The 112408-nt window shown below is 63.4% G+C and carries 108 protein-coding genes and 1 tRNA gene (1 of these 109 cut by a window edge); 62 read left to right on the plus strand and 47 right to left on the minus strand.

Annotated features, from left to right (window positions below; all coding sequences use genetic code 11):
* Positions 1-135 precede the first annotated feature (135 nt).
* The 3 genes from AX756_RS13650 (at position 136) to AX756_RS13660 (ending at position 2886) form a co-directional block, all read left to right on the plus strand.
* Entirely contained in the window at positions 136-1122 is a 987-nt protein-coding gene (locus AX756_RS13650; RefSeq protein ID WP_068312334.1) for an adenosine deaminase, read from the plus strand.
* Positions 1115-1747 carry a uracil phosphoribosyltransferase gene (gene upp / locus AX756_RS13655; protein ID WP_068312337.1) on the plus strand — a complete coding sequence of 211 codons (633 nt, stop codon included), beginning with the start codon at positions 1115-1117 and terminating at the stop codon, positions 1745-1747. Before AX756_RS13650 ends, upp begins: the two co-directional genes overlap by 8 nt.
* An 80-nt stretch (positions 1748-1827) precedes the next feature.
* Entirely contained in the window at positions 1828-2886 is a 1059-nt protein-coding gene (locus AX756_RS13660) for an SPOR domain-containing protein (protein WP_068312340.1), read from the plus strand.
* Positions 2887-2986: 100 nt separating this feature from the next.
* Here AX756_RS13660 and AX756_RS13665 read toward each other — a convergent pair whose 3' ends face one another.
* Positions 2987-4006: a hypothetical protein gene (locus tag AX756_RS13665; protein ID WP_068312343.1), complete on the minus strand. Its 1020-nt coding sequence runs from the start codon at positions 4004-4006 to the stop codon at positions 2987-2989.
* Positions 4007-4289: 283 nt separating this feature from the next.
* On the opposite strand from AX756_RS13665, the gene AX756_RS13670 reads away from it, so the two are divergent.
* Complete coding sequence (locus AX756_RS13670) at positions 4290-4976, plus strand: Hint domain-containing protein (RefSeq protein WP_068312347.1); 687 nt, start codon at positions 4290-4292, stop codon at positions 4974-4976.
* A gap of 180 nt (positions 4977-5156) precedes the next feature.
* Here AX756_RS13670 and AX756_RS13675 read toward each other — a convergent pair whose 3' ends face one another.
* Together AX756_RS13675 and AX756_RS13680 are read right to left on the minus strand one after the other, a co-directional pair.
* Positions 5157-8360, minus strand: coding sequence for an efflux RND transporter permease subunit (locus AX756_RS13675; protein WP_068312350.1), 3204 nt, complete (start codon positions 8358-8360; stop codon positions 5157-5159).
* Positions 8353-9330 (minus strand): efflux RND transporter periplasmic adaptor subunit, encoded by a 978-nt coding sequence (locus AX756_RS13680; protein ID WP_068312354.1) that lies wholly within the window; start codon positions 9328-9330, stop codon positions 8353-8355. Before AX756_RS13680 ends, AX756_RS13675 begins: the two co-directional genes overlap by 8 nt.
* Positions 9331-9647: 317 nt before the next feature.
* Here AX756_RS13680 and AX756_RS25655 point away from each other — a divergent pair, with 317 nt between their 5' ends.
* From AX756_RS25655 to AX756_RS13690, 3 genes are all read left to right on the plus strand, one after another.
* The gene (locus tag AX756_RS25655; protein WP_156461498.1) at positions 9648-9791 is read left to right on the plus strand and encodes a hypothetical protein; all 144 of its coding nucleotides are present in this window, start codon (positions 9648-9650) and stop codon (positions 9789-9791) included.
* Positions 9788-10687 carry an NAD(P)-dependent oxidoreductase gene (locus tag AX756_RS13685; protein ID WP_068312357.1) on the plus strand — a complete coding sequence of 300 codons (900 nt, stop codon included), beginning with the start codon at positions 9788-9790 and terminating at the stop codon, positions 10685-10687. Before AX756_RS25655 ends, AX756_RS13685 begins: the two co-directional genes overlap by 4 nt.
* Positions 10688-10768: 81 nt before the next feature.
* Positions 10769-11056: a hypothetical protein gene (locus tag AX756_RS13690; protein ID WP_156461499.1), complete on the plus strand. Its 288-nt coding sequence runs from the start codon at positions 10769-10771 to the stop codon at positions 11054-11056.
* On the opposite strand, the gene AX756_RS13695 is transcribed toward AX756_RS13690, so the two are convergent.
* Together AX756_RS13695 and AX756_RS13700 are read right to left on the minus strand one after the other, a co-directional pair.
* Positions 11057-11299 carry a DUF2798 domain-containing protein gene (locus tag AX756_RS13695; RefSeq protein ID WP_068312363.1) on the minus strand — a complete coding sequence of 81 codons (243 nt, stop codon included), beginning with the start codon at positions 11297-11299 and terminating at the stop codon, positions 11057-11059.
* Between the two features lie 128 nt (positions 11300-11427).
* On the minus strand, positions 11428-12006 hold the full coding sequence (locus tag AX756_RS13700) for a DUF1285 domain-containing protein (RefSeq protein ID WP_068312366.1): 579 nt from the start codon (positions 12004-12006) through the stop codon (positions 11428-11430).
* A gap of 84 nt (positions 12007-12090) precedes the next feature.
* Here AX756_RS13700 and AX756_RS13705 point away from each other — a divergent pair, with 84 nt between their 5' ends.
* From AX756_RS13705 to AX756_RS13725, 5 genes are all read left to right on the plus strand, one after another.
* The gene (locus AX756_RS13705) at positions 12091-13098 is read left to right on the plus strand and encodes an AAA family ATPase (protein WP_068312369.1); all 1008 of its coding nucleotides are present in this window, start codon (positions 12091-12093) and stop codon (positions 13096-13098) included.
* A complete protein-coding gene (locus AX756_RS13710) occupies positions 13095-13988 on the plus strand; it encodes a DUF58 domain-containing protein (protein WP_231701061.1) in 894 nt (297 codons plus the stop codon). Before AX756_RS13705 ends, AX756_RS13710 begins: the two co-directional genes overlap by 4 nt.
* Positions 13988-16759 (plus strand): DUF4159 domain-containing protein, encoded by a 2772-nt coding sequence (locus tag AX756_RS13715; protein ID WP_068312374.1) that lies wholly within the window; start codon positions 13988-13990, stop codon positions 16757-16759. Before AX756_RS13710 ends, AX756_RS13715 begins: the two co-directional genes overlap by 1 nt.
* Positions 16759-18834, plus strand: coding sequence for a hypothetical protein (locus AX756_RS13720; protein WP_068312715.1), 2076 nt, complete (start codon positions 16759-16761; stop codon positions 18832-18834). The genes AX756_RS13715 and AX756_RS13720 overlap by 1 nt, the downstream gene beginning before the upstream one ends.
* 107 nt (positions 18835-18941) lie before the next feature.
* Positions 18942-19517 (plus strand): VPLPA-CTERM sorting domain-containing protein, encoded by a 576-nt coding sequence (locus tag AX756_RS13725; protein ID WP_068312377.1) that lies wholly within the window; start codon positions 18942-18944, stop codon positions 19515-19517.
* Here AX756_RS13725 and AX756_RS13730 read toward each other — a convergent pair.
* Both AX756_RS13730 and AX756_RS13735 read right to left on the minus strand, forming a co-directional pair.
* Positions 19501-19860, minus strand: coding sequence for a hypothetical protein (locus AX756_RS13730; RefSeq protein ID WP_068312381.1), 360 nt, complete (start codon positions 19858-19860; stop codon positions 19501-19503). The two genes, AX756_RS13725 and AX756_RS13730, sit on opposite strands and share 17 nt — an antisense overlap.
* A 48-nt stretch (positions 19861-19908) precedes the next feature.
* Positions 19909-20607, minus strand: a complete 699-nt coding sequence (locus AX756_RS13735; protein WP_068312383.1) for a DUF599 domain-containing protein — start codon at positions 20605-20607, stop codon at positions 19909-19911.
* An 83-nt stretch (positions 20608-20690) separates the two neighbouring features.
* Here AX756_RS13735 and AX756_RS13740 point away from each other — a divergent pair, with 83 nt between their 5' ends.
* From AX756_RS13740 to glcF, 3 genes are all read left to right on the plus strand, one after another.
* Positions 20691-22130, plus strand: coding sequence for an FAD-linked oxidase C-terminal domain-containing protein (locus AX756_RS13740; RefSeq protein WP_068312386.1), 1440 nt, complete (start codon positions 20691-20693; stop codon positions 22128-22130).
* 106 nt (positions 22131-22236) lie between these two features.
* Positions 22237-23364: an FAD-binding protein gene (locus AX756_RS13745; protein WP_068312718.1), complete on the plus strand. Its 1128-nt coding sequence runs from the start codon at positions 22237-22239 to the stop codon at positions 23362-23364.
* 62 nt (positions 23365-23426) lie between these two features.
* On the plus strand, positions 23427-24722 hold the full coding sequence (glcF, locus tag AX756_RS13750) for a glycolate oxidase subunit GlcF (RefSeq protein ID WP_068312389.1): 1296 nt from the start codon (positions 23427-23429) through the stop codon (positions 24720-24722).
* On the opposite strand, the gene AX756_RS13755 is transcribed toward glcF, so the two are convergent.
* Complete coding sequence (locus AX756_RS13755; protein WP_068312391.1) at positions 24723-25391, minus strand: FadR/GntR family transcriptional regulator; 669 nt, start codon at positions 25389-25391, stop codon at positions 24723-24725.
* A gap of 538 nt (positions 25392-25929) precedes the next feature.
* Here AX756_RS13755 and AX756_RS25660 point away from each other — a divergent pair.
* The 4 genes from AX756_RS25660 (at position 25930) to AX756_RS13770 (ending at position 29693) form a co-directional block, all read left to right on the plus strand.
* The gene (locus AX756_RS25660) at positions 25930-26088 is read left to right on the plus strand and encodes a hypothetical protein (protein ID WP_156461500.1); all 159 of its coding nucleotides are present in this window, start codon (positions 25930-25932) and stop codon (positions 26086-26088) included.
* A gap of 124 nt (positions 26089-26212) precedes the next feature.
* A complete protein-coding gene (locus AX756_RS13760) occupies positions 26213-28000 on the plus strand; it encodes an IlvD/Edd family dehydratase (RefSeq protein WP_438938403.1) in 1788 nt (595 codons plus the stop codon).
* Positions 28001-28134: 134 nt separating this feature from the next.
* Entirely contained in the window at positions 28135-29280 is a 1146-nt protein-coding gene (locus AX756_RS13765) for an alpha-hydroxy acid oxidase (protein ID WP_068312721.1), read from the plus strand.
* Positions 29281-29423: 143 nt separating this feature from the next.
* A complete protein-coding gene (locus AX756_RS13770) occupies positions 29424-29693 on the plus strand; it encodes an H-type lectin domain-containing protein (RefSeq protein WP_331457767.1) in 270 nt (89 codons plus the stop codon).
* A gap of 100 nt (positions 29694-29793) precedes the next feature.
* Here the strand turns inward: AX756_RS13770 and AX756_RS13775 are convergent, their stop codons facing one another.
* The gene (locus tag AX756_RS13775; protein WP_170307860.1) at positions 29794-30807 is read right to left on the minus strand and encodes a ribose-phosphate pyrophosphokinase; all 1014 of its coding nucleotides are present in this window, start codon (positions 30805-30807) and stop codon (positions 29794-29796) included.
* Between the two features lie 133 nt (positions 30808-30940).
* Positions 30941-32440, minus strand: a complete 1500-nt coding sequence (locus tag AX756_RS13780) for a glycosyltransferase family protein (RefSeq protein ID WP_068312401.1) — start codon at positions 32438-32440, stop codon at positions 30941-30943.
* A gap of 137 nt (positions 32441-32577) precedes the next feature.
* Between AX756_RS13780 and AX756_RS13785 the strand changes: the two genes are divergently transcribed.
* Positions 32578-33174 carry a 2-hydroxychromene-2-carboxylate isomerase gene (locus AX756_RS13785; protein ID WP_068312405.1) on the plus strand — a complete coding sequence of 199 codons (597 nt, stop codon included), beginning with the start codon at positions 32578-32580 and terminating at the stop codon, positions 33172-33174.
* Between the two features lie 8 nt (positions 33175-33182).
* The gene (locus AX756_RS13790; protein ID WP_068312408.1) at positions 33183-33962 is read left to right on the plus strand and encodes an alpha/beta fold hydrolase; all 780 of its coding nucleotides are present in this window, start codon (positions 33183-33185) and stop codon (positions 33960-33962) included.
* Here AX756_RS13790 and AX756_RS13795 read toward each other — a convergent pair.
* The 10 genes from AX756_RS13795 to AX756_RS13840 all read right to left on the minus strand — a co-directional run bounded on the left by AX756_RS13795 (position 33959) and on the right by AX756_RS13840 (position 43329).
* Positions 33959-34591, minus strand: a complete 633-nt coding sequence (locus tag AX756_RS13795; RefSeq protein ID WP_068312411.1) for a class I SAM-dependent methyltransferase — start codon at positions 34589-34591, stop codon at positions 33959-33961. The two genes, AX756_RS13790 and AX756_RS13795, sit on opposite strands and share 4 nt — an antisense overlap.
* A 302-nt stretch (positions 34592-34893) precedes the next feature.
* Positions 34894-35937, minus strand: a complete 1044-nt coding sequence (locus AX756_RS13800) for a threonine aldolase family protein (protein WP_068312414.1) — start codon at positions 35935-35937, stop codon at positions 34894-34896.
* A gap of 57 nt (positions 35938-35994) precedes the next feature.
* Positions 35995-36465: a YcgN family cysteine cluster protein gene (locus tag AX756_RS13805; protein WP_068312418.1), complete on the minus strand. Its 471-nt coding sequence runs from the start codon at positions 36463-36465 to the stop codon at positions 35995-35997.
* Entirely contained in the window at positions 36458-37453 is a 996-nt protein-coding gene (locus AX756_RS13810) for a bifunctional riboflavin kinase/FAD synthetase (RefSeq protein ID WP_068312727.1), read from the minus strand. Before AX756_RS13810 ends, AX756_RS13805 begins: the two co-directional genes overlap by 8 nt.
* Positions 37454-37520: 67 nt before the next feature.
* Positions 37521-37964 (minus strand): MaoC family dehydratase, encoded by a 444-nt coding sequence (locus AX756_RS13815; protein ID WP_068312729.1) that lies wholly within the window; start codon positions 37962-37964, stop codon positions 37521-37523.
* Positions 37965-38198: 234 nt separating this feature from the next.
* Complete coding sequence (locus AX756_RS13820; protein ID WP_068312421.1) at positions 38199-39068, minus strand: TIGR01459 family HAD-type hydrolase; 870 nt, start codon at positions 39066-39068, stop codon at positions 38199-38201.
* Positions 39069-39167: 99 nt separating this feature from the next.
* Positions 39168-40589 carry a coniferyl aldehyde dehydrogenase gene (locus AX756_RS13825; protein WP_068312424.1) on the minus strand — a complete coding sequence of 474 codons (1422 nt, stop codon included), beginning with the start codon at positions 40587-40589 and terminating at the stop codon, positions 39168-39170.
* A gap of 161 nt (positions 40590-40750) precedes the next feature.
* Entirely contained in the window at positions 40751-41671 is a 921-nt protein-coding gene (locus AX756_RS13830) for a manganese-dependent inorganic pyrophosphatase (protein WP_068312427.1), read from the minus strand.
* A gap of 222 nt (positions 41672-41893) precedes the next feature.
* On the minus strand, positions 41894-42703 hold the full coding sequence (locus AX756_RS13835; RefSeq protein ID WP_156461502.1) for a class I SAM-dependent methyltransferase: 810 nt from the start codon (positions 42701-42703) through the stop codon (positions 41894-41896).
* A 383-nt stretch (positions 42704-43086) separates the two neighbouring features.
* On the minus strand, positions 43087-43329 hold the full coding sequence (locus AX756_RS13840) for a hypothetical protein (RefSeq protein ID WP_068312431.1): 243 nt from the start codon (positions 43327-43329) through the stop codon (positions 43087-43089).
* 563 nt (positions 43330-43892) lie between these two features.
* On the opposite strand from AX756_RS13840, the gene AX756_RS13845 reads away from it, so the two are divergent.
* The 3 genes from AX756_RS13845 to AX756_RS13855 all read left to right on the plus strand — a co-directional run bounded on the left by AX756_RS13845 (position 43893) and on the right by AX756_RS13855 (position 46918).
* Positions 43893-44180 (plus strand): co-chaperone GroES, encoded by a 288-nt coding sequence (locus tag AX756_RS13845; RefSeq protein ID WP_068312434.1) that lies wholly within the window; start codon positions 43893-43895, stop codon positions 44178-44180.
* 57 nt (positions 44181-44237) lie between these two features.
* Entirely contained in the window at positions 44238-45884 is a 1647-nt protein-coding gene (groL, locus tag AX756_RS13850; protein WP_068312437.1) for a chaperonin GroEL, read from the plus strand.
* A gap of 131 nt (positions 45885-46015) precedes the next feature.
* Complete coding sequence (locus tag AX756_RS13855; protein WP_068312440.1) at positions 46016-46918, plus strand: GGDEF domain-containing protein; 903 nt, start codon at positions 46016-46018, stop codon at positions 46916-46918.
* Between the two features lie 39 nt (positions 46919-46957).
* Here AX756_RS13855 and AX756_RS13860 read toward each other — a convergent pair whose 3' ends face one another.
* Together AX756_RS13860 and AX756_RS13865 are read right to left on the minus strand one after the other, a co-directional pair.
* A complete protein-coding gene (locus AX756_RS13860) occupies positions 46958-47425 on the minus strand; it encodes an NUDIX domain-containing protein (protein WP_068312731.1) in 468 nt (155 codons plus the stop codon).
* Positions 47426-47451: 26 nt separating this feature from the next.
* On the minus strand, positions 47452-47691 hold the full coding sequence (locus tag AX756_RS13865) for a DUF8831 family protein (protein WP_068312443.1): 240 nt from the start codon (positions 47689-47691) through the stop codon (positions 47452-47454).
* A gap of 343 nt (positions 47692-48034) precedes the next feature.
* On the opposite strand from AX756_RS13865, the gene AX756_RS13870 reads away from it, so the two are divergent.
* The 4 genes from AX756_RS13870 to AX756_RS13885 are packed head-to-tail and all read left to right on the plus strand — an operon-like array spanning position 48035 to position 49342.
* Entirely contained in the window at positions 48035-48325 is a 291-nt protein-coding gene (locus tag AX756_RS13870) for a DUF6455 family protein (RefSeq protein WP_068312446.1), read from the plus strand.
* A 14-nt stretch (positions 48326-48339) separates the two neighbouring features.
* Positions 48340-48603, plus strand: coding sequence for a DUF6455 family protein (locus AX756_RS13875; RefSeq protein WP_068312450.1), 264 nt, complete (start codon positions 48340-48342; stop codon positions 48601-48603).
* 56 nt (positions 48604-48659) lie between these two features.
* A complete protein-coding gene (locus tag AX756_RS13880) occupies positions 48660-49010 on the plus strand; it encodes a YigZ family protein (RefSeq protein ID WP_068312453.1) in 351 nt (116 codons plus the stop codon).
* Positions 49011-49057: 47 nt separating this feature from the next.
* Positions 49058-49342: a hypothetical protein gene (locus AX756_RS13885; RefSeq protein WP_068312456.1), complete on the plus strand. Its 285-nt coding sequence runs from the start codon at positions 49058-49060 to the stop codon at positions 49340-49342.
* Here AX756_RS13885 and rimO read toward each other — a convergent pair.
* Positions 49339-50718 carry a 30S ribosomal protein S12 methylthiotransferase RimO gene (rimO, locus tag AX756_RS13890; protein ID WP_068312459.1) on the minus strand — a complete coding sequence of 460 codons (1380 nt, stop codon included), beginning with the start codon at positions 50716-50718 and terminating at the stop codon, positions 49339-49341. The genes AX756_RS13885 and rimO overlap by 4 nt on opposite strands.
* A 42-nt stretch (positions 50719-50760) precedes the next feature.
* A complete protein-coding gene (locus AX756_RS13895) occupies positions 50761-52656 on the minus strand; it encodes a tetratricopeptide repeat protein (protein ID WP_068312461.1) in 1896 nt (631 codons plus the stop codon).
* 157 nt (positions 52657-52813) lie between these two features.
* Here AX756_RS13895 and AX756_RS26075 point away from each other — a divergent pair, with 157 nt between their 5' ends.
* Positions 52814-53020 (plus strand): YjiS-like domain-containing protein, encoded by a 207-nt coding sequence (locus tag AX756_RS26075; RefSeq protein WP_068312463.1) that lies wholly within the window; start codon positions 52814-52816, stop codon positions 53018-53020.
* A gap of 22 nt (positions 53021-53042) precedes the next feature.
* Here the strand turns inward: AX756_RS26075 and AX756_RS13905 are convergent, their stop codons facing one another.
* From AX756_RS13905 to AX756_RS13915, 3 genes are all read right to left on the minus strand, one after another.
* Positions 53043-53804: an ABC transporter permease gene (locus AX756_RS13905; protein WP_068312466.1), complete on the minus strand. Its 762-nt coding sequence runs from the start codon at positions 53802-53804 to the stop codon at positions 53043-53045.
* The gene (locus AX756_RS13910) at positions 53801-54736 is read right to left on the minus strand and encodes an ABC transporter ATP-binding protein (protein WP_068312469.1); all 936 of its coding nucleotides are present in this window, start codon (positions 54734-54736) and stop codon (positions 53801-53803) included. The genes AX756_RS13905 and AX756_RS13910 overlap by 4 nt, the downstream gene beginning before the upstream one ends.
* A gap of 161 nt (positions 54737-54897) precedes the next feature.
* Positions 54898-55503, minus strand: coding sequence for a GcrA family cell cycle regulator (locus AX756_RS13915; protein ID WP_068312472.1), 606 nt, complete (start codon positions 55501-55503; stop codon positions 54898-54900).
* Positions 55504-55648: 145 nt separating this feature from the next.
* Here AX756_RS13915 and AX756_RS13920 point away from each other — a divergent pair, with 145 nt between their 5' ends.
* From AX756_RS13920 to argF, 3 genes are all read left to right on the plus strand, one after another.
* Entirely contained in the window at positions 55649-56452 is an 804-nt protein-coding gene (locus tag AX756_RS13920) for an ABC transporter permease (RefSeq protein WP_068312475.1), read from the plus strand.
* A gap of 444 nt (positions 56453-56896) precedes the next feature.
* Positions 56897-58078, plus strand: a complete 1182-nt coding sequence (locus AX756_RS13925) for an aspartate aminotransferase family protein (RefSeq protein ID WP_068312478.1) — start codon at positions 56897-56899, stop codon at positions 58076-58078.
* A 94-nt stretch (positions 58079-58172) separates the two neighbouring features.
* Positions 58173-59102 carry an ornithine carbamoyltransferase gene (gene argF / locus AX756_RS13930; protein ID WP_068312481.1) on the plus strand — a complete coding sequence of 310 codons (930 nt, stop codon included), beginning with the start codon at positions 58173-58175 and terminating at the stop codon, positions 59100-59102.
* Between the two features lie 104 nt (positions 59103-59206).
* Here argF and hrpB read toward each other — a convergent pair whose 3' ends face one another.
* Complete coding sequence (hrpB, locus tag AX756_RS13935) at positions 59207-61639, minus strand: ATP-dependent helicase HrpB (RefSeq protein WP_068312487.1); 2433 nt, start codon at positions 61637-61639, stop codon at positions 59207-59209.
* 6 nt (positions 61640-61645) lie between these two features.
* A complete protein-coding gene (locus tag AX756_RS13940; protein ID WP_068312490.1) occupies positions 61646-62350 on the minus strand; it encodes a DUF3108 domain-containing protein in 705 nt (234 codons plus the stop codon).
* 50 nt (positions 62351-62400) lie between these two features.
* Between AX756_RS13940 and AX756_RS25665 the strand changes: the two genes are divergently transcribed.
* The 3 genes from AX756_RS25665 to AX756_RS13950 are packed head-to-tail and all read left to right on the plus strand — an operon-like array spanning position 62401 to position 64554.
* The gene (locus AX756_RS25665; RefSeq protein ID WP_156461503.1) at positions 62401-62649 is read left to right on the plus strand and encodes a hypothetical protein; all 249 of its coding nucleotides are present in this window, start codon (positions 62401-62403) and stop codon (positions 62647-62649) included.
* Positions 62650-62689: 40 nt separating this feature from the next.
* Positions 62690-63673 carry a methylmalonyl Co-A mutase-associated GTPase MeaB gene (meaB, locus tag AX756_RS13945; protein WP_068312493.1) on the plus strand — a complete coding sequence of 328 codons (984 nt, stop codon included), beginning with the start codon at positions 62690-62692 and terminating at the stop codon, positions 63671-63673.
* Positions 63670-64554 (plus strand): DMT family transporter, encoded by an 885-nt coding sequence (locus AX756_RS13950; protein ID WP_438938402.1) that lies wholly within the window; start codon positions 63670-63672, stop codon positions 64552-64554. Before meaB ends, AX756_RS13950 begins: the two co-directional genes overlap by 4 nt.
* 16 nt (positions 64555-64570) lie before the next feature.
* Here AX756_RS13950 and AX756_RS13955 read toward each other — a convergent pair whose 3' ends face one another.
* The gene (locus AX756_RS13955) at positions 64571-65053 is read right to left on the minus strand and encodes a nuclear transport factor 2-like protein (RefSeq protein WP_068312495.1); all 483 of its coding nucleotides are present in this window, start codon (positions 65051-65053) and stop codon (positions 64571-64573) included.
* A gap of 111 nt (positions 65054-65164) precedes the next feature.
* On the minus strand, positions 65165-66232 hold the full coding sequence (locus tag AX756_RS13960; RefSeq protein WP_068312497.1) for a dipeptidase: 1068 nt from the start codon (positions 66230-66232) through the stop codon (positions 65165-65167).
* Between the two features lie 160 nt (positions 66233-66392).
* Between AX756_RS13960 and AX756_RS13965 the strand changes: the two genes are divergently transcribed.
* The 4 genes from AX756_RS13965 to AX756_RS13980 all read left to right on the plus strand — a co-directional run bounded on the left by AX756_RS13965 (position 66393) and on the right by AX756_RS13980 (position 71285).
* Entirely contained in the window at positions 66393-66728 is a 336-nt protein-coding gene (locus AX756_RS13965) for a hypothetical protein (RefSeq protein ID WP_068312499.1), read from the plus strand.
* Positions 66729-66766: 38 nt separating this feature from the next.
* Positions 66767-69979 (plus strand): 4Fe-4S dicluster domain-containing protein, encoded by a 3213-nt coding sequence (locus AX756_RS13970; protein ID WP_068312502.1) that lies wholly within the window; start codon positions 66767-66769, stop codon positions 69977-69979.
* Positions 69980-70165: 186 nt separating this feature from the next.
* On the plus strand, positions 70166-70771 hold the full coding sequence (locus tag AX756_RS13975) for a TetR/AcrR family transcriptional regulator (protein WP_068312505.1): 606 nt from the start codon (positions 70166-70168) through the stop codon (positions 70769-70771).
* 199 nt (positions 70772-70970) lie between these two features.
* A complete protein-coding gene (locus tag AX756_RS13980; RefSeq protein ID WP_068312508.1) occupies positions 70971-71285 on the plus strand; it encodes a DUF1476 domain-containing protein in 315 nt (104 codons plus the stop codon).
* A gap of 145 nt (positions 71286-71430) precedes the next feature.
* Here the strand turns inward: AX756_RS13980 and AX756_RS13985 are convergent.
* The 3 genes from AX756_RS13985 to glpX all read right to left on the minus strand — a co-directional run bounded on the left by AX756_RS13985 (position 71431) and on the right by glpX (position 74320).
* Positions 71431-71505 (minus strand) — tRNA-Glu (locus AX756_RS13985).
* Between the two features lie 94 nt (positions 71506-71599).
* The gene (gene recJ / locus AX756_RS13990; protein ID WP_068312511.1) at positions 71600-73351 is read right to left on the minus strand and encodes a single-stranded-DNA-specific exonuclease RecJ; all 1752 of its coding nucleotides are present in this window, start codon (positions 73349-73351) and stop codon (positions 71600-71602) included.
* Positions 73352-73357: 6 nt separating this feature from the next.
* The gene (gene glpX / locus AX756_RS13995) at positions 73358-74320 is read right to left on the minus strand and encodes a class II fructose-bisphosphatase (protein ID WP_068312515.1); all 963 of its coding nucleotides are present in this window, start codon (positions 74318-74320) and stop codon (positions 73358-73360) included.
* A gap of 263 nt (positions 74321-74583) precedes the next feature.
* Between glpX and AX756_RS14000 the strand changes: the two genes are divergently transcribed.
* Entirely contained in the window at positions 74584-74877 is a 294-nt protein-coding gene (locus AX756_RS14000; RefSeq protein ID WP_068312518.1) for a Dabb family protein, read from the plus strand.
* 21 nt (positions 74878-74898) lie between these two features.
* Complete coding sequence (locus AX756_RS14005) at positions 74899-76011, plus strand: aminodeoxychorismate synthase component I (protein WP_068312521.1); 1113 nt, start codon at positions 74899-74901, stop codon at positions 76009-76011.
* Positions 76012-76038: 27 nt separating this feature from the next.
* Here AX756_RS14005 and AX756_RS14010 read toward each other — a convergent pair whose 3' ends face one another.
* Together AX756_RS14010 and AX756_RS14015 are read right to left on the minus strand one after the other, a co-directional pair.
* Entirely contained in the window at positions 76039-77325 is a 1287-nt protein-coding gene (locus tag AX756_RS14010; protein WP_068312524.1) for a homoserine dehydrogenase, read from the minus strand.
* Positions 77326-77394: 69 nt separating this feature from the next.
* Positions 77395-77724: a hypothetical protein gene (locus tag AX756_RS14015; protein ID WP_068312527.1), complete on the minus strand. Its 330-nt coding sequence runs from the start codon at positions 77722-77724 to the stop codon at positions 77395-77397.
* A 106-nt stretch (positions 77725-77830) separates the two neighbouring features.
* Between AX756_RS14015 and AX756_RS14020 the strand changes: the two genes are divergently transcribed.
* On the plus strand, positions 77831-78424 hold the full coding sequence (locus tag AX756_RS14020; RefSeq protein ID WP_068312530.1) for a TetR/AcrR family transcriptional regulator: 594 nt from the start codon (positions 77831-77833) through the stop codon (positions 78422-78424).
* A gap of 18 nt (positions 78425-78442) precedes the next feature.
* Here the strand turns inward: AX756_RS14020 and AX756_RS14025 are convergent, their stop codons facing one another.
* Positions 78443-79354, minus strand: a complete 912-nt coding sequence (locus AX756_RS14025) for a pirin family protein (RefSeq protein WP_068312533.1) — start codon at positions 79352-79354, stop codon at positions 78443-78445.
* 145 nt (positions 79355-79499) lie between these two features.
* On the opposite strand from AX756_RS14025, the gene AX756_RS14030 reads away from it, so the two are divergent.
* Positions 79500-80039: a hypothetical protein gene (locus AX756_RS14030; RefSeq protein WP_068312538.1), complete on the plus strand. Its 540-nt coding sequence runs from the start codon at positions 79500-79502 to the stop codon at positions 80037-80039.
* Positions 80040-80066: 27 nt separating this feature from the next.
* Here the strand turns inward: AX756_RS14030 and AX756_RS14035 are convergent, their stop codons facing one another.
* The 5 genes from AX756_RS14035 to AX756_RS14055 all read right to left on the minus strand — a co-directional run bounded on the left by AX756_RS14035 (position 80067) and on the right by AX756_RS14055 (position 85547).
* The gene (locus AX756_RS14035) at positions 80067-80675 is read right to left on the minus strand and encodes a TadE/TadG family type IV pilus assembly protein (RefSeq protein ID WP_068312541.1); all 609 of its coding nucleotides are present in this window, start codon (positions 80673-80675) and stop codon (positions 80067-80069) included.
* Positions 80676-80692: 17 nt separating this feature from the next.
* Positions 80693-81238, minus strand: coding sequence for a TadE/TadG family type IV pilus assembly protein (locus tag AX756_RS14040; RefSeq protein WP_163887315.1), 546 nt, complete (start codon positions 81236-81238; stop codon positions 80693-80695).
* 189 nt (positions 81239-81427) lie between these two features.
* On the minus strand, positions 81428-83089 hold the full coding sequence (locus AX756_RS14045) for a Tad domain-containing protein (RefSeq protein ID WP_068312546.1): 1662 nt from the start codon (positions 83087-83089) through the stop codon (positions 81428-81430).
* A 240-nt stretch (positions 83090-83329) separates the two neighbouring features.
* Positions 83330-84889, minus strand: coding sequence for a Tad domain-containing protein (locus AX756_RS14050; RefSeq protein WP_068312549.1), 1560 nt, complete (start codon positions 84887-84889; stop codon positions 83330-83332).
* Between the two features lie 373 nt (positions 84890-85262).
* Complete coding sequence (locus tag AX756_RS14055) at positions 85263-85547, minus strand: SH3 domain-containing protein (protein ID WP_068312551.1); 285 nt, start codon at positions 85545-85547, stop codon at positions 85263-85265.
* A 176-nt stretch (positions 85548-85723) separates the two neighbouring features.
* Between AX756_RS14055 and AX756_RS14060 the strand changes: the two genes are divergently transcribed.
* The 13 genes from AX756_RS14060 to ribD all read left to right on the plus strand — a co-directional run bounded on the left by AX756_RS14060 (position 85724) and on the right by ribD (position 99202).
* Entirely contained in the window at positions 85724-86977 is a 1254-nt protein-coding gene (locus AX756_RS14060; RefSeq protein WP_068312554.1) for a sarcosine oxidase subunit beta family protein, read from the plus strand.
* Complete coding sequence (locus tag AX756_RS14065) at positions 86955-87497, plus strand: hypothetical protein (RefSeq protein ID WP_068312557.1); 543 nt, start codon at positions 86955-86957, stop codon at positions 87495-87497. The genes AX756_RS14060 and AX756_RS14065 overlap by 23 nt, the downstream gene beginning before the upstream one ends.
* Before the next feature lie 64 nt (positions 87498-87561).
* A complete protein-coding gene (locus tag AX756_RS14070; protein WP_068312560.1) occupies positions 87562-87828 on the plus strand; it encodes a sarcosine oxidase subunit delta in 267 nt (88 codons plus the stop codon).
* Positions 87825-90752, plus strand: a complete 2928-nt coding sequence (locus AX756_RS14075) for a sarcosine oxidase subunit alpha family protein (RefSeq protein WP_068312563.1) — start codon at positions 87825-87827, stop codon at positions 90750-90752. The genes AX756_RS14070 and AX756_RS14075 overlap by 4 nt, the downstream gene beginning before the upstream one ends.
* Entirely contained in the window at positions 90749-91309 is a 561-nt protein-coding gene (locus AX756_RS14080) for a sarcosine oxidase subunit gamma (RefSeq protein ID WP_068312566.1), read from the plus strand. The genes AX756_RS14075 and AX756_RS14080 overlap by 4 nt, the downstream gene beginning before the upstream one ends.
* 272 nt (positions 91310-91581) lie before the next feature.
* Complete coding sequence (gene dnaG, locus AX756_RS14085; protein ID WP_068312569.1) at positions 91582-93579, plus strand: DNA primase; 1998 nt, start codon at positions 91582-91584, stop codon at positions 93577-93579.
* A 126-nt stretch (positions 93580-93705) separates the two neighbouring features.
* Positions 93706-95703 (plus strand): RNA polymerase sigma factor RpoD, encoded by a 1998-nt coding sequence (gene rpoD / locus AX756_RS14090; protein ID WP_068312573.1) that lies wholly within the window; start codon positions 93706-93708, stop codon positions 95701-95703.
* Between the two features lie 10 nt (positions 95704-95713).
* Positions 95714-95983, plus strand: coding sequence for an HlyU family transcriptional regulator (locus AX756_RS14095; RefSeq protein ID WP_068312576.1), 270 nt, complete (start codon positions 95714-95716; stop codon positions 95981-95983).
* A 202-nt stretch (positions 95984-96185) separates the two neighbouring features.
* Complete coding sequence (locus AX756_RS14100) at positions 96186-96614, plus strand: hypothetical protein (RefSeq protein WP_156461504.1); 429 nt, start codon at positions 96186-96188, stop codon at positions 96612-96614.
* 8 nt (positions 96615-96622) lie between these two features.
* The gene (locus AX756_RS14105; RefSeq protein ID WP_068312582.1) at positions 96623-97069 is read left to right on the plus strand and encodes a hypothetical protein; all 447 of its coding nucleotides are present in this window, start codon (positions 96623-96625) and stop codon (positions 97067-97069) included.
* Position 97070: 1 nt separating this feature from the next.
* Positions 97071-97487: a secondary thiamine-phosphate synthase enzyme YjbQ gene (locus AX756_RS14110; protein ID WP_068312585.1), complete on the plus strand. Its 417-nt coding sequence runs from the start codon at positions 97071-97073 to the stop codon at positions 97485-97487.
* Between the two features lie 138 nt (positions 97488-97625).
* Positions 97626-98093: a transcriptional regulator NrdR gene (nrdR, locus tag AX756_RS14115; RefSeq protein WP_068312588.1), complete on the plus strand. Its 468-nt coding sequence runs from the start codon at positions 97626-97628 to the stop codon at positions 98091-98093.
* On the plus strand, positions 98090-99202 hold the full coding sequence (ribD, locus tag AX756_RS14120) for a bifunctional diaminohydroxyphosphoribosylaminopyrimidine deaminase/5-amino-6-(5-phosphoribosylamino)uracil reductase RibD (protein ID WP_269432954.1): 1113 nt from the start codon (positions 98090-98092) through the stop codon (positions 99200-99202). Before nrdR ends, ribD begins: the two co-directional genes overlap by 4 nt.
* A gap of 4 nt (positions 99203-99206) precedes the next feature.
* Here ribD and AX756_RS14125 read toward each other — a convergent pair whose 3' ends face one another.
* From AX756_RS14125 to AX756_RS14135, 3 genes are all read right to left on the minus strand, one after another.
* Positions 99207-101249, minus strand: a complete 2043-nt coding sequence (locus AX756_RS14125; RefSeq protein WP_068312591.1) for a capsule polysaccharide biogenesis protein — start codon at positions 101247-101249, stop codon at positions 99207-99209.
* A gap of 10 nt (positions 101250-101259) precedes the next feature.
* Complete coding sequence (locus AX756_RS14130; protein ID WP_197431081.1) at positions 101260-102390, minus strand: polysaccharide biosynthesis/export family protein; 1131 nt, start codon at positions 102388-102390, stop codon at positions 101260-101262.
* Between the two features lie 128 nt (positions 102391-102518).
* On the minus strand, positions 102519-103805 hold the full coding sequence (locus AX756_RS14135) for a capsule polysaccharide biogenesis protein (RefSeq protein WP_068312745.1): 1287 nt from the start codon (positions 103803-103805) through the stop codon (positions 102519-102521).
* Positions 103806-104025: 220 nt separating this feature from the next.
* Between AX756_RS14135 and AX756_RS14140 the strand changes: the two genes are divergently transcribed.
* Together AX756_RS14140 and AX756_RS14145 are read left to right on the plus strand one after the other, a co-directional pair.
* Positions 104026-104613, plus strand: a complete 588-nt coding sequence (locus AX756_RS14140; protein ID WP_068312594.1) for a riboflavin synthase — start codon at positions 104026-104028, stop codon at positions 104611-104613.
* A gap of 200 nt (positions 104614-104813) precedes the next feature.
* On the plus strand, positions 104814-106637 hold the full coding sequence (locus AX756_RS14145) for a M3 family oligoendopeptidase (RefSeq protein ID WP_068312597.1): 1824 nt from the start codon (positions 104814-104816) through the stop codon (positions 106635-106637).
* 323 nt (positions 106638-106960) lie between these two features.
* Here AX756_RS14145 and AX756_RS14150 read toward each other — a convergent pair whose 3' ends face one another.
* Positions 106961-108874: a PHA/PHB synthase family protein gene (locus AX756_RS14150; protein WP_231701062.1), complete on the minus strand. Its 1914-nt coding sequence runs from the start codon at positions 108872-108874 to the stop codon at positions 106961-106963.
* 227 nt (positions 108875-109101) lie between these two features.
* On the opposite strand from AX756_RS14150, the gene AX756_RS14155 reads away from it, so the two are divergent.
* Together AX756_RS14155 and AX756_RS14160 are read left to right on the plus strand one after the other, a co-directional pair.
* On the plus strand, positions 109102-110067 hold the full coding sequence (locus AX756_RS14155) for a Gfo/Idh/MocA family protein (protein WP_068312599.1): 966 nt from the start codon (positions 109102-109104) through the stop codon (positions 110065-110067).
* Positions 110068-110543: 476 nt separating this feature from the next.
* Complete coding sequence (locus AX756_RS14160) at positions 110544-110843, plus strand: DUF4389 domain-containing protein (protein WP_068312602.1); 300 nt, start codon at positions 110544-110546, stop codon at positions 110841-110843.
* Positions 110844-110858: 15 nt separating this feature from the next.
* Here AX756_RS14160 and AX756_RS14165 read toward each other — a convergent pair whose 3' ends face one another.
* Complete coding sequence (locus AX756_RS14165; RefSeq protein WP_068312605.1) at positions 110859-111449, minus strand: helix-turn-helix domain-containing protein; 591 nt, start codon at positions 111447-111449, stop codon at positions 110859-110861.
* A gap of 162 nt (positions 111450-111611) precedes the next feature.
* On the opposite strand from AX756_RS14165, the gene AX756_RS14170 reads away from it, so the two are divergent.
* Both AX756_RS14170 and AX756_RS14175 read left to right on the plus strand, forming a co-directional pair.
* The gene (locus AX756_RS14170) at positions 111612-112106 is read left to right on the plus strand and encodes a fasciclin domain-containing protein (protein ID WP_068312608.1); all 495 of its coding nucleotides are present in this window, start codon (positions 111612-111614) and stop codon (positions 112104-112106) included.
* 120 nt (positions 112107-112226) lie between these two features.
* On the plus strand, positions 112227-112408 hold the beginning of the coding sequence (locus AX756_RS14175; protein WP_068312611.1) for an RNA polymerase factor sigma-32. 697 nt of this gene lie beyond the right edge of the window; only the first 182 of its 879 coding nucleotides appear in the window; it begins with the start codon at positions 112227-112229; its stop codon lies off the right edge, out of view.

Raw genomic sequence — 112408 nt, forward strand, 5'->3', positions numbered from 1 at the left:
TATGCTGGGGGGAGCGCCTGCAAAGGCGCGGGGGGCAACGCCCCCCTCCATCCGCCCCGAACCCGCGCATTCCCGCTTTTGAAGTGACCGCTTTTGCCGGTAGAAGTTCTCTTGTGTTACAGAGGGACCGCCCGAATGAAATCCATTCCCAAGATCGAACTGCATCTGCATCTTGAAGGCGCGGCGCAACCCGGTTTCGTCCGGGCACTGGCAGGGGAAAAACATGTCGATCTGTCCGGCATTTTCGATGAGAACGGCGATTATTCCTATAGTGGTTTCGTCGATTTCCTGCGTGTCTACGAGGCGGCGACCTCGGTTCTGCAAAGCCCGGAAGATTACGCCCGGTTGACCACCTCCGTTCTGGAGAGTCTTGCCGAACATGGCGTGATCTATGCCGAAACCTTTGTTTCGCCCGATTTCTGTGGTGGCGGCGATCTTGCGGCCTGGCGCGAGTACCTTGCTGCCATGCAGGAAGCGAGCGCCGTCATCGAGGCGCAGGGCGGGCCGATCCTGAAAGGGATCGTCACCCCTATCCGCCATTTCGGCCCTGAAAGGGCCAAGGCGCCCGCCATATGTGCAGCGGAGACGGTAGGGGACTGGATCGTCGGGTTCGGGATGGGCGGCGACGAGAATCGCGGCCATCCGCGTGATTTCACATGGGCCTTCGACTGCGCCCGCGAGGCCGGGCTGCATCTGACAAATCATGCCGGGGAATGGCGAGGGCCGAGCAGCATCCGCGAGAGTATCGAGGATCTCGGCGTGGAACGGATCGGCCACGGGGTGCGCGCGATCGAAGACCCGGCCCTGGTCGACTATCTCGTGGCGGCCGGTATCGTGCTGGAAGTTTGCCCCGGCTCGAATGTTGCGCTCGGGATCTATCCCGACTGGAACGCCCATCCGATCGCGAAGCTGCGCGATGCGGGCGTCAAGGTAACGGTCTCGACCGACGATCCGCCCTTCTTCCATACCACCATGAGCCACGAATACGCGCGGCTCGCGGATGCCTTCGGTTGGACAGAGGAAGATTTTGCCGCGCTCAACCGGGTTGCCGCCGAGGCCGCGTTCTGTGATGAAACGACCCGATCCGCCATTCTGAAGAAACTGGAAGAAGCCGATGTATGACCATCTGACCGTCGTCGATCACCCTCTGGTGCAGCACAAGCTCACGATCATGCGCGACAAGAACACGTCCACGCACAAGTTCCGGCAGCTCCTGCGCGAGATCTCCCAGCTCATCGCCTACGAGGTTACCCGCGAACTCGACACCGAGCAGGTCACCATCGAGACGCCGATCACCGAGATGCAGGCGCCGAAGCTGTCCGGCAAGAAGATGGCACTGATTTCGATCCTGCGTGCCGGAAACGGTCTGCTGGACGGAATCCTGGAGCTGATCCCCGCAGCACGGGTGGGCTTTGTCGGCCTCTACCGTGACCCGGAGACGCTCGAGCCGGTGCAGTATTACTTCAAGGTGCCGCCAGAGATGGCTGACCGCCTCGTCATCGTCGTCGACCCGATGCTGGCCACGGGCAATTCCTCGGCCGCTGCCATCGACCTGCTGAAGGAAGCTGGCGCCACGAATATCCGCTTTCTTTGCCTGCTCGCCGCACCTGAAGGCGTTGCCCGGATGAAGCAAGCCCACCCCGATGTTCCGATCGTCACCGCGGCGCTGGACAGCCACCTCAACGAGCATGGCTACATCGTGCCGGGTCTCGGTGATGCGGGCGACCGGATGTTCGGCACCAAGTAAACAAGGCAATCGGCAAGAATTCCCTTTACAGGATTCGGACGATCCGGCATCCTCCCCCGCAACATATTGTGGGAGCAACCATGATCTTGCGGGGGACGTTGATGTCCCTGCTGTCGGTCGCAACATTGACCGGTACGGGACTCGCAAATACGGGCAAGGCGATGCAGGCACCGGCGGAAAATCCGCCGGCCAGTTTTTCCGGGGCGCAATTCGTGGACGCGACCGGTTGCGCCTTCATACGTGCAGAGTTCGGAGGCGAGACGCGCTGGCTGCCACGTCTGAACCCGGACCGGACCCAGATCTGCGGCCTTGAACCGAGCTTCGAGGCGAAAACCGCCAAGGCCCCTGAGACCCTCGTGGAAACACCCGCTGCCAACGCGTCTCAACCGGAAGTCGCGGCCCCCACGGCGATCCAGGCCAGCGCGGCGAAACCCAACTCAACGCGCCCGCGCCCTGCCAGCACGCATAGCACGGCCTCGACCAGAACCACTGTTCAACGGGCGAGCAAGACGGTGCGCGTGACCTGTCCGTCGCGCAGCGGCGCCAGCTACAGCTATATTGCCCAGCCGGGTGACGCCATTCGCTGCGACCGGGCAAGGGCTTCCGCACAGGCCTCGCTGGTTCTGGCGTCGGGAGAATCCGTCGCTCCCGAGCTTCCCAAGCCGGTCTACAAGCTGCCCAAGTTGCCGAACGGTTACCGCTATGCGTTCGGCGAGGGGCGGCACAATCCGAACCGTGGCGAACGGACGCTTGCGGGAACTGCCGAGATGAACCGGATCTGGACGCAGGATGTGCCGCGCAAGCTGGTGAGTCCCGAAGCCGGGCAACAAGGGCTCGAACTCCAAGGCTATCGATCCACGCAAACCGGCCAGACGACTTATCGCGCTTCGAGCAAGGCACAGGCCGCTCCGCGTCACCGCAATGTGCAGGTTGCCAGCTTTCGGGAACCCGACAATGCCACTGCAACGGCTGGCCGGCTGCAGGCGCAGGGCCTTCCCGTGCGGATCATGCAGGGCCGAAGCGGTGGGAAGAACCTCTATGTCGTGATCGCGGGGCCGTTCGAGAGCGAGGCGCGCACGCAGGCAGCCCTGAACAGGACACGCAGCATCGGGTATGCGGATGCCTTTATCCGACGCTAGAGCAAGAGAATAACAACCAAGAAGAAAGAGGCCAGGCAGGTCTCATCCAGGCTAGCGCCCCGCCCGTAACCCCGGGCGGGGCGCCGCCGTTCAGGGCTGTTCAATTGCCGCAGATCCCCTGAAGCGCCACCCAGTCGCTGTCATCCAGAACCGGTTTGCGGCTTTCTCCTCCGCGCATCGGGTCGGCTTCGATCATGCCCAGCGTGCTCTCCCCCGTGACGTCCAGCGCATAGGCATAGGGCGTCGAAGGCACCGTTGCCGCCGCAAAACGTTCCAGCAGCCGCGCTTCGTCCACGCCGGGCGGCTGTGTGGCGGTGAGGCTTTCGGCATAGGCCTGCAAGGTGTCCTCGGTCATGTGCCCCGTCGTCAGAAGCCGTAGGGTCGGCACAAGGCCTGCCGTTTCCAGCACCGCCTGCAGTGGATCGGTTTGCGCCTGCCGTTCGGCTTCGGCCAGGATGAAGCCTGCAACCACGTCCGGGGTTTCGTGATCTTCCACGAGGGAGCGGTTCAGGAGTATCACCCCGCCCGGAAGCGAGACCGTGCTGGGAACCCCCTCGGGTACCACGAGCAGCGCCCCTTTGCCCGGTTCGAGCAGCCTTGCATGCATGCGCGCCAAAGCCTGGTCGCCACGTGGGCTGCGGCAGGGGCTGCCCGATACACGGCCGATGGCGGTGAAGAGCTGCGTGCCGATCTCGGTACGCGTTGGCCCGGGGACCACGCTCATCGTGTGCCGGAGGAGCGCTTGTGGCAGCCATAGCGCGGCGGTCCCCAGAAGTGTCACAAGAACCGCCGTCAACAGGACGAGCCGCAACCGCCCTTGCCGTGGACGCGACTTCAAGATGGCGCCACGCACGGTCTCGATGGCCTCGATCATTGTCGGGTCTTCGATCTCAAGGGTTTCGGTGGCTTCGGCCGACGGCGTGTAGAGCGCGGGTTCTTCGCTGCGGTTCATCCGCACGACCGCTGCAAGCGACCAATGGCTGAGTGCGCTGTTGTTGCGATCGGAGATCACGAGCGAAGCATCGCCGAAGGACACGATCACATCCTGCCGCTGCGCCTCCGGTTCGGGGCGCCAGATGCCGGGACATTCCAGCCGGCTGAATTGTTTGAGCGCTGTCATGGGCCTGCTCCGCCTCTTTGACGTCAAGGATAGCCGAGCCGTGGAATGGGAACAACGGCGGGATTTCGGGCGGCTTTCGGGTGAGGCATACGGTGATCCGCAGGTTGGCTGAAGCGGATTGCACATTTTACGGAGATAAAATGCTCCAGTGAGCGCAATTGGAGTGAATGGGCGAACAATGCCTCAATCTTGTCTTTTTCCGGGCGAATTGCCGTCCCTTAGGTAATGCCTTGTTAACTATGAACAGGGGCGGATTCTGCTTCCGTGAACGAAGGATGAAGCGATGCTGGACTGGACAAAAAGAGGGGCGCTGACGGGCGGATGGCAGGACAGGGATGTCCCGCGTGCGGCCGATCAGCAAGGCGGTCTCGTCGCTGGTACGCTCGTGGCAACCGAGGCTGGCTGGATGCCCGCTGAAAAGATCGGTGTCGGCGACATGGTCATGACCTTCGATGACGATTTGCAGGAGATCACGGGGGTCACCCGCCGGTTGCATCCGATGCCCTGTCACCAGGCCACTGAAATGACGATGCTGCGCCCGTTGCTGTCCATCCCAGCCGGCACGATCGGCAACCGCCGCCAGATGCTTCTGCCCGAAGGTCAGGCCGTTCTGGTGGAAAGCGATTTCGCCGAGGCTTATCTTGGCGACCCCTTCGCAGCGTTGGAGTCCACCGAGCTTCTGGGTCTGCACGGCGTCCGCAAGGTGCTGCCCGAAGATCGCGTGGTTGTGGTGACATTGTCCTTTGCCGAGGATCAGATGGTTTTTGTGGAGGGACAGGCGCTCGCGCATTGCCGGGCGTCCGAAGTTGGGGCACCGCGGTCGGTCGAGGAAGCGATCTGGCCCGAAACGACGCAGCGCTATCGCGTCTTGTCGCATGATGATGCCGAACTCGTGGTCGCCGGCATGGCATCCGTGGACGAGATGACCCATGCCACCCATCCCGCCCAAAGGGGTGCGCCGCTCTCCTGAGCGCAGACGGAACCCTCGGATTGAACGATCAACCCGGTGCTCGCGCGCCGGGTTTTCTCGTGGCCGCGAACCGGTGGCGAGGTTTCAGGCTTTGCTGGCCCGGGGGATGAGGGGACAGGCCCACAAGGAAAGAGCGCCGGGGATACCGCCGGCGCTCTTTCTGTTTCGTGTCTACGAGCGCTACGTCCTGAACACGCGGTAGATCGCCGGGATGACGAGCACCGTCAGCAGGGTCGAGCTAAGCAGGCCGAAGAGCAGCGACAGCGCCAGCCCCTGGAAGATCGGGTCGGCCAGGATCACCGCCGCGCCGATCATGGCCGCCACGGCGGTCAGCAGGATCGGCTTGAAGCGGATAGCCCCGGCCTCGATCAGGGTTTCGACCTTGTCCTTTTCCGGGTCGGCATGGCGGATGAAATCCACCAGCAGGATCGAGTTGCGCACGATGATACCCGCCAGCGCGATGAAGCCGATCATCGATGGCGCCGAGAAGGGCGCATGGAACAGCCAGTGCCCGGCAATGATGCCGACGAAAGTCAGCGGGATCGGAGTCAGGATCACGAGCGGCAGCTTGAACGAGCCGAACTGCGCCACGACAAGAATGTAGATGCCCAGAAGCGCCACCCCAAAGGCTGCGCCCATGTCGCGGAAGGTGACCCAGGTCACTTCCCATTCGCCATCCCAAAGCAAGCTGACGGTTCGTTCATCCTCAGGCTGCCCGTTCAGGCGGATCTCGGGCTTCTGGCCTTCCTCCCATTCCATCGCGTCCAGCGCCTCGCCGACGGCAAGCATGCCATAGAGCGGGGCCTCGAAATTCCCGGCCAGCTCGGCGGTGACCATCTCAGCGGTGCGCCCGTTGTGACGGAAAATCGGGAAGGAGGCGTGCTCCTCGGCGATTTCCACCACGTCGCCAAGCTCGACCACGCCCCGCGCGCCGGGCAGGACATTGGCCGGGATCGGCGTGGAGAGGAAGCGCTCGTCCACCACGCGGTCGGCCTTGTCGCGTTCGACCGTGATCGGGATCGGATAGCGACCTTCGCCGCGATGGGAATAGCCAACCGTGGCGCCGTGATTGAGCAGGGACAGGGTCGTGAAGACGTCGGATTCCTCGACGCCGAAGAATTCCAGCTGGTCGGTCGAGATGGTCGCGCGCAGGCGGCGCGGCTGCTCACCGAAACTGTCATCCACATCGACGATGAAGGGAACCTGCTCGAAAGCCTCGCGGATCTTCCGCGCCGCTTCCCGCCGCGTCTCGCCATCCGGGCCATAGACCTCCGCCAGAAGCGTTGCCATGACCGGCGGGCCGGGGGGCGGCTCGACCGTCTTCAGACTGGTGCCGACCGGCACGTCCAGTTCCGAGATCAGCTCGCGGATTTCCAGCGCGATTTCGTGGCTGGTCCGTTCCCGGTGCGCCTTGTGATCGAGGTTGATCTGCACATCGCCCAGATTCGGCTGCGCGCGCAGGTAGTAATGCCGCACGAGGCCGTTGAAGTTGAAGGGGGCTGCGTCGCCCGAATGGGTCTGGACCGAGAGGACCTCCTCCAGTTGCAGCACCTCGCGCGCGACGGCTTGCGCCACGGCGTCGGTCGCCTCGACCGAGGAGCCCTCGGGCAGGTCGATCACCACCGACAGCTCCGACTTGTTGTCGAAGGGCAGGAGCTTCACCGTCACATCCCGCGTGTAGAGCGCGGTTAGCGAGCCAAAGGAGATGGCCGCAGCCACCAGCAGGAAGAGCAGGCTGCCGGATTTTGTCTTGAGCAGCGGACGCGCCACGGAGGCATAGATCCGCCCCAAAGCACCGCCATGATGGCCTTCGCCGTGGTCATGGAGGGGGGCGCGTCCCGCGATCTTGACCATCAGCCAGGGCGTGATGATCACCGCCACGAAGAAGGAAAAGATCATCGCCGCGGAGGCATTGGCCGGGATCGGGCTCATATAGGGCCCCATAAGCCCGGAAACGAAGAGCATGGGCAACAACGCGGCAACCACGGTAAGCGTGGCGACGATGGTCGGGTTACCAACCTCGGCCACGGCCCGAATGGCCTTGTTGACCCGGTTCTCCTTGTCCGGCATCGCCCAGTGGCGCGCGATATTCTCGATCACCACGATGGCGTCATCCACAAGGATCCCGATGGAGAAGATCAGCGCGAAGAGCGACACCCGGTTGAGCGTGTAGCCCATCACCCAGGCGGCAAAGAGCGTCAGCAAGATCGTCACCGGGATGACCACCGCCACCACGATGCTTTCGCGCCAGCCGATGGTGAAGAGCACCAGCGCCACGATGGACACCGTCGCAAGGCCAAGGTGGAACAACAACTCGTTGGCCTTTTCATTGGCCGTCTCGCCATAGTCGCGCGTGACCTCGATCGACACGGTGTCCGGGATCAGGTCGTGCTCGAGGCTGTGCACCTTGTGCAGGATCTGCTCGGCCACCACGACGGCGTTCGAGCCGGCGCGCTTGGCGATGGCCAGCGTCACGGCGGGCGAACGGATGATCTCGCCATCCTCGCCGCGGACGACATTGGCCACGATCTTGTCCGAGGTGTCGGGCACGAAGCTCACATCGGCCACGTCACGAACATAGACGGGGCGGTTGTCCCGCGTGGTCAGCAGCAGGTTGGCGACATCCGCCGGCGCCTTGAGCGTCTGCCCGGCCACGAGCGAGATCTGCTCGCCGCCATCGCGGATATATCCGGTGCTGAAGGCCCGGTTTGCCCCCTCGACCTTGCCGGCAAGCTGTTGCAGCGTCACGCCATAGAGCGCCAGCCGCTCCGGATCGGGTGCGATGCGGATCGCCTCGGGGGATTCGCCCACCAGATAAGTCAAGCCAACATCGGAGATCTTGGACAGTTCCACCTGCAATTCGCGGGCAATACGGGTGAGGTCGTTCGCGGTCATCTCCCCGGCCTCGGGCTTGGGCGAGAGCGTGAGCGAGACGATGGCCACGTCGTCGATGCCGCGCCCGACGATCAACGGCTCGTCGATGCCGACCGGGATGCGGTCCAGGTTGGCGCGCACCTTGTCATGCACGCGTAGAATGGCGGTGTCGGCGGAGGTGCCGACAAGGAAGCGCGCCATGACCAGCGCGTAATCGTCGCTGGTCTGGGAATAGACATGCTCGACCTCGTTGATGCCCTGCACGATGGTTTCCATCGGCTCGGTCACCAGCTTGGCCGCATCTTCGGCCTTGAGCCCCGGCGCCTGGATATGGATATCCACCATCGGCACCGAGATCTGCGGTTCTTCCTCGCGCGGCAGGCTGATGAGCGCCACAAGGCCCATTGCGAGTGCTGCGAGGATCATCAGCGGCGTCAGCGCCGACTGGATGAAGGCCCGGGTCAGCCCTCCGGCGATCCCGAGTTTGGTTTGGGAATCCTGCTCACTCATGGCCCATCACCAGTTCTTCCCCTTCCGTGACGCCCGAAAGGATCTGGACCATCTGTGCGCCGTCCACTTCCTGCATCGCCCCGATCACGACGGCGCGCTGCACGGCGGTGCCCTCGGCACCGGAAATGGTGACGAAATCGAGCCCCATCCGCGTCGCCACGGCTTCGGCCGGCACGACAAGCGCGGCTTGTTTTCCGATGGGCAGGCGGACGAGCACGCGGGCATCGACGAAATCGGTAGCGATGCCTTCAACCTCGACATCGGCGATCATCCGGCCATTCTCGATCAGCGGATATAGCTTTGCGAGCGTTCCGGTTGTTTCGGCGCCTTCGCCACCAATCCGGATCTCCGCCCCTTCCTCAAGGAAGCCCGCATGCCGCTCGGGCACCGCAAGCCGAAGGAAGAAACCGCCTCCGCCGATTTCCGCAATTTGTTCGCCCGACAGGACAACGGACCCCTCGGTGACCGGGACATTCAGGACTGTCCCGGAGATCGGCGCAAGCACCGCACCTTCGGCTTCGCGCTGCAGCAGCACGTTCTTTTCCGCCTCAGTGGAGCCGATCTGGCCCTCGATCACGTCGACCTGGGTGCGTAGCTGGTCCAGCCGCTGGGCGGTGGTCACGCCGCGTTCCAGCAGGCTTTCGCCGCGTTTCAGTTCGACCATAGCATTTTCGAGCTGTGATCGCAGCGAATCCAGCGTGGCGTCGATGGCGCCAAGCTGAAGGGCGAGTTTCTCGTCCTGCACCGTCGCGATCTGTTGGCCTTCCTCGACTTTCGAACCTTCGGCCACGCCGACCTCCAGCAGGGTGCCACCAAGCCGCGAGCGCGCCGGGACACGGTCCCGCGCCTCGATCCGGCCGAAAACGGCTTTCCATTCCGTCAACTCGACGGATCGAACCTGTTGCGCTCCTTCGGCCATAGCTCCCAGGGGGAGCAGGGCGGCAATCAGAGGCAGAAAATATCTGAGCATGGCGGGACTCCTGGTCGGTCGGCGGGTCGACTACATATGCGTGTTCGTGAATACAATGCAACCCGTGGCGGCAAGTCTCTTGTATTGAAGGCGAATTACAGATGCAGGATATGCTTTTGTGACCTATGGCGAAAGGTGCGCAATCGTAGCGCCCCGTGTTTTTTGGCTTGGCCGGCGGCGCATGGGGAATTGCACCGCAAGGAGTGGCATCATGCTGATACAAATGTTGAATTCCCCGTGTTGGCGCATATGAAGAAGAAAGGGTTTCCCGCGGCGTCGAACCGGACGGTTCGCGATCTGCCAGATGAGAAAACCTCATGCTTGTCCTTATCGCGGTGCTGCCCGCGACAGAGGATTCGGGGGAGAACGAAGCGCTGCTGTCCAACCGCAAGTTCCGGTTGGCGCGGGGTTTCGAAACGGAACGTGACTGGCGCAGATATGTCGCCGAGGAGGAAGAATGACCAAACCCACAATCGGTTTCATCGGTGTTGGCCTGATGGGGCACGGCATGGGGCTGAACATCCTGAAAGGCGGCTATCCCCTGGTGGTCGTAGCCCATCGCAACCGCGGCCCCGTCGAGGACCTGCTGGCGAACGGGGCAACGGAGGCTGCTTCCATCGCCGAGCTGGCCGCGCAATGCGACATCATCCATATTTGCGTCTCTGGCTCGCCGCAGGTGGAGGCGGTGATCGGAGGAGAAGGCGGGATCGCGGCCAATGCCAGGGCTGGCACGATCATCGTGGATTGCTCCACGTCCGATCCGGTCTCGACCGAACAACTGGCCTCAATGCTCGCCGAGAGGGGGCTGGCCCTGGCCGATGCACCGCTCGGCGGCACCCCGGCCAATGCCCAGGCGGGAACGCTAGGGGCAATGGTGGGTGCCGATGACGAGACCTTTGCAAGGATTGAGCCTGTTTTGCAGAGCTGGGCTAAGAATATTGTCCATCTCGGGCCGGTTGGACTTGGCCACAAGATGAAACTGATCAACAATTTCATGTCACTAGGCAACGCTGCGCTCTTGTCCGAAGCTCTCGTGCTGGCGCGCAAATCGGGCCTGAGCGTTGAACAGTTCCACAAGGTGATCGGTTCCTCGCGGATGCATAACGGCTTCTATGATACCTTCATGAAATGGACGATGGAGCGGGACGAGAACGCCCACCGCTTCACTATCACCAACGCTCACAAGGACATGCGCTACCTGTCCAATCTTGCCGTGAGCGTCAGTGCCGTGAACCCTGTGCAATCCGTGATTCGCAATCACTTGAGCGCGATGGAAGCCGCGGGCAAGGGCGAGTTGTTCGTCCCGATGCTTGCAGATTTCATTGCCGCGATGAACGGCCTCGACCGAGAGGATTGAACAGCTTCTCGCTGGTTCAGGCGAGCAGACCCGGAGCCGGCCACGCTCGTCGCGGTCGGCTCTTTTGGTGGATGAGGTTTCGTGCGCGGGGAGTCCAACCTCCAATATATTCCATTTATGCAAGCCGCCTTCGGCTGGAGTATCCTGAAGGCGGAAGGGGAAGCTTTCGAACGTCTGTCAGGTCTGCTCGCAAACCAACTGATTTTGAAAGGATTTTTACGCTTTCTCCGCTCGAATCGGCCGACAGGCGTACGACGCGACGAGACCGATCAGACCTCGCCGAGAAACGCGGGTATGTTCGATTTTGAAAAGCCGCAGGCCCTTGGAGCGCCGCCAATGTCCGGCTATTCCGGATCAGGCAGCGCCTAACTATATGGCCGGATCTGTCTCCTGGGCAACGAGCCGGGACACGAAGCGGCGCGCCAGCGGGGCCACGACGGTCACGACCGGGAAGGCGATTGCCCAGGCCGTGAACCAGCTGGAAATCCAGATGCCGAAGAAACCATCGATCAGGCCAAGCGCTCGGTAGGTCGAGACGCCGGAGATGATGAAGGACATCATGCACGAAAGCGTGGCGGCAAAGGCATAGGGTTCAAAGCGTTTGGGGATCATGGGAACCTCGTTTCGGCGTCGCGCCGGGTTAGTCGTTTTTCCGGGAGTGTGAAATCCGAAAAAGCCAAACATCGACCTGTTCATTCCTGCCGGCAGGGATGAACCACTCTCTGTGCATCCTTCAACAACTATTCCAGTTCGGAGGAGGGGATCATCGGGAAGAAACACCCGCCCGACCATAATCCAAACCATTTCCGGCCAGCTTGCTCGTGATGTGTGCCGATCTCGCTCAGCCGGTAGAAGGTCTTGCGGTCGATCAGCGCTTCAAGGTTGACGCGCACCAATACGTAGGGCGACGGCTCGCCGGTTTCCGGGTCGCGCTCCACGCGGATCGGGTGTTCGGGGCCCGCGGTGACCGTGTCGCCCACATTTGTCGTGAAGGTGATGACCTGGTCCTCGCCCTCGCCGGCAAAATTGGCGTCGATTGCCACGAAGGGCGCATCCTGCACGCGAATCCCCACCTTCTCGACCGGCGTCACGAGGAAATAGTCGTCGCCATCGCGGCGCAGGATGGTGGAGAACAGCTTGACGAGCGCCGCTCTGCCGATCGGCGTGCCCTGGTAGAACCAGGTGCCGTCGCGGCGGATTTCCATGTCCAGATCGCCGCAGAACGGCGGATCCCAGAGGTGAACCGGGGGAAGCTTGCCCGAAGTCGCCACTTTGCTGGCGCTCGCGGCAAGGCTTTCGGCCGACGGTGTTCTGTTCATTTTCGCCGATCCCTTATTTGTCATTTGTTCCCCGCGAAATATCTGCCTTACTGGTCGCAACGAATTTGCCCGAGGAACCGTATCATGTCCGAACCTAGCGAACTTGTTGCCGAAATCGAAGCCCTCGGGGGAAAACTGGCCGAGGCGCGGGAATCGATCACGCGGCGGTTCATCGGCCAGGAACGGGTGGTGGACCTCGTTCTGTCGGCGCTTCTGTGCGGCGGACACGGGCTTTTGATCGGCCTGCCGGGGCTGGGAAAAACCCGTCTCGTGGACACGCTGGGAACGGTCATGGGGCTGAACACCAACCGGATCCAGTTCACGCCGGACCTGATGCCGGCGGATATTCTCGGCTCCGAAGTGCTGGAGACGGGTGAGGGAGGCCGGCGCGATTTCCGCTTCATCGAGGGGCCGGTCTTCTGCCAATTGCTGATGGCCGACGAGATCAACCGCGCCAGCCCGCGGACGCAATCGGCCCTGCTGCAGGCAATGCAGGAGAAGGAGGTCACGATTGCCGGCGAGCACCGCGCGCTCGGGGCTCCGTTCCACGTTTTGGCCACGCAGAACCCGATCGAGCAGGAGGGCACCTATCCGCTGCCCGAAGCGCAGCTCGACCGTTTTCTCGTGCAGATCGACGTGCCCTATCCGGATCGCAAGACGGAGCATGACATCCTGCTGGCCACGACCGGTATCGAGGAGGCGCAGAGCCATGCCGTCTTTACCCCCGAGGAGCTTCTGGCCGCGCAGGTTGTCCTGCGCCGGATGCCGGTGGGCGAGAAGGTTGTCGAACTGATCCTCGATCTCGTGCGCGCCTTCCGCCCTGGCGAGACGGGTGTGCCCGAAGAGGTGACGCGCAATGTCAGCTGGGGTCCGGGGCCGCGCGCGGCGCAGAGCCTGATGCTGACGGTGCGCGCCCGGGCGCTGCTCGATGGCCGGCTGGCGCCCTCGCCCGAGGATGTAGTCCAGATGGCCGAGCCGGTGCTGCTGCACCGCATGGCACTGACCTTTGCCGCCCGTGCGCGCGGCGAGAGCTTGGGCCAGCTCATTCATACCGTCGCCGAACAGGTCAGCCATATCGAGGTTGCCGCGTGAGCATAGCCCCCACAGCGCAGGCGGGTCCGCAATTGCGAACGCGGGCCGAGGGGCTGGCCAGTGTGCTGCCGCCGCTGCTGGTGCAGGCCGAACATCTGGCCTCGACCGTGCTGCTGGGCGCGCATGGGCGCCGCCGGGCGGGCATGGGCGACGAGTTCTGGCAATACCGGCCCATTGCGCAGGGCGACGAGGCGCGCGAGATCGACTGGCGGCGCTCCGCGAAATCTGACGTGCATTTTATCCGTCAGAAGGAATGGCAGGCCGCGCAGAGCGTCGTTGTCTGGGTCGATGGCTCGCGCTCGATGGGCTACACGGGCGACCGGGACCGGGCGACCAAGTCGGACCGTGCGCGCCTGCTGGCGCTGGCGCTTTCGGTTCTGCTGGTGCGGGCCGGGGAACGGGTCGGGCTGGCCAATCTCGGCGCGCCGCCCCGATCGGGGCAGGTACAGCTTGTGCGCCTTGCCGAGGCGCTGACCGGTGAGCTTTCACAGGAGGATTACGGCATCCCGCAGACGCCTGGGCTGCCCGCCCATGCCCGTGCCGTGTTCCTGTCGGATTTCATGGGCGACATGGACGCGGTGGAAGCCGCTCTGGCCAAGGCTGCGGATCGCGGTGTGCACGGAATGCTGTTCCAGATCCTCGACCCGGTGGAGGAGACATTCCCATTCGATGGGCGGACGATCTTCGAAAGCATGGGCGGCACGGTCAGCCATGAAACCCTGAAGGCCGGGGAGTTGAAGGACCGTTACCTGGAGCGCCTGGCCGAGCGCAAGGACCGGCTGGATCGCCTCGCGCGCGTTTCCGGCTGGCTCTATAACTGCCATCATACCGGCGACAGCGCCCAATCAGCGTTGCTCTGGCTCTATGCAGCGCTGGAGCGCAGCGGCTGATGTGGATGCTCGGGCCCCTCGGATTTACCGCGCCCCTGTTGCTTCTGGGGCTGCTGGCGCTGCCGATACTGTGGATTCTGCTGCGGGCCGTGCCGCCGGCACCGATTCGGCGGCGGTTTCCGGGCGTGGCCCTGTTGCTGGGCCTGAGCGACGAGGAAACCCAGACCGACCGGACACCGTGGTGGTTGCTGCTTTTGCGGATGCTGGCAGCGGCTTTGGTTATCCTCGGTTTTGCCGGTCCGGTGCTGAACCCCCAGACAGACGAGCCGGGCTCCGGTCCGTTGCTGGTTCTTGTCGATGGCGGCTGGGCCGATGCGGGCGACTGGGCCAGGCGGCGGGACAGGATCGACGCCGCGCTGGAGGAAGCCGGGAGGGCAGGGCGGCCTGTCGCGCTGGTGCAGCGCAGCGACCTTGCGCCGGTGGCGCCGGAATTCCTGTCGGCGGATCGCTGGGCCAACCGGTTGGCGGGGCTGCATCCGCAACCGTGGCTGCCCGATCCTGAGGATCAGGCCGACTGGATCGCCGCCCTCGGGACGGAGCGGTTCGACACATTCTGGCTGTCCTCAGGGCTGGAGGATGAAAGCCGCGCCCCGCTGCTCGAAGCGCTGGAAGCGCGCGGAACGGTGCGGGTTCTGGAAAACGGCCGCCCGGTGCTTGCGCTGAAACCGGCGATCTACGAGGACGGGCTGGTGCGCCTTTCCGCGCTGCGTCTCGGGGGCGGGCCGGAGATGGAAGCTGAACTCGCCGCGGTCGGGCTGGACCCGGCAGGGGTGGAACGCCAACTCGCCACGGTGCAATTGACCTTTGAGGCCGGTGAAGCCGGTGCCGAGGTCGAGCTTTCCCTGCCGCCGGAGCTGCGGAACCGGGTCACGCGTTTCGAGATTGTGGGCCAGCGTTCGGCCGGGGCGGTGACGCTCACCGATGACAGCCTGAAGCGGCGCGAGGTTGCGTTGATCGCCGGGCGGGAGGACCGCGAGGGGTTGGAGCTGCTTTCGCCGCTGCACTACCTCGAGCAGGCGCTGGCGCCCACGGCAGACCTTGTCGACGGCGACATTGCCGACCTGCTGCTCGCCAACCCGGACGCCATCATTCTGGCCGATGTCGCCCGCCTCGCGCCTGCTGAGAGTGACGGGCTGGTCGACTGGGTCGAGGCGGGGGGCTTGCTGGTGCGCTTTGCCGGCCCGCGGCTGGCCGGTTCCGATGTCAGCCGCAACGAGTTGGACCCGCTGATGCCGGTGCGCCTGCGCGAAGGCGGGCGCTCGGTGGGCGGTGCGATGAGCTGGGGCGAGCCGAAGGGCCTGCGCCCCTTTGGCGAAGACTCGCCTTTCTTCGGCCTCGACATCCCGTCAGAGGTGGTTGTCAACTCACAGGTCATGGCCCAGCCCGATCCCGAGCTTTCCGAGCGCGTCATCGCTGCGCTGGCCGATGGCACGCCGCTGGTCACGCGCAAGCGGATGGGCGAGGGGCAGGTTGTGCTGTTCCACGTCACGGCGAATGCCGAATGGTCAACGCTACCGCTCTCCGGCCTTTTCGTGCAGATGCTGGAGCGGTTGGCCATTTCCACGCGCCCCTCCGCGCCCGACGCGGCAGAACTGGCGGGCACGACATGGACGGCGGACAGGGTGCTGGACGGGTATGGCCGCGTGGAATTGGCCGAGACACTGGCCGGGGTTCCGGGCGAACGGCTGGCCGAGGGCCGGCTGGCGCGCGAGATGCCGCCCGGTCTCTATGCCAGCGGAGACCGCCGGGTCGCGCTGAACGTGCTCGGTCCGGACTCCGTGCTGGAGCCCGCCGAATGGCCGGCACGGATCGCGGTTGAAGGCCTTCAGGTGGCGCGTGAAACCCCGCTCAAGGGGCAGGCGCTCGCGGTGGCGCTGGCGCTGCTCTGGGTCGACCTCCTGCTCTCGCTCTGGCTTTCGGGGCGTTTGCGGCAGCTTCGGCGCGGTGCTGTTGCGCTTCTGGCAATGTCGCTCCTGGGCTTTCCCGGTGGCGAGGCCGAGGCGCAACAGGGCGATGATGCGTTGGCGCTTTATGCGACCAACGAGGTGGTTCTGGCCCATGTGGTGACCGGGGACAGCCAGATGGACGGGATCGCCGCTGCCGGGCTTCGCGGCTTATCGGAAACGCTTTTCGGCCGCACCTCGATCGAACCTATCGATCCTGTGGCGGTGGACCTGGAGTCCGATGAGCTGGCATTCTTCCCCTTCCTCTACTGGCCGATCTCGCTCGAACAGCCGATCCCTTCGGCGGTCGCCTACGGCAAGCTGAACCGCTACTTGCGCTCGGGCGGCATGATCCTGTTCGACACGCGCGATGCCGATATCGGCGGCTTCGGCTCAGGCACCCCGGCAGGCCGCAAGCTGCAACAGCTTGCCCGCCCGCTCGATATTCCCCCCTTGGAGCCGATCCCGGAGGACCACGTCCTCACCCGCACCTTCTACCTTTTGCAGGATTTCCCTGGCCGTTTTGCCAGCCGCGATGTCTGGGTCGAAGCCGCGCCGGCGGATGCGGAAAAGGTCGAGGGCATGCCCTTCCGTAACCTCAATGACGGGGTGACGCCGGTTGTGATCGGCGGCAATGACTGGGCGGCTGCCTGGGCGGTCGACGAGCGCGGCAACACCTTGTTCCCGGTCGGTCGCGGTTTCTCCGGCGAGCGGCAGCGCGAACTGGCGCTGCGCTTTGGCGTGAACCTGATCATGCATGTGCTGACCGGCAACTACAAATCCGACCAGGTCCATGTGCCGGATCTTCTCGACAGGTTGGGCCAATGATGCGCGCCGCCGATATCCTGTTCGACCCGCTTCTCCCGTGGCCCGCGATTTGGGCCGCCTGCGCGCTCTCGGCGCTGCTGATCGGCTTCGCCCTTTGGCGCGGTGGGCGCGGCTGGTGGCTGCGCGGGCTGGCGGCGATCGCGCTTCTGGTGGCAATTTCCAACCCGTCCTATCAGGTCGAGCAGCGTGAACCGCTCTCCGATATTGTGCTGATGGTGGTGGATCGCACAGCCTCGCAGCAGATCGGCGTGCGTGCCGAGCAGACCGACGCCGCGATTGCCCGCATCACGGAAGCCGTGGACGCGTTGCCCGATACGGAGCTGCGACAGGTCACCCTGCGCGACGGCGATGACAATGCCGGATCGCTCGCCATGGCCGCGCTGGCCGAACTGGCTGCCGAGCAGCCGCGGGCGCGGATTGCCGGGGCGGTGCTTGTGAGCGATGGCCTCGTCCATGACATCGCGCGCGCACCGGATCTGCCCGCGCCGCTGCACCTGCTTCTGACCGGACAGGAAGAGGACTGGGACCGCCGCCTGATGATCAAATCCGCGCCGGCCTTTGCCATTGTCGGCGAGGAGGTGACCCTGACCCTGCGCATCGAGAATAGCGGCGCGGTGCCGGAAGGCGCCGGGGGGCTTGTCACGCTGATGGTGGGCGTCGGTGCAGAGGAGCCCTTCCCGGTGCAGGTGCCGGTGGGGCAGGATCTCGACATGCCGCTGACGCTCTCGCATGGCGGCATGAACGTGGTGCGGCTGCAAGTGGACGCCGCCGAAGGCGAGCTGACCGACCGCAACAACGCCGCCGTTGTGCAGATCAACGGCGTGCGCGACCGGCTGCGGGTGTTGCTGGTCTCGGGCGAGCCGCATGCGGGGGAGCGCACATGGCGCAACCTGCTGAAATCCGACAGTTCGGTGGATCTTGTCCATTTTACCATCCTGCGCCCGCCGGAGAAGCAGGACGGCGTGCCGGTGACGGAGCTGTCGCTCATCGCTTTCCCGACCCGCGAGCTGTTCCTGGAGAAGATCGACGAGTTCGACCTGATCATCTTCGACCGCTACAAGCGGCGCGGTATCCTGCCGATGATCTATCTCGACAATGTGCGCAATTATGTCGAACGCGGGGGCGCGATCCTCGTGGCGGCGGGGCCGGATTTCGCGACCGCCGACAGCCTCTACCGCTCACCGCTCTCCGAGATCCTGCCCGCCATGCCTACCTCGCGCGTGATCGAGCAGGCGTTCCGGCCACAGATCACCGAAACTGGTAACAAGCACCCGGTGACAGAAGGGCTGGACCGGCTGTTCCCTGCGGACGAAGGCTCCGATGAACCAGGCTGGGGACGTTGGTTCCGGCTGGTGGAGCTGGAGCCCGAGCGCGGGCAGGTCGTGCTCTCGGGCATCGAGGAGCGCCCGTTGCTGGTGCTGGATCGTGTGGGCGAGGGGCGCGTGGCGCTGCTGGGCTCCGATCACGCCTGGCTGTGGTCGCGTGGCTTCGAGGGTGGCGGGCCGCAAATGGAGCTTCTGCGGCGGCTGGCGCATTGGACGATGAAGGAGCCGGACCTGGAGGAGGAGGCGCTCACCGCGACGGCCGAAGGGCTGGACGTGACGCTGACGCGCCGCACGCTGGGTGAGGTGCCCGAGGATGTCGAGGTGACAGCGCCGGATGGGCAGGTGCAGCTGGTGCCACTGACCGAAGCCGCGCCCGGGCGCTATACCGGCCGCTTCAATGGCGAGGAGCCGGGGCTTTACCGGCTGGTTGAAGGCGAGCTGACCGGTGTCGTGGCGCTCGGCCCGGCCGCACCGAAGGAATTCGAGCAGACCATCGCCAGCGCAGAGCCGCTGTCGGACGTGATTGCCATGCGCCGAGGCGGGGCGATCCGGATCGAAGACGGGCTGCCCCGGATCCGGCAGGTCCGCGAAGGCCGCACGGCGGCCGGGCGCGGCTGGATCGGGATCACGCCGCGCGGCGCCTACCAGACGGCGGATGTGACCATTATCCCGCTGGTTGCGCCGCTGCTGTTCCTGTTGCTCTCGATCGGGCTGATGCTCGGCGCCTGGCTCCGCGAAGGGCGCCGCTGAGCCGCCCGCGAAAGACCCCGAAAGCAGCCTTGGCGCGACACGCTTCCGCCCGATTTGGCACTTAGGACAATCTGTAAAAGTCGCGTAGAATTTTACAGGCCGTCGTGATGTTGAAAAAGATCTGCCTTGTCTTGTCGCTGGTCGCCGTGTCGACCGTCCCATGCAGTGGCGCAGTGGTCCAGTGGTCCGCCGCGGATGGCGGCAACGACCACTGGTACGACTATGTTCGTGCATGGGTCACCCATGAAGACGCGCAGGATCTGGCGTCCGCGTCTACCTATGACGGCATGACGGGGTATCTGGTGACGATCACCTCGCAGGAAGAACAGGATTTCGTCGATTCCCTTGCCAACGCCGATTACCAGGTGGGTGGCGGGCAGAACGCGGATGGAGACTGGGTCTGGCTGGACGGGCCGGAGGCAGGTGAAGAGATCGGGGCGAGCGGCTGGGAAAACTTCCCCGCTGGCGAGCCGGACAATTCCAGCCACTGGGCCGACTACATTCTTTCGCCGACGTGGAGCAGCGAATGGCGCACCACGAATGGGTATGTCGCCACCTATGTCATCGAGTATTCCGCCGCAGCCGTGCCGCTTCCCGCTTCGGTCTTCCTGCTGGGTGGGGGGCTTGCGGCCATGGGCCTTTTCGGACGCCGCCGGCGCCAAGGCCTCAGCGCGGCAGCTTGAATGGCTGCGCCTTGCCGGACCAGCCTTCTGGCGACGTGCTGGCCTCGATCTGTACTTCCTCAACCGAGTCCGGGATCACGACACCCGAAAGCGAACGGGTGAAGGGCTGCTCGTTCACATGCGGATGGGCCAGCACCCGCGTGCCGAGCACCGTTCCGTCAGGCGCCAGTACGCGCCAACCATCGGCGTAGTCGTCCCAGCCGGCATCCCCGTGCCGCAGCGTGACCGAGAATTGCCAGCCATTCGATGACGCCCGGGCCTCGACGGCTTCGATCAGGGCAGGGTTGGCCGTGGCGGGCGGGGCAAGCAGTAATGCGAGCAAGGGGATTGTGAACCGTTTCATGGGCCCATCCTGCCACGAGGACCGACAGGTTGTCCGGTCACGATCCTGTCAGCTATCCTCGCGCATCAGCAAGGCACGGCTGTGGGAGGCGAATTCGCGTCTCCAGATCATGGCTGTGACCGCCAGCGCGCCCAGGATCAGCGGCACCGCGCCCACCAGCCACGCCGTTGCCCCAAGCGCGTAATAGACCGAGCGCATGCCCCGGTTGAAGCTGCGCGCGGCGCGGGAGTTCAATTCGGCGGCTTTTTCCGCGCGGGGATAGGATATGGGGTTTTCCGGGTCGTTCGGCACGGATGCCATGAGTACCGCGCAATAGCCGAATTGCCGGTGCGCCCAGACGAAGGCGAGAAAGGCGCTGACGAGATACAGGAGGATCGGCAGCAGCTTGATCTCCCACAAGATTGCGGGCGACTGGTTGTTGACAAGCTCGCCCGCCACATCGCTCAGCGGCTGCGGATTGGCGATGAGGGCCAGCCCGGCACCGATGGCGATCATGCAGGACGAGGCGAAGAAGGTCGTGCCCTGACGCAGGGTCGACAGGATGGACGCGTCGAAGATACGCGGCTGGCGGGTGACGAACTCTCGCATCCAGTCTTCGCGATAGGCCAGCATCATGTTGGACACGGAGCGCGGGCCGCCCATGGGATGCTCGATTCTCCAGCCGATGCCGAACCAGCACAGAACGAGCAGGGTCAGGCCGGCGATGTCGAGCCAGGAGAGCAGGGAGAGTCCGTCGAGCAATGTCATGGCGCGACACTACTCCCGAAATCCTTCCTTGCCAGCCGCTAAAATTGGTTCTATTTCCTTACCAATTGAGGGGGAGGACGCGCATGGATATGCCTGTGCCCAGTGAACGTGTGCTTGCGCGCAAGGACCGTATCGTGAGCCGTTTGCAATCGGTTCTGCCGGCCGGCGCGGTGATTTCGGAGATTGCCGAAACGCGGGCCTATGAATGCGATGCGCTCACAGCCTACAAATGCCCGCCCCTGGCGGCGGTCCTGCCTGCTTCCACGGCGGAAGTGTCTGCGGTTCTGAAGATTTGCCACCAGGAAGGCGTGCCGGTTGTGCCGCGCGGCGCGGGCACCTCGCTTGCCGGTGGAGCGTTGCCGACGGCGGATAGTGTCATTCTCGGGGTGGCCCGGATGACAGAGGTGCTGGAGGTCGATTACGCGAACCGCTTCATCCGGGTGCAGACCGGGCGGACCAATCTCAGCGTCTCTGCGGCGGTGGAGGAGGAGGATTTCTTCTATGCGCCCGATCCGTCGAGCCAGCTTGCCTGTGCGATTGCCGGCAATGTGGCGATGAATTCGGGCGGGGCGCATTGCCTGAAATACGGGGTGACGACCAATAACCTGCTCGGTGTGACCATGGTGTTGATGGATGGCAGCGTGGTCGAGATCGGCGGGGCGCATCTCGATGCCGACAGCTATGACCTTCTGGGGCTTGTGTGCGGCTCCGAGGGGCAGCTTGGCGTCGTCACCGAAGCGACGCTGCGCATCCTGCGCAAGCCCGAGGGCGCGCGGCCGGTGCTGATGGGGTTCGACAACAACGAAGTGGCCGGGCAATGCGTGTCCGACATCATCCGCGCGGGCGTGCTGCCGGTGGCGATCGAGTTCATGGACCGGCCCTGTATCCGGGCGACGGAGGCCTTTGCCAAGGCGGGGTATCCGGATTGCGAGGCGCTGTTGATTGTCGAGGTCGAGGGCTCGGCGGCGGAGATTGACGAGCAACTGGGCAAGATCCTGGAGATCGCGCGCCAGCATAACCCGGTGGAATTGCGCGAGAGCGGTTCGGCGGAAGAATCCGCGCGGATCTGGCTGGGGCGGAAATCGGCTTTTGGCGCCATGGGGCAGATCAACGATTACATGTGCCTCGACGGGACGATCCCGGTCTCTTCCCTACCGATGGTGCTGCGGCGGATCGGCGAGTTGAGCCGGGAATTCGGCCTGGATGTGGGCAACGTTTTTCATGCAGGCGATGGCAACATGCATCCGCTGATCCTGTTCGATGCCAACAAACCGGGGGACCTCGAGTTGTGCGAGGCCATGGGGGCGGAGATCCTGAAGCTCTGTGTCGAGGCAGGCGGGTGCCTGACGGGCGAGCATGGCGTTGGCGTGGAGAAGCGGGATCTGATGGTTCACCAATTCGCGCCCGAGGATCTGGAGATACAGATGGCGGTGAAGGATGTGTTCGACCCGAAATGGCTGTTGAATCCGGCCAAGGTGTTTCCGCTGGCGGCTTCCGAGGCGCGCCGGGGGGATGCGGTGTGAGTGCGGTTGGCCGTGGCAGGGGGCTGTCCGCCCCCTCTTTGCCTGGCGGCAAATTGACCCCGGAGGATATTTGGGAACAGATGATGACAGGGTTTGACGCGAGATGTTGAGGCCGGAGAGTGAAGCCGAACTGGCAGAAGCCGTTCGGAGCGCGGAGGGACCGCTGGCGGTATGCGGCGGTGGCACGCGGCCCATGGGGCGACCGGTGGCCGGGCAGGCGCTGACGGTCTCGGGGATGTCGGGGATCACGCTTTATGAACCGGGCGCGCTGACGCTCGTGGCCAAGGCAGGCACGCCGGTTGAGACGGTGGAAGAGGCCCTACGCGCCGAGGGGCAGCGCTTGGCCTTCGAGCCGATGGATCACCGGGTGCTGCTTGGCTCGGACGGTGTGCCGACCTTGGGCGGGGTGGTTGCGGCCAACGTGTCCGGGCCACGCCGGATCCAGGCAGGGGCCTGTCGGGACAGCCTGTTGGGGGTGCGTTTCGTCGATGGAAACGGCACGGTTCTGAAGAATGGCGGGCGGGTGATGAAGAATGTCACCGGCTATGATTTGGTCAAGCTGATGGCGGGCAGCTTTGGCACGCTCGGGGTGTTGAGCGAGGTGAGTTTCAAGGTTCTGCCGGCACCGGAGACGGCGGCCTGCCTGCGGTTGGAAGGACTGGAGGTGGCGCGCGCCGTGGAGGCGATGTCGCTCGCCCTGGGCTCGCCCTTCGAGGTGACGGGCGCGGCGTATCTGCCAGCCGGGGGCGGGCAGGAGGCAACAACGTTGATCCGGATCGAGGGGTTCGATGCATCGGTGGCCTATCGCACGGAGCGGTTGCGCGAAGTCCTGAAGTCGTTTGGAGAGCTTTCAGTCGTGACGGACCCGGAAGAAGTCGCTTTGATCTGGCGGGATATTCGCGCTGTGAAGCGGCTGTCTGCCGGGGATGGCGTGGTCTGGCGGATTTCCGTGAAACCCACGGATGCGCCGGCGGTGATCGCGGCCCTACCAGATGCCGATTTCCAGCTTGATTGGGGCGGGGGGCTGATCTGGGCGCGGACGGATACACAGTTCGATCTGCGAGCAGCGCTTCGCGGGATTGCCGGTCATGCGACCCTTGTGCGCGCGCCCTTGGAACGGCGCGCCTGTGGCGGGATTTTCTCGCCGCAATCGGCGCCGCTGGCGGCACTGGCCGAAGGGTTGCGGGCGCGGTTCGATCCGCGCGGGATCCTGAACCCGGGACTGATGCTGTGAGGTGCCGGGGCGAATGCCCGGGCGCGTGCCTGATGATGAAGAAAGCGACAGGGTAGGGCGGGATGCAGACGAATTTCACCGAGGCGCAATTGCAGGATCCCGGCATCGCGCGGGCGAACGAGATCCTGCGCTCCTGCGTGCATTGCGGCTTCTGCACGGCGACCTGCCCGAGCTACCAGGTGCTGGGCGACGAGCTTGATAGTCCGCGCGGGCGGATCTACCTGATCAAGGACATGCTGGAGAATGACCGGCCCGCGGATGCGCACACCGTCAAGCATATCGACCGCTGCCTGAGCTGTTTGGCCTGCATGACGACCTGTCCGTCGGGCGTGCATTACATGCATCTGGTCGATCATGCGCGCGAACACATCGAGAAGACATACAAACGCCCGTTCACGGATCGGGTGCTGCGGTCGTTGCTGGCGCGCATCCTGCCCTATCCTGGGCGCTTCCGGCTGGCGATGCTGGGGGCGAAAATTGGCCGGCCGTTCCGTCGGCTGGTGCCCGATGCGCGGCTCCGCGCGATGCTGGAGATGGCGCCGAAGCGCATCCCGCCGGTCAGCCGCAATGACGATCCGCAGGTGTTCGCGTCGAAGGGCGAACGACGGATGCGGGTGGCGTTGATGACGGGCTGCGCGCAGCGGGCGCTGAACACGGATATCAACGATGCAACGATCCGGCTGCTGCGGCGGTTGGGGTGTGAGGTTGTGGTCGCCGAGGGGCAGGGCTGCTGCGGGGCGGTGACCCATCACATGGGCAAGACCGATCAGGCGCATGGCACGGCAGCGAAGAATATCGATGCCTGGTGGGCGGAGATGCAACGTGATGGGCTCGATGCCATCGTCATCAACACCTCCGGCTGCGGCACGACGGTCAAGGATTACGGCTTCATGTTCCGAAACGACCCGCTGGCCGAGAAGGCGGCGGCGGTCAGCGCGATTGCGCGCGACGTCTCGGAAGTGCTGATGGAGCTGGGGGTCGAGGCCGCGCCGCCGGAGACGCTGCGGGTGGCCTATCACTCCGCCTGCTCGTTGCAGCATGGCCAACAGATCAAGACCCACCCCAAGACCCTGCTGAAACAGGTGGGGTTCGAGGTGGTCGAGCCGGCCGATCCGCACCTGTGTTGCGGGTCCGCGGGAACTTACAACCTGATGCAGCCGGAAATTTCGGCCGAGCTCAAGGCGCGCAAGATACGGACCCTGAAGGCCAAGCAGCCGGACGTGATCGCGGCGGGCAATATCGGCTGCATGATGCAGATCGGCAGCGGGGCGGACGTGCCGGTGGTGCACACGGTCGAGTTGCTGGATTGGGCGACGGGCGGGCCGAAGCCGCGCGCGATGGACCCGATGGCGCTTTGATCACTTCACCCCGGCGCGCAGGAGGGTCATGAAGGAGCTGTCGAAATGCTCCGACATGGCGGCCTCGGCCTTTTCGACATCCTGTTCCACCACGGCCTTCGCGATACGCTCGTGACAGCGGATATTCTCGACCCGGTTCTCGTAATTGGCGCGGGCGCGCCAGCCGATATTCCATGTCTGGCGGGTGATAACGCGGAAACTGTCGACGAAGATCGAGTAGAGCGGGTTGCCGGAGGCGCGGGCGATGATCTCGTGAAAGAGAATGTCCAGCTCCATCACGGTCTCGGACTCGCTGCGTTTGGCGGCCGCCATCATCCCGTCGATGGTTTCGAGCAGCGCGCGCGCATCGTCTTCGCTGCGATGGAGCGCGGCAAGCCCGACCGTGCGCATCTCGATCGTGCGCCGCGCGTCCTGGATCTGAACCACGGAAACCTGTCGCGTGTGCACCGTATGGTCGATGATAACGCTGAGCGCTTCGGCGGACGGACCGGCGACGCGTGCCCTTCGACCATTGCCAACCTCGATGATGCGAAGCGCGGCCAGACCGCGCAGGGCCTCGCGCGCGACGGTGCGGGACACATCCAGTTGAGTCGAAATCTCCGCCTCGGGCGGCATAACGTCTCCGGGCTTCAACCCGTTGCCATAGATGTATTTTCTTATGTCCAGCATCGTTCTCTCGACCAGGCTCAGCGATCCTGTCGTATCAAATGGTGTAGATTGTAGGATTGATCTGTGCATCGGGTACCTTGAAAGGTAGCAAAATTGTTCTTCTTTTTATAGCGGGCTTGTCTTATCTAACAATCCAAGAAAGCGTGGTTCGAGTCGTTTTCCCGGTTTAGGACGGTGACGGGAGGTCTCTTGGAGAGGCTGAACGTGATGCGCCGGGAGGGTGGGGTCGTTTTCACTGCCGGAACTCGGGACTTCGGGGCGAGAGCAGGATACGACCTGCTCGTGGTCCATGTTGGAACCGAAGAAGGTTTTTGTCGTCTCGGCGGAGGAGATCGCAATTCCGCAATCGGCGCGGTGCCTGTTCATGGCGTCCTCGCCCGCGGATTTCCGGGCACGCCTCCGCGCCGGTTGGGCTGCAATTTGCAGCCGTCCGAGCCGGTCGGGCCATAGGAACCGATCCGCTTGAATGCGCTGTATGCCACGGCTGAAACCGGCGTTCTTTCCTGAGGGCTGGTGATTTTGAAAATTGAGGAAAGACATGAGTTTGAAGCCGTCCGACATTTCCCTCAAGACCGTGCATTCGCGTGCGAGGGGACGTGGCGTGATCGCTCTTCCATTCGAGCAGACCTCCGACGACGCGCGCTATGCCACTTGGCCGACAGCACATGTCGATAGCGCCATGAGCGGCGTGCTCTGAAAATGACGGCAGCTATCCTCGATATCCCTTCTCGTACCCGCAGGCAGGCATCGTTCTGCCGAGGGTTCAACCTTCCCCGGGAATCCGTTCCATTGCGAACGGAGCGACCTCGCAAAGCAAGGAAATCCGCATGAAACTTCGTTCCCAAGAATGGTTCGACAATGCCGAAGATCCCGGATCGACGGCGATCTACCTTGAGCGCTACCTGAACTTCGGCCACACCCGCGAAGAGCTGCAGTCGGGCAAGCCGATCATCGGTATCGCCCAGACCGGCTCCGATCTCAGCCCCTGCAACCGCCATCACATCGAGCTGGCCAAGCGGGTCCGCGACGGTATCGTTGCATCTGGCGGTATCTGCTTCGAATTCCCGGTTCACCCGATCCAGGAAACCGGTAAGCGACCGACCGCGGCGCTGGACCGCAACCTGGCCTATCTCGGCCTGGTCGAGACGCTTTATGGCTACCCGCTGGACGGCGTTGTGCTGACCATCGGCTGCGACAAGACCACCCCGGCGCTGCTGATGGCCGCGGCCACGGTGAACATTCCCGCCATCGCCCTCTCGGTTGGCCCGATGCTGAACGGCTATCACAAGGGCAACCGCGCCGGCTCGGGCAGTGTGATCTGGGATGGCCGGGAGATGCTGGCACGTGGCGAGATCGACTATGACGAGTTCATGGAAATGGCCGCGAACTCGGCGCCCTCGGTTGGGTATTGCAACACGATGGGGACGGCTTCGACCATGAACAGCCTGGCCGAAGCGCTCGGTATGCAGCTTCCAGGCTCCGCCTCCATCCCCGCGCCCTATCGCGAACGCGGCCAGATCTCCTATGAGACCGGCAAGCGGATCGTCGAGATGGTGCATGAGGATCTGAAACCCTCCGACGTGATGACGCGCGCCGCCTTCGAGAACGCCATCGTCGTGAACTCGGCCATTGGCGGCTCGACCAACGCGCCGATCCACCTCAATGCCATCGCGCGGCACCTCGGGTTGGAGCTGAGCAATGACGACTGGCAGAAATTCGGCCACAAGATTCCGCTGCTGACCAACGTCCAGCCGGCCGGTGCATATCTGAGCGAGGATTTCCACCGCGCGGGCGGCATTCCGGCGATCTTCTCCGAGCTGATGGGGGCCGGCGTATTGCCGAACCCGGATGCCGTGACGGTTTCGGGCAAGCCGGTCTCCGAGATCTATGCGAATGCCGAGGTGAGCAACGAGGATGTCATCCGCCGCTTTGCCGCGCCGCTCAAGGACGCGGCCGGATTCGTCAACCTCAAGGGCAACCTCTTTGACAGCGCGATCATGAAGACCTCGGTCATCTCCGGCGATTTCCGCGCCCGCTACCTGTCCAACCCGGACGATCCGGACGCCTTCGAGGGCCGGGCCATCGTCTTTGACGGACCGGAGCAGTATCACGAGACGATCGACGATCCCGAGCTCAATATCGACGAGTTCTGCATTCTCGTCATCCGTGGCGCGGGCCCGATCGGCTATCCCGGTGGCGCAGAGGTTGTGAACATGCAGCCGCCCGCGGCGCTGCTGAAGCGCGGCATCGACGCGCTGCCCTGTATCGGCGATGGACGGCAGTCGGGCACCTCCGGCAGCCCGTCGATTCTCAACGCGGCCCCCGAAGCGGCGGCGATGGGTGGGTTGGCGCTGGTGCAAAACGGCGACCGGCTGCGGATCGACCTTAAGGACGGTTCCGCCAATATCCTGATCTCCGACGAGGAACTGGCTGCGCGCCGCGCGGCACTGGAGGCCGCGGGTGGCTACAAGTACCCCGATCACCAGACCCCCTGGCAGGAGATCCAGCGTTCTATCGTCGATCAGTTCGATGAGGGCATGGTCCTCAAGCCGGCAATCAAGTACCAGAAAATCGCCCAGACCAAGGGCATGCCGCGCAACAGCCACTAATCAATGTGCCGGGGCCGTTTCCATCGGTCCCGGCGCTTTTTCATGTGACATCCCCCTGTTGAAGCATTGTCACATTGGAAAGCCTGGCCGACCGGCGTAAACGCGACTTACGCAAAATGGTCGGACCAAAACTGATGTCTCTTGAAACCCGCTATCCCTCGATTCCCTATCTTGCAGCCCGCGCAAGGCAGCGTGTTCCCTTTTTTGCCTGGGAGTACCTCGCCAGTGGAACGGGCTCCGAACGGCTTGTTCCGCGTAACCGGGAAGCGCTGGATGCGGTCGAGATGGTGCCGCGGGTCCTAAAGGGCCGTTTTACACCCGATCTGGAGACGGAAATCTTTGGCCGTAGCTATAGCGTGCCCTTTGGCGCGGGGCCGGTTGGCCTGTCTGGGCTGATGTGGCCGGGAACAGAGCGTTTCATCGCGCGTTCGGCGGCGGAAAAACGGTTCCCCTATGGTCTGTCCATGGTTGCCAACGAGGCACCCGAGACCATCGGGCCGATGGCCGATGGCAATGGCTGGTACCAGCTTTACACGCCGGTGGACCCCGAGATCCGCGCCGATATCATCAAGCGCGCCTGGGACAGTGGCTTCGGAACCCTTCTGGTGACCGTCGATGTGCCCGTGGGCAGCCGTCGCGAGCGCCAGTTGGTGGCCGGGGTTTCGGTGCCGCCCCAGTTCACGCCCCGGACGTTCTGGCGGGCGGCGATCCGTCCGCGCTGGTCGCTGGAAACGGTCGCGAACGGGATCCCGCGGTTCAAGACGTTGGAGACGTATTTCGACAAGAGCACCTTTGCCGGTGCGGCCCGTTTCGTGGGCAAGGTCGTCGATGGCCGACCGGATTGGGAGATGTTGCGCGAGATGCGCGACATGTGGCCCGGCGCCTTCGTGGTCAAGGGGATCCTGCATCCCGAGGATGCGCGCCTCGCCGTCGAGGCCGGTGTTGACGGCATCGTGGTGTCCAACCATGGCGGCCGGCAGTTCGATGCCGCGCCTGCCTCCATCGATGTGCTGCCCGAGATCGCCCGCGTCGTGGGCGGCCGCGCGAAGATCCTCTTCGACAGCGGCATCGAGGGCGGGCTGGATATCCTTCGGGCGCTGTCGCTCGGGGCCGATTTCTGCCTGCTGGGCCGCGCCTTCCTCTATGCGACCGGCGCGCTTGGCGCGAAGGGGCCGAACCATGTCCATGAAATCCTCAAGGCGGACCTTGAAGCGAACATGGTGCAGCTCGGGATCGAGAAACCGGCAGAGTTGAAGCCGGCCTGGGCGGTGCAGCCATAGGCTGAAGGAAATCGCAACGATCCGCTTGCATGGTATGGCCGATACCGAAATAGTTCTGCCTCATGAAAAGATTGCAGAACTATTTGATTGGCGTTGAACAGGGCGAGACCCCGTTATTTTCCGATTTTCAAGATAACGGGCCCATGTGGGCCGAGGAGGGGGAGCGAAGCGTGGTCCGGCGCGTGCGCTTTTCCGAACCTTTCCGCAAGAGGCCGAGCGTGCAGGTTTCCCTGTCGATGTGGGATATCCATTCTGACCGGAACTCGCGCATGGAACTCTCGACGGAGGCGATCTCGGCGGAGGGGTTCGACCTTGTCTTTCGGACATGGGGCGATACACAGGTTGCGCGGGCCCGGGCGAACTGGCTGGCGATCGGCGAGTTGCCGCATGACGATGACTGGGACATTCCCTGACGCGGTACCGGACTGCGCGCCACGCCAAAGATAAAGGCCCAGCGAATGCCGGGCCTTTTTGCCTGTTCAGATCACCCGTTCGAGCAACAGTGAAGGCGCCTCAATAGGTGCCTTCGTAAATCGCGGCAAGCGACTCGTGATCGAAGAGCGAGGAGACGGAGGTGCCGTTCCAGATATTCAGGATCGCCTGCGCGAACATCGGCGCGGTCGGCACGATCCGGATGTTCTTGGCCTTCTTCACCGACTCGCTGGCTTCGATAGAATCGGTGACCACCAACGATTTCATCGAGGAGTTTGTGATCCGCTCGACAGCGGGGCCGCTCAGGACACCATGGGTGATATAGGAATGCACTTCCTTGGCGCCAGCCTTCAGGAGCACGTCGGCGGCTTTGCACAGCGTGCCGGCAGTGTCGCAGATATCGTCCGCGATGATGCAGGTCTGGCCCGTCACATCGCCGATCACGGTCATTTCCGCAATCTCGCCGGCTTTCTCGCGCCGTTTGTCGACGATGGCGAGCGCGCAGCCGATCCGTTTTGCCAGCTCGCGGGCGCGGCCCACGCCGCCGACGTCGGGCGAGATCACCGTCACCTTGTCGAGCTTCTTGCCGAACTTGTGACAGATATCGAGCGCAAAGATCGGCGAGGCATAGAGGTTGTCCACCGGGATGTCGAAGAAGCCCTGGATCTGGGTGGCGTGCAGGTCCATCGTCAGAACCCGCTCAATGCCGGAGGCGGCGATCATGTTGGCCACGAGCTTGGCCGAGATCGGCGTGCGGGCCTTGGCGCGGCGATCCTGGCGGGCATAGCCGAAATAGGGGATCACGGCGGTGATACGCTGGGCCGAAGAACGGCGCAGCGCGTCTGACATGATCAGCAGCTCCATCAGGTTGTCATTGGCCGGGTTCGAGGTGGGCTGGATGATGAACATGTCCTCGCCGCGGACATTTTCATAGACCTCGACAAAGATTTCCTGATCGTTGAACCGCTCCACGCGGGCATCAACAAGTCCGACGGACATGCCGCGGCTCATGGAAACGCGCCGGGAGATCGCCTGGGCAAGCGGCAGGTTGGCATTGCCGGCGATCAGTTTCGGCTGGCTCTGGTGGGGTATCATACGGTTCGCTCCGGAGTGCACGGAATCATGACAAGGATGTGACGGCTTCCGCGTACCCCATGGGCGACGAAATTTAAACACTCCCTTTTGTCAGCAAGCGCCGCATTGCGGCGCTTTTGCACAAACGCGTGCTTCAGGGGGCGCAAACCTCGCTGGCTTCGCCCCAATATGCCAGCACCCAATCGTGGAACCTGTACAGGCAGCGCGGTTCCGGGGCGCCTTCCTCAAGCGCTTCATCGAGTCCGTCTTGCTGGAAATAGGCAAACCCGTTCTGCCCGTTTGCGAGCGTTTCGTTCAGACGGGAGAGTGTGAAGGAGCGCGGCCACATGCGGTCGAGTTCCGGACGGCTGAAATGATGCGGCCAGAGTTCCAGGATCAGTTCGCTCCTGACACCGCCGGTCTTGTCGATCAGAAGGCTGACCGTTTCCGGCGGCACCCGGTTGATGATCTCGGCCACCGGCTCCAGCGAGCGGTCGCGGGGCGCGCCGGATTGCGTGGACTTGAAATAGCCGGAGAAGGCGAAAAGGAGCATCAGCGGCGCAATCGCCAGCCAACTCCAGCGCGTCCGCGCCCGGGCGGCGGCCATGCCGGCTCCGGCAAGTGCGAGCAGGGCGATCCAGGGCGGCAGGAAATAGCGCGCGACCAGAACGCTGGTCCAGATGCTGACGCAGAGCAGGATCAGCGTGTAGCCCACCATCAGGAAGGCGGGGGCGAGCAGGCCGGGGCGATATCGGCTCCGGGCGAGGCCGAGGGCGAGAAAGGCCACGAGCAGCGCCGAGCCCGCCCAGATGAGCGGCATGTTCGCCGACTGGTCCAGCCCCAGCCGTGCCAGCCCCTCCGAAAGCCCGCCATCGGAGAGCATAGAGGACCAGAGCCGGCCAAGCCCATCGAGGCCCAGCGGGTTGTATTTCTCGGCCCAGTAGCCGTCGACCTGACGGGCGATATGCGGCCCGCTCATGGCGAAATAGGCCAGGACCGAGATGACAGCTGGAACCTTCAGGGCTTTCTTCCAGCGCTTGAGGAAGGCCTTGTCGCGGCGCGTTCGTGGCAGGATGAAAGGCAGCAGGGCCGTGGCCAGAAAGGCGAAGATCCCGGCCGTGATCGTCAGGCTGGCCATGGAGAAGCCGAAGCCGAAAAGACGCCTCGGGCGGCGTGTGGCCACCGCTCCCTCGCGTCCCAGCGTCGCCAGAAGGCCGATCGCCCCGGCCAGGCCAATGCCGACAAAGAAGATCAGCAAACCGTAGGGGCGGGCATTCTGTGCCCAGTGGATCGCTACTGGAGACCAAGCGTAGAGAAAGCCGAAGAAGAGCGCCGTCGGCCGGCCGACATGCAGCGCCAGCGCGCCGGCGACGATTCCGGCCCCTAGGGCGTCGAATATCGAGGAGGCCATGCGCATGGCGACGACATCGCCACCCGGAATACCGAAAGCCTTCATCAGCGCGTAATAGAGCGGTGAGTGGCCCCGGCTGATCCTGTCGGCTGCCAGACCATACCATTCGCGCGAGACGGCGAACTGGGAATAGACCTCGTCCAGCCAGGGCTCGCGCAGATCGACACCGATAAGGCGCACTGCCAGCGCAAGCGCGAAGGTGGCAAGGGCCACGAGAAGGGCGGTGCGGGTATTTGCGGCCATGATCTGCTGTCCGATGTGCTGGCGTCGGCGGCATTATGCGCCCCGAGACGTGACTGCCGATTTCTAGGAACCGAAGCATCTCCCATTGTCAACTGCCACCGGGTCGTTAGGGTTGCAACGCTGACACGGAGAGGCCAATGCCGCAAATCGATTATTTCTTCTCGACACTTTCGCCCTTTACCTATCTGGCCGGCAACCGGCTGGAAGAAATCGCCGAAAAGCACGGCGCGACGATCAGCTACAAGCCGATGGACATCATCGCGCTGTTCCCGCGCACAGGCGGCACCGCTCCAAAGGACCGGCACCCGTCGCGCTTGGAGTACCGCATGCAGGAACTCAAGCGGGGGGCGAAGAAGACGGGTATGGCGATGAATTTCAAGCCGGCCTTCTTTCCGACCAACGCCGCGCCGTCTTCCTATGCCATCATCGCGGCGCAGAAATCCGGCGGTGATGTTGGCCCACTGGTTCAGGCTTTCCTGCGGGCCATCTGGGCCGAAGACAAGGACATCGCCAGCGACGATGTCGTGCGCGAGTGCCTCGGCAATGCCGGATTCGATCCGACGCTGGCCGATTCCGGCCTGCTGATGGGGGCCGAGACCTATGCCGCCAATCTGGAAGAGGCCGTCAATCGCGGCGTGTTCGGGGCGCCGTTTTATATCACCGAGACCGATGAACGTTTCTGGGGCCACGACCGGCTCGACGATCTGGACGCCCATCTGGCGGGGACGCTCTAAGGAACCTCATGCGAAGCCTCGGGCACGGTCCGGAATCTGTTGTCGCGCTGCATTGTACGCTTGCGCATGGCGGCGCCTGGGCGCCGATGGCTGCCAATCTGGCCAATCAGGTGACGGTCCTGGCCCCGGATCTTCCCGGCCATGGCGACGGGCCGGACTGGCAGAGCGGCGGAGACTTCATGGCGGCCGCACTTACGACCTTGGCGGAGCTTCCACGGGAACCCCGTCATGTGCTTGGACATTCCTTCGGGGCTGTCGTGGCGCTCGAACACGCGCTGCGTGCTCCCGAACGGGTGTTGAGCCTGACGCTTGTGGAACCGGTCCTGTTCGCGGCGGTAGCCTCCGCGCGGGGGCGCATGGCGGTGGCGAATGAATGGCGCGAGCTGGAGCGCCTCTTTTTCGCGCAGGACCGCGAGGCAGCCGCGAAACTCTTTACCGATACCTGGGGCGCGGGCCTGCCCTGGGAGGGGCTTCCGCGTTCGGCACGGGCGCGCCTTGTCGGGCAGATCCACATCTTGCCGGACCAGACCGTGACCCTGCACGAAGACGGTGCCGGGATTCTCTCGCCCGGCCGTCTGGAGGCGTTGACGGTCCCGGTGACGTTCGTGTCGGGATCGAACAGCCCGGAGGTTGTCGGGGACATTGTCGAGACGCTGGCCGGCCGCATACCGCATGCCCGGCGCGTGGAGATCGACGGGGCCGGGCATATGCTGCCGCTTACCCATCCGGCCGAAATGGCGGATGTGCTGGGACAGTCCATCGCGGCCGGGCGTGCGCTTCTCGCCTAGGCAGGCTTGCGGGCAATGACAAAGACGGCCTTCATGGGGGCGTCATCCGGTTGCCAGTTGTCCTCGATCTCGAAGCCTGCGGACGTGAACGCGTCGATCAAGTCGCTGCGGCTGAACAGGTGGATCCTGGGCAACAGGCCGAACAGGTTTCCGAGTGGCAACAGGACATTGGTCATGAGCCGGGCCTGGCCTTCGAGGCACATGGTTGAACTGACAAAAACACCTCCGGGCTTGAGCAGACGATGAACCTTGCCGATCGTGGCGTCCCGGTCATCGACAAGATGCAGGATGCTCATTCCGAGAACCGCGTCGTAGCTGCCATCTTCGGCGGCGAGCGTGTCGATGGCATCGACGTCGAAACGGGCGTTCGGCACCTCGCCGGTTTCCAGCTTCTCGCGGCAGATATCGATCATCCTGGGCGCGGAATCGATGCCGTGGATATTGGCGACATGCGGCGCGTGTTCCAGCGCTGTCGATCCTGTTCCGCAGCCGAATTCCAGCACGTTCCAGTCCGGGCGAAGAACGCTCTGCGTCCGCCGGATCTTTTCGCGATAGGAGGTTTCGTCCCGGATGGGAGTACGGGCGTATCGCCGGGCAATCCAGTTCCAGAAACGGTGAGAATGCGCCATGACAACTCCGTTAATCGAAATGCCTGTTCGGTCTAGCCCGGTCTGGTTTGGGGAGCAATCGACGGTTTCGTGACGATCCCGGTGGCTGCCGTTCAAGGGCGCGCGCTTCGCGCGTGAACCATCCTCCGGATCGTGCCTTCGGCGGGGATTTTTCTCGTCAGAAAAAGTCTTGTGAGCCGAATTGTTTTTGTCCGACCGGAAATATCCCGGGGGGGGGAGGCAGCGCCCCCGACTCTCTCGGCGGGAAGAAGAAGAACGGCCCGGCACAGGTCGATTGTCGAGCCGGAACCTTACGTGCCCGGCTAGAGCAACGAGAGGAATGTCTCTGTATTGGCCGGATCGGCGGACCAGTCGGTTACGAAACGGGCGGCGACCCGCTCGTCATCCGGGCCGTCATCCAGTGTACCGTTCCAAAGGTGGTATTCGGCGCCAGCCGCGAAGAGGCGCTTATGTGTGCCACGCGGCAGGCGGGCGAACAGGATGTTCGCCTCGGGGCGGTACATCAGGTTGGCGCCGGGGGCTTCTCGGACCCCGTCTGCCAGTTTCTGGCAGGCGGCATTGGCTGCAGCGGCCATGTCCAGCCAGAGATCGTCGGTGAGATAGGCCTGCATCTGCGCGGCGAGGTAGCGGTGCTTGGAAAACAGATGCGCCCCACGCTTGCGTCTGAGCTGGAACTCCATGTCCCGGGCCGGATCGAAGACGATCGCGGCCTCGACGCCCATCAGGCCGTTCTTGGTGCCGCCGAAGCTCAGCATGTCGATGCCGGACTTCCACGTCATCTCGGCGGGGCTGCAGCCGAGGGTGGATAGGGCATTGGCAAAGCGGGCGCCGTCCATGTGGGTCTTGAGGCCGAACTCCTGCGCAATCGCTGTCAGCGCGGAGAGTTCTTCCAGGGTATGCACAGTGCCCTTCTCGGTGGCCTGTGTCAGCGAAACAGGGCCGCGTTGCGGTCCGTGCACGCCGCGCGTCTCTTCCGCCTCGATAGCGGCGCGCAGGGCGTCCGGCGACATCTTGCCATCCTCGGTCGGCACCAGCGTCAGCTTGGCACCGCCGGTGAAGAATTCCGGCGCGTTGCACTCGTCCTCGTGGACATGGGAGACCTGGCTGCAGAAGATCGTGTCCCACGGCGCCGTGTGGCTGGCCAGAAGGAGCGAATTCGCCGCCGTGCCGGTGGCGACCAGATGCACCACGGCGTCGGGCGCCTCGAAGATCTCGCGGATCTGGTTCGTGACGTCCCGGGCCAGGGCTTCGGCGCCATAGGCGGGCGCATAGCCCTCGTTGGCGCGCAGGAGCGCTTCCATGACCTTGGGGTGAACGGGGCCGGTATTGTCGGAGGCATAATGCATGGGCCAAGCCCTAGCGCTGACGGGAAGATTCGAAAAGGGGGACTGCGGCTGGTGGGGCTAGAATTCGCCCTCGAAGAGGTAGTCCTCCCAATCCTCCTCGGGGGTGTCGAATTCCGACACCGTGATGTGCCGGACCGAGATGCCCGCTGTGTGCACCATGTTGCGATCCCCCGAGACGAGGTAGTGCCAGCTGGGCAGCGGCTTGCCTTCGGCCAGCAAGCGGTAGGCGCAGGTGGTGGGCATCCAGTAGGCGTTGGTCTGGATGTTTTCGGCGGTGAGCGTCACGCAGTCGGGCACGAATTGGTGGCGGTTGTCATAATGGGCGCATCGGCAGGTGTCGTCGTCCAGCAGGCGGCACGCCACGCGGGTAAAGGCGACCTCGCCGGTATCGGCATCTTCGAGCTTGTTCAGACAGCATTTTCCACAGCCGTCGCAGAGCGCTTCCCATTCCGGTTGGGTCAGCTTCTCAAGCGGCAGCTTTTCCCAGAATCGCGGCCGCAGCGTGGGAAGGCGTCTCGCTTCAGACATCGATCCGGAAACCTCCGACGGCCTCGCGGGGGAAACCCACGAGTGGGACCTGCGAGAGGATGTCGCGCGCACTGTCCTCGTCGCGCCGGATCTGGGCGACAAGAGCGTCCACGCCGTCGAACTTCATCTCCGGGCGCAGGAATTGCACGAGGCCGACCGAGAGATGTTCGTCGTAGAGCTCGCCCTTGAAGTCGAAAAGGTGGGTTTCGAGATTGGGCAGGTTTTCCCCGAACATCGGCCGGATGCCGAGCGAAGAAACCCCGCGGTAGTGGCCGGCATGCGGCCCGGTGACGACCTCGACCAGCACCGCGTAGACGCCGAATTTCGGCGGGTGGATGCCCGAAATATCCATGTTCGCGGTCGGGTAGCCGAGGTTACGGCCGCGTTTCTCGCCATGCAGGACCGGGCCTTCGATGCGGTGCCAGTGTCCGAGCATCGCCGCGGCCTTGTGGGGAACGCCGTCGCGCAAGGCATTGCGAATGGCGGTGGAGGAGACCCGTTCGCCGCCGCCGGCCAGCCCCAGCAGCTCGGCGATCGTCACGGCGAAGCCGTGTTTCTGACCGGCCTGTCGGAGGGTTTCGGTATTGCCGGCGCGCCCCTTGCCGTAGCAGAAATCCGCGCCGACGGTCACGCCCGACACGCCGAGTCCATCAACGAGGATCTTCGCGCTGAACTCGGCTTCCGAGAGCCGGAAAAGGGCTGCGTCGAAGGGGATTTCATAGAGCAGGTCAACGCCGAGCTTGCTCAGGCGGTGCGCCTTTGCCTCGGAATTCATCAGGCGGAACGGGGGATCGTCGGTGCGGAAGACTTCGCGCGGATGCGGCTCGAAGGTCAGCACCGCGAGCGGAGCGCCCTGCGCCTCGGCGCTCTGTCGGGTCAGGTCCAGAACTGCCTGGTGGCCGAGATGCACGCCATCGAAATTGCCGATCGCAGTGTATGCACCGCGCTCGGCCTGGGTTATCCGGGAAAGGGACGTGATCCGCTTCATGCGCATCCCCTAGCGGCGGGGCTGGGCAAGCGCAAGCACCCGATCACCGCCTTCGGGCCGGGTTCGGTCAGTCCAGCTTGCGCGAGGGCGCCAGCACATTGGCTTCGCCGCGCAGAACGGGTTTGTCGTCGATCAGCGCCTGGGTCCAGAGCTTGACCTTGCGCTTCTTGTGATCGATCTCGGCCACTTCGACCTCGACATGGACCATATCGCCCGGGCGCACCGGCGCCATGAATTTCAGCGTCTGGCCGAGATAGATCGTGCCATGGCCCGGAAGCTGTTCGCCGATCACGGCCGAGATCAGGCCGGCGGTCAGCATGCCGTGGGCGATGCGCCCGTGGAAAATCGTTTCCTTGGCGTATTCCTCGTCGAGATGGACCGGATTGTGGTCGGTCGAAACCTCGGCGAATTTCTCGATATCTTCTTCCGTGATCAGCTTGGTCAGGCCACGCTTCATGCCGACTTCCAGGTCTTCCAGGAAAATCGTGCCACGGGGATCGTTGTCGAGCATCATGACTGTCCTTTGAGTTGCTGGTAGCTTTGCTAACGGATTTTGAGCCCTGCTGCAATGCAGAAAGAAAGAATACGCAAGGCTGCTATGCGCTGAGAGCAACAAAATTTCAATATTTCTGTGTGCCAAGGCGCCAATGGCCTAAATCGACAGGTGTCGGTTATGTATGGCGCTAACGATGCCGCGCTGCGGCGCTAACATTTGGCAATTGCAGAAAATCTGCTCTCGCGGATGTCAGCGGAAAAAGCCCATCGCGTAGGTTACGGCCATCTGGTGCTGCGCGAGATAGGCGGCGAGCGCCTCCGGCTCGGGCTGACGTTGCGTCAAAGTTTCCTTCGCAGCCAGCCCGCCGGTGATGAAGACCACGTCGAGTCCCTCGCCAACGGCCCCTTTCACGTCGGTCGCGATTCCATCGCCGATGCAGACGATTCGATCATCCGGCACCACGGCCAGTTCGGCCAGACGGCGGCGGGCGAGGTCATAGATCGCCGGGTACGGCTTGCCGAAATAGAGGCTCTCGCCCCCCATCTCGGTATAGAGCTTGGCCAGCGCGCCGGCGCAGTACTCGCGCTTGTGGCCGCGATCGACGATGACGTCGGGATTGGCGCACAGCAGCTTGAGACCGTTCGTCTTGGCATACAGGAATTGTGCGCGCATCTCCTCCGGTTCGCCATCGGGGTGGAACAGCCCGGTCACGACGATGCCGTCGGCCTCCTCCAGCGGAACCCGGGTGATTTCCTCGGGGTTCTCGATCATGTGCAGCGGCTCGAAGAAGGGGAGGTCGCGTTCTTCGCCGATATGGTAGACCTTGTTGCCCACGGCGCCGGAAAACAGCGCGAAGCGGGCGGAATCGCCGGAGGTCGCGATCGTGTCGTAGCAATCGCCCGGGACGTTGAAATGCTCCAACTGCGCGGCAATCGAGGCGCGCGGGCGCGGGGCGTTGGTGAGCAGCACGACCTTGCCGCCCTGGGCGCGGAAGCTCCGGCACGCCGCAACGGCCTCCTCGTAGGCGGTCAGGCCGTTATGCATGCAACCCCACAGGTCCACGAAGGCGGCGTCATACATGGAAGAGACTTCGGCGAAGTTTTCGATGATGCGGGTCATGGGGCCTCCGGAACAATTGGGGGCGCTATCATAGCCGCCCGGCAGGGCTATAGCGCAGCCAGCGGGTTGCCGATAGGGCCAGCGGAAAGGCGCGGCACCTCAACGCAGCATGAATTTCGTCGCCAAGCGGGCGAGGCGGCCATAGGGGGCATGCAGCAGGCGGGAGCCGTGACGTTTGCCGGGATGGAAGATTCCCTTGGCATGGCTGAGGCGGCGGAACCCCTCGACACCGTGATACGCGCCGATTCCGCTGTCTCCGACACCACCGAAAGGCAGGCTTTCCACGGCGTAATGCAGCATGCACCCATTCACCGTGGCATTGCCGGAGGTGGTCCGTTGCAGCACATTGTCAACCGCGGCCCGGTCCTTGCCATATATATAAAGTGCGAGCGGGCGCGGGCGGGCATTCACGAAATCGATGGAATCCGCAACGGACTCGCGGGCGATGACGGGCAGGAAGGGGCCGAAAATCTCCTCCTGCATGATCCGCATCTCGGGCGTGGCATCGAGCACGAGCGCGGGCGAAAGCGCGCGGGGATGCGCGCTGTTGCTACCCGCCGGGAAGGCCTCGACGATCCGGGCGCCCTTGGCACGGGCATCCTCCAGCAGGTCCCGCAGACGGGCGAGGTGCTGCTCGCTGATGATCGTCGTCAGGTTCGGATCGGCCAGGCCGCCAGGGAAGCTCTCACGAATCTTCGCGATCAGAGCCTCGCTCAGCGGTTCCACCTGATCGGGAAGCGCCAATAGGTAGTCGGGCGCGATACAGGTCTGTCCGGCATTCACCGTCTTGGCAAAGGCAAGGTCGCGCGCGAGCAGGTCGAGATCGGCATCGGGGGCGAGGATGACCGGGGATTTGCCGCCGAGTTCGAGCGTCACGGGCGTAAGGGTGTCGGCGGCGGCGCGCATGACATGGCGCCCGACGGCGGTGGAGCCGGTGAAGAGCAGGTGGTCGAAGGGCAGGGCCGAGAAGGCCGCGGCCACATCCGCCCCACCGGAGAGCACCGCGACCTCTTCCTGCGGGAAGATGCCGGCGAGCATGTCACGCAGCGCGTCGGCCGTGGCGGGGGCAAGCTCGGAGGGCTTGATCATGGCGCGGTTGCCGGCGGCGAGCGCCGTTGCCAGTGGGACCAGCGACAGTGCGACCGGATAATTCCAGGCCGACAGGATGCCGACCACGCCGAGCGGCTGGTAATGGACGCGCGCGCGCCCTGGCTGCATCAGCCAACTCACCGGGCGATGTTTTGGCGCCATCCAGCGTTTCAGGTTGGCGCGCATGTGGTGGATCGCCTGGACCGTCGGGCCAAGGTCGATCAGCGAGGTTTCCACCGGGGCGCGATTGCCGAAATCGGCCATGGCGGCGGCTTGCAGGCGCTTGCTCTCGCTCCGGATGGCGTTTTTCAGCCGTTTCAACGCGTCGCGGCGCGCGTTGAGATTGGGCGCGCCCGCTTGAAGAAAGGCGGCGCGTTGCGCGGCGAGGATATCGATGCCTGTGGAAAACTCCGGCGTGGTTCCGTCCGCCATTTGGGACTCCCTGCTTCTGTCAGGCAGAAGATGGGTATGGAGGTGCCGCCGGTCAACGACGCCGCAGCGTCGCCTTGCGTCCGTCCGGTCTATTTTCCAACGTCCCGGCCGGAAAACGCCGGCCGCCGTGGTCTGGGGCGGCCGGCAATCGTGTCAGGTCATCAGACCTTGAGGTTCGGGATGATCTGCTTCTTGCGGCTCAGGATGCCGGGCAGCACGACGCTGTCGCCTTCGACGGTGGCGCCGAAGCTCTTCTCGGCGACGGTCTTGACCACGTCGTTCGGGATCAGCAGCGTGGCTTCTTCCTTCAGGATGTCGATGACGAAGAGCAGGACATGGTCCACGCCGTCTTCTTCACAGACGGTCTTCATCGATTCCACGATGGAAGCCTTGCGGTCGAGCGGGATCTGCGGCGCGGTGGTTTCCAGCACCGAGACGCGGAATTTCACGCCGTCGATCTCGTTGATCTTGGAGTCCATCCGGATCAGTTCCGCGTCGGAGAATTCGGAGACGTCCGACTTGGCTTCGAACATCTCGGAGGCATAGGCGCCCATGTCGATGCCGAGATCGGCGGCAAGCTTCTCGGCCAGCGACTTGTCGTGATCGGTGGTGGTCGGCGAGCGGAATTCCATCGTGTCCGACAGGATGCAGGAGAGCATCGCGCCCTTGATCGCGTCCGGCATCTTGGCCGCATCGTCGCCCATCAGATCGTACATGATGGTGGCGGTGCAGGCGAGCGGACGCATGGTGATGTCGATCGGCGACTTGGTCTCGATTCCACCGGTCAGCTTGTGGTGGTCGATGATCTGGAGCAGGTCGCAGGAATTGATGTCCGCGGGCAGCTCGGCGGGGTTGTTGGTGTCGACCACGACGCAAGGGGCGCCTTCGCCGGCGGCCTCGATGATCTCCGGCTTGTCGAGGTTCCAGCGCTCCAGCACGAATGCGGCCTCGGTGTTGGGCTCGCCCAGCAGCTTGGCTTCGGCAGGCGTGCCTTTGATTTCGGAGAGATACCAGGCCCAGATGATGGGCGAGCCGGTGGAATCGGTGTCGGGGGCCTTGTGGCCGAAAACCTTGATGGTCATGAGGCAATTTCCGTCGTCAGGGGTACAAATCGCCGCCCTTGTAGCGGGAAGGCGGCGCGCTGTCATGGGGCGATTGGGCGCGGCGGCAAGAAAATGCTGCGCTGCAGCAGGCGTGTTTAGTGCAGTATTGCTGGAATCTTTCGGACACTATCCAAGCCAAGCCATCATTGACCCATCTGCGGGAACGGTGCGTTTGACGAAAAAAAGACCGCCCCGATGCATTCAACTACCCGCCTGTTTGGATTTCTTGACATCGTCCACGATTCGGCTGTCAGCGCGTGCACACCAGTATTTGCGCAATCGTTGGTAAAGGCCCGTTTGCTCGTCCGCTGGCTGTATGTCCAGTGAAACCGGCTCGGGTCCAGGTTTTCGGATGATGGCGACTTCGGTCATGGGGCCGAATACGCCTATCGATGGACGATAAAAACGCCTGATCTCCGTTTCCAAGTTGGTCGCTCGATAGATAAGCAGGGGCAAATCGTAGCCATATCGCCATGTCACGAGCGAGCCGTTTTCGTCTTGCGGATTGCCGTGATATTCTGGTTCGCCGACGATACTCACCTGTCCGTCCGACTGAAGGAACGCCACCTGTTCACTATTCGGCATTTCGTATATCGGTGTCGTGAACAGGCAGACACCGCCCGGACGAAGTGTCCGATAACATTCCGCAATCGTATCGAAGGGCCGAAACACATGCTCCAGCACATCGATATGCACGACTAGATCGAAAGTCTCGTCTTCGAAAGTCTGTTCCTCGGCGTTTTCGTTCCGCAGATCGCCCACCATTTCGCCAAACGGACTGTCTGGGAAGAAGCCTGAGGCAATGTAGTTTTTCGTCTTTTCCTGCAGGAATTTCGAGAACGCCAGTCCCAAAGGGGCAACCTCATGCGAGGTCAATTCGGCGATTTCGCTTTCTGAGAAGATTGACCGCAAGGTGTCGACTAGGGCACGTTCGCGGGTTAGGCAAAAATGGCCGGGACATTCGGGCAAAGAGACCCCATCGCGCCCCGAGTTGTAGTCATCGGTTGTCAAGAAGCGACACGTCAGCGTGCAGATGGGGCATCGAGCTTCCCGTGAGAATCCGTTCACTTTTTCGTCCCTAGATAGTTAAGCACAGGCTTATCAGTTCACAGAAACGTTCTTCAGATTCTGAGCATGTCTGATGCTAGCTAAATGGTTGCGTCGGTGCCATTGGTAAATGCTCAGGGTCTGAAATGAATACTGGAGGCTTCCTCCCTAAAATGGCCCCCTGTCTTGTGCGTCTGCAAAGAATGATTGGTGGTCGTCCCGTCTCGCTGAATATCACGCTTGCAGGGAGACAGGTGACCCGCCTGCAGCGAACGGACGCGCGTTGGGCGTACTAACCGGTGAGATCAGTCCGCCCCCGACAGAAATCGGAGGCGGACTGATTGTTTCTAGGTTATCGGCATGGCGCGTAGCCAGCCGATCCAGCGCGGGAACCATACCCGCAGGCGCCATGCGGGGCGGGGCTTCGGTGGGGCGTCGCGCTCTGCATTGTCCAGCATTGCCGCGATTTCGGCGCGCACGGCCGGGCTCTCGGGCAGGTTGACTGTGGCGTGCAGCAGGAAGCTGTCCCGCCGGAACCGCTCAGCGTTTATTTCATTCAGGTGATTGATGTCGGTGATGGGCGGTATCATCGTGAGCCTCGTCGTCGAGAAATTCCTGTTCAATGGTGGCCTGTCGGCCAGAATGGGACGCCTTGTCCTGGCGTGGGAGAGAAACACTGGTGCAAGTCATGAAAGACACCTCGCTCGTTGGGTTTGTGCATGGATGGCCCGCCCCGGGGGAGGGACCGAAAAGAGATGGGGGTCTCCGGGGAGCCGGACTCGATACGGATCAATCTGGGCCGAAGCGGCGGCGGAACGCTTTCGCGTGTCCGGGGGCGTCAGGGGCGGTTGAAAGATCTGCCGGGAGGACGGCCTGCGCGGGGCGCATGGCCGGAGAGCTGGAGCCTGCTCAGCAGGCGTGGGTAAGGGTGCTCATCATTAATAGTCCTCCTGTCGCAACTAGCGCAGTGGGGACCGCCTAGCACGCATGGCTGCGGCCATACACAGGCGGCGCGAACGAAATTCGATTTCGTGGCTTTTTTGCAAAGGAAGCTGTTGACTCGATTGGTGCGCTTGCCTACATCCCTCGCGTTAGCACTCACGGTTGGTGAGTGACAAAAATCGAAACACCTAGAACGTAGGAGCGTTCCGACATGGCATTTACTCCGCTGCATGACCGGGTTCTGGTCGAGCGTGTCGAAAGCGACGAAAAAACCGCTGGCGGCCTGATCATCCCCGACTCTGCCAAGGAAAAGCCGGCCGAGGGCATGATTATTGCCTGCGGCGAAGGTGCCCGCAAGGACAGCGGCGAGCTGATCCCGATGGGTGTCAAGGAAGGTGACAAGGTTCTGTTCGGCAAGTGGTCCGGCACGGAAGTCACCGTCGACGGCAAAGAACTGCTGATCATGAAGGAAAGCGACATCCTGGGGATCATTTCCTGATCTCTGGCGTTGCGCCACACCCTTCCACGAAATTCAAGTATTCAGGAGTAGCAACCAATGGCTGCTAAGGACGTCAAGTTCGAATCCGAAGCCCGCAACAAGATGCTCAAGGGCGTCAACATCCTGGCCGACGCGGTCAAGGTGACCCTCGGCCCCAAAGGCCGTAACGTGGTCATCGAGAAGTCCTTCGGTGCCCCGCGCATCACCAAGGACGGCGTGACTGTCGCCAAGGAAATCGAACTGGAAGACAAGTTCGAGAACATGGGCGCTCAGATGGTGAAGGAAGTTGCTTCCCGCACCAATGACGAGGCCGGCGACGGCACCACCACCGCCACCGTTCTGGCCCAGGCGATCATCCGCGAAGGTCTCAAGTCCGTTGCCGCTGGCATGAACCCGATGGACCTCAAGCGCGGCATCGACCTTGCCGTTGCCAAGGTCATCGAGAACATCAAGGCCTCTGCCCGTGACGTGACCGACAGCGACGAAGTCGCCCAGGTCGGAACCATTTCCGCCAACGGCGAAGCCGAAATCGGCCGTCAGATCGCCGACGCGATGCAGAAGGTCGGCAACGAGGGTGTCATCACCGTCGAGGAGAACAAGGGCCTTGAGACCGAGACCGAGGTCGTCGAGGGCATGCAGTTCGATCGCGGCTATCTCTCGCCCTACTTCGTCACCAACCCTGACAAGATGATTGCCGAACTGGAAGACTGCCTCATCCTGCTGCACGAGAAGAAGCTCTCCTCGCTGCAGCCGATGGTTCCGCTGCTGGAAACCGTCATCCAGTCCTCCAAACCGCTCCTGATCATCGCTGAAGACGTCGAAGGCGAGGCCCTGGCCACGCTCGTCGTCAACAAGCTGCGTGGCGGCCTCAAGATCGCTGCCGTCAAGGCTCCGGGCTTCGGCGACCGTCGCAAGGCCATGCTGCAGGACATCGCGATTCTGACCGGCGGCCAGGTCATCTCCGAAGATCTCGGCATGAAGCTGGAGAATGTCACCATCGACATGCTCGGCTCTGCCAAGAAGATCGCCATCACCAAGGACGAGACCACCATCGTCGACGGCAATGGCGAGAAGGCCGAGATCGAAGCCCGCGTCGCCCAGATCCGTCAGCAGATCGAAGAGACCACGTCGGATTACGACCGCGAGAAGCTTCAGGAACGTGTTGCCAAGCTGGCCGGCGGCGTTGCCGTCATCCGCGTCGGCGGCATGACCGAAGTCGAAGTGAAGGAGCGCAAGGACCGCGTCGATGACGCGCTGAACGCGACCCGCGCCGCTGTTCAGGAAGGTGTTGTCGTCGGTGGCGGCGTTGCGCTTCTGCACGGTGCCAAGGCCCTCGAGGGCATGGTAGGCGCCAACTCCGACCAGAACGCCGGTATCACCATCGTGCGCAAGGCGCTTGAGGCGCCGCTGCGCCAGATCGCCGAGAACTCCGGTGTTGACGGTTCGGTTGTTGCTGGCAAGATCCGCGAGAGCTCCGATCCGACCTTCGGCTTCAACGCCCAGACCGAAGAATATGGCGACATGTTCAAGTTCGGCGTCATCGATCCGGCCAAGGTTGTCCGCACCGCGCTGGAAGACGCTGCTTCCGTCGCTTCGCTGCTGATCACCACGGAAGCCATGGTTGCCGACAAGCCCGAGAAATCGGGTGGCGGCGGCGGCATGCCCGACATGGGTGGCATGGGCGGCATGGGCGGCATGATGTAATCACGCCGTCTGCACGTCAGACATTGGGAAGGGGTCGCGTTTCGCGGCCCCTTTTCCTTTTGGTGTCCGGTAGCCGTTCTTGAGCCTTCTTTAAGGAGACGCGGGGTAGTGTCCATTCGGAGGTATGGTCGATGCGGTTCTACGACGCTCTGGACAGGATTTTCCCGTGCTCTTACGCGGCCAAGTTTGGCTTTGTCCTTGTGCTTGCCCTTGCCTGTCCGCTCCTGACCGCCTGGTTGATACCTGTGAACAGTGCCGGGGGCGCCCTTGTGCAAATCTTCGCTGCCATCGTCGGAGGAATAGTCGCCTTCCGGGCCATTCTCGGGCTTCTGTCTCCGCTGTCGCGGGTTGCAGCCGCGCTTCAGCGGATCGAGGCCGGTCATCGGGCGCGGCTTCTGCCGGTTGGCCATCGGGACGAGTTGGGTCTCCTGATGGAATGCACGAACCGCCTTGCAACGGGTCTGGACACCCATCTGGACCTGGGATCTGAAAAAGCCGACAGGGATTCGATCACGGGGATTCTCAATCGTCGCGGTGTCGAGCGCTTGATCCCGTCGCTGCAATTCGGTGCGATCATCTTGATCGATCTCGATCACTTCGAGCAGGTCAACGACAGGCATGGTCGCCATGTCGGGAACAGGCTTCTGATCGAGGTGGCGGATCTGCTGGGAGACACGGTTCGACAGCGGGACGTGCTGGCCAGATTCGGTGAAGCGGAATTCCTCGTCTGTCTTACAGAGGTCGGGATGGAGCAGGCGCGGCAGACGGCGGACCGAATTCACAGGTTGATCGAAGACAGGATCCGCGTCGATGGGCAGGTTGTGACGGCCTCGATCGGTGTTGCCTGCAGGGAGCGTGACCTTGCCGATGCGAAGATGTTCGAAGCGGCGGATCGGGCCATGCAGGCCGCCAGGGAAAGCGGGCGCAACAATATCGTTTGCGCGGAGCGTCTCTCTTCGCCGTCGGAGCTGATGGAGGACAGGCCACGCGTGGAAGGTCTGGTCAGGGGGCAGGGAGCGCAACGAGTGGCATGAGCCGGTCCGAGCCGGGCGGTTTTCACGACCGAGCCGAGCTCACTTGATGAGAAGCTCCAACGGGTCGTAGTGAATCCCATCCCCCCAGGCTGCCTCGGGCAGTCCGTCGGGTTTGAAGCGTAACTGCTCCATATCCGCGCGGCTTGCCCAGATCCGGTTGGAAACGATGCCTTCTGGATCGCGCCATGTGGAGGAAAGCGTGCCGCTTTCGAGCGTGCAACGGAAGAATATCTCGACTTGGTGAAAGCTCGCAGCCGGTGCGTGAAACTCGTTCACGAGGCAGGGCAGGCCAACGGCGATCCGCAGGCCGGTTTCTTCCATCACCTCCCGGCAAAGGTTGTCCGGCAGGGATTGCCCGGGCTGAACCCCGCCGCCGGGCGCGCACCACAGATCGGATTGCGCCCCCGGCCAGGCATTGACCAACAACAGGCGCTCCTCGGAGAGGATCAGGGCCCTTACGGCTAGGCGAGGCGTCTTGTCATCAAGAAGGGTGTCTGTCGGCGTCACCGCCTCGGAGGAAGGTGGGCGCTCTGTCAAGTGTCCTCGCTGCGCAGCCGGTAGATGCCCTCGGGCAGGTTGAGAGCGGCAGTCAGGTCGCGCAACTGTCCGGGCGAAAGCGTGATCTTCTGGACTGTGTCCGTCCGCGGATCGAGTTGCTCGATGGTCACGCATTCCTCGAATGCGTGGATCACGACATCTTCGTTGATCGGCATTGGGCCCTCGTCCACGAGGGTAATCACGGTGGCGTCGAATTCATGCTCAATGGTAAACATGGATCGCAGGGTAGCGGCTGCCCGGCATTCCGCCAGCGTGAAGCGAAGGTCGTCGCGCGGCCTCTGGTCGCGGTGGGCTGTCTGCTTGCGGACAAGTCCAGTGGTGCCGCCCGGATGGTGGTTGGTTGTTCAGGAAATACCGTTCATCTGCGTTTGCCCGTGAAATGGGCGTGTTGGACCCGGGTGCCTGTTTGGGTGGCGGTAAAGCTGAAATCTCGTCCAATTTCCGGGCGATTTTCGGAATGGCAGCTATGCGCGGGGCGCTGATTGACCTGAGTCAAGGCGCGTTAGCGTGCAAAATGCGACGGGAGACGCGGAAAAATCGAAGACAGGAATTGCGCAAATGAAACCACTCGGCCCGGAGAAAGACCATTACTGGCTGGCGCTCAGCATGGCCAAGGCGGCAGGTGTGGATTTGCAGGCTGCCATCGACAGCGGACGTTTCAGCCAGGATAAATGGGCTGCAACCGTTCAGCGTTGCCGCGGCTGCGACTGGGGCGGCGATTGCCCGCACTGGCTGCGCGAGCATCCCGAGACCGATCACGTCCCCGAAACCTGCGTGAACCACAAGCTGTTCTCGACACTGAAGGCGGAACAGGACGCAAAGCGCGCAGACGGACCGAGCGAAACCTGACAAGCGAGAGCGAAATGTGTTATCCAGGCGACACCGATTTCCATTTCTGGCTGACCCGAAGCGTGGGGCGCAGCATTGGCCTGAATTTCCGCCAGGCACTCGATGATGGCCGCCTGAGCGCGGATGGCTATCTGAGCCTGGTTCAAGCCTGCCAGGTCTGTGAGCATGTTACCTCCTGCCAACATTGGCTTGGCGGACAGAAGGGCCTGCCTCGGCAGAAGCGTGCGCCGGAATTCTGCCGGATCGGCGAAAAACTGGATGCGCTGAAGCCGCACTGATCTGGCCACTTCCGCAACGACGTGATCTGATCGGGGCGGAAAAGGCGTAGGAACTCATGGACATCTTCGACGGCATCCTGAGCGACCGCGGATCGAAATACGCGGTCTCCGGCGCGACCGCTGAGAGCCGCGAAGAGGCAACTGCTGTCGTCAAGCAACTTTGCCGAAAGAAGAAGTTCGCCAAGGCCACCCATAACAGCTGGGCGGTCCTGCTCCCGGACGGGCCATTGAAGAACGACGACGGCGAGAGCGGGGCAGGGATGGTCATCCTGCGAATGCTGGAGCGCGAGGGGCTGGAAAACCACGTCGTGATCGTGACGCGCTGGTATGGCGGCGTGAAGCTTGGCGGCGACCGTTTTCGTCGGGTGCAGGATGCCGTGCGCTATTACTTCGACAATCGAAGCTGACGGGCTGGCGATGTGCTAGACTGTTTTCGTTGCAACGGAGAAATGTCATGCGCACGGCTTTCATCATCCTCCCCCTTGGCCTGTCGCTTCTGGCCTGCACCGAACCGCCGGCGGGCCAGAGCCTGCCCCTTATGGGCGGATATCGTGACCCGGCCGATCAATGTGTCCGCGTCGGGGAGAACGCCTTTACCAACCAGTTCCTGGATCACACGGCCGACCTCGTTGGCTGCCCGGTGGGCTACGAAGGCACCGGCGTCTTCGTGACCGAAACGGGTGGCGTACTGGTCGCGCAGGCCGATGGCTATGAGCTCTACTCGGTGCCGAGAAATTAGACCAGCCGGCCCCAGAGGTCGTATTCGCTGGCCTCATCCACTTCGACGGTCACGATCTGGCCCGGCTGAAGCGCCTCGAAGCCTTCGTCGATGAAGAGATTGCCGTCGATCTCCGGTGCATCCGCCTTGGTCCGGCAGGTCGCGGCGTCGTCCTCGACTAGGTCGACGATCACCTCCATGCGCTGGCCGACCTTCGCGGCCAGCTTGGCCTCGGAAATGGCCTGCGCCTTTTCCATGAAGCGCTCCCAGCGATCCTGTTTGACCTCGGCGGGTACGTGATCGGGCAGGTCGTTCGAGCGCGCGCCGTCCACGTTCTCGTATTGAAAGCAGCCGACGCGGTCGAGTTGTGCCTCGTCCATCCAGTCCAGAAGCGTCTGGAACTCCGCTTCCGTTTCGCCGGGATAGCCGACGATGAAGGTCGAACGCAGCACGAGGTCGGGGCAGACCGCACGCCAGGCGGCGATCTCGTCCAGTGTTTTCGCTGCCGCCGCGGGCCGGGCCATGCGCTTGAGCGTATCCGGGTGGGCGTGCTGGTACGGAATGTCGAGATAGGGCAGGACAAGCCCCTCGGCCATGAGCGGGATCAGTTCGCGCACATGCGGGTAGGGATAGATGTAGTGCAGCCGCACCCAGGCGCCGAACTGCCCCAATTCGCGGGCGAGATCGGTGATGTGGCTGCGCACTTCGCCGCCCTTCCAGGGGTGGCTGTCATGCTTGCGGTCCACGCCATAGGCCGAGCTGTCCTGGCTGATGACCAAGAGCTCCTTCACCCCGTTCTCCACCAGTTTCTCCGCTTCGCGCAGCACCGCATGGACAGGCCGGCTGGCCAGTTTTCCGCGCATGTCGGGGATGATGCAGAACTTGCACTTGTGGTTACAGCCCTCTGAAATCTTGAGATAACTGTAATGGCGCGGCGTGAGCCTTACGCCACTGGCCGGCATCAGGTCGATAAAGGGGTGCGGGTCCGGCGGCACGGCGGCATGCACCGCGTCCAACACCTGTTCGTATTGATGCGGACCGGTGACGGCCAGAACCTTTGGGTGAACGCCGGTGATGTATTCCGGCTCCGCCCCGAGGCAGCCGGTAACCAGAACCTTGCCATTCTCCGCCAGCGCCTCGCCGATGGCCTCCAGGCTCTCGGCCTTGGCGGAATCGAGGAAACCGCAGGTATTCACGATCACTGCATCGGCTCCGGCATAGTCGGAGGAAATGCCGTAGCCCTCGGCGCGCAACCGCGTCAGGATGCGTTCGCTGTCGACAAGCGCCTTCGGGCAGCCGAGCGAGACCATGCCGATGGTCGGCTGGCCGGGGCGGCTGGATTCGGAGACTTGCGCGCGGGCAAGATCGGGGCGGAGATCGGGCGGGTTGCTGGACATGTCGCAGCCTATAGACGAGCGCGCGCGATACGGAAAGGCCGCTCAATCCTCTTCCCAGAGCGCGAGCAGAATATCGCGATACTCGGGGTCGTGGCTCCATTTGGGCAGGAGCCGGTTCATCAATCCACGATTCATGTCCGGGTTGGTTTGGCGCCATTTGCGCCCCGCTTCGGTCGCGGCCTCCATGTTGCCCGCGCGCAGATGGGTGGCAAAGAGCATGCGGTATGCCCATGTGGCGCCCGGCGCCTCGCCCAGACCCTTTTCCACCAGGGCAATGGCTTCGTCATAACGTCCGATCGCCCGATAGGTCGCTGATCGTCCGAACAGAAGGTTGAAATGGAAGGGATCGAGCGGGCTGAGATGTTCCATCCGGTCGAAATGGGCAAAGGCTGCGTCGAAGTTTCCGGAGTAAACGGCGTTCCATCCCTTGCGCAGCCAGCCCCAGGCGTTGTTCGGGTCCATCGACAGCGCCCGGTCGAGGCAGGCTTCTGCCCGGGTGAAGTCGTTTATGGCAATGGAGTAGGCGGCGGCCAGGGCGACGAGCGCGGGCGGATCCTCCTGTGAGACGGGTTGGGCGCGGGCGATGAATTCCCGGGTGCGCGCAGCATTGCCGTCGGGATCGTTGCTCCAGAGGTAACAGGCCTGCTGTGCATGGCACCAGGCCTTCATAGCCAAGGCGCGGGGGTAATCCGGATCGCAGGCCAGCGCCTCGTCAAAAAGCGCCAGTGCCTTTGCATTCGCTTCCCGGTTATGGGTCCAAAAATGCGGATAGGCTGTCAGGACGAGGTCATAGGCGGTCCTGTCCCGCGCGGGTTTGGCGCGTGCCCGGTCAATCTCGGCGCTGCGCAGGCTGGGCGAAAGCTGGCCGGCCACATGTGCGGCGATCCGGTCCTGCAAATCGAACAGATCGTCGAGCCGGTCATCCTGCCGATCCGACCAGATGACGCGACCGCTCTCCGACAGCACGAGCCGCGTGGTGATGCGCACCCGGTCGCCCGCGCGTTGAATGCTGCCTTCGAGAAGGTAGGTCGCGCCGAGCTTTTTGCCGATCTCGGCATGCGACAAGCCCTGTCCGCGAAGTGCGAAACTGGACTGGCGCGCTATGACGTGGAAATCGCGGCTGCGGCTGAGCGAGGCGGTGATCTCTTCGACCACCCCATCGGCGAACACGCTGTCCGCGGCGCCGCCGATTTCGTCAAAGGGCAGGATCGCCAGAACCGGCGTCCCGTCACTGCCGGGGATGCATATCTCCGGCGCGGTTGCGACGGCGGCGGGGCTTGCCTGCCGCAGGGCCTCCGCCAGCGCGATGGTTTCCGGCATCACGGCGATATCGAGTTGCGCCGAAAGATAACTCTCGAACCGCTCCAGCCGGGCCAGCGCCGCCGAGCGGTCGCCACCCAGAGCGGCCGCGCGCAGAAGCATCTGCATGGCCAATTCGCTCGCAGGATCTGTATCCAGCGCGGCAGAGGCGGCAGCCTGGGCGGCGTCTGCGTCACCGGTCTCGAGCGCCTTGGCGGCCTGGCCGAGCCGGTCCTCGCGCGCCCGATCCTGATGCCGTAGCCGCGCGTCACGCAACCAATCCTCGAAGCCGCGCGAGGCGAGATCGAAGCCGTCGAGCAGCGGAGCGCCCTCTCCGGGCCGGATGTACAGGTCTTCGCCGGACAGGCGCACCTCGCGGCGATCCGCCAACAAGACATGTTCCGGCAGGCATCGGCGAAGGCGCGACAATTCCTGACGCAGAGAGGCTCCGGCCTGTTCGCGGCTGCGGTCGGACCAGAGCAGGTCCATCAGCACCGACCGCGACGCCGCCATGCCCGGCTGACAGGCCAGGTACGCCAATAGTGCCTGCCCCCGCTTCGACAGGCCTTCAATGGGCGAGCCGGCAGAATCCAAGGCCTCGAAGCTGCCTTCCAGGCGCAATGTGAGTGCGCGCGTCATGAGCCCCAAAGTAGCTGGTTTCACGCGAACAGATCAAATGCACCGTCACTTTTCACGAAGATTTTGCGCGCCGTTGCACGGGATTTACGCTGTCGATTGCGCTGGCATTGCGGAGGAAGCGCAGGATGGAGCTGTCAACACCAACAGGAGCCACTTCATGCAACAGATCCTCGATACCCGCGCCACCATCCGCCGCCCCTCCAGCAGTTCTTTCGCCACAAGGCTGCTTCGCCGGGTGATCGATGCCGACCGCCGCTATCGCGAGCGGCGCGCGCTGGTACGGCTGAGCAATGAACAGCTCGACGATATCGGCCAGTCGCGTGCCGAGATTGGCCGGATGATGCGCGGGGACAGTCGTTCTTGAAGATTCCAGCGGGCGTGCCCGATCAGGGCTTGATCCGCCAGCCGGAGCGAAAGATCCACCAGATCGTGGTCAGACAAGCAGACAGGAAGACCGTGATCGCCAGGATCGACAGGCCCACGGGCACATCCGCCAACCCGAAAAAGGACCAGCGGAAGCCGGAGATCAGGTAGACCACCGGGTTGAACAGGCTGACTGTCTGCCAGCCCGGCGGCAGCATGGTGATGGAATAGAAAGCCCCGCCAAGGAAAACGAGCGGCGTGATCACGAGCAACGGAATGAGCTGAAGCTGTTCGAAATTCCCGGCCCAGATGCCGATGATGAACCCCATCAGCGCGAAACTGACCGATGTCAGCACCAGGAACAGGACCATGAAGACTGGGTGCGCAATGGTCAGGTCCACGAAGAAGGTCGAGGTGATCAGGATAATGGCCGCGATCATCAGTGCCTTGGTCGCCGCCGCACCCACATAGCCGATGACGATCTCGATGAAGGAGACGGGCGCGGAGAGCAGCTCATAGATCGTGCCGATGAATTTCGGGAAATAGATCCCGAAGGAGGCATTCGTCACCGATTGCTGCAACAGCGTCAGCATCACAAGCCCCGGCACGATGAAGGCGCCATAGGGAATACCGTCCACCGTGTCGATGCGCTGGCCGATCGCCGTGCCGAAAACGACGAAGTAGAGCACCGTGGACAGGACCGGGGAGACGATGGATTGCGCCAGCGTCCGGAACGTCCGGTTCATCTCGTAGCTGTAGATGGACATCACCGCCTGCCAGTTCATTTCCCGGTCCTCCCCTCTTCCACCAGAGTGAGGAACACGTCCTCCAGCGAGCTTTGCCGGGTCGTCAGGTCCTTCAGCGAAAGCCCCGCCTCGGCCACGGCGCCCAGAAGCCGTGTCATGCCGGTGCGCTCCGCATGGGCGTCGAATTCATAGGTCAACCGCAAGCCATCTTCGGAGCGTTGCAACTCGAACCCCGCCAGCGATGATGGCAGTTCGGGCAAGGGCTCGCCCAGTTCCAGCACAAGCTCCTTGCGCCCCAACTGGTGGAGCAGCTTCGCCTTCTCCTCGACCAGCAACAGCCGTCCGTGGTCGATCACCCCGATCCGGTCGGCCATCTCCTCGGCCTCCTCGATATAATGGGTGGTCAGGATGATGGTCACGCCCTCCGCGCGCAGCAGGCGCACCAGCTCCCACATCTCCCGCCGGAGCGTCACATCCACCCCGGCCGTCGGCTCGTCGAGAAACAGCACGCGCGGCTCATGGCTCAGCGCCTTGGCGATCAGCACCCGCCGCTTCATGCCACCCGAAAGCTCCCGGTTGCGGCTGTCGCGCTTGTCCCAGAGCGACAGGGCGCGCAATACCTTTTCGATATGCGCATCGTCCCGCCGCTTGCCAAACAGCCCGCGCGAGAAGCGCACCGTGTTGATCACCTTCTCGAATGGCTCGATGCTGATCTCCTGCGGCACCAGCCCGATCATCTCGCGGGCCGCCCGGTAATCCTGCAAAATGTCGTGCCCGCCCACGCTCACGGAGCCGGCGCTTGGCGAGACCAGCCCGCAGATGATCGAAATCAAGGTCGTCTTGCCGGCACCATTGGGCCCGAGCAAGGCAAGGATCTCGCCCTCCTCGATGTCGAGGGTCACGCCTTTGAGCGCCTCGAAGCCGCCTTCATAGGTCTTGGCAAGATCCTGTATGGAAATGATGGCAGCCACGGCTGGCCTCCTTGTCAATGCCAACCGTTGGTAGCCTATTCCCGCGCTCAGGAAAACGCACACGGGACTGCGCCGACGCACAGTCCATCACCTGTCCCGAAATATCCCGGGGGAGGCGCGGCTTGCCGCGACGGGGCAGCGCCCCCGCCCGAGTCACGGTCTCAGCGCCGACGGTCGCGGCGCGAGGACATCGGCTGGAACGCGACGCCCACATGGGCTTCGCAATAGGGTTTGCCCTGCTGGACGGGCAGGCCGCAGAACCAGAATTCCTCGGTCGCCGGATCGCCGATTGGCCATTTGCAGGTCCGCTCGGTCAGTTCCATCAGCCCGAGCTTGCGCGCCTTCTTCTCGATCTCGCGCACCGAGGCCAGCGCCTCGGGGCTGATCTCGTTGGCCGAAGGCTGCGGCGGAAGCGGCTGGCCAGCCGGAATGATCTGGCGGCGCGGCGGCACGGCGGGAACTTCGGGCTCCGGTTGCGGCTCTGCGACGGGAGCGGGCTTGGCCTCGACTTTGGCAGGCTGTTCCTTAACGGGCTTCGGCTTGGGTGCCTCGGCCTTGGGGGCGGCAACCTTCTCCGGCGCTGCCTCGGCTGCCTTGGCCTTGTCGCTGCCGCCGCCGCCATTGCGGTTGGACAGCCCCAGCCGATGTACCTTGCCGATCACGGCATTGCGCGTCACGCCGCCAAGTTCCTTGGCGATCTGGCTCGCGCTCTGGCCTTCGCCCCACATCCGCTTCAGGGTCTCGACACGTTCTTCGGTCCAGGACATATGCCAGCCTCCAATACAGAAGGGCGCCCCCGGTTCGCTTTCACCGGCGCCGCCCTCACATTCAGGTTTGTCCTATTCTATGTCGCCCGATTGGGGGTTACAAGCGGCGCTGGAAACAAGGCCGGTCATTCGGCGGGAGATGGCAATGAGCGATATCACGAGCATGGGCGAACGCCGCTTCGGCCGCGTCAACTGGCTGGGGCTGCAAACGCTGACCGGGCGGGAGATCCGCCGCTTCCTGACCGTCTGGATGCAGACCGTCATGGCGCCGCTGGTCACGGCGGGGCTGTTCCTGACGATCTTCTCCATCGCCATCGGTCCGGGCCGCGGAGAGGTGATGGGCTTTGCCTATCTCCATTTCATCGCGCCGGGCATTCTCACCATGACCGTGGTGCAGAACGCCTTCGCCAATACCTCATCTTCGATCCTCGTCTCCAAGGTGCAGGGCAATATCGTCGACACGCTGATGCCGCCGCTCTCGCCGGGTGAGTTGGTCTGCGGCTATGTCGCGGGCGGCATTGCGCGCGGCCTCTTCGTCGCCGTTCCCATCGGCCTAATAATGATGCCGGTGATCGGTATCGAGATCCGCTCGCCGCTTCTGGCGCTGCTTTGCATCTCTCTTGGGGCGTCGCTCATGGCCGGGCTTGGCCTCATGGCGGGCATCTACGCACAGAAATTCGATCAGCTCGCCGCGGTCAGCAATTTCATCATCACCCCGCTCGCCTTCCTGTCGGGAACCTTCTACTCGGCCGAGGCGGTTCCGGACGCCATGCAGGCCATGCTGCACTGGAACCCGATGTTCTACCTGATCGATGGCATCCGCTTCTCGGTACTGGGTATCTCGGACAGCTCGCCGCTTCTGGGGCTCGCGATCCTGTCCACGGCGTCCGGGCTGGTCCTGTTCCTGTGCTGGCGGATGATGCGCACGGGTTACCGTCTCAAACCCTGACGTTTCGTTCCCGGCGTGACGCGAGAATAGCGCCGCCGGTTGGGATCACCATTACGCCCGTCACCGAGATCCTGTCCGGTCAAACGCCGAGGATTGAAACGTCTTGGGGCGAGGCAAAGAGCGTTGCCGTGACACACAGCGTCTTAGCCATCTGTACTTGTGCCCTCGCCTGCGGACGCGGGGGCCGAAATGCCTCATTCATGCAGCCGTGCTGTCCGGGCCCTTCGCCTGCCGCCAGCCAAAAACCGCTGGTCGTGCTCGAGAATTCCCGCTAAGCGGCTGCCCATGGCTTACCGCTGCGCATCCCCTGCAATCCGACGCATCCGTCGTCGCGCCTGACCCGGTCCAACCGGCGTCGGCCCTATCCGCGCACCCCAGCCTTCCCTCATTGACACGCCAAAAGCCCTCGGGCACTCATTCCATTCCTGATGTGAGGATAGAAAAATGGTCTCATCCATCCTGCCGACCTATAACCGCGCTCCGCTCCATTTCGTAAAGGGCGAAGGCTGCTGGCTGCAGGAGGCAGATGGTCGACGTTTTCTCGATCTCGGGGCCGGTATCGCCGTGAATGCCCTGGGCCACGCCAACCCGCATCTGGTGCGGGCGCTGACCGAACAGGCAGGCGCACTCTGGCACACCTCGAACCTCTACCATATCGACAAGCAACAGGCGCTGGCCGACCGACTGGTCGAGCTGACCTTCGCCGATACCTGCTTCTTCACCAATTCGGGTACCGAAGCGGCCGAACTGGCCATCAAGATGGCGCGCAAGTACTGGCACGAGAAGGGCCATTCGGAGCGGATGAAGATCATCACCTTCGAAGGCTCCTTCCACGGCCGCTCCTCGGCCGCCATCGCTGCATCCGGCTCGGAGAAGATGACCAAGGGCTTCGGCCCGCTGCTGCCGGGTTTCGTCCACCTGCCTTTCGGCGATCACGAGGCCTTTGCCGAGGCCATGAAAGATCCGGAGGTCGGCGCCGTGCTGGTTGAGCCGATCCAGGGCGAGGGCGGCATCCGCACCATGAACGACGCCTGTCTCAAGGGCATGCGCGCGGCCTGCGACGCCACCGGCACACTGCTGATCCTCGACGAGGTGCAATGCGGCATGGGCCGTACCGGCAAGCTTTTCGCCCATGAATGGACCGGGGCGACCCCGGATATCATGATGGTCGCAAAAGGCATCGGCGGCGGCTTCCCCATCGGCGCCGTGCTCGCCACGGAAGAGGCGGCCAGCGGCATGACCGCCGGAACTCACGGCTCCACCTATGGCGGCAACCCGCTCGGCTGCGCCGTGGCGCTCGCCGTTCTGGAGATTGTCGGCGAACCGGCTTTCCTGGAGGAGGTCTCCCGCAAGGCCGGCCTGCTGCGGCAGGGTCTCGAGGGCCTCGTCGCCAGCCATCCCGACATTTTCGAGGAGGTGCGCGGCGAAGGTCTCATGCTCGGCCTGCGCTGCAAGCCGCCGGTAGGCGACATCGTATCGGCCGCCTATGACGAGGAACTCATCGTTGTCCCCGCCGCCGAAAATGTCATCCGCCTGCTACCGGCTCTCAATATTTCCGAGGAGGAAATCTCCGAAGCGCTCTCCCGGCTCGACCGAACCGCCAGCCGCGCCGCCGAGACCGCCTGATCCTTCTCCTTTCTGAAAATATCCTCGGGGGGAGCGCGCATGGCGCGCGGGGGGCAGACAGCCCCCCACCCACCGCTCCACGAAAGACCGACACATGACACATTTCCTCGATATCAATACCACGGCGGCCCCCGAATTGCGGGCGATCATCGACAATGCCCGCGCCATCAAGGAGGCCCGGAATGGCCGCCCAAAGGGTGCGCCCGATGACGAGCAACCGCTTGCGGGTCACATGGTCGCGCTGATCTTCGAAAAGCCCTCGACCCGGACCCGCGTCTCCTTCGATGTGGGCGTGCGCCAGATGGGCGGGCAAACGATGGTGCTGTCGGGCAAGGAAATGCAGCTCGGCCATGGCGAGACCATCGCCGATACCGCCCGCGTGCTGTCGCGCTACGTGGACATGATCATGATCCGCACCTTCGAGGAGGCCACCCTGCAGGAGCTGGCTGAATACTCCTCCGTGCCGGTGATCAACGGACTGACCGACCGTACCCACCCCTGCCAGATCATGGCCGATATCCTTACGTTCGAGGAACATCGCGGCCCCATCGCCGGAAAAAAGGTCGTCTGGTCGGGCGACGGCAACAATGTCTGCGCCTCCTTCATCCACGCCGCCGGCCAGTTCGGTTTCGACCTGACCTTCACCGGCCCGCAAGTGCTGGACCCGGAGGATGTCTTCGTCGGTGAGGCGCGTTCCAAGGGCGTCTCGATCACCATCGAGCGCGACCCCGTCAAGGCCGTCGCGGGCGCCGATCTGGTCGTGACCGATACCTGGCTGTCGATGCACGATTCCCAATCTTCGCAGGAACGCCGGCATAACCTGTTGCGCCCATACCAGGTGAACAAGGAACTCATGAAGGCGGCCGGACCGGACGCGCTCTTCATGCACTGCCTGCCGGCCCATCGGAACGAGGAAGCGACAAGCGAGGTCATGGACGGCCCGCAATCGGTGATCTTCGACGAGGCCGAGAACCGCCTGCACGCGCAGAAAGCCATCATGCGCTGGTGCCTGCAAAACGCGTAAAGCATGACAGGGGGTGCGGGGGGCTGTAGCCCCCCGGACGCGCTCCGCAGGGGCGCGCCTCCCCCCGCTTCCAACGGCGTGAAGACGCCGCCGGGAAGGCCGGGTTACCGCCGGGGCTTGGCCCGGAGTGTCGGATCGGCCTGGGTCGGGTCTTCGGGCCAGGGATGCTTGGGGTAGCGCGCACGCATGTCCTTGCGGACGTCGGCATAGGAACTGGCCCAGAAACCGGGAATATCCATTGTCGTCTGAACTGGCCGGCCAGCTGGCGAGAGCAGCGTTACCCGCAGCGGGCGGTGCCGCGGGCCGATGGTCGGGTGACGGGTCACGCCGAACATTTCCTGCACGCGCACCGAGATCTCCGGTGCCTCGCCGGAATAATCGATCGGGATCTTGCGATCCATCGGCGTGACGAAGGCGCCCGGTATCTCACGGTCGAGACGTTGCATTCCGTCCCACCCGATCCTCTGGCGCAGCGGCTCGAGCAGGTCCAGCGACCGGATATCCTCAGCCGTGCGCACGCCGACCAGATGCGGCAGAAGCCACGTCTCGGCCTCCGCCAAAAGGGCCGCCTCCGACAGATCCGCGATCTCGCCTCCCTCGTCACGGTACAGCAGCGCACGGGCCTGAAGGCGACGGGCTGCGTCCGTCCATGGCAGGCCCAGCTCTCGCACACCCTCCAGCGCGGCATTCGCGAGCGCATCCGCAGGCGCGTCGCGCCAGATCCGGTCCGACAAGACAAGCGCACCGAACTTCTCCTGCTGGCGCGCCACCACCTTTCGTTCCCGCCGTGACCACTCGGCCAGGTCGTGCCAGCCGATCCGGTCCGCGAAAAGCCCGCGCAATTCGCTCTCGGCCAGCGGCAAGGCGAACCGGATGCGCGCGTTGCGGGTGTCGCCGTCGAGATCCGTGGCCACGATCATGCGCTGGCCCGCGAGCGGGTCGCTCTCGGCCATCACCGCGCCCTTGCCGCCGCTCAGCAGCCAGCGGGGCGCGTCGCCCGGACGCCGCAAGCCGATCCTGTCCGGATAGGCAAGCGCGGCGGCTTCGGCGGTGGAGCAGGGCGCGTGTTCCTCTGGTGCCATCCGGGCGAGGCGCTTGGCCTCCTTGCGGATGCGCTCGATGGCGCCGCGATTGGCTGTGCCGGCAGCCAAACGCGGGTCTTCCAGGGCTTTCAGCCGCAACCCAAGATCGCAAGGCGCGCCGCGCAGCGGGTCGCGATCGCCAAGAAGGGCGGCGAGCGGTGCGGCTTGCCTGCCTGCTTTCAGCAACATGTGTGCGAGCCTCGGATGCAGGGGCAGGCGGGCCATTGCGCGGCCATGCGCCGTGATATGGCCGGCCGCATCCGTCGCGCCGAGTGCGGCGAGAAGGGCCTGCGCCTCGGCCAGTGCGCCCTCGGGCGGTGGGGTGAGGAAAGGCAGCTCGGCGCTGCCCCAGAGCGCGAGTTCGAGCGCAAGCGCGGTCAGATCCGCCGCCTCGATTTCAGGCGGCGGAAATGCGGCCAGACCGCCTTCCTCGCCCTTGGTCCAGAGCCGGTAGCAGTGCCCCGGTGCAAGGCGCCCGGCGCGTCCGGTCCGTTGTGTGGCCTCCGCCCGTGTCACCCGCTCGGTCACCAGCCGGGACATGCCTGAATTCGGGTCGAACCGGGCGCGGCGCGCGCGGCCGGAATCGACGACGCAGGTGATCCCCTCGATGGTCAGCGAGGTCTCGGCAATCGACGTGGCCAGAACGATCTTTCGTCCTGTCTCGGGCGGTGCAATGGCAGCACGCTGCGCCTTGAATTCCATGGCGCCGAAAAGCGGATGAATGGCGGTTCCGGGGAGCACGCGCTTGGATAGCAACGCCTCGGTGCGGCGAATTTCGCCTTCGCCGGGCAGGAAGACGAGCAGGCTGCCGTCGCTCGCGTCATGGGCCTTCAGCACCAGATCGGCCAGCGTCTCTTCCAGCCGGGCGCGCGGTGGCAGGGGGGCGTCGAGGTGATGGATATCGACCGCATAGGCGCGCCCCTCAGCGGTGACGATCGGCGCGTCTCCCATCAGCGCCGCCACCGGCGCGGCATCCAGCGTGGCGGACATCGGCAGCAGGATCAGGTCGTCCCGCAACGCCTCGCGCACCTCAAGGCACAGCGCAAGGCCGAGATCGGCGTTGAGCGAACGTTCGTGGAACTCGTCGAACAGGACTGCGCCGATACCGGAAAGCTCCGGATCCGATTGCAGCATCCTGGTGAGGATGCCCTCGGTGACAACTTCGATCCGCGTGGCCTTGCTGCAGCGCGACTCGCCGCGGATCCGGAAGCCGACCCGCTCGCCCACCGGTTCGCCCAACTGCTCGGCCAGCCGCTCGGCGGCCGCTCGCGCGGCAAGGCGGCGTGGCTCAAGCATGACGATCCTGCCCTCCACAAGGCCGGACTCCAGCAGCGCCAGTGGTACCCGCGTCGTCTTGCCCGCACCGGGCGGGGCCTGCAACACGGCACGTCCTTCGCGACGCAGCGCGGCCACAAGCTCCGGCAAGACGGGATCGATGGGAAGCGGTTCGAACATTCTCACTCAGCGACGCTGCATGCGGACCTTGCCCAAGGTCGTTGGTACGACGACCTCGCTGACGCGATAGGTGCCATCAGGCAGGACCGTATAGACCACGCTAAAGGGCCAGTGAACCTTCTCCGTCATTTCGCGGTCGGAAAACCCGTCGATGCGGGAATAGGTGCCGGGGCAGGTGAGTTGGTCGCCTTTGCGCATGCCGCCGCTCATCCGGATGCGCGTGCGTTCGCGTCCGTCAAAGGGCGAGATGTCGAGATTGCAGGCGAGATCCGCCGGGCGGTCGCGCAGGATGGCGAAGGCGGCGGTCATCGGGTCCACGGTGCCTTTCTGGTCCTTCGCCTCGGCATGGAAGGATTTGCGGTTCTTGTCCGGCGGGGTCTTGGTCACCTCCGGCGTCGCGTTGGCATAGCGGAAGGTGGCGTGCTTCGTCTTGCCCTTCTTGATCGCGGTTTCCTTGTAGAGCGCGGGCGAATAGCGGTTGCCGGAAACTCCGCCGCGAACCGCAACGCTGATCTGAGCCGGGTAGAGGCGGCTGGCCAGCCCCATGGAGGCGACCTGTCCGCTGGCCTCGTAGCGGCCATTGGCCTCCGATCCCTGGAAGGAGATCGTGCCGGCGCCGAATCCGGCGATCGAGACGGCGAAGCGGCCTTCTTCGGCTGCGGCAGACGTGGCGCAGGCGAGGGCAAGTGCCAGGACGGGAAGCAGGCGCATGATGGTATCCGCAAGGGTTTCGGGTTGGCTGAAAAGGGCAGGAAAAGCCGATGAAGGTCAACAGCGGGCCCGTGTTATTGAATGTCGACGGAGAGATTCCGCCGGCTTCAACCGTGCGATGGGCGCAGCGTTGCCCGGTTGGAAAAATTGACAGCCCCGGTATTCGCCAAACGAAAACGTCGGGCAACTTGCTTGCGGTTCAAGGGCAAAGACGCGAATTTGCGGCCAAATTGCCGGTTTTGGGCTTCCGACGGCCTGAATGCCGGGCCGGGCCGGTTCTGGACATTCCGGCCCGGTAAGCAGAAAGACGGGGCAAACCAAGGATCGAGGACGGAGCCGATGGATATCGAGGATCTTGCAAACCGGGTTATTGGCGGCGAGAGGCGGGCGCTGGCACGGGCGATTACGTTGATCGAAAGCGGTCGCGCCGATCACCGTGCCATGGCTGTCGAACTGGGAAAAAAGGTTGCAGGCACCGGCCGGCAGGCGCTCCGGCTGGGGCTGTCGGGTACGCCGGGGGTCGGCAAGTCGACCTTTATCGAGGCGTTCGGGATGATGCTGGTGGAGCAGGGGCTGAAGGTGGCGGTGCTCGCGGTGGACCCCTCTTCGGCGCGGTCCGGCGGCTCTATCCTGGGCGACAAGACCCGGATGGAGTTGCTGTCGCGCAACCGCAACGCCTTTATCCGGCCCTCTCCCAGCCAGAGCCAGCTTGGCGGCGTTGCCCGGCGTACCCGCGAGGTCGTGTCGCTCTGCGAGGCGGCGAATTATGACGTGGTCCTGATCGAGACGGTGGGCGTTGGCCAGTCCGAGACCATGGTCGCGGAGATGTCGGACCTGTTCCTGCTGCTGCTGGCGCCGGCGGGCGGTGACGAGCTGCAGGGTGTGAAGCGCGGCATCATGGAGATTGCCGACCTGATCCTGATCAACAAGGCCGATGGCGCGCTGAAGCCGGTGGCGAACCGGACCTGCGCCGATTACTCCGGTGCGTTGCGGCTTCTGCGCAAGCGGCCCGAGGACCCGAAGGATTTCCCCAAGGCGATGACGGTGTCTGCCGTCGAGGGCAACGGGCTGGAATTGGCCTGGGAGGAAATGAACACGCTGGCCGACTGGCGGCGCGAGAACGGGTTCTGGGAAGCCCGCCGCGCGCGGCAGGCCCGCCATTGGTTCGAGGAAGAGGTGCGGATGGGCCTTCTGGCCCGGCTGACCAAGTCCGGCGAGATGCGCGACCACATGAACAGGCTTGGCGAGCGGGTGGCCATGGGCGATCTGGCCCCGGCCGCTGCCGCCGACGAGATGCTGCGGCGCCTTGGCGCGCTTGAGTGAGCCGGCTTGACGTGAGGCCGGTTTCGGACAACCTCGTCGGCGCGGCCTTCATGGTCGCGGCGATGGCCGGCTTCGCCTTCGAGGACATGTTTCTCAAGCGTGCGACCGCGGAATTGCCCGTCGGGCAGGCGTTGGCGATCTTCGGCCTGCTCGGCACGATCTATTTCTCGGCCCGCGCCCTGTCGCGCGGTGAACCGGTGCTGCATCCGTTGATGGTGTCGCGCCCGATGCTGCTGCGGGCCTTGTTCGAAGGCAGTGCGAGGATGTTCTACACGCTGGCCATTGCCGTGACGGCGCTATCCAATGCGACGGCGATCATGCAAGCCACGCCGATCGTCGTGGTGGCCGGTGCGGCGCTTTTCATGCACGAACAGGTGGGCTGGCGACGCTGGCTCGCCATCTGGATAGGGTTCGGCGGTGTGCTGCTGATCCTGCGGCCGGGCGCCGAGGGGTTCGATGCGGCCTCGATCCTGGTCTTTCTCGGCATGCTTGGCTTTGCCGGGCGGGACCTGGCCACGCGGGCCGCGCCACTGGGGCTGAGCAATGCGCAGCTGGGTATTTGCGGCTTCTCGGTGCTGATCCCGGTTGGGCTCTTGCTGCTGGCCGTCACGGGCGGGGCAGTCATGCCCAGTCCCGGTGCCTTTGGAAACCTGCTTTGCGGCAGCGCTTTCGGACTGGCCGCCTATTCGGCGCTGACACAGGCAATGCGCACGGGCGAGGTTTCGGTTGTCACGCCGTTCCGCTATTCGCGGCTGCTCTTCGGGGTTGCGCTCGGCATGTTGTTTTTCGGTGAACGCCCGGATCTGGCGACCTATATCGGCTCGGCCATTATCCTGGCCTCCGGGCTCTTCATCATGTTCCGCCAAGGCCGACGGAAATGAAAACCGCGCGTCGGACCTAGCTGCGCTTTTCCACTGTAATCCGGCTACAGTGGCGCAACACATGGTCGTGATCGTCAAATTCGAGCTCGAAGGTCGCGTCATATCGGATCGCTTCGCGGGTCGGCCCGTCAATACCCGCCATCTTGCCCTTCCAGATCGCTGTGCGGCCGGAGACCGAGCGTTCCTTTTCGATATGCACGATGTAGCGGATCATCTCGGCCTGCTCTTCGAAGAAACGCTGTATTTCCGCGAGGCCCTCGACCTTGCGATGCAGCATCACGCTCTTGTCATGCGGGTCGGGGAATTTGCAGTCGATCGTCGCGGTTTCGGCATAGAGCATTGCGAGGCCGGGGATGTTCAGAAGCGGCCCCATCGCGGCATTCTTGGCCTCAAAGAAATGATCCAGTGCCGTATCGATACAACCTTCCACGACGGTTGCACCACTGGTTTCCTGCGGCAAGCCTGTCGGCTCGTCGCGGTAGATATCCAATTCGATCATCTCTTACTCCTGTCGCAACCGGCGACCGCACACGCGCACTTTCCGTCGCGTCATACTGAGTTAATGCTGCGGTGCAAAATGGAAAGCCTGAATTGCGGCAATTTTGCCGGTTCAGGCGCCGATTATGTTTTCCAAAGTTGCTATCCAGTTACGATACGCCAATTTTTGCAGCAAGTCATCGTCGAATCCATGAACTCGAAGTGCTTCGAGCAACCGCGGAAGACCGGTAACATCCCCGATGGCGGCGGGCACAACACAGCCATCGAAATCGGATCCAAAACCGACATGGTCTTCGCCCAGCTTCCCGATCAGGTAATCGATATGGCGGATCATCGGCTCCAGCTCGCAATCGGCTGCGCCCAGGCCATCCTCACGCAGGAAGAAGGTCGCGAAATTGAGGCCCACCATGCCGCCGCTTTCGGCGATCTGGGCCAGCTGCCGGTCGGTCAGGTTGCGCGGGCTGGGGCAGAGCGCGTGGGCGTTGGAATGGGTGGCCACCAGTGGCGCCGAGGAGATGCGGGCAACATCGTCGAAGCCCTTCTCGTTGAGATGCGAAAGATCGACAAGGATGCCGAGCGCATTGCATTCACGCACCAGCGCCTTGCCGGCCACTGTCAGGCCGGCGCCGATATCGGGATTGCCCGGATAGCGGAAGGGCACGCCATGGCCGAAGATCGTCGGCCGGCTCCAGACCGGGCCGAGCGAGCGCAGGCCGAGCCCGTGGAAGACATGCAGGGCGTCGAGATCCTCTCCGATGGCCTCCGCGCCTTCCATATGCATGACACCGGCCACCGCGCCGCGCTCCATTGCAGAGCGGATCTCGGCGGCCGTGCGGCAGATTACAAAGCCACCCTCGGAGGCGCGTTCCATCCAGAGCATCTGCGCAGCGGCAGAGATCGCGATGGGCAGCGCCTCGCTTGCGGGAACCGGTGCGGGCAGGGGCACGTCATAGGGCGGCTGCTCCATAAGCGCGAACAGGTCCGGCGCGTCCGGATCGGGCGGCGAGGGCACATAGATGGCAAAGAGCCCGCCGGCGAACCCGCCCTCGCGCATGCGCGGCAGGTCGAGATGCCCGTCCAGCCCCCGCTTCAGGAAGATCTCGTCGCGCCGTTCCGGCGCGCGCTCCAGACGAAGTAACAGGTCGTTATGGCCGTCGAAAACGGGGATATTGGTCGTCATAGGGATGTCTCGACTCGTGGGGGAGGATTTCTCGCGACGCTAAGAGCTTTTGCGGTCGACTGAAATGGCAAAAACGGCGGGGCATGGTTGCATCTTGCTATCTCGGTGCAATTGGCTTCTGAATGCTTTTTGTCGCCAATATGAGAACGAGGATCGGAACATGGGTAGGCCGGCGGGCGCAACCAAGGCAATCAACCTGCGGATCGAGTATGAGCACGAACAGCTCGTGCGCGACGTGATTGGGCGTATCCGGCAGGGAGGCCCAGGGTTCCGGGCTGCATTGAAGGCGCTGATCGCGGACGAGGCGGCGGCCGAATACGTTCCGGCCGCCGAGATCCACGCCCGCTTTGCCGCTCTGGAAAAACGCTTGCCCGACGACGCGGCGGCTGCGGCGCTGGAGACGCGGATCAAGGCGTTGGAGACGCGGCTGGCCGAGGTCGAGACGCTCGCCTTCGAGCGGATCACGCGGCTGGGCGCGGATAGCTGTGGCGGCTGAGGCCATGGTCTGAACAGCCAGGGCAAGCAGGAGGGCGCATGAGCATCCGGTTCTTTTCCGACCGAAATCGGCCGGTCCATCTGGGGCCGTACCCGTTGGAGCGGCTGGCGCGGCGCGCTCAACCTGCTGATCTTTCGGCTGTTCCGCCGATGCCGGTGCTGTCTTTCCACCGGCCCGAGCACCCCGAAAGCCTCGTCAACGCGATGGGCGAGTTTCAGGCAATGATGGACGCCATCCGCGGCGGGTTGGTCAATCCGCAGCGGGCCGTCATCCCGGAGAACCCGCAGGATAGGGCCAACCATCTCAAGGCCTTCGGCTATTTCAACGATGCCTCCATGGTCGGGATCGGGCCGATGGACCCTGCCGCGCTGCTCGCGGAGCCGCGGCGCAACCCGGATATCGACCGGCTCGCCCATGCGCTCAGGACACGGCAGACCAAGACGCTCGCTGCCGGGATCGACCTGATCATGGCCGATCTGAAGGAGAGCATGGAGGCGGAGCCGGGCGAGATGGGCCATCACCGGCATGCCATCGTCTTTCTCTATGAACGCCATCGCGAGCCGTGCGCACAGGAGCCGGGCAGCGACTGGATTCTCGATGCGCAGGCGCATCGCGCCTGCCTGCGGGCAACGGAGAACGCCGTCGTTCTGGCCAATTACATCCGCACCTTGGGGTTTGACGCCCGCGCCCACACGATGACGACGGGGGAGGTTGACCTCGGTCGGTTGGCGCTGGCAGCCGGGCTGGTGACAGTGGAAGGCGGGGCGCTGTGCGCACCCTGGCTCGGGCCGCGCTTCGGGCTGGCCGCCGTGACGACCGATATGGAGCTTGCCCATGACACCCCGCTTGCCCCGCTGGCGGAGCAGCGATGGCTGGCCACGCGCGGGCCGTCCTGGTGGCTGGGCACCCGGTCTGCGAAGGGGGTGCTTAACCGCGATCCTTATGCGCGGCGCAACTACGTGGACGGGGCTTACCCGTTCGAGCGGCTGAAGCGGGTCGAGGAGCCTACGACCTATATCGACGAGCCGAATGTCGCCCGCGTGCCCAAGCGCGCCGACATGTTCGCCCGAAGCCAATTCGGCGATATGGGCAAGGATCTGCAACAGGCGGCGACAGGCGGCAAATACGTGCGCAAATCCGCGCCCTCCATGGCGCAACGGCGTGCGCTCGGTGCCTTTGTCCTGTTGCAGGACGGCGTGCCCGACCCGGCGGGCGCCCGGCCCCCGGATGCCGCGCGCAACGCGGCCAACCTGAAGGCGGCGAGCTATTTCCTCGGCATCGACGCTGCCGGCACCAGCCGCTGCCCGGACTGGGCCTGGTACAGCCATGACGCCACCGGCACTCCGATCGACCCGCCGCATGATCAGGCGCTGAGCGTGATCGTGGACCAAGGCTTCGAGACGATGGAGGGCGCCTCGGGCGATGACTGGATCGCCGTCAGCCAGTCCATGCGCGCCTATCTGCGCTTCTCCCTGCTGGGCGGGGTGATCGCACAGCAGATCCGCAACCTTGGCTATTCGGCCAAGGCGCATACGGTGATGGATGGCGAGGTGCTGCAGCCGCCGCTGCTGTTGCTTTCGGGGCTGGGAGAGGTGAGCCGGATCGGCGAGATCATTCTCAATCCCTATCTCGGGCCACGGCTCAAATCGGGCGCGGTGACGACGGACATGCCGATGGCCCATGACAAGCCCATCGATTTCGGGCTGCAGAATTTCTGCGAGAACTGCAACAAATGCGCGCGTGAGTGCCCCTCGGGCGCGATCACCGCCGGCCCGAAGCTGATGTTCAACGGCTACGAGATCTGGAAATCGGACAGCCAGAAATGCACCACCTACCGCGTGACCCAGACCGGCGGCGCGATGTGCGGGCGTTGCATGAAGACCTGCCCGTGGAACCTTGAAGGGCTTTTCGCACAGGCACCGTTTCGCTGGGCAGCCAGCAACGTCCCTTCGGCGGCCGCGTGGTTGGCGGAACTGGATGACCGGCTCGGCAATGGCGAGCTGAACGACGTCAAGAAATGGTGGTGGGATATCGAGCAGGATGAGTCCGGCCGCTACCGGCCGACCGACCATGTCGTGAACCGGCGCGGGCTGCAAAAGGATCTGGAGCTGAAATACGAGGATCAGACGCTTGCCGTCTATCCCGCGCCACTGGCGCCGCACCCTTGGCCCTATCCCTTCCCGATGGACCGCGAGGCGGGGATAGCAGCCTATGCGGCGATGATCCCGGCGGCAGAATACCGTGACCGTTTGGCGCGCGGCGACTACACGGTGCTTCACCGCTACACTAATGCCGAGGCGTCCCCTGTGATGCGGCTGGAAGTGTCCGAGGTCGAGCCGATGACGGCGACGATCACCCGCTACGCGTTTCGCGCCCCCGACGGCGCGCCGCTGCCGGAATGGCACGCGGGGGCGCATCTGGATGTGCTCGTGGCGCCGGAATACCTGCGCCAGTTTTCGCTCTCGAATGACCCGGCAGAGCGCGGGCGCTACGAGATCGGCGTATTGCGGGAGGACCGGGGGCGCGGCGGGTCGGCGCTGCTGCACCGGATCTTCACGCCGGGCCGCAAGGTCTTCGTTTCCCGACCAATCAACCATTTCGAACTGGAGGAAACCGCGCGCAAGAGCTTCCTGATGGGCGGTGGGATCGGCGTGACGCCGATGCTCGCCTTTGCCCATCGCCTGCATGCACTGGACAAGGATTTCGAGCTGCATTTCTCCGTCCATTGCCGGGACGATGCGGCCTACATGGAAGCGCTTGCCGCCGCGCCATGGGCCGACCAGGTGCATTTGCACATCACGGAGGAAGGGACGCGCGCCGATCTCGACCCGATCCTGACGGGCTACCAGCCGGGCTGGCACGTCTACACTTGCGGGCCGGAGCGTTACATGGCGGCTGTCTTGGCGGCAGCCGAGGCACAGGGCTTTCCCGAAATGGCGCGGCACATGGAGTATTTCTCCGTTCCGGAGGCGCCGGAATATGTCGATCATCCCTTCATGCTGCGCTTGAGAGATGGTCGAGAACTTCTCGTTCCAGAAAACAAAACTGCTGCGGACGTTCTGCGGGAGAACGGTGTTCCCGTCGACATAAAGTGCTCTGACGGGATATGTGGTGTCTGTCGTTGCGGCCTGATCTCGGGCGCGGTGGAGCACCGCGACCACGTCCTGTCCGCCGCGCAACGCCGCGAGGCGTTCATATCCTGCAAATCCCGCGCGGCAGAGCCCGGGGGCGTGCTGGAGCTGGATCTCTAGAGGCGCATCCTTGTGACGGCCCACATCTTCGGCGGTCTGTCCGGGGGCGATAGGCGCAGTGCAAGCGTTGGTGTTCTTTTGACGTGGGCCTGACTCTGCGCCGCTCTTTCGGGGGCGGGACAGAGTATATATGTTAGATGCAAACTTTACGCCGCAAGGCATTGAGGCGCCGCAAGGAGCAGGACGTTGAAAAAAGACAGCTACCACCACAAGAACCTGAAGAACGCGCTGATCGAGGAAGCGACCAGGCAGCTCGATGCGGACCCTGACTCCGACATTTCCCTGCGCGGGCTTGCGCGTGAACTGGGGGTCTCGGCCATGGCGCCCTATGCGCATTTCCAGAACAAAGCGGAACTGCTCGATGCGGTGGCGTTGCGCGGGCACGAGATCTTTGGCATTGCGATGCAACGGGTGGCCGAGTCGGACCTCGGTTTGGAAGACCGCCTCTTTGCCTTCAGCTTGGCATATCTGGATTTTTCGCGCGATCATCCCGGGCAGTTCCACCTGATGTTCAATCATGGGCTTCGTGCTGAGGAGGATCCGGTTCGCCAGGCGGGCGGAGCAAACCTCGCCATTCTCCACAACAGCATTGCGGCGGAATTGCCAGGGGCGGACGAGGCAACGCTGATAGTGATGACGGATCTTCTGTACACCGTCACTCACGGGATCACGACGCTGTCGGCCAACGATGTGCTCGGCAGCGTGCACCGGGAAGATTTCGACACCCGGGACCTCGTTCGTTTGGCAATCCAGGCCTTGGCTCTGAAGTTCCAGCAAATGCAGGGATCGTAGATTGCATCGCTTGGTGGCGTTCACGTGAACGCGAAAAAAACTCTCAGTATACTTGCGCCGTAAAGTTTGCGGCATACATATATGTCATCGCCGGGCTTGAAGGGCGGGCGGTGTCGGCGGCGGCAGGTCATTGCCGCCTTCTGCTCACCGATACCTTTCAGGCTGATCCGTGCCGCGTGCCAACTGATGAGAGGAAGATATGACGGCTTTTGACCAAAGACTTAAGGCCTTCGAACATAGCTACGCCCATGATGCCGAGATGCAATTCCGGATCGAAGCGCGGGCGAACAAGTTGCTGGGGCTCTGGGCGGCCGGGGTGCTGGACAAGACGCCATTGGAAGCGCACCACTATGCCAACGACGTCGTGCGCTCGGATTTTGCGGAGCCCGGGGATGCTGATGTCATCCGCAAGGTCGCGCGCGATCTCGGGCGGCACTCTACCGCGGAGGAGGTGCGTTCGATGCGCTCGGCATATATCGAAGCCGCGAAGGCCCAGATTGCCGCCGGCAATTGAAGGGGCCGAAAGGCAGGCGATCCCGGTGCGCGAGGTGGTGATTGTGCCGCGGAAAGGCGCCAGGATCGAAGCTGTCCCACGTGCCCAAGAGCGTGGGACACACGAAGGCGAAAACACCAATATAATAAGGCTTTCAGGGGGAAAGTGGCAGTCCGTAGGGGAATCGAACCCCTCTTTCCAGGTTGAAAACCTGGCGTCCTAACCGATAGACGAACGGACCATGCTCATCGGTGAGGCGCTATTTAGGAAACGGCGCGGGGGGGCGCAAGCGGTTTTTCGCTTTGGGGAAAGATTATTTCCAAGCACTGTTTTCTCTATTGGCCAGCGCTCTCGGCGGCGTCTTCCAGGCGGAGTTGCGGCGAGCGACGACCGTTCCATTCGTTCACTTCCAGACGGCCGGCAAGGTGGAACCGCGCGCCGCCATTCTGCTCCAGCCGCGGGCCGAGCGGTGTGTCATAGGCACCGAAGGCGATAGCGTCCATATGGGCGCCCAGCCCGTCGCCGAAGCTGACCTTCAGATGGTTTTCGCCCACCCGCTTGGCGAAGCGGATCGCCATGTCCGGCAGAACGAAGCGCGGGGCAGGGGCGGAGGCGCCGAAAGGGCCGGCGGTTTCGAGTTTCTCGATCAACTCGACGCTTGCGGCGCCCGGCATCAGCAGCGCATCCACCTTCAGGTCACGCGGGCCGCCGGCATCTGCGCCTTGCCGTGCCAGAAGCTCGCTCAGCCGCTCCATGGCGGCCTCCAGCTTGTCCTCGGCAACGGTCAGGCCTGCCGCCATCTTGTGGCCGCCGCCCTTGATCAGCAGTCCCTCCTGCGCCACGCGCTGGATCGAGGCGCCGAGATCGATGCCCGAGACCGACCGGCCCGAACCCTTGCCCTCGCCATCGGCCAGCCCGATCACCACGGAGGGGCGGTTGGTGGCCTCCTTCAGGCGGGAAGCGACGATTCCCACCACGCCCGGATGCCAGCCCTCTCCGGCCGCCCAGACCAGCGCACCGTCGAGGCCGCGTGCCTCGGCCTGTTCCATCGCCGCCTCGGTAACGTGCTGCTCGATCTCGCGCCGCTCGCGGTTCAGGCGGTCGAGTTGCTCGGCCAGCGCCTGCGCTTCGGATGGTTCGATCGTCGCCAGCAGGCGTGCGCCGAGATCTGCCTTGCCGATGCGGCCGCCGGCATTGATGCGCGGGCCGAGCAAGTAGCCGAGATGATAGGCGCGGGGGGGCTCGTTCAGGCTGGCCACATCGGCCAGCGCACGCAGCCCGACGCGGTTGCGCTGCGCCATGACCTTGAGCCCGGTGCGCACCAGCGCGCGGTTCACCCCGATCAGCGGGGCCACGTCGGCGACGGTGGCCAGCGCCACGAGGTCCAGCAGGGCCATGAGGTCCGGCCCCTTTGCGCCCTTGGTGCGCATCTGTCGGTTCACCTCGACCAGCAGCAGGAACACCACGCCTGCGGCGCAGAGATGGGCCAGCTCGCCGCTCTCGTCCTGCCGGTTCGGGTTCACCACGGCGAGGGCAGGGGGCAGTGTCTCGCCGCCAAGGTGGTGGTCGAGCACGATGACATCCGCGCCCTTGGCGGCAGCCAGCGCTTCGTGCGAGAGGGTGCCGCAATCGACGCAGACGATCAGGTCATGCGCGGCCGCGAGGCGGCTCATGGCGGGCGGGTTGGGGCCATAGCCCTCGTCGATCCGGTCGGGAATATAGAGCGTGGCCTGCCGGCCCATGTCGCGCATCCAACAAATCAGAAGCGCCGCCGAAGAGCCGCCGTCGACGTCGTAATCGGCAAAGATGGCGATGCGCTCGCCGCGCTCGGCCGCTCGCAACATGCGCGCGGCGGCAGGTTCCATGTCTTTGAGCGAGAGCGGGTCGGGCAGCAGGTCGCGCAGGGTCGGCTCAAGGAAGCTCGCCGCCTCCTCGGGGGCCACGCCCCTGCGCACCAGCGTGTGGCACAGCGGCCCGGGCAGCCGGGTCGCCTGCGCCATGGCTTCGGCGCGGCGTTCCTGTTCGATGGACGGACCGACCCATGTCCGGCCGGTAAGCGATTGCTCGACCCCGAGGAACGCCGCCATCCCGGATCAGACCGGGTTGGAGTAGGTGATGCGGCGGACGGAGCCCGTCTTGGAACGCATCAGCAGGGTCTCGCAGGTGAACCGGTGCGGCTCGCGCTTCACCCCCGGCAGCAGATTGCCGTCGGTCACGCCGGTTGCGGCAAAGATCACGTCGCGGGTCACCATCTCGTCCCGGTTGTAGATCTTGTCGAGATCCTCGATGCCGGCCTTGCGGGCGCGGGCGATCTCGTCCTCGTCGCGGAAGGTCAGTCGGCCATACATCTGTCCGCCCATGCATTTGAGCGCCGCCGCGGCCAGAACGCCCTCTGGTGCCCCGCCGGACCCCATATACATGTCGATGCCGGTCAGGTGCGGTTCGGCGCAGTGCATGACACCGGCAACGTCGCCATCGGTAATCAGGCGGATCGCGGCGCCGGTGGCGCGGACCTCGGCGATCAGCTCCTCGTGCCGGTCCCGAAGCAGGATGCACACGTTGATGGCATTGGGTTCGCAGCCCTTGGCCTTGGCCAGCGCGTGAACGCGCTCGGTGGGCGTCATTTTCAGCGTCACGACATCCTGCGGATAGCCCGGTCCGATCGCCAGCTTGTCCATGTAGACGTCCGGCGCGTGCAGCATGGAGCCGCGCGGGCCCATGGCGACGACGGTCAGCGCATTGGGCATGTCGAGCGCGGTCAGCGTGGTACCTTCGAGTGGATCGAGCGCGATGTCCACCTCGGGGCCTTCGCCATCGCCCACTTCCTCGCCGATATAGAGCATGGGAGCTTCGTCCCGCTCACCTTCGCCGATCACCACCACGCCCCGGATCTCGAGCTTGTTGAGCTCGCTGCGCATGGCGTTCACGGCTGCCTGGTCCGCGGCTTTCTCGTCGCCGTGGCCGATCAGGTGCGCCGAGGCCATGGCGGCCGCTTCGGAAACACGGGCCAGGGCAAGCGAGAGCATACGGTCGTGAAATTCGGGGGGATGGTGCATTTGATGTCTTTCCTGGGTCTGAATAACGTAAATGGTTCTTCAATCGGCGTAGCGGTGCAGCGTTGACCCACGCAAGCGCTGTTAGCGCCGAAGCGTCAAAATGGCCACAGCTACCCTGCGGCCCCTGTGGCTCTCCCATCTCCGGAAACGATTCCCGGTTCGGCCAGCTTCCGAGCTTCCGCGAAGAAACGAACTTGCACAAGTGCCTACGGTGTTCTATCGCCCGCGGGTCGTTTCTGCACGCGTAGCGCATAGGTGATCCAATGAGCGCCAGACCCTTCATCAGGCATGTCGTTTTCTTCAGCGCCCGGGACAAGAAAGATGTTCCGACAATCGTCGAGGGATTGTCGCTGCTGGGAAACATCCCGCATTCGCAGAATTTCGGCGTTAGCCAGAACCGGCGCAAGGATGCGCTTTCGGATGATGTCGATGTAATCGTCTATGCGGAGTTCGACAGCGAAGAGGCGCTGGCCGCCTACAAGGCGCACCCGATCTACCAGGAATCCATCGATATCGTCCGCCCGCTGCGCGAGCTTCGCATCGCCGCGGATTTCTGAGGCGGTAACGTCTTGGATCAGATGCAGGTCCTTTTCGATCGCGGGCCGCTCGGCGGGGCGACGGCCTTTCGCGCGCCGATCGAGCTGATCCGCGCCGATCAGCCGGAACAGGTTCCCGCCGCGATGGAGGCATTGAGGAAGGCGCAGGAAGACGGGAAATGGCTGGCTGGCTACGCGTCCTACGAGCTGGGATTCATGTTCAGCCACAAGCTGCGCTGGCTTATGCCGGTGTTGCGCGACTGTCCCTTGATGCTGTTCGGCGTTTTTGATGCGGCCGAACCTTGGATGGAGACCGGTCCGGCCGGGCAAGCCACGCTGGAGCGGCCCCAACCCCTGTGGGATTTCGCGCAGTATTCGGAGGCCTTCGATCAGCTTCAGGCCCATATCGCGGCAGGCGACCTCTACCAGGGGAACCTGACCTTTCCGATGCGCTCGGCCTTCTCGGGCAGCCTGGAAGCGCTCTACCAGCGGCTTGCCGCCCGCCAGCCGGTCCGGCATGGCGCACTGGTCGATCTGGGTGGGCCGGCAATCCTGTCGCGCTCCCCCGAGCTGTTCTTTCGCTGCGATGCCGAGGGCCGTCTGACGACACGACCTATGAAGGGCACGGCGCCGCGCGGGGCAACGCCCGAGGAAGACGCGGCCAATGCCGCGTGGCTGCGGGCGTCGGAAAAGAACCAGGCCGAGAACCTGATGATCGTGGACCTGCTGCGCAATGACGTCAGCCGCATTTCCGAGATCGGCAGTGTCAAGGTGCCGGAGCTTTTCGCGGTGGAGAGCTATGCCACGGTGCACCAGATGACGTCGCGCATCACCTCGCAGCTGCGCGAGGGTGTGACCTTTCCGGATATCCTCGAGGCGCTCTTTCCCTGCGGATCGGTGACCGGCGCGCCCAAGATCATGGCCATGACCCTGTTGCGCAAGCTCGAAGAGAGGGCCCGCAATGTCTATTGCGGTGCAGTAGGGTGGGTCGCGCCGGACGGCCGCATGGAGTTCAACGTCGCCATTCGCACCTTGACCTGCTGGCCCGATGGGCGAGTGGATCTCAATGTCGGCGGCGGTATTGTCCATGACAGCCGCGCCCAAGAGGAATATGACGAAGCGCTGCTGAAATCGCGCTTCGCCTGGCTCGACTAGGGCGTTTGGGGGAAGACCCGCTGCGCTCTAGACCCGCTCGATCCGGATCGCCACCGGCTCGCCCAGAACCACGCCGGTTCCACCGAAGGCGGCGAGCGCGGTGTCGAGCGCATCCCGGTTGGTCTTGTGGGTGACGATCACCACCGGGGCGGAGGCGCTGTCGTGCCGGGTCTGGCGCATGCGGTCGATGCTGATGCCGGCCTCACCCAGAACCGTGGCGATCTTGGCCATCGCGCCGGGTTTGTCGCTGAGGATCATGCGCAGGTAATAGGGAGCCGGCGTCGCAGCGCGCGCCGGGCGTGCCTTTTGCAGGCCGGCGGCCGGCTGGCCGAATGTGGTCAGGCGGGTGCCGCGGGCGATCTCGATAATGTCGCTCATCACCGCGCTGGCAGTCGGGCCTTCGCCCGCGCCCGCGCCGCGCATCACGATCTGGCCCACACTGTCGCCTTCGAGCACGACCATGTTCGTGCCGCCCTGTAATTGCCCGATCGGGCTGTCGGCGGGAACGAGGCAGGGGGACATGCGCTGCTCCAGCCCGCGACCGGTCATCTGGGCAACGCCCAGCAGCTTTATACGGTAGCCGAGGCTGGCCGCGGTGCGGATATCGTCGATCGAGAGCTTCTGGATGCCTTCCAGTTCGACCGCGTCGAAATCCACCTGGGTGCCAAAGGCAATGGCGGCCAGCAACGAAAGCTTGTGACCTGCATCGATGCCGCCGACATCGAGGTTCGGATCGGCTTCCAGGTAGCCGAGCGCGTCGGCCTCGGCAAAGACCTCCTCATAGGGCAGGCCGGCATCTTCCATCCGGGTCAGGATGTAGTTGCAGGTGCCGTTCATGACCCCCATGACGCGGGTGATCTCGTTGCCGGCAAGCCCCTCGGTGAGCGCCTTGACGACCGGGATGCCACCGGCGACGGCGGCCTCGAACCGGATCACGTGGCCGGCGGCCTCGGCGGCCTCGGCCAGCGCCTGGCCGTGAACGGCCAGCATTGCCTTGTTCGCGGTCACCACGTCCTTGCCGGCGGCAATCGCGGCTTCGGTCGCGGCCTTGGCCGGGCCATCGCTGCCGCCCATCAGTTCGACGAACACATCGACATCGTCGCGAGTGGCCAGTGCCACGGGATCGTCTTCCCAAGCATAGCCCGAAATCGGCACGCCGCGATCCTTGTCGCGGTTGCGGGCCGAGACGGCGGAGATCTCGATGGGGCGGCCGGTGCGCGCGGCCAGAAGTTTGGCCTTCTGGCGGACGATCTTGATCACACCGGTGCCGACGGTGCCAAGTCCCGCAATGCCAAGGCGAAGGGGTTGGGTCATGCTCGATACTCCCGTGTGGTCAGGGTTTGGTGTCCGTTGCCGCGTTGCGGCTTTGGCTGATTAGCCTGTTCAGCTTTCCTGTGCAACGCGTGCCGCTTCGGCCCGCAGCTCCGCTGCCCTGCGCAGAAGCTCTGCCTTCTCTTCTGGCGAAATTACAGGCCCGCTTGCCGCTTCCGCACGCGCTTGAAGGGCGGCGGCCCGGGCAAGCATCTCGTCGCGCGTCTCGGTGTCGAGCAGGGCTTCGGAGGCGGGCTCCAGCACGACGGCATTATCCGTCAGCACAGGGCGGTCGGCCTGCCGGGCCTTGTCGGTTATCCTCTCGTCCAGTTCAGGGAACTGGGCGCAGGCCGTCGGCAACACAAACAGACAGATCGTGACTAGCAAGGGGGCAGGGCGCATTGCAGGCTCCGGTGACTCTGCGCGCAACCTATCCAAGCCGCCCCCTCGGGGGCAAGCCGTACAATGTCCTCTTGAATTGAACGCTCGTTCAATGGATGCTCGGGCAATGGCACGAAAGACAGGCTCCCACGCTGAAATCACCGGCCCCAGAATCCGCGACGCGGCGTTGAGGCTGTTTGCGCAACATGGATACGCGGCCGTCTCCATGCGCCAGATCGCGGCCGAGGTCGGCGTGCAGGCCGGCGCGCTCTATGCCTATACGCCCGACAAGCAGGCACTGCTTTTCGACCTGATGAAGGGGCATATGGAGCATCTTCTGGAAAGCTGGGAGGCGGTGGAACAACCCGCCGATCCGGCCCGGCGGCTCGAAGCCTTCGTCCGGTTCCATATACAGTATCATCTCGACCGGCCGGACGAGGTGTTCATCTCCTACATGGAGCTTCGCAACCTGGAGCCGGAGAACTTCACCGCGCTGGAGACGTTGCGGCGGCGCTACGAGGATGCCTTGCAAGGCATCCTGACCGAGGGGTGCGCGGCGGGACAATTCACCATCAGCGATACCCGCGTTGCGGTGATGGGGTTGATCGCCATGCTGACCGGCGTAAGCACCTGGTTCCGCGAGAGCGGCCGGCTGAGCCGGTCGGATGTCGAGCAGGTCTATTGGGACATGACCCGGCGTGCCGTTGGGCGCGCCGGGTAAGCTCTTTCTGGCCCTGCCTCAATGCGCCGGGCGGATGAAGGTGCCGTTGCGCAGCTCGGCAAAGGCCTTGCGCAGCTCCTCCTGCGTGTTCATCACGATGGGTCCGTGCCAGGCGACGGGTTCCCGGATCGGGGCGCCCGCCACCAGCAGGAAGCGCACGCCTTCGGGGCCGGCCTGAACCACCACCTCGTCCCCACGCCCAAAGCGGATGATCGTCCGGTTGCCAGACAGGTCGCGGATATTCACCTCCTGGCCCATCACCTCCTTTTCCAGCAAAACGCCCTGCGGCGCGGCGGCATCGGCAAAGGCGGCGGAGCCTTCGAACACGTAGGCAAAGGCCTGCCGGTAGGTGTCCACCGGGAAGGTCTTGCGCACCCCGGCGGGCACGAAGATATCGAGATAGAGCGGATCGGCGGCAATGCCGTCCACCGGCCCACTCTGGCCCCAGAAATTGCCGATGATTACCTTCACCCGCGTTCCGTCGTCTTCGAGGATCTCCGGGATCTCGGTCGATCCGACATCCTGGTAGCGGGGGGCGGTCATCTTCAGGTCACCCGGAAGGTTCGCCCAGAGCTGGAACCCGTGCATCTGGCCGACATCATTGCCCGAAGGCATCTCCTGATGCAGGATGCCCGATCCGGCGGTCATCCACTGGACGTCGCCCGCGCCGAGCGAGCCGGAATTGCCCAGGCTGTCGCCATGTTCGACCGTACCTTTCAGCACGTAGGTGATGGTCTCGATGCCGCGATGTGGGTGCCACGGGAACCCGGCTAGAAAATCCTCGGGCCGTTCGTTGCGGAAATCGTCGAACAGCAGGAAGGGATCCATGAGTTCCGGATCCTGAAAACCGAAGGCACGGTGAAGTTTCACCCCGGCCCCTTCCATCGTGAGGGTCGCCCGGGACATGTGGTCAATGGGTCTGAGGGACATTTGCGCTCTCCTTTGTCCAAAGGTAGCGACGCGGGTGGTTTGTTACAATTCGCCGGTCACTCTCGGGGGCGCGGTGACAATGTGCGTTTTCGAACATGAACCATTTCCCCTCGCGCTTTGTTCTGTTGCCGGGTAATCAGGCGCCATGACCGATACAACCTCCCCGTCCGAAGATATCCTGGCCACCATTTCGCCATCGGCGCCCCGGCGCATCCTTGGCATTGTCGTGCTGTGCACGTTGGGGGCGAGCCTCGTCTATCTCGGCATCGTCAAGCCGCCGGCCGAGCTGCACTGGCAGGTCTTCCTGATCGGCCTCGGGGGCTTGACGCTCTTCTTGGCCGAAAAGCTGCGCCGGGCGACGGAGAACTCGCTGGAGCTGACCGCCGAAGAATTGCGGGAAACCACGGGTCGGGTCGTTGTGCGGGTCGAGGATGTGGTGGCGATCGAGCGTGGCGCGTTCGCGATCAAGCCGTCGAACGGCTTCCTTCTCCGGGTCTCGGTTTCGTCCCCCGATGGCAGCCACTGGGCGCCCGGGCTCTGGTGGCGGGTCGGCAAACGGATTGGTGTCGGCGGCATCACGGCTGCGGCGGAGACCAAGACGGTAGCCGAGATCCTCTCCGCGCTGCTGATGGCTCGCGTGACGGACCAATTGACCGACACGTCGGAGAATGAACCCGGCAACTGACGGACAGGCCGGCAGGCCCGCCCCGGATCAGTTGTTGTAGCAGTGCTCGACGCTGTCGTTCGACTTGGTGAATTTCATCTGCCCGGACATACGCGGGGCGGTGAAGACGGTGTTCTCGAAGACCTGCGGATCCAGCCCGACATCGAAGGCGGGGCTGTAGGCCATGAAGGTTTCGGCAACGATCAGTTCATCCCCGAGCGGGAAGATAGGCACCTCGTTCGCGCGGGCCTGGAGGTCTTCGGTCGTCAGGATATCGCGACCTTCGCTGGCCTTCGACCAGCACACTTCCAGAACCCGGGCGCTATCGTCTTCACATTCTTCGGTGCACTCGATGATCGTCAGGCGCAGATGGGTCTCGTAGTTGCCATAGGTCAGGTAGGCATAGATATCGTCCATGCCGTCGAAATAGTCCGGGTCGACCCCGTCGGTTTCCCGGCTGATCATATCGGCGATGGTATAGGTCGCCTTGAGGTTCACGTTCTGCATCCGGAAGGCGTCGAACCAGACGAAGGAGCCGACATAGACCGCGCAGAGCAGGGGCATGATGATGGCGGCTTCAACCGAGAGCGAACCGTCGGTCCTGTCACGGAACTGCCGGAGCGCGAGGCGGGCGGGGCGGAAAATACGGTCGGACATGGTGCAATGCTCCTCCCTTAACCCGGCTCGTTCACGAAGGCGGATTGCGTCATCAACGCGTAGTGATCGTCATCGACCCGCGGAAGCCTCAGGCCAAGCCCGGACAACGGGAAGAAGGGTTGCTGCAGAGCGCAGACCTGAACCAGCATCATCTCGTGCTGAACCCCCAGCTCGAAGGTTACGGCAGGCTGGATATCCGCAGTCTTGTCGACGCAAAGCATGGCGCCGGGAGTGATGGTCCAGTCATCTTCATCGACCGAGCTGAGATTCAAGCGAAGGTTTTCCTCGCAATTTGGCAGGATCAACGCCTCGTCGCAGATATTGGTCTTTACCTCGGCATAGGTCGGATCGTCCCATTCGCCGATGCGCAGCGCGCGCACGACGATATCGGTGGCGCGGTCCAGCATCACCTGGCGGACCATCAGCAACCCGATCTCGAAGGCATTCATGAACAGGACCATGAAGATCGGGAACAGGATCACGAACTCGACGGTCGCGTTCCCGTCGTCCCTGCCGAGGCGACCGCGCCCAAAGCGCACTATCGAACCTGTTCTCCCAAACATTCCATTATCCTCGGTTTCTGAAATCTCGTCCCAAAAGCTCGTCTTCTTCCCCGGCCTGTTGAATGGCCTCAGGGTGTCCCTGCCGAAATTCAACCCGACCCGTGTGGCTGAATTTGGGCGAGAGAGGGTCATACGCGCGGTTTGTTGCCGGAACGTGGACGGTCAAGGCCGGTAAGTCCGGCCCTGATGTTATTGCGTCAGGCGAAGCTGGTTGATCTGCAGCGCGATCGAAGCGAAGGCGCTGGAAATGTCCACGCTTTGCACGTCGTAGTAATAGGAGGAGAGCGTCGCGCAATCTTCGAGCGTTGCATCGGCCACACTGTCGTCTGTATCCATGCCGATGGTGAAGATCAGTATGCCTTCTTCCTTGGCAGCGGTGCAAATCGCGGAGGTATAGGCGTTCTTTTCGTTGCCCGCCCATGTCGTCTCGTATTTGGAGCCGATCTCCCGTAAGACCTTGTCGTAATAGTAACTCGCGTAGGAATTGCTGCCATTGTGATTGACGGGCGAGAGGAATTCATAGGCGAATTTGTAGACCGTCATGCTCGCCCAGACTTCCGCCCAGGTCATCTGAGCATTATCTTCCATGTCGCCATAGGGCGTGTCGTACCAGTCATTTTCGGTGCTGCTGCTATAGTAGCATCCCCGTTTCCCGCATTTGTAGGTGTAGGTAGTACCTTCGCGATAATACTGATCGTCCTGATAGTAGGAGTATTGCTCTTCCTTCGAATTGTAGAAGAGCGGCGACAGGCCGGATTTGTACGCGTCCTTGATATCGCGCTGATAGCGGTTCGCGCCGTCGGACATGACCACGAGGATCTTCATGGTACTTTCGCGATCGTAGTCGAAGGGTTGCCCCTCAAGGTCGCCATCAACCTCCTTTGCGTCGATCATAGCGCTCAGAACCGACTGGGCAGAAGGGTCGAGCATGGCGACGCCCCATTTCGTGCCGACATCGATGGAGGTCCAGCCCTCCGCATACATGGCGTCGATCCGGCCGTAGAGGGTGTCCGCATCCGAGGTCCAGGGCGTGATGTCCCGTCCGCCAGTCGTGTCGCAGATTTTCGGGTCATAGATCGTCCAGCCGGAGTTGTTCGGATCGAAATAGGCCATCCGGTTGAGCTCGTCTGTCGACTTGATGGCCGCGGAACTGAAATCGTCTTCGTCGAAGGTGACGCAATGGGTCGTGTCGTGTTCGTTGGAGACGTTGTACTGGTCGAGCAGCGTCTTGCCGACTGTGACCTGTTCGGCAAAGGGGACGAGCGAAATGATCGTGCTCCCCTCGTCCGAGTCCTCCTTGGCCACTGTCTCGACGAAATCCTTGGCAGCCTCCTGCAACAGCTTGAGGCGTGTCTTTCCACTCGACGTCCACGAGCCCATGGAGCCGGAATTATCGAGCACCAGCGCGACTTCGAGGTCGGCCAGGGTCTCATTGGCCTCGCCGGAGGCTGGAACGGACAGCTCGTTGATCCCGACCATTTCGAGAAAGATCGTTTCGATCTCGGCCGAGGCATCGGCCGAAACCGTACGGTAGTTGATAGCCTGCGAGACTTTCACATCCTTCAGGTTGTCGGAGAGCCCGGCCTTTTTGAAATAGTCCTCGACCACGGATTTCGGATCGAGTGTCTGTTCCAGGTTGGCCGCGGCAAGAACGGCCCGGTCCAGTGTATGCTGCAGCTTTGCCCGGTTGTATTCGAAACGCGCGACGTCGATCGACATGCCGATGGCGAGCATCATGCAAATAAGGATGAACAGGCTGAAGACGATCAGCCCCCCGTCCTGCTCCCGAACAAACTTCTCAATCTGACCGGAACGCCAACGCGACCGGTTCGAATTCTTCGAAATACCCATCTTCCCTACTCTTACAGCATTGAAAGCTGTCACCTCCCCCAAGGCGCAGTTGCTCTATCGGGCACCCTAAACGTGACGAAAAAGCAGCGCCATTTTGGCGCCGCCTTGGTTAATCGTTCAGATTTTGAAACAAAGCGTATCGAATTCAGAACCAATTGATTTTGCTCGTTTAATTGCGCCAAGTAAGTTTCATGCCTTCTTTACCAAAGGTCAAGTATTAACCTTACCAAGCGTCATTTTCTAATTGGTCAGCCGCAATTGGTTGATCGTTCGGGCGATCGAGTTGAAGGCCTGGTCGAGGTCGTCGCTCTCCACGTCGTAGAAATACGAAGACCCGGAAGCACAATCGGCCAGCGTCGTGTCACCCTGCCCATAGGTGTCCATGCCGATGGTGAAGACAAGCACGCCCGCATCCTTGGCCGCCTTGCAGATCTTGGAGGTGTTGGTGTTCTTGGTGGAACTGGAGAAGCTCTTCACCACGTCGGAATACGCCGTCCGGTCGCTCAGGCCGGGCACCTCCGCTTCGACCTCGTTGACGTAGTACTTGACGCTCATCATCTCCCAGACCTCTGGCCAGGTGAGTTGCACCGCGCTGTCCTGGCCCGTCGGCAATTGGCGCCAGGCATCGGCCTTGAAACGATAATACTTCCTGTCGCCGCTACGATCGGCATCGTAATAGGAAAGGTTGTCCAGCGACGCTTCGGTCCCGTTCAGGAACAGCGGGGACAGGCCCGCGCGATACGGATCCTTGATGTCGTACTGGTTGGTATTTTCGCCGTCGGACATGATGACAAGGTATTTCATCCGGCTGACTTCCGCATCGCCGCTGCCATAATCGAAGGGCTGGCCGGCGAATTTCTTGTCCACTTTCTTGTCATCGACAAGTGCCGTCAGGACCGGGCGCGCGGAGGGGTCGAGCATGGCGGCGCCCCATTTCGCGCCCAGCTCGATCGAGGTCCAGCCGGAGCCGACCATGGCGTCGATCCGCCCTTTCAGATAGTCGACATTGTCCGACCATGGCGTGATCTCGCGGCTCGAGTCTGTGCGGCAGACGCGAGAGCTCGAATACGGAGGCATCCGGGTGTTGCTCGGATCGAAATGCGCGGTCCGGTTGAGCGATTGTGTTGTCGCGAGTTTCGCCGTGGCGAAATCCGCGTCGTCGAAAGTAACGCAGTTAGAATAGCTGTGTTCATTGGAAACCTTGTACTGGCTAAGGATGTCCGCTCCTGCGGTCACCTGGGTCGCGAATGGAATAATGGAAATGGCGACCTTGCCCTCGGAACTCTCATTGTCGAGAACCTGTTCGACAAAGTTCTTTGCGGCCGGCTTCAGCAGTTTCATGCGGTAGTTGCTGTTGCTCGCCATCGAGCCGGAATTGTCCAGCACGAGTGCGATTTCCAGCTCGCTCACCGATTCCATGGCAGAGCCTGCGGCAGGGGCCGAGAGATCGTCTATGCCGACCATGTTCATGAACATCGTTGGCACGTCATAATTGGTCTGGGCGGACACCTCGCGGAAATCGATGCCCTGTTTGACGGTGATCTCGACGTCTTCAGGGTTCAGGCCCGCGCGGCGGAGGTAATCCTCGACCACCGATTTCGGGTCCAGCGTCTGGTCCAGGTCGGCCGCGGCCAGAACGGCAGAATCTGTTACGTTCTGCATCTTGATGCGGGTGAACTCGGTGCGCACGGTATCGATGGCCATGCCAATGGCCAACAACATGCAGATCAGGATGAACAAGGTGAAGATGATCAGACCGCCATCCTCTTCGCGTGCAAAACGACGCAGGGATGTGGACATGACAAACGGTTTCCGCGGAGCGCGGATTCTCAAATCGGACTCAAACAACATTTTTGGCACCCTTGCCCCCCGGCTAAATGGGCGCCCCTACCCAGGTCTTCTTTTTGCCACAAAATTGGCGCGACTTTTAGAAGAACCTGCCTAAATGATGAATGAAATGTGGATTCCCGTTTCAAATCAATTGATTGCATTCCGGCTCGCTCCGGACGGCGGTTTCCGGGCTGAGAACGATGGCAAATGGCTTGGGCGATTGTCTCTCCACGAGGTCACGCAGGCCCGAATTGAGACCGAATCGCTGCGGGAAAAAAGGCCGAACCATGTCGGAGATCTGGCCATTTATGTCCGGAATGTGGAGGCGGGCGGAGATCGGGCCTCAGCGGTCCTTCAGGTAGTGCCCTGACACATAGCCCTTGAGCTGGCGCACATCGCGCAGTGAAACCTTGCACCACGGCGTTCCACCAACCCGGTCGCAGCCATAATTGCGCAGAATAGTGCCGTTCGGAAGCCCGACCACCACGCGATAGCCCATGCCCGGGCCGGAGCGCAGCTTGAGCATGTCGTCTTCATCGACACCGGTCACCTCGGAGAGAGGGGCGGCAATGGCCGGCACGGCCGACAGCAGAAAGGCGACCGTAGCCGCGAGAGTGAGTGGTTTCATTGGACTGCTCTGTGTTTTTTGTATTGGGGCCAGTGTCTCGCAGGCGGCCGATTCATGCAACCGCGTGCCATGACTGAGGCGGGACGTGTCGCAGCCCAGACGCGCCGTGTCGCGCAGGACGATTGCAATGCAAGGGCGGAGTTGCTTTTCTGTGTGCAACAAGAGGGGGAGCCGCGATGCGCTACAACGCGCTGCAGATCCTGAAGCAGGGGCTGACGGGGAACCGGAACTGGGACCGTGCCTGGCGCAAGCCCGATCCCAAACCATCCTATGACATCATCATCATTGGCGGCGGCGGGCACGGGCTTGCCACGGCCTATTACCTGGCTGCCGTGCATGGGAAGACCAACGTGGCGGTGCTGGAAAAGGGCTATTTCGGCGGCGGCAATGTCGGGCGGAACACGACGATCGTGCGGGCCAATTACGGGCTGCCGGGCAATTCGGAGTTTTACTCGCACTCGCTGAAGCTCTGGGAGGGGCTGGAGCAGGAACTGAATTTCAACGTGATGCATTCGCAGCGCGGCGTCATCAACCTGTTCCATTCCGACGGTCAGCGCGACGCGGCCGCGCGCCGGGGCAATGCGATGATCAACCAGGGTGACGACGCGATCCTGCTCGAAAGGGGCGATTGCCGGCAGATGCTGCCCTATCTCGATTTCGACCAGACGCGGTTTCCCATTTATGGCGGTCTCTACCACCCGCGCGGCGGCACGGCGCGCCATGATGCCGTCGCGTGGGGCTATGCGCGGGGGGCGGATCAACGAGGCGTGGACCTGATCGACAATTGCGAGGTGACCGGCATCGACATCGAGAACGGCCATGTCACTGGCGTTCAGACCACGCGCGGGGCCATTCGTGCCAAGAAGGTCGGGATCGTCGTTGCGGGCAATTCCAGCCGGGTGGCGGCGATGGCGGGGATGCGCCTGCCGATCGAGAGCCACGTGTTGCAGGCCTTCGTTACCGAGGGGCTGAAGCCGGTGATCGACCATGTCGTCACCTATGGCATGGGGCATTTCTATATCAGCCAGTCGGACAAGGGCGGACTGGTCTTCGGCGGGGACCTCGATTTCTACCCCTCCTATGCCAGCAGGGGAAACCTGCCGATGATGGAGCACGTCATGGAGGCGGGCATGACGCTGATGCCGATGCTCGGCAAGGCGCGACTGCTTCGGAGCTGGGGTGGCATCGTGGACATGTCGCCCGACGGCTCGCCGATCATCGACCGCACCGATATTCGCGGCCTCTATCTCAATTGCGGCTGGTGTTACGGCGGCTTCAAGGCCGTGCCGGGCTCCGGCCATAGCTTCGCGCATCTGATGGCGACGGACAGGCCGCATGACGCGGCGGCGCGCTACAAGCTGAACCGGTTTGAAACCGGCTTTGGATTGATGGATGAGGAGGGGACCGGTGCCCAGCACAATCTTCACTAGGGTTTCGAGTGTTCTGGCCTTTGCCTGTGCGCTGCCTGTCGCGGCGCTTGCGGGGGATTTCCCCGAAGGATGCTATGCGCGGGCCTATTCGGAAGCACACCTGGCCAGGAACCCCCGGCAATCGGTCACCCAGATGCTGGTGTTGGCCGAACCGGACCCGACGGAGCTTCTGGACGGGCAGATGTTCCTCAAGGTGCAATTTCGCGGGCAGGGGATCGGGGTCGAGAATGCCGTGCCGGGCGGCTGGTACGGCCAGACGCTCTATTGCCGTGTGCAGGGTGGGCCCACGCCACCGGGTTGGGCAAAAGGCGGCGGTATCGTCTGTTTCGCGGAATGCGACGGCGGCGCGATGCAGATTGCCAGCTTTACCGGTGACAAGCTCGATCTGCGCACCGGCGGGCTCTTCGTCGATGAAGCCGGGGGCGAATGCGAGGGCAATACTCTGCTGACCGCTGAAGGCCAGCAAAGCGTGATCTTTCGGCTTCATCCGGTCGATCTGGATTTTTGCCTGAACGGGTAGCGAATGTGCGGGCCTGACGAGACGAATGGCGGGGCCGGGAGGGTCCGGGAGGAGGGGTGAGCGAATGCTGATACCATGTCCCTTGTGCGGAGCGCGGGAATTGCGGGAGTTCACGCCGAAAGGATCGGCGGTGACGTTGCATCGTCCGGGAGAGGATGCTGGGCCGGAGGTCTGGCATGACTATCTCCATCTGCGCGACAACCCGGCCGGCCCGTCGCGCGAGCTTTGGTGGCACGGCGCGGGCTGCGGTGCGTGGCTCGTGGTGGAGCGCAATACGCTTACGCATGAGGTGACCGGGGCGCATCTGGCCGAAGAGGAGGCCGGGCCATGAGACTGCCAAATCGCGGACGGATCGACCGCTCCGTTTCGCTGCCCTTCTCCTTCGACGGAAGGCTGCTGACGGGGCATCCGGGGGACACGCTCGCTTCGGCACTTCTGGCCAATGGCATTCGCCTCATGGGGCGCTCGTTCAAATACCATCGCCCGCGTGGGGTGATGACGGCGGGCTCGGAAGAACCGAACGCGTTGATGGAGATCGGCTCCGGTGCGACCATGGTCCCCAATGTCCGCGCTACCGTTCAGGAACTCTACGAAGGACTGGAAGCGCACAGCCAGAACCACTGGCCCAGCCTCTCGGCAGACCTGCTCGCGCTCAACGATCTCTTTGCGCCCTTCCTCGGCGCGGGCTTCTACTACAAGACCTTCATGTGGCCTCGGAGCTTCTGGGAGCGGCTCTACGAACCGGCGATTCGCCATGCGGCCGGGCTGGGGCGGCTGACGACCGATCCCGACCCGGCGCGGCACGAGAAGGCCTTTGCCCATTGCGACCTGCTGGTGATCGGGGCCGGACCGGCCGGGCTGTCGGCGGCGCTGGTGGCGGGCAAGGCCGGCGCTGACGTGATCCTGGCCGATGAGAGCAACGAACCGGGTGGCCGGTTGTTGACGGAGCAGGAGTATGTCGACGGAGAGCCGGCAGCCCGTTGGGTCGCGGCGACGCGCGCGCGCCTCGCGCAGATGGACAACGTCCGCATCATGCCGCGCACGACCGTCACCGGCGCCTATGATGGCGGTGTATATGGCGCGCATGAACGGGTGTCGGAACACCTCGCCGCGCGGCCCAGGGACCTGCCGCTGGACTGTTTCTGGCGGATCACGACCCGGGCCGCAGTGCTGGCGACCGGGGCGATCGAGCGCCCCATTGCCTTTCCGGAGAACGACCGGCCCGGGATCATGATGGCGGGGGCGTTGCGGTCCTATGTCAATCGCTACGGCGTGTCGCCGGGCCGGAAGGTGGCGCTCTTTGCCTACAATGACGATGCCCACCGCACGGCGCGGGACATGCAGGACGCGGGGATGGAGGTAGCGGGCGTGATCGATCCGCGTTCGGAGCCGCCCGAAGGCGACTATCCAGTCTTCTCGGAAGCGCGCGTCGTCGCAACACGCGGGCGGCACGGGCTGCGGCAGGTGCAGGTTCAATCGAAAGGCGGAGCGACCTCTATCGCCGCCGATGTGCTGGCCGTCTCCGGCGGCTGGAACCCGTCGCTCCATCTGAGTTGCCATATGGGCGGACGCCCCCAATGGAACGAAACGATCGAGGCTTTCGTGCCCCGTCCGGGGGCGGTGCCCGGTCTCGTCGCGGCGGGCGCGGCCAATGGTGTCTACGATACCGCCGGGTGCCTTGCAGAAGGCAAACGCGCGGCGGGCGAGGCGCTTGCGATCCTCGGGGTCACTGCGCCGGATTGGGTGCTGCCAGAGGCCGAGAGCGATGCAGGATCCGGCCGGACGCTCTGGCTGGTCGAAGGCAAAGGGCGCGCATGGCTCGATTTCCAGAACGACGTCACCACCAAGGATGTGAAGGGTGCCGTGCAGGAAGGTTATGACGGCGTCGAATACATGAAGCGCTACACGACGCAGGGCATGGCGCCGGACCAGGGCAAGAATTCCAACGTCAACGCGCTGGCGATCCTGGCCGATGCGACGGGGCGCTCCATCGCGGCGACCGGTACGACGATCTATCGCCCGCCCTACGCGCCGCTGCCGATTGGCGTCTTGGGGGCGGGTGCGCAGAGCAAGGGGTTCGCGCCGGAACGTCTAACGCCGTCTCATGCTGCTTGCCTTGCCCGCGGCGCGCCGATGGTCGAGGCCGGGCTGTGGTATCGTCCGAGCTATTTCCCTGCACCGGGAGAGACGACATGGCGTGAAAGCTGTGACCGCGAGGTGCGGATGGTCCGGGGCGCGGTCGGCATCTGCGATGTCTCCACCCTCGGCAAGATCGAGTTGCAGGGGCCGGATGTGGGGCTGTTCCTCGATTTCGTCTATGCCAATGGCTTCTCGAAGCTGAAGCCGGGACGCGTGCGCTACGGTATCATGCTGCGCGAAGACGGTCACGTGATGGATGACGGCACCACGGCGCGGTTGTCGGAAAACCATTGGGTGATGACCACTACCACAGCGGCCGCCGGTCAGGTGATGGCACATCTGGAAATGGTGCAGCAATGCTTCCTGCCGCGGGCGCGGGTACGCTTCACCTCCACCACGGACAGTTGGGCGCAATTTGCCATCGCAGGCCCACGCGCGCTGGACGTTCTGAACACGGTTCTGGACAGCCCAACGAGCGCGGAGCGCGTCCCGTTCATGGCTTGTGGCGCGGTTCGGGTGGGGGGCATGGAGGCGCGATTGTTCCGGATCTCCTTCTCGGGTGAGTTGGCTTTCGAGCTGGCTGTGCCGACACGGGTCGGCGCGAGCCTCTGGCGCCTGCTGCTGGCACAGGCGGAAGGCTTTGGCGGGGGTCCCTATGGGATGGAGGCGCTCAACGTGTTGCGGATCGAGAAAGGTTTTCTGACCCATGCCGAGATGCACGGGCGGACGACGGCCTTCGATCTGGGGCTGCAGAACATGCTGTCCCGCAGGAAGGATTTTATCGGCAAGGCCGCGTCGACCCGGCCGGGCCTGCGCGATGAGGGGCGGGAACAACTTGTCGGGCTGGTGTCCCGTTCCCGTGAGACCGGATTGTCGGCGGGGGCGCATCTCTTTGCAGCCGATGCCGCCCCGGAGCGCCTCAACGATCAGGGCTACGTGACGTCTTCGGCTTGGTCACCCACGTTGGAACGGCACATTGCGCTCGGTTTCCTGCGCAACGGCCGCGCCCGGCATGGCGAGAGGCTCCGGCTGGTGGATCATCTGCGCGGCGTGGACGTGAATTGCGAGGTTTGCGATCCGGTCTTTCTCGATCCCGAAGGAGGGCGCATGCGATGACCGTTCTGACACCGCAAGGGCCGCTCGAGGGGCTGGACCTGCACCATGGCAACCTGAAATTGAGCGCCGTCGCGCTTGGTCGGGTCAGCTGGATCGCACCTTACCCGGGAACGGAGACCGCTCTCTCCCACGCCCTGCAGGCCGCCTGCTCAATGAGTTTCCCCGGTCCGGGCGAAAGCCGTGAAAGCACGGCCGGGCGGATCTTGTGGTCGGGCCGGGCGCAGGCCCTGCTGATCGGTCCGCAACCGTCTGCAGCAATCGAAAAATGCGCCGCCGTTGTCGATCAGACCGATGGATGGGCCGCAATGCGCCTCACCGGATACGGCGCGGCGCGGGCCTTGGCGCGCCTGACGCCGCTCGACCTCAGGCCCTCGCATTTTTCCCGGGGGCGAACCGCTCGGAGCCTGCTGGGACAAGTGCCCGGACTCATCATCGCCAACGAGGATGGTTTCGAGATTCTCGTGATGTGCTCCATGGCCGAAACCGCAAGACACGAGATCGAGAACGCAATGCGCTCCGTGGCTGCGCGAGAGGACATCCCGAAAGAACCTGCCTGAGGGGGCTGCCGCCGACCAGAGGTCGTGCGGCGGTGGCGCCGCTGCGCGGCGTCGGCCTGCGGCCGGATCCCATTCCGCGGAGCGAGTCCCATCCTTTTGTTCCCGCTTGCCTTCTTCTTTCTCGAAAAAACCTTCCGGGGAGTCATGGCTCGCGACGACGAGGACAGCGCCCCCGCCTGCGACGGCACATCATTCATCTTGTCCACAAAAAAGGCACCCGGCCCTATCCGGGAGATATGGACTTGCCCCCGCGCCGGAGCGATATTCCCCCAATGTCCCTGCCACCCGGATTCCTTGACGAGCTTCGCTCCCGCACCTCGCTTGCGCAGGTCGTGGGCCGAAAGGTCATGTGGGACGCGCGCAAATCCAATCAGGCGAAGGGCGATCTTTGGGCGCCATGCCCCTTCCATCAGGAAAAGACCGCTTCTTTCCATGTGGATGACCGCAAGGGATATTATTACTGCTTCGGCTGTCACGAGAAGGGCGATGCGATAAAATTTGTCCAGGAGACGGAGAATGTCTCCTTCATGGAAGCCATCGAAATCCTTGCTCAGGAAACAGGCATGCAGATGCCGGCCCGCGATCCGAAGGCGCAGGAGAAGGCCGACCGGCACAGCCAGCTCGCGCAAGTCATGGAAGAAGCGGTAAAATTCTTCCGCCTGCAACTGCAGACAGGGGCGGCCAGCGAGGCGCGCAGCTACCTGACCGGCGCGCGTGGGCTTTCACCTCAGGCGCTTGAGCGCTGGGAGATTGGATTCGCCCCGCCGGGCTGGCAGAACCTATGGAACCACCTGACCGCCAAGGGGATCGCGGCCGACCTGATACTTGGCTGTGGTCTGGCCAAGCCTTCGGACAAGGGGCGCGAGCCCTATGACACGTTCCGAAACCGGATCATGTTCCCGATCCGCGATGCGCGCGGACGTGCCATCGCCTTTGGCGGGCGTGCGATGGACCCGTCCGACAACGCCAAATACCTGAACTCGCCCGAGACGGCGCTCTTCGACAAGGGGCGGAGCCTCTATAATCACGGCCCCGCGCGGGAAGCCGCCGGCAAAGGCGCGCCGCTGATCGTGGCCGAGGGCTACATGGACGTGATCGCGCTCAGCGAGGCGGGTTTCGGCGCCACGGTGGCCGGTCTTGGCACCGCGATCACCGAGGATCAGTTGCGGCTGATGTGGCGGATTGATCCCGAGCCAGTCATCGCGCTCGATGGCGACACCGCCGGCCTGCGCGCCGCGATGCGCCTGATCGACGTGGCGCTGCCACTTCTGGAAGCCGGCCAGTCGCTGCGCTTCTGCCTGCTGCCCGAAGGGCAGGACCCCGACGACCTGCTCAAGGCGAAGGGCGCGGAGGCGATGCAGGCGCTGCTGGATGCCTCCATTCCCATGGTCACGCTGCTCTGGCGGCGGGAGACCGAGGGCAAGGTGCTCGACAGCCCCGAACGCCGCGCCGCGCTCGACAAGCAACTCCGCGCGGTCATCAAGCAGATCCGGGACCCGGGGATCCGAAACCACTATGCCGAGGAAATGCGGCGGCTGCGGGCGGAGCTTTTCGGATTTGGCAACCCCGCATCGACGGGCAGCACATCCCGGCCGGAGCGGCCCTGGCAACCCGGCGGGCGCAAGATCAAACCGGCGGCCGCCCCGATGCAGGGCACACGCAGTTCGGTGCTTGTCGGTACGGACGAGAACAGCTCGATGGTGCGTCGGGAAGCCGTCATCCTCGCGACGCTGATCGCGACGCCTCAAATGTTGGATGAATACTCCCATGTTCTTGAAGAGATGCATTTTGAAGGCGAAGGGCACTCGGCGCTCGCCTCCGTCCTGCTCGGCTGTGACCCGGAAGACACGGGGTCTGAGATCGAAACCTTGATTGCTCAAAAGCTTGACCCGGGCGCCCTTGAAAGGCTGCGGGGGGAGCGCCATGTCTCGCTGGCGCCGTCTGTGCGCAAACCGGGGGATGTGGAGCTGGCCCGCCTGTGCCTTGCCGATGAGATCGCCAAGCTTGCCGCCCTGCGCGGAACGCGGCGAGAGATCGACGAGGCCGTTGCCGGGTTCGCCGAAACGCCCGATGAGTGGATTGATCGTCGCCTGTCGCTTTCGGTGCGGGCGCGCGAGATGGCCACAAATAACAACGACGGCGACAGGGCCGATTTTGACATTGCCGAGAACGGCGCCCGCATCGACCGGGACGAGCGCTCGGACCTGGACAGGTTGCTCAAGGCGATCGGCTTCGCGGGCGAAGACGAGGGCCCAAAGGGCAGGGAGTAGAGACGGGGCGGGCTTTCCATTCTGCCCCCGGATGGATATGCGGGTAGAAATCGGCTTTTTCAGCGCTAATGATTCGGAATGATTCGAATCGCGACGAATCATCCGCCCGCGAGACAGGAGTTCTAGATGGCCGCCAAGGACACCGAAGACCGCAAGCCAGATGATGGTGAGCAGGAAGTATCGCTCGACATGAGCCAGACCGCGGTCAAGAAGATGATCGCCGAGGCACGCGAGCGTGGATACATCACCTACGATCAGCTCAACCAGGTTCTGCCACCGGACCAGGTGTCCTCGGAACAGATCGAGGATGTGATGTCGATGCTCTCCGAGATGGGCATCAACGTGATCGAGGGCGAGGAAGCCGAGGACGACGAGTCCTCGGACAAGAAATCCGGTTCGACCGAGGTTGTCGAGGCCTCCACCTCGCGTGAAGTGGCCGTCGCCACGACCGAGACGGAGAAACTCGACCGCACCGATGACCCGGTGCGCATGTACCTGCGCGAGATGGGCTCGGTGGAGTTGCTTTCCCGCGAAGGCGAGATCGCGATTGCCAAGCGCATCGAGGCTGGCCGCAACACGATGATCGCCGGTCTCTGCGAGAGCCCGCTGACCTTTCAGGCCATCACGATCTGGCGCGAGGAACTTCTCTCCGAGGAGATCCTGCTGCGCGATGTGATCGATCTGGAGACGACCTTCGGCCGTGGCATGGAGGAGGACGCCGAAGAGGCGCCGGTTGTCGAGACCCTCAACGTCGACGCGACCACCACGGAAGCGAAGTCGGACCAGCCGGAATATGACGCGGACGGCAATGTCATCAAGACCGAAGATGATGATGACGAGGACGAGCAGGCCAACATGTCGCTCGCCGCGATGGAAGCCGCGCTCAAGCCGAAAGTGCTCGAAATTCTCGACCGCATCGCCCGCGACTTCACCGATCTGGAGGAGATGCAGGACGCGCGGATGTCGGCCACGCTGAACGAGGATGGCTCCTTCTCGACCACCGAGGAGGCCACCTACCAGAAGCTGCGCGCCGAGATCGTCGAACTGGTCAACGAGCTTCACCTGCATAACAACCGGATCGAGGCGCTGGTCGACCAGCTCTACGGCATCAACCGCAAGATCATGTCCATCGATTCCAACATGGTGAAGCTGGCCGACCAGGCACGCATCAACCGCCGGGAATTCATCGAGGCCTACAAGGGCTACGAGTTGGACCCGACTTGGATGGACCGGATGGCCGAGAAGCCCGGTCGTGGCTGGGCAGCGCTGTTCGAGCGCTCATCGGACAAGATTGAGGAACTGCGGGCCGATATGGCGCAGGTCGGTACTTATGTCGGCGTCGACATCCCCGAATTCCGCCGCATCGTGCAGCAGGTGCAGAAGGGCGAGAAAGAAGCCCGCCAGGCCAAGAAGGAAATGGTCGAGGCGAACCTGCGGCTCGTGATCTCGATTGCAAAGAAATACACCAACCGTGGCCTGCAATTCCTGGACCTGATCCAGGAAGGCAATATCGGCCTGATGAAGGCCGTCGACAAGTTCGAGTACCGCCGCGGCTACAAGTTCTCGACCTACGCGACATGGTGGATCCGTCAGGCGATCACCCGCTCGATTGCCGACCAGGCGCGCACGATCCGTATCCCGGTCCATATGATCGAGACGATCAACAAGCTGGTCCGGACCGGTCGCCAGATGCTGCACGAGATCGGCCGCGAGCCGACGCCGGAAGAGTTGGCGGAAAAGCTGCAGATGCCGCTGGAGAAGGTTCGCAAGGTGATGAAGATCGCCAAGGAACCGATCAGCCTCGAAACGCCCATCGGCGACGAGGAAGACAGCCAGCTTGGCGATTTCATCGAGGACAAGAACGCTGTCCTGCCGCTCGACTCCGCCATTCAGGAGAACCTGAAGGAGACGACGACGCGGGTTCTGGCCTCGCTCACCCCGCGTGAGGAACGGGTTCTGCGGATGCGCTTCGGCATCGGCATGAATACGGACCACACGCTCGAAGAGGTTGGCCAGCAGTTCAGCGTTACCCGCGAACGGATCCGTCAGATCGAGGCCAAGGCGCTCCGCAAGCTCAAGCATCCGAGCCGCTCGCGCAAGCTGCGCTCCTTCCTGGACCAGTAGGGGGAGAGCCATGTCGCTTCTTTCGCGTCTGTTTGGCGGCGGCGGCAAGCCGCAGACCGAGCCGGAAAGCTACAAGGGCTTCGCGATCTTCGCGGAGCCGATCAAGGAAGCGGCCGGCTTCCGGGTGTCCGCCCGCATCGAGAAGGAAGTGGGCGGCGAAACCCTCACCCATACGTTGATCCGGGCCGATGTCTGCACGGATCCCGAGCAGGCCAAGGAGATTTCCACGGCCAAGGCCAAGCAAATGATCGACGAGAGAGGCGAGCGGCTGTTCGACTGAATTCCGCGCCGTACAGTCGCGACGATACCCCGTCTGCGGCTGCCTGATTCCGCTTGAAAATGTGATCTCCGCTCAGTTGCAGTGGCCCGCCGTTGCTGTCAGACAGGAACCGAATGGCGGCGCGTTCTTGGCCCTGGCTTGGGGGACACTCCCGGTGACGAGCCGTGACGCCCGGCCACCGCGATGATCGGAGACAGGTTCGATGCGAAAATCCGTGAAAACTCTAGCTTCCCTATGCGTGGTTGCGGGCGTTTCGGCGTTTCCGGCCGCGGCGCAGGACGTGCACCGGCTGGCCACCAGCAGCGGCCTTCAGGCCGTCGGCTCCAACCCCGGTTTCGAAGTTCTGACGCAGGCGGGTTCCGGCAAGGCGGATTACTTCTGCTCGGCCGGTGAATTTGCGAAACGCTGGCTCAATGCCCGGAACTCGGACCGGGTGGTGGTCATGAGTGTTCGGGCCCCCAGCCAGTATCGCGCAAACAGGCTTGCGGTCGCCTTCGAATTGAACGCTCCACCGGGGCCGAACAAGGAGTTGTTGCTCTTCGGCGGGCCGCGCGTCGGCCAGAGTTTGAGTGTTGGCCACGCGGTCTCGTTTTGCGGGCAATCGAGAATCCAGACTGTGTTGGAAAACTAGGGCGTGCCATGAACCGGTCCGGGATTCTGCCGAAATTGGTCCTGCTGGCCGCAGCATTGGTTGCCTCGCCTGCCTCTGCCGATTTTCGCGCCCGCAACTGGATGCTCGCCGCCCCGAACCCGACCCGGGCGGGCTATTTCGAGGTGTTCCAGAAGGCGACCGCGGGGCCATCCGACTATTGGTGCGCTGCGGGAGAATTCGTTCGCTACGGCATGCGCGCGCATAATACGACACGGATCTATGTCGTGCGGGGCCTTGGGCCAAGCCAGGCCCGCAAGGGGCGGCACGCCGTGCTTTTCTCCTACGTGAAATACGATGACATTCCGGATCTGAGCGACAAGGAGAAGGGCTATTCCGTCTCCATCAGCAAGCCGGGCTATCATCTGAGCGCGGCGCATGGCTCCTCCTTTTGCCGCAAGAGCCTGCAGGATTTCCGGATGCGGGGACTGCTCTAGGATGCCTGAGATCCTTGAACTCGACACCATCGGTACGGGGCTCTACGAGTTTACCTCCGACCTCGCAGCCTGGCTTGGGGAGATCGGCGCCGGGGACGGGGTGTTGACGCTGTTGGTCCGGCATACTTCTGCCTCGCTGCTCATTCAGGAGAATGCCGATCCCGAGGTGCAGACAGATCTGCAGGCCTTTTTCGAGCGCCTCGTGCCGCCCGCGACGGACCCCTCCATGAAATACCTGCGCCACATCTATGAAGGCCCGGACGATATGCCGGCCCATATCAAGGCGGCCCTGCTGCCGGTGACACTGAGCATTCCCGTGCAGGATGGCCAGATGATGCTGGGAACCTGGCAGGGCGTCTACCTGTTCGAACATCGCCACCGTCCGCACCGGCGCCAGGTTGCTCTGCATTTTTCCTGACGAATCAATCCGGCAACACCCGGACAGGACCAGATAGGGTATGTGGATAAATCCTCTACCCAAGCTGTCGAGGCTGCCCTATAGTCATTGCAACAAGAAGGGGTTGCACCCCAAGGGGCAGTTTTAAGGGGGACGCGCATGCGGTGCCCGTTTTGCGGAAATGTTGATACGCAGGTGAAAGATTCCCGTCCGGCCGAGGACCACGTCGCCATTCGCAGGCGCCGGTTCTGTCCGGCCTGTGGCGGGCGGTTCACGACTTATGAACGGGTTCAGTTGCGCGACCTCGTGGTGATCAAATCCAACGGTCGGCGCGAGGATTTCGATCGGGACAAGCTCGAACGCTCGGTGCGGATTGCCCTTCAGAAACGCCCGCTAGAACCCGAACGGATCGACCAGATGATTTCCGGCATCGTCCGGCGGCTCGAAAGCATGGGCGAGACGGATATCGACTCCAAGATCATCGGTGAGATCGTGATGGAAACGCTCGCCCGGATCGACACGGTCGCCTATGTCCGCTTCGCCAGCGTCTACAAGAATTTCCAGGCGGCGGACGATTTCGACAAGTTCGTCAGCGAGTTGCGGCCCGGGGAGACCTCCACGGAGTGAATGACACGGCCGAGGCCGACAGCCGCTTCATGGCGCATGCGATCGCCCTCGGGCGTCGCGGCTTGGGGCGTGTCTGGCCCAATCCGGCCGTTGGCTGTGTTCTCGTCAGGGATGGGCGCGTGGTTGGCAGGGGCTGGACCCAGCTGGGCGGCCGGCCCCATGCTGAGACCGAAGCGCTGGCACAGGCGGGTGTGGCCGCGCGCGGTGCCACCGCCTATGTCTCGCTCGAACCCTGCGCTCATCACGGCAAGACCCCGCCCTGCGCGGAGGCGTTGGTCTCCGCCGGCGTGGCGCGGGTTGTCTCGGCCATGACCGATCCCGATCCGCGTGTAGCAGGCGGCGGTCACGCCATTCTGCGCGAGGCGGGGATCGAAGTTGTCACGGGCGTTCTGGAAGCAGACGCACGACGTGCGAATGAGGGGTTTCTGAAGCGGGTCACGGACGGGCGCCCCTTCGTCACGCTGAAGCTCGCAAGCTCCTTCGATGGCCGGATCGCGACTGCAACAGGGGAGAGCCAGTGGATAACCGGCCCCGCGGCGCGGCGCATGGTGCACGGTATGCGGGCCTGCCATGATGCCGTTCTTGTTGGGGCGGGCACCGCGCGGGCGGATGATCCCTCCCTGACGGTGCGCGGGCTGGGCGTGGCGCATCAACCGGTGCGGATCGTGGCCTCACGCCGTCTCGACATTCCAACCGACAGCCGCTTGTTCAACGAGATCGACGCCGCACCCGTCTGGCTCTGCCACGGGCAGGACGCGAAGGAGGCCCGTAAAGCGGCCTGGGCGGCGCAGGGCGCGCGGCTGGTTTCGGTGCCGGTTCATCAGGGGCGGCAATTGGAACCCGAGGCGATGCTGGCCGAGTTGGGAAAGGCCGGCCTGACGCGCGTTTTCTGCGAGGGCGGCGGGGCGCTGGCCGGCTCGCTGCTGAATGCCGGGTTGGTGGATGAACTCGTGACCTTCACTGCGGGGCTGGGCCTTGGCGCAGAAGGGTTGCCGGGACTCGGTGCCATGGGGATCGACGCGCTGGCGCAAGCGCCGCGCTTCGGGCTGGATCGCCTGCGAGCGGTGGGGCCGGATGTTATGGCGGTCTGGCGTCCGGATCGGGCATGAACGCCTAGCGCCAAAAGGTCGTTCGGCTCGCCAAAAGCCCCTGAACCTTTGACAACAAACGGTGTGGATGCGGAGAAATTCCCGCTTCGAGCCGCTCGACGATCACTTCCACGGGACAATCCAGGCCGGAAACCGGGTCGCGATAGCGCGGATAGCCGATCAGCGTTGCGTGGGTCAGGCCGGTTAGGCTCGGCCGGGCTGCGCGGCGGTCCGGCACCGGGCCGAGGTCGCGCGTCAGTCCCCAGCCAGCGTAGAAAGGCGCGCCGAGGCAGGTGACGGGCAGTTCCCGCAGCAGTGCCTCGAAGCCGAGAAGAGAGGTCAGCGTCCACACCTCGTCCACAACGGGGAGCAGGGCCATCGGGTCCGCCTCGCGCAGCACGCAATCGGCCAACCCGCGCAGGTCTTCCTCGGCAATCGCGCCCTTGCGCAGGCCCGCCTCGACGTCGGGGTGAGGCTTGTAGAGAAGCACTGCGTCCGGATTGGCGGCGCGGGCCGCCTTGAGCAGGCCCAGATTGCTGTTGATTTTCTCGCAGCCCAGCCGGATCGAAGCGTCGTCCTCGACCTGTCCCGGCACGAGAATACGATGGCCGTCGGGCAGATCCGGAAGCGTTCTGTTACCGATATTGTATTTCGACAGGGCAGAGCGGATCAGCCTTTGGCGAAGACGCTCCGCGCGTTGCTGGTCTTCCTCGGGCAGGTTCGGAGATTCAGAAATGAGCCGTTCGAGCCGGCTTTCCTGTGTCGGATCGTAATAGATGCCGAGGTCATCGCGGACGAGTGACAGCGGCGGAACCAGTTCCGCGCCAAGCCCGCTAGAGCGCAGGAAACCGTCTTCGACCCGGAGAACAGGCACGCCCGTTTCATTCGCCCGGCTTTCGGTCTTTTCATCCAGGCGCCCCGCCCAGCACAGCAGCGGCCGCGCGGTTTTCTGGGCGCGCTCCACCGCGCGCGGTCCCTCGATATAGGCGAGCCCGGCCTTGGAGCCGAAAAACGCGCGCAGATGTTTTCGCTTCCACAGCCGCATTCCGGTGGCGACATACCCGTTCCGGTCTTCCCGGAAAGCGCGAATGCGGGCCTCGAAGCCGTCGATCGCATCTTCCAGCGAGCAAAGCGTGTCGCGGTAGGGATCGTACCAGCGCGGGGTGAGGATCATGGTCGCCGCAAATAGTTGCGCGCGGGTCAGCTTGCGCCCGCGGCGCGCGACGGGCGCTTCATCCTCGGTCAGCCCCCAGCCGGCATAGAAGGGCTGACCAAAGACGCGTGGACGGTGCCCGGCAAGGATGGCTTCGAAACCAATCTGCGAAGAGACGGTGTAGACGGCCACCGCGCCCTCCAGCAATTTCCAGGGCGAATGTGACTCGGTGGAAAGCTCGACCATGCCTTGCGCCTGCTCAGGCCCGAAATGCCCCTGCCTGTAACCGGCAAGGGTCTCGGGATGGGTGCGGATCAGGATGCGTTGGCCCGGATGTTCGATTTGTGCAAATGCCAGCATTTCCCGAAAGGTGGTCTCACGGGCTCCGGCATGGCGGATGGACGCGTCGCCACGGGTTTGGTCGATCACCAGCACATAGCCCGGGGCGGGTGGTTCAAGATCCGTCCGGAAGCTGTTGTACTTGCTGATCTCAAGCTGTTTGAGGCGCGCAATGCAAGCGCGGGAGCGATCCAGAAGGTCCGTCTCGTCCAGAGGGGCTGTCGCGAGGGTTTGCTCCAGTTCGGACGGCTTGCTGGAATCGAAATGGACGCCCAGTCGGTCAAGTTGCAATCCTGCGGGTGCCTCGCCCGAGCGACCGGGATGAATCGACCGCAGAAAGGCGTCTTCCACGCGCAGGATGCGGGCGCCGCGCCGCGCCGCGATGGCCTCGCCGCGATGGGCGGTCGGACTATGGCCCCAGACTCCGACCCAGTCTTCTGGTCCGGGCAGCCCGGTTGTCACGTGCCATCCGGACAGTTCCAGGATCCGCCGGATCCGCCGGTTCAGAAAACCGCCATTGTAAACGAAAAGCCGCCGCGGAGCGGTCTCCGCGGCGGTATCAAAGCTGTGGCGCACCCGGCTGATCCTAGTTGGCCAGCGTCGAGTAATTGGCCAGCGGGTTCAATGTGCCGGTGATGGCCGAAAGGGTCTTCTGCCAGCTTACGAAGGGCGCCTCGGTCACATAAAGCGTGTCGTCGTCGCGGATGGCGAAGTCGCGGGCCTCGAACATGCCGTTCGGCTCTGTCAGGTCCAGAACATAGACGAAGCGCTGATCGCCGATGATGTCGGAACGGCCAAGAACGGCACGCGCGACCGCCTCGGGCTCATTGCGGAAGACGAAGACGCCGGTCGGGTCCGCCAGGCTCGAGTTCAGCCCGCCCACCTGTGCCAGGGCCTCGATGGCCGAGAGTGTTTGGGTCTCGAACCGCACACGGTTCTGGGTGCCAGTGGCGCCGAGCACGGAGAAAGCGCGGGTGTCTTCCTCGACCAGAATGCGGTCGCCGCCACGCAGGGCGATATCCAGTCTCGGGTCGGCATGCAGGTCGTCAAACCAGATCTTGGAGGTCTGGCTGCCGCGGGACACGGTGATCTGCGCGATCTCGGTGGGCACGGTCACGCCGCCGGCAAGGGCGATCATCGCGGAGAGCGTGCGTGTCGGGCGGGAAATGGGATAGACGCCTTGGCTGGTGATTCCGCCCATCACCGAAACCGTGGCCCCGTCGCCGGCGGCGCGGGTGACGAGCACCTGCGGGTCGGGCGTCTGGGCGTCGAGCTTCTCGGTGATGATCTGGCGCAGCCGTTCGGGTGTGTTGCCGGAGGCCTTGATGCGGCCGGCATAGGGCACGAAGATGAAGCCGGAACCATCCACCTGCACCTCTTCGAGCAGGGTGGCCGAATTGCCCTGATCGGCGAGCAACCCGTCATCCACGTTTTCCCAGATTGTCAGCGCCAGCGTATCCCCGGGCCGGATCGTGTCGGATCCGACCTGTCCGGCATTCAGAAAATCGCTGGAAAACCCGAGGACCGGGGTCACGGACGTGGCTCGGGTGACGCGATCATTGACGGAAACGACAAATGCGTCGCCTTCCTTCATCACGGATCCGGAGAATATTTCCTTCTTGCCCGGGCCAGAGCGTGGCAAGCCACAGGCTCCCACGGCACATACCACGAGAAAGAGGGCCGCAATTCGGGCCCAGCGGGATGTCGTTCTGTTCACTGCTCGGGCTCCTTAGACGGATTTTGCCTCAAGTTTTGACGCTAACCCTACAAGACTCCGACAAAAAAGGAAGCCCGACCTTCAGGCCACCGGCAAGTGTTGCCGTGGCGCCGCGATCAGCGGGTATCTCAGCCTGCGCTCTGGAGCTGGTGTCTCGGTGCGGCGGTGCCGGTTGCAAGGGCGTCATACGGGTCGAGCGGGGCGAGCATCATGTCGACCACCTGTCGCAGGAGTTGGCGTCGCCCGTGGGCCGAGTAGAAGCCGCCCGTGATCTGCGAGGTCTCGAGCAGATAGGAGCGGTAGTCGCGATAGGCACGGCTGTCCGGCTTCGTCGGTTGTGCGAAAAAGGCCTCGATCGGCTGCGTGGAGACGAATTCCGGCTTGGCGTAGACGGCCTTGCCAAAGGCGCGGATCGGTAGCCCCCGCCAGAGCGCCTGCTGGCCGGCGGTCGAGTTGACGGTCACGGCGGAACGTGCGTGATCGAGCAGCGCGGCCAGCTTGCCGCCACGCACGTAATGCACTCGTTCCGAGACGCCGTGCTCCCGCGCCAGCCGCAAGACATCCTTGCGCAGCGGCGTGCGCCCGTCTTCGAGCGGGTGCGCCTTGAAGACGAGGTGGTGGTGCGTCGGCGCGCCTTCGGCAAAGCCGCGAATGCAGATTTCGAGGAAATCGGTCATGGTCGCGAAGGGGCCATGTTTCTGGAAGCTGGAATCATGTGCGAGCTGCAGCAGCACGAGGTGATACGGAAAGCTACCGGTAGAGATACGGTGGGTGGCGAGTTTCCGGTCCAGCCAATGCACCGGCATCAGCAGCAAGCGGTTGAGGTGCAACTGGAATTCCCGGGTCACGGGCAGGGCGCGGTGCGGCCGGAAATGCGTGTAGCGGCCGTTTCGGAACATGACATGCCAGTGATAGAGCGCACCGAACCAGACATGCTGGCGCATGTCGCCCCAATGCGCGGGCACGCCGGGCAATTCCACGTCCGATTGCTCGACTGCTGCACGCATCTCGTCCAGGTCCAGCGACATCAGCCGCGAATTGCCATTCGATCCGCCGCGCTCATAGGTCACCCAGTAGGGGCGCAGATACCCTTCTTCGAAGACATGCACCGTGATCCCGCGCGCCCGGGCGATGGCCACCGCGCTGGCGTGGATCGGTCGCACATCGCCATAAAGGACAAGATCGGTGATCTCCTTTTGCGTCAGGATCTCCGCGAACCTGTCGGGCCAGTTCGCGGCGGGTTCGTTGTAACGGATGAAGCGCGCCCGGTCCTTCCAGAAGGCTTCGTCCCCGGCATTGAAACCGACCCGGAAGACCTCGGCCCCAGAGGCGCGGAGCTGTTCGGATAGTTGCTGGAAAAACGGCCCGTGCGGCCCCTGCAGGAACAGGAACCGGCATTCGCCGCCTCGGCGCATATGGGTCTGCTGCCCGCTCACTTCTGGTATCCGATCCTTGTTCTTCCAGACGGTTTCGGCTTTCCGGGCCGGTTTGTCACGCATTCGTTGGAATTTCCGTACATTTCCGTCGCGGCTGTGTCTTCTGTCGCGAGCAGCGCCGCTATGGCGCGCCCGGGCCCTCTTGCTCGCGCGGGAGCAGCCCGTTACCTGCTGGTGACGATCAACAGGAGTCGAACCCATGTTCACAGGCATCGTGACCGACATCGGCGAAATCAGGCAATTGGAAAAGCGCGGCGATTTGCGGGCGCGGATCGGCACGTCCTACGACATGGACGGGGTCGATCTGGGCGCATCGATTGCCTGCAACGGCGTTTGCCTGACGGTGATCGAGAAAGGCGCGGATTGGTTCGACGTGAATATCTCGGCCGAGTCCGTGTCCAAGACCAATATCGGCGGCTGGAAGGAAGGCGGGCGGATCAATCTCGAACGTGCTCTGAAAGTGGGCGACGAGTTGGGCGGGCATATCGTGTCGGGCCATGTGGACGGCACCGCCGAGATCGTGGCGATGGCCGATGAGGGCGACAGCACCCGCGTGACCTTCCGTGCCCCGCGCGATCTTGCTCGTTTCATTGCGCCCAAGGGCTCGGTGGCGCTGAATGGCACGTCGCTCACCGTGAACGAGGTCAACGGGGCCGATTTCGGCGTCAACTTCATTCCGCACACCAAGGAAGTGACCACCTGGGGCGATGCGGCCGTGGGCGATCTGATCAACCTGGAAATCGACACGCTGGCGCGGTACGTCGCCCGGCTTGCCGAAACGGTCTGATCAGCGCGCAAGCTACCGAACCCGGTTGCAAGCCTATGCTGCGCCCATGGCCTTTCGTCCGTGGGAAGGATTCTCCTGTGGCCCGCAGGGGCAACGATCCCCAGAGCGCCGAGTGTTATCGACGCTTTTGATGGCGTTTTCGGTTGAACCCGGAGGAATATGTCCATTTATTCACCGGACAGCTCAGCAACGAGGTTCCGATGCAATCCATGTCTCCCGCCCCCGTCCTTGATGCCGACGTCTCCGCCGCAAGGGATTTCGGCGCGCTGCCGGATTGGGATCTGACCGATCTCTACACCGCGCCGGATGCGCCAGAGCTCAAGCGGGACATGGACTGGCTGGAGGCCGCCTGTCTCTCGTTCGCCGAGGATTACGAAGGCAAGCTGGCCGAACTGGACGCCAAGGGCCTGCTCGATTGCGTGCTGCGCTACGAGAAGATCGACATAATCGCCGGGCGCATCATGTCCTTTGCCGGATTGCGCTACTACCAGAACACTACCGATGGCGAGCGGGCGCAGTTCCTGGGTAATTGCCAGGAGAAGATCACCAATTTCACCACGCCGCTGGTGTTCTACACGTTGGAGATCAACCGGCTGGAAGACGACCATCTGGAGCGGTTGCTGAACGAGAATGCTGATCTATTCCGCTTCAAGCCGATCTTCGACCGCTTGCGGGCGATGAAACCCTACCAGCTCTCGGATGAGTTGGAGAAATTCCTGCATGACCAGTCCACGGTTGGCGCAGCCGCCTGGAACCGGCTTTTCGACGAGACCATGGCCGGGCTGGAATTCGAGATGGAAGGCGAGGCGCATAGCCTCGAATCCACGCTGAACTTCCTGACCGAACAGGATCGTTCCAAGCGGGAAGCGGCCGCGCGCGAGTTGGCGCGGGTTTTTGGCTCCAACGTCAAACTCTTCGCCCGCGTGCACAATACGCTGGCCAAGGAGAAGGAGATCGAGGATCGCTGGCGCGGGATGCCCAGCCCGCAGACTTCGCGTCATCTGGCCAACCATGTGGAGCCCGAGGTGGTCGAGGCGCTGCGCAATGCCGTGGTGGATGCCTATCCGCGGCTCTCGCATCGCTATTACGACCTCAAGCGGAAGTGGATGGGGCTCGACATTCTTGAAGTCTGGGACCGCAACGCGCCGCTTCCAATGGAAGACAAGCGCACGATCTCATGGGACGAGGCGAAGGAAACGGTTCTGGGAGCCTATTCCGGCTTCTCGCCGCGCATGGCCGAGATCGCAGAGCCGTTCTTCAACCAAGGCTGGATCGATGCCGGCGTGAAGCCGGGCAAGGCGCCAGGCGCCTTCGCGCATCCGACCGTGGTCGAGGTGCACCCCTATGTGATGCTGAACTACCTCGGCAAGCCGCGGGACGTGATGACGCTCGCCCATGAGCTTGGCCATGGCGTGCATCAGGTGCTGGCTGCGGGGCAGGGGGAATTGCTCTCCTCTACGCCGCTGACACTGGCCGAAACGGCGTCCGTCTTTGGCGAGATGCTGACCTTCCGCAAGCTGCTCGACGACACCAAGGATGACGCCAAGCGCAAGGTGCTGTTGGCCGGCAAGGTCGAGGACATGATCAACACGGTCGTCCGCCAGATCGCGTTTTACGATTTCGAGTGCAAGCTGCACGAAGCGCGCCGCCATGGCGAACTGACGCCGGAAGATATCAACGCGCTCTGGATGTCGGTGCAGGGCGAAAGCCTCGGGCCGGCGTTCAGCTTCATGGACGGCTACGAGACCTTCTGGTCCTATATTCCGCATTTCGTGCACTCGCCCTTCTATGTCTACGCCTACGCGTTTGGCGATGGGCTGGTGAACGTGCTCTATGCCGTCTACGAAGAGGGCGATCCGGGCTTCCAGGAGAAGTATTTCGAGATGCTCAAGGCGGGGGGCTCCAAGCATCACAAGGAGCTTCTGGCGCCCTTCGGTCTCGATGCGACGGACCCGAAATTCTGGGACAAGGGGCTGAGTATGATCTCGGGCTTCATCGACCAGCTGGAGGCGATGGAAGACTGAGACCTATTGGCCCTTCACAAGTCATGATGCGATCAGCTCTGGGCCAAGGAACGAGTTGTTCGACCGGATAGGAAAGAAAAAGCGGGGGCTTTGCCTCCCGCGCTCTGGCGAGTGCTCCCTCCAGTATATTTCCGGTCAGAAGACGTCAGGATAGCGTCAAGCGCTTCTTCTGACACGAAATATCCCCGCCGGAGGCACGATTCGCAGGATCGTTTCAGCGCGCGCGGAGCCTGCACCCAGGCGGGTTTACAATCTGCACGATGGACCCAACGCCTCCCCTCGGGGCCGGCCGAAGCAGACCTCCGAGGGAAACACGTCGTTTCTTATTGTTGGTGAACGTAGGTGCCCGGCGCGGCCCCGAGCGGGCGCAGGCCCTTTTCTGGAGCCCCCGTCGATGGCGGATCGACCATTTCGCCCGAGCTGTTCCCGCTGAGAAAGGTCTCCCATTCCTCCCACCAGGAGCCCTGCTGAATATCGTGAGCGGCCAGCCAGCTGTCGGGATCCATGTAGTGATATTCTTCGGCACGGTGTCCGATGCGATAGTGACGGCGCGGGTGGCCCGGCTGCGACAGGATGCCGGAATTATGCCCGCCCGAGGTCAGCACGAATGTATGCTTGGCCCCGTTGAAAAGCCCGATCTTGTAGACCGATTTCCAGGGGGCGATGTGGTCTTTCTCGGTGCCGACAACGAAGAACGGCGCCACGATGTCCCGCAGGGCGATCACTTTGCCCTCGACCGCGTAGCGCCCGCCCGACAGCCGGTTTTCGAGGAAGAGCGCCCGCAGGTATTCCGAATGCATCTTGTAGGGCATCCGTGTCGCATCCGCGTTCCAGGCCGAGATATCGAACGGCTTCTCCTGTTCGCCCAGGAGGTATTTCCGAATGGCGCGGGCCCAGATCAGGTCCTCGGCCCTGAGCGCCTCGAAAGCACCGGCCATCTGATCCTGGTCGAGATAGCCCTGGTCCCACATCATGTCTTCGAGATAGGCGATCTGGCTCTCGTCGAGGAACATCATCACTTCACCGGCTTCGGTGAAATCCGTCTGCGCCGCCAGCAGGGAGACGGAGGCCAGCCGTTCGTCATCGTCGCGGGCCATCGTGGCCGCAGCGATCGACAGGATCGTTCCGCCCAGGCAGTAGCCGCAGGCATGCACTTTTTGATCCGGTACGATGGTGGTGACCACGTCCAGCGCCGCCATCACTCCGTTCTTGCGATAATCGTCGAGCCCTACATTAGCATAGCTCGCATCCGGGTTGACCCAGGAGATGCAGAAAACCGTGTAGCCCTGCGAAACGAGGTATCGGATGAGCGAGTTTTTCTCGGAGAGGTCCAGGATATAGTATTTCATGATCCAGGCCGGCACGATCAGGATTGGCTCGGCATGTACCTTGGGTGTCGTCGGCGTGTACTGGATAAGCTCCATCAGTTCGTTGCGAAATACGACTTCACCCGGCGTACAGGCGATGTTGTCGCCGATTTGGAACCCCTCCGGCATCGGCTCTTTTTCGTCCGAGATCTCGCGTATGAAATCCTCGAAGAAGTTGCGGGCGCCGGCCGCCAGGTTCTCGCCGCCGGTTTCCAGCGTCTTCGACATCACTTCCGGGTTGGTCAGCGGGAAATTCGAGGGCGAGATCGCGTCCAGCATCTGCTGCGCCTGGAAGGCGACGCGATCGCTGGACTTGTGCCGCATGCCGCGTACCTCGGTCGTGGCGGCGGTCCACCAGTCTTCCAGGGCGAGGTAGCTCTGCTTCCAGGCATTGTAGGGCGGCGTATTCCAACCCTCGTGGGTAAAGCGGTTGTCGCCCTTGCGCGGCTCGAAGCCACCGCTCAAGCCCATCATTCCCAGCCAGAGCTTTCGGGAGTTCTCCACGGCTTTCTCAGCCAGTTCCTGCTGGCGGCCGGGGGCCTGAGCAATGTGCTTGGCCCAGTCCATCCATGCAGCGTGGGAGGCATTGACGGAGACGCCGTTGGTCAGCTGCGCATTCTTGGCACGGATCGAACGGTCGATATTCTGGTAACGCCGCTTGGCGGCTTGGGGGGCAGCGAGGGCAGGGGCCTTGGGTTTCGGCGCGGGTCTGGCCGGCACATTCGCGGCCGGAGCGGCGGTCGCTGCCGGAGCTTCGGCAGAGGTCCGGGTCTTGGCGGTGGGAGTGCTCGTCATGGATACCTCGTGATATTCGCCGTGATGCTGCACTGCCGAGTCGGAGTGCCGCAATGCAGCGTAGATGGTTATCATCTGGAATTTTTCCAATGTAACTGCGACGAAGCTTCACCGTTAGCGCAACATCTTGCCGAGTTTCTCGGACGGGCGCGCCGTCTGCCGTCAGATCGCGCAAAAGCGTGGCGAAGAGACACTCCCGCGGCAGGCGGCTGTGTTTTGACATGTCCCGCAGAGTGACCGAATGTGGCGCAGCGCCCGCGCCGTCCGGTCGGGGGCAGGCCAGATACGGAAGGAAGTTCGGCATGAAGATCATCCGATGGGGCATCCTGGGGGCGTCGAAATTCGCCCGCGAATACATGGGACCAGCGATCCACGCCGCGCGTGGCGCCCAACTTGCCGCGCTGGCGACCGGCTCACCCGACAAGGCGGCCGAATTCGAAGCGCTGTTCCCCGGTATCCGGGTACATGCAAGCTATGAAGCGCTTCTGGACGATCCGGAGATCGACGCGGTCTATATTCCGCTGCCCAACAACCTCCATGTCGAATGGACGAAGAAAGCCCTGGCCGCCGGCAAGGCGGTGCTGTGCGAAAAGCCCATTGCGCTCGCGGAAGCGGATTTCGACCAACTCGTCGCTGCGCGGGACGGGGCCGGCCTGCTGGCCGCCGAGGCCTATATGGTTGTCCATCACCCGCAATGGGAGCGGGCAAAGGCGCTCGTGGCCGAAGGCGCGATCGGCCAGTTGCAGCATGTGCATGGCGCGTTTTCCTACAACAATCCCGACCCGGCCAATATCCGCAACCAGGCCGCCACCGGCGGCGGGGCGCTGCGCGATATCGGCGTGTACACGCTAGGCACGGCGCGCTTCGTTTCCGGAGAGGAACCTGTTTCGGCCCATGCGAGCATCACATGGGTGGACGGCTATGACACGACGTCACACAGCCTGCTGCAGTTTCCGTCCTTCAAGATGAGCATGATGCTCTCGACCCGGCTTGCGCCCTACCAGGAGATGGTCTTCCACGGCGATGCCGGGTTGATCCGCCTCGCATTCCCCTTCAACGCAAATGTCCATGGCGAGGCGCAATTGGAGCTGATCACCGGCCACCACACGCGTGTCGAACGCTGGCCGGGTGTGAACCACTACGTGCTTCAGGTGGAGAATTTCGGGGAAAGCCTGCGATCCGGCGCGCCCTATCCGTGCCCGCTCGAATTCAGCCACGGAACGCAAGCCGCCATGGACATGATCTTCGCAGCCGACCCGGCACCTTGAGAAAAGGAGCGGTTTTTTCTTAGTGAAATGCCTCGAAGCGATAAGGGGTTAGAGAGGCCGTCTTTGAACTTCGGTGCATTTGGTGAACGGTCGCGGTCATAGATGCTGCAACCCGATCACCCGGTGCCCGGCCGCCTCCAGCCGGTCAAGATTGGCAATTTCGCCTTGGAACGGATGGGCGCCCTCGATACCTGGCGGAGCGCCAACGACATTGTGCCCTGACGCGCGATCGGGTTCCGCAAACGCTCCAAGACGGGCGGCGTAAATGTCACGAAGCCCGCAAGCCCCGGAAACAGGGCCAACGGGATCCGTCCAAGCCATTTGTCAAAGCTGCGCATTTTTCACCCATTGCTGTCCGGCGCCCCCGAAAAATGTGCGGAGAAATCTGCCGAGTCTGCGACTTCGGTGACGCTGGGTCGTTGATCGTGGCGAAGAGGCGGGTAATCTGGCCGCGTCGGCAGCCAGCGGAGCACCTCATGCGGAACGAGAATATCGATGGTCGGATTCATGGCCCCCAGCAGGAACCGGGCGGCAAGGACTCGCTCTTTCTGCGGCTGGTCTACATGCTGCTGATCTATTTCATGATCGGCATCGCCAACACCATCCTCGCCGTGGCAACCCTTGTTCAGATCGTGATCATGCTGCTCAACAAGCACGAACCGAACCCGCGGCTGGCCGATTTCGGCACCGATCTCGGCATCTGGATCGCCAAGGCGGCCCGCTACCAGGTTGCCGCTAGCGAGGTGAAACCCTGGCCCTGGACCGAGCTGGACTGAGCCCCGCGCCGAGGGCTACCCGGGCTTGGCAGGGGTCGTGACCACGAACGCCTGGCAGGATTTCTCGCTCGTGCAACGATAGGTATGGTCGTGATCGGCGTCGAAGGTGAGCGCATCGCCTTCTTCCAGCTTCACTTGCTTGCCGTGAATGCCCAGTTCCAGCGTGCCCGATATCACGTGGACCAGTTCCATGCCCGGATGCCGATGCGGGCGGGACGCTTTGCGGCGCGGCAGGAACTCTGACAGGAAAGCCTCCATGGGACGTTCGGAAACCGGGTAGTCGAGGCTCTCGAACAGGTAGGTCGGCGCGGCATTCGGATCGTCGGGCAGGCGCAGGCGATCCTTGCGGCGGGTGACTTCAAGGATGGGCGTCTCCGGCGCGGTAAAGAAATGCTCGAGCCCGACCCCAAAGACGAGTGAAACGCGCAGCAAGGTCGGCAGCGTCGGAAAAATCTGACCGCGCTCGATCTTGGACAACATGCCCGCAGAAAGGCCGGTATGCTCGCCCAGTTGGGCGAGCCCCAGCCCTTTTTCGGATCTCAGGCTGCGCAGCTTCTCTCCGATTCGATAGGTTTCCAGCTCGTTGGACAGGGTTTCGGACAGCATCGGGCCTCTCGTTTTTCTCAGTGTGAAAATTTTTGTCGATAATTTTCTCTTGGGGAGAAAGATCGTCTTCCCTTCTCTATTTTCATTGCAGGAAAATAATTTGCAACAAAATAAATGGTCAATTGCTGGGTCGGCCAGTGAAATGAAGAGGAGAGGAAACGCATGACAAACTTCGTTCAGGGCCTTCGTGGTCTTTCGCTCGCACTTGGTGTCACGCTTGCCGCAGGTGCCGGTCATGCCGGTCAAAGCGACATCGTAGACACCGCTGTCGGGGCAGGCTCCTTCAATACGCTCGCTGCGGCCCTACAGGCGGCGGGCCTGGTCGATACGCTGAAGGGCCACGGTCCCTTTACCGTCTTCGCGCCCACCGACGCGGCTTTCGCGGCGCTGCCCGATGGCACGGTCGAGATGCTGCTGAAGCCGGAGAACCGCGATCAGCTCGTTGCAGTCCTGACCTACCATGTGGTCGCCGAGGAAGTGACATCTGACGAGTTGGCGGGGCAGACCGTATCCGCCAAGACGGTAAACGGCGCCAAGCTGATTATCGATGGCCGTGACGGCGTGATGGTCAACGACGCGACCGTGGATCAGGCCGATATCATGGCTTCGAACGGGGTCATTCATGTCGTGGACAAGGTGATCCTTCCGGAGGGCTGAGGACAGCCGGAAGGGCCGTTAGGAAAGCATATCGGACGAAGGCCAACGCGGCCTTTGTTCACCGACCAGCAAGCTGCGCTCGCGCGCGAACTTCCAGCACCAGATATTACAGGAGGCACCATGCCGGGGAAGGACACTACGCCTGACACACTTACCAAGGTCGCCATGCGCTCGGAATATCTCGACCGCGAGACCGAACAGGAACTGGCAATCGCATGGCGAGACCGGCGGGATGAAAAGGCCCTGCATCGTCTCGTCTCCGCGCATATGCGTCTGGCAATTTCAATGGCCAGCAAGTTCAG

Origin of the sequence: Aliiruegeria sabulilitoris, from assembly GCF_001558155.1 — a bacterium.
Lineage (GTDB): Bacteria > Pseudomonadota > Alphaproteobacteria > Rhodobacterales > Rhodobacteraceae > Tropicimonas > Tropicimonas sabulilitoris.

Excerpts from the sequence above, each read along its gene's own strand:
- AX756_RS13870 (WP_068312446.1), top strand. The coding sequence starts at position 48,035 with ATGAAACCACTCGGCCCGGAGAAAGACCATTACTGGCTGGCGCTCAGC.
- AX756_RS13700 (WP_068312366.1), bottom strand. The coding sequence starts at position 12,006 with ATGAACAGAACACCGTCGGCCGAAAGCCTTGCCGCGAGCGCCAGCAAA.
- AX756_RS14005 (WP_068312521.1), top strand. The coding sequence starts at position 74,899 with ATGCAGGTCCTTTTCGATCGCGGGCCGCTCGGCGGGGCGACGGCCTTT.
- AX756_RS14055 (WP_068312551.1), bottom strand. The coding sequence starts at position 85,547 with ATGAAACCACTCACTCTCGCGGCTACGGTCGCCTTTCTGCTGTCGGCC.
- AX756_RS13875 (WP_068312450.1), top strand. The coding sequence starts at position 48,340 with ATGTGTTATCCAGGCGACACCGATTTCCATTTCTGGCTGACCCGAAGC.
- recJ (WP_068312511.1), bottom strand. The coding sequence starts at position 73,351 with ATGGCGGCGTTCCTCGGGGTCGAGCAATCGCTTACCGGCCGGACATGG.
- AX756_RS13970 (WP_068312502.1), top strand. The coding sequence starts at position 66,767 with ATGAGCATCCGGTTCTTTTCCGACCGAAATCGGCCGGTCCATCTGGGG.
- dnaG (WP_068312569.1), top strand. The coding sequence starts at position 91,582 with ATGTCCCTGCCACCCGGATTCCTTGACGAGCTTCGCTCCCGCACCTCG.
- AX756_RS13815 (WP_068312729.1), bottom strand. The coding sequence starts at position 37,964 with ATGCTCGACAACGATCCCCGTGGCACGATTTTCCTGGAAGACCTGGAA.
- AX756_RS14060 (WP_068312554.1), top strand. The coding sequence starts at position 85,724 with ATGCGCTACAACGCGCTGCAGATCCTGAAGCAGGGGCTGACGGGGAAC.
- AX756_RS13805 (WP_068312418.1), bottom strand. The coding sequence starts at position 36,465 with ATGTCTGAAGCGAGACGCCTTCCCACGCTGCGGCCGCGATTCTGGGAA.
- AX756_RS13955 (WP_068312495.1), bottom strand. The coding sequence starts at position 65,053 with ATGATCGAATTGGATATCTACCGCGACGAGCCGACAGGCTTGCCGCAG.
- AX756_RS13730 (WP_068312381.1), bottom strand. The coding sequence starts at position 19,860 with ATGAAACGGTTCACAATCCCCTTGCTCGCATTACTGCTTGCCCCGCCC.
- AX756_RS14050 (WP_068312549.1), bottom strand. The coding sequence starts at position 84,889 with ATGTCCACATCCCTGCGTCGTTTTGCACGCGAAGAGGATGGCGGTCTG.
- AX756_RS13840 (WP_068312431.1), bottom strand. The coding sequence starts at position 43,329 with ATGATACCGCCCATCACCGACATCAATCACCTGAATGAAATAAACGCT.
- AX756_RS14105 (WP_068312582.1), top strand. The coding sequence starts at position 96,623 with ATGAACCGGTCCGGGATTCTGCCGAAATTGGTCCTGCTGGCCGCAGCA.
- AX756_RS14080 (WP_068312566.1), top strand. The coding sequence starts at position 90,749 with ATGACCGTTCTGACACCGCAAGGGCCGCTCGAGGGGCTGGACCTGCAC.
- AX756_RS13685 (WP_068312357.1), top strand. The coding sequence starts at position 9,788 with ATGACCAAACCCACAATCGGTTTCATCGGTGTTGGCCTGATGGGGCAC.
- AX756_RS14075 (WP_068312563.1), top strand. The coding sequence starts at position 87,825 with ATGAGACTGCCAAATCGCGGACGGATCGACCGCTCCGTTTCGCTGCCC.
- AX756_RS14070 (WP_068312560.1), top strand. The coding sequence starts at position 87,562 with ATGCTGATACCATGTCCCTTGTGCGGAGCGCGGGAATTGCGGGAGTTC.
- AX756_RS14030 (WP_068312538.1), top strand. The coding sequence starts at position 79,500 with ATGACCGATACAACCTCCCCGTCCGAAGATATCCTGGCCACCATTTCG.
- AX756_RS13920 (WP_068312475.1), top strand. The coding sequence starts at position 55,649 with ATGAGCGATATCACGAGCATGGGCGAACGCCGCTTCGGCCGCGTCAAC.
- AX756_RS26075 (WP_068312463.1), top strand. The coding sequence starts at position 52,814 with ATGCAACAGATCCTCGATACCCGCGCCACCATCCGCCGCCCCTCCAGC.
- AX756_RS13800 (WP_068312414.1), bottom strand. The coding sequence starts at position 35,937 with ATGCATTATGCCTCCGACAATACCGGCCCCGTTCACCCCAAGGTCATG.
- AX756_RS13880 (WP_068312453.1), top strand. The coding sequence starts at position 48,660 with ATGGACATCTTCGACGGCATCCTGAGCGACCGCGGATCGAAATACGCG.
- glcF (WP_068312389.1), top strand. The coding sequence starts at position 23,427 with ATGCAGACGAATTTCACCGAGGCGCAATTGCAGGATCCCGGCATCGCG.
- AX756_RS13865 (WP_068312443.1), bottom strand. The coding sequence starts at position 47,691 with ATGTTTACCATTGAGCATGAATTCGACGCCACCGTGATTACCCTCGTG.
- AX756_RS14140 (WP_068312594.1), top strand. The coding sequence starts at position 104,026 with ATGTTCACAGGCATCGTGACCGACATCGGCGAAATCAGGCAATTGGAA.
- AX756_RS14160 (WP_068312602.1), top strand. The coding sequence starts at position 110,544 with ATGCGGAACGAGAATATCGATGGTCGGATTCATGGCCCCCAGCAGGAA.
- AX756_RS13785 (WP_068312405.1), top strand. The coding sequence starts at position 32,578 with ATGCCGCAAATCGATTATTTCTTCTCGACACTTTCGCCCTTTACCTAT.
- glpX (WP_068312515.1), bottom strand. The coding sequence starts at position 74,320 with ATGCACCATCCCCCCGAATTTCACGACCGTATGCTCTCGCTTGCCCTG.
- AX756_RS14145 (WP_068312597.1), top strand. The coding sequence starts at position 104,814 with ATGCAATCCATGTCTCCCGCCCCCGTCCTTGATGCCGACGTCTCCGCC.
- AX756_RS13885 (WP_068312456.1), top strand. The coding sequence starts at position 49,058 with ATGCGCACGGCTTTCATCATCCTCCCCCTTGGCCTGTCGCTTCTGGCC.
- AX756_RS13795 (WP_068312411.1), bottom strand. The coding sequence starts at position 34,591 with ATGGCGCATTCTCACCGTTTCTGGAACTGGATTGCCCGGCGATACGCC.
- AX756_RS25660 (WP_156461500.1), top strand. The coding sequence starts at position 25,930 with ATGAGTTTGAAGCCGTCCGACATTTCCCTCAAGACCGTGCATTCGCGT.
- AX756_RS13980 (WP_068312508.1), top strand. The coding sequence starts at position 70,971 with ATGACGGCTTTTGACCAAAGACTTAAGGCCTTCGAACATAGCTACGCC.
- AX756_RS14000 (WP_068312518.1), top strand. The coding sequence starts at position 74,584 with ATGAGCGCCAGACCCTTCATCAGGCATGTCGTTTTCTTCAGCGCCCGG.
- upp (WP_068312337.1), top strand. The coding sequence starts at position 1,115 with ATGTATGACCATCTGACCGTCGTCGATCACCCTCTGGTGCAGCACAAG.
- AX756_RS14035 (WP_068312541.1), bottom strand. The coding sequence starts at position 80,675 with ATGTCCGACCGTATTTTCCGCCCCGCCCGCCTCGCGCTCCGGCAGTTC.
- AX756_RS13680 (WP_068312354.1), bottom strand. The coding sequence starts at position 9,330 with ATGCTCAGATATTTTCTGCCTCTGATTGCCGCCCTGCTCCCCCTGGGA.
- nrdR (WP_068312588.1), top strand. The coding sequence starts at position 97,626 with ATGCGGTGCCCGTTTTGCGGAAATGTTGATACGCAGGTGAAAGATTCC.
- AX756_RS13845 (WP_068312434.1), top strand. The coding sequence starts at position 43,893 with ATGGCATTTACTCCGCTGCATGACCGGGTTCTGGTCGAGCGTGTCGAA.
- groL (WP_068312437.1), top strand. The coding sequence starts at position 44,238 with ATGGCTGCTAAGGACGTCAAGTTCGAATCCGAAGCCCGCAACAAGATG.
- AX756_RS13770 (WP_331457767.1), top strand. The coding sequence starts at position 29,424 with ATGTGGGCCGAGGAGGGGGAGCGAAGCGTGGTCCGGCGCGTGCGCTTT.
- AX756_RS14165 (WP_068312605.1), bottom strand. The coding sequence starts at position 111,449 with ATGCTGTCCGAAACCCTGTCCAACGAGCTGGAAACCTATCGAATCGGA.
- AX756_RS13790 (WP_068312408.1), top strand. The coding sequence starts at position 33,183 with ATGCGAAGCCTCGGGCACGGTCCGGAATCTGTTGTCGCGCTGCATTGT.
- AX756_RS13965 (WP_068312499.1), top strand. The coding sequence starts at position 66,393 with ATGGGTAGGCCGGCGGGCGCAACCAAGGCAATCAACCTGCGGATCGAG.
- AX756_RS14025 (WP_068312533.1), bottom strand. The coding sequence starts at position 79,354 with ATGTCCCTCAGACCCATTGACCACATGTCCCGGGCGACCCTCACGATG.
- AX756_RS13780 (WP_068312401.1), bottom strand. The coding sequence starts at position 32,440 with ATGGCCGCAAATACCCGCACCGCCCTTCTCGTGGCCCTTGCCACCTTC.
- AX756_RS13665 (WP_068312343.1), bottom strand. The coding sequence starts at position 4,006 with ATGACAGCGCTCAAACAATTCAGCCGGCTGGAATGTCCCGGCATCTGG.
- AX756_RS25655 (WP_156461498.1), top strand. The coding sequence starts at position 9,648 with ATGCTTGTCCTTATCGCGGTGCTGCCCGCGACAGAGGATTCGGGGGAG.
- AX756_RS13695 (WP_068312363.1), bottom strand. The coding sequence starts at position 11,299 with ATGATCCCCAAACGCTTTGAACCCTATGCCTTTGCCGCCACGCTTTCG.
- AX756_RS13705 (WP_068312369.1), top strand. The coding sequence starts at position 12,091 with ATGTCCGAACCTAGCGAACTTGTTGCCGAAATCGAAGCCCTCGGGGGA.
- AX756_RS14100 (WP_156461504.1), top strand. The coding sequence starts at position 96,186 with ATGCGAAAATCCGTGAAAACTCTAGCTTCCCTATGCGTGGTTGCGGGC.
- AX756_RS13960 (WP_068312497.1), bottom strand. The coding sequence starts at position 66,232 with ATGACGACCAATATCCCCGTTTTCGACGGCCATAACGACCTGTTACTT.
- AX756_RS13895 (WP_068312461.1), bottom strand. The coding sequence starts at position 52,656 with ATGACGCGCGCACTCACATTGCGCCTGGAAGGCAGCTTCGAGGCCTTG.
- AX756_RS13810 (WP_068312727.1), bottom strand. The coding sequence starts at position 37,453 with ATGAAGCGGATCACGTCCCTTTCCCGGATAACCCAGGCCGAGCGCGGT.
- AX756_RS13775 (WP_170307860.1), bottom strand. The coding sequence starts at position 30,807 with ATGATACCCCACCAGAGCCAGCCGAAACTGATCGCCGGCAATGCCAAC.
- AX756_RS13670 (WP_068312347.1), top strand. The coding sequence starts at position 4,290 with ATGCTGGACTGGACAAAAAGAGGGGCGCTGACGGGCGGATGGCAGGAC.
- AX756_RS14015 (WP_068312527.1), bottom strand. The coding sequence starts at position 77,724 with ATGCGCCCTGCCCCCTTGCTAGTCACGATCTGTCTGTTTGTGTTGCCG.
- hrpB (WP_068312487.1), bottom strand. The coding sequence starts at position 61,639 with ATGTTCGAACCGCTTCCCATCGATCCCGTCTTGCCGGAGCTTGTGGCC.
- AX756_RS13905 (WP_068312466.1), bottom strand. The coding sequence starts at position 53,804 with ATGAACTGGCAGGCGGTGATGTCCATCTACAGCTACGAGATGAACCGG.
- AX756_RS13650 (WP_068312334.1), top strand. The coding sequence starts at position 136 with ATGAAATCCATTCCCAAGATCGAACTGCATCTGCATCTTGAAGGCGCG.
- AX756_RS14010 (WP_068312524.1), bottom strand. The coding sequence starts at position 77,325 with ATGACCCAACCCCTTCGCCTTGGCATTGCGGGACTTGGCACCGTCGGC.
- AX756_RS14040 (WP_163887315.1), bottom strand. The coding sequence starts at position 81,238 with ATGTTTGGGAGAACAGGTTCGATAGTGCGCTTTGGGCGCGGTCGCCTC.
- AX756_RS13940 (WP_068312490.1), bottom strand. The coding sequence starts at position 62,350 with ATGCGCCTGCTTCCCGTCCTGGCACTTGCCCTCGCCTGCGCCACGTCT.
- AX756_RS13755 (WP_068312391.1), bottom strand. The coding sequence starts at position 25,391 with ATGCTGGACATAAGAAAATACATCTATGGCAACGGGTTGAAGCCCGGA.
- AX756_RS13735 (WP_068312383.1), bottom strand. The coding sequence starts at position 20,607 with ATGACATTGCTCGACGGACTCTCCCTGCTCTCCTGGCTCGACATCGCC.
- AX756_RS14150 (WP_231701062.1), bottom strand. The coding sequence starts at position 108,874 with ATGATAACCATCTACGCTGCATTGCGGCACTCCGACTCGGCAGTGCAG.
- AX756_RS13740 (WP_068312386.1), top strand. The coding sequence starts at position 20,691 with ATGGATATGCCTGTGCCCAGTGAACGTGTGCTTGCGCGCAAGGACCGT.
- AX756_RS13925 (WP_068312478.1), top strand. The coding sequence starts at position 56,897 with ATGGTCTCATCCATCCTGCCGACCTATAACCGCGCTCCGCTCCATTTC.
- AX756_RS13915 (WP_068312472.1), bottom strand. The coding sequence starts at position 55,503 with ATGTCCTGGACCGAAGAACGTGTCGAGACCCTGAAGCGGATGTGGGGC.
- AX756_RS13830 (WP_068312427.1), bottom strand. The coding sequence starts at position 41,671 with ATGACCATCAAGGTTTTCGGCCACAAGGCCCCCGACACCGATTCCACC.
- meaB (WP_068312493.1), top strand. The coding sequence starts at position 62,690 with ATGGATATCGAGGATCTTGCAAACCGGGTTATTGGCGGCGAGAGGCGG.
- AX756_RS13820 (WP_068312421.1), bottom strand. The coding sequence starts at position 39,068 with ATGACCCGCATCATCGAAAACTTCGCCGAAGTCTCTTCCATGTATGAC.
- AX756_RS13720 (WP_068312715.1), top strand. The coding sequence starts at position 16,759 with ATGCGCGCCGCCGATATCCTGTTCGACCCGCTTCTCCCGTGGCCCGCG.
- AX756_RS14045 (WP_068312546.1), bottom strand. The coding sequence starts at position 83,089 with ATGGGTATTTCGAAGAATTCGAACCGGTCGCGTTGGCGTTCCGGTCAG.
- AX756_RS13660 (WP_068312340.1), top strand. The coding sequence starts at position 1,828 with ATGATCTTGCGGGGGACGTTGATGTCCCTGCTGTCGGTCGCAACATTG.
- AX756_RS14020 (WP_068312530.1), top strand. The coding sequence starts at position 77,831 with ATGGCACGAAAGACAGGCTCCCACGCTGAAATCACCGGCCCCAGAATC.
- AX756_RS14170 (WP_068312608.1), top strand. The coding sequence starts at position 111,612 with ATGACAAACTTCGTTCAGGGCCTTCGTGGTCTTTCGCTCGCACTTGGT.
- AX756_RS25665 (WP_156461503.1), top strand. The coding sequence starts at position 62,401 with ATGAAGGTCAACAGCGGGCCCGTGTTATTGAATGTCGACGGAGAGATT.
- AX756_RS13825 (WP_068312424.1), bottom strand. The coding sequence starts at position 40,589 with ATGGCGGACGGAACCACGCCGGAGTTTTCCACAGGCATCGATATCCTC.
- AX756_RS13675 (WP_068312350.1), bottom strand. The coding sequence starts at position 8,360 with ATGAGTGAGCAGGATTCCCAAACCAAACTCGGGATCGCCGGAGGGCTG.
- rpoD (WP_068312573.1), top strand. The coding sequence starts at position 93,706 with ATGGCCGCCAAGGACACCGAAGACCGCAAGCCAGATGATGGTGAGCAG.
- AX756_RS14110 (WP_068312585.1), top strand. The coding sequence starts at position 97,071 with ATGCCTGAGATCCTTGAACTCGACACCATCGGTACGGGGCTCTACGAG.
- AX756_RS14095 (WP_068312576.1), top strand. The coding sequence starts at position 95,714 with ATGTCGCTTCTTTCGCGTCTGTTTGGCGGCGGCGGCAAGCCGCAGACC.
- AX756_RS13765 (WP_068312721.1), top strand. The coding sequence starts at position 28,135 with ATGTCTCTTGAAACCCGCTATCCCTCGATTCCCTATCTTGCAGCCCGC.
- AX756_RS13725 (WP_068312377.1), top strand. The coding sequence starts at position 18,942 with ATGTTGAAAAAGATCTGCCTTGTCTTGTCGCTGGTCGCCGTGTCGACC.
- rimO (WP_068312459.1), bottom strand. The coding sequence starts at position 50,718 with ATGTCCAGCAACCCGCCCGATCTCCGCCCCGATCTTGCCCGCGCGCAA.
- AX756_RS13715 (WP_068312374.1), top strand. The coding sequence starts at position 13,988 with ATGTGGATGCTCGGGCCCCTCGGATTTACCGCGCCCCTGTTGCTTCTG.
- AX756_RS14135 (WP_068312745.1), bottom strand. The coding sequence starts at position 103,805 with ATGCGCCGAGGCGGCGAATGCCGGTTCCTGTTCCTGCAGGGGCCGCAC.
- AX756_RS13855 (WP_068312440.1), top strand. The coding sequence starts at position 46,016 with ATGCGGTTCTACGACGCTCTGGACAGGATTTTCCCGTGCTCTTACGCG.
- argF (WP_068312481.1), top strand. The coding sequence starts at position 58,173 with ATGACACATTTCCTCGATATCAATACCACGGCGGCCCCCGAATTGCGG.
- AX756_RS14155 (WP_068312599.1), top strand. The coding sequence starts at position 109,102 with ATGAAGATCATCCGATGGGGCATCCTGGGGGCGTCGAAATTCGCCCGC.